Below are 113813 nucleotides of genomic sequence, written 5' to 3'. Positions count from 1 at the left end.
CCGGGACCCCTTCCACCAGCACCAGCTCGGTCCGGTAGGGCGCGATCGCCCTACCGACGAACACGGCCAGCGACAGACCCACGGCGACGAGGACCCCGGTCAGGACGCCCAGGAACACCACCCCCGCGAACGTTGCAGTCATCAATGCAGCCTCCGTGAGGCTGCTTCTGAACAGCGCGGAGATTCCCTTGGAGTCAATCATCGACGCGGCTGCCACCATGACGACGGCCGACAGGACGCTCGACGGCAAGTATCGTGTGGCGCCCGGGCCGATTTGCATGAACGCGAGCAAGAACAAGGCAGAAAAGATGCCCGCGAACCGGGTCCGGGCGCCGGCATGAATCGCTACCGGGGTCCGCGATGTACTGGCCGAGACCGGAAACCCTCCGAACAGGCCGGCAGCGGCATTGGCTGATCCCAGGGCCAGCATCTCCCGGCCCCCGTCAACGGCGTTTCCGTGCCGGAGGGCAAGGGTTCGTGACAGGACAGTTGTGTCAGCGAAGGCCAAGAGGGCTATGCCCGCGGCGGGTCCTGCCAGAGCCACGATGTCGGCTGTGCCCAGCCTGTCGAGGGCAGGGAACGGCCAGCCGCCTGGGAGGGCGCCGACCATGGGGACAGTTCCCTCGATGCGAAGGAGGAACCCTGCCAGCATGGACCCGGCAACGGCACCGAGCACCCCGAGCATGCGCCAGCGGGGCGACGACCGGGAGGTCACAACAAGCAGCGTTAGCACAAACGCACTGATCAGAGCGGCAGCGAGATTCGCGTCCCCGTGTCCCAGGTGAATCAGGGTAGTCGTGAACTGTCCCCAGACACCGCTGGCCGCGCTTGAGTGTGCAAGTCCCAGCAGGCCCGGGAGCTGGTTCACGGTGATGACCAGCGCTATGCCGGCAAGGTATCCGGTGCGGATAGGCTTCGAGAGCAGATTGCCCAGAAATCCCATCCGCAGCAGGAATCCGAGGACCAGTATTGCCCCGACGAGCAAGGACAACAGCCCTGCAAGGGAAACGGCGCGCCGGGGATCCCCGGCGGCCAGCGGTAACACGGCGGCGGCAATCAGGGGCGCCAAGGAGGAGTCCGGGCCCAGGATGAGGACCTTGGACGGGCCCAGTGCCCCGTAAACGAGAAGCGAGGTGATGGAAGCGTACAAGCCTGCAACCGGCGGCAGCCCGGCGGCAAGCGAGTATGCCATCCCGGCAGGGACCAACAACACACACAGCGAGGCACCGGCACCCAGATCCGCGAGCAGGGACCTCCGATCAATAGAACGGTGTCCGGCGATGGATCGGTGTTCTTTTGCGCCACCGGTCATCGCACGCCCGCCTTTTCCCCGGGAAGGAACCCGACCGCTATTTGCTCTTCTTAACCCGGCGTACGCGGGTGATGATGGTGGGGCACGCCAGCTGGGCGAGGACCGCGTGGGCGGTTGAGCCCAGGAGGAGACGCTTGATTCCGCCTCCGCCGCGACTGCCGAGGACCAGCAGCTCCGCCTTCGATGCGGCTTCAGCGAGGGCCTGGGCCGGTGGATCGGTGGCCAGGACCCTGTGAACGACGAGGTCGGGGTACTTTTCCGCCAGGCCGGCGACTGTCTCGGCGAGGACCAGCCGTTCTTCTTCCATGAATTGCTCGACGAAGCTGCCCTCGGGCAACCCCTTTTGCAGCCAGGCGCCGGGTATCGGGTAGGCATGCAGCACGGTCAGTTCCTGTCCTTCACGGTCTGCCTCGGCGGCAGCGAACGCTACCGCCTGAGTTGATTCCTCCGAACCGTCCACTCCGACGATGACTCCGTGGCGGTTGTTCGCCGTCTCTTCTCCGACGACGGCCACGGGGCAAAGCGCTACGGAAGCGATCTGCAGGGCGCGGTCGGTCAGACGGCCTCCCGGCCTGACATGGGTCCCGGAGCCGATGACCACCAGGGAGGCCTTCTTGGACCTCTTGCGGAGGGCATACCCTGCGGTGCCCGAGATCAGTACGGTTCGAACGTGAACTGTCGGTTCCACCCCGGCTGCGTGGGCTTTGGCCTTGATCAGAAGCTCTGTCGCGGCCTTGTTGGCCATCTCGTTATAGGCAAAGGATTCGGCCATCCAGCGGTCATCCACCGCGTGCACGAGGTCCACGGGCAGCTTCAAAGCCACGGCCCGGTGCATTGCCCAGGTCACCGCGGCTTCATTGGCCCCGGAATCGTTGATGCCGACGACTATTGGTTCTTTCATGGCATGTCCGCTCTTCCTCGAGAAGGTCTTCGGCCAGTTCGCGGCCTGTGCAGGTTCAGTCTCCGTCCCGCCGCTGTTGACTGTTAGGGCCGGAAGTCCTGACGTTCGCTCTCGTCCATGCCGGCCGCTACCCCAGCTCCGCGGGTCCCATGGACTGGGAAGAGCTCGGACGCCACCGTATCCGCGGGGAGCCGAGGCGCCTCGTTGCCAGGTAGGCCCCTGCGCCCATGATGGTGAATCCAATGATTCCCAAGGCCGGGGTGCGGGCCGCGACCCCGATCAGCAGCACAAGGCATCCAACGACGGCAGCGAAGATGCCGAAAGCCATGTGTCGGGACTGTGGATGCCCGGGCGTCGATCTCATCCTTGACGCGAATTTCGGGTCATCGCGCTCGAGTTCCCGGGCGATCTGTTCCAGTGTCTTCTTTTCGTGTTCGGAGAGAGCCATCATCGGCCTCCTATGCCGGCGTTGGTGGAAACCATGCTGCTAGAGCGGGTTGGCGAGCTGGACTGCTTCGAGGTATTCAGGGACCCTGGCGTTCCAGCCCAGCTCTCGCTTGATGCGGCGGCGCAGGGCATCGGAAGCGTCTGGTTCGCCGTGGGTGATGTAAGTCATGTGGGGGGCTTCGGCCGCTGTGCGCATCCAACGGATGATTTCGTCCGCGTCGGCATGCGCGGAGAATCCTTCAATTTGTACGACCTCGGCCTGAATAGGGACGTCCTGGCCATAGATTCTGAGTTCCGTTGCTCCGGCGGCCAGGTCGGCACCGCGCGTTCCTCCGGCTTGGTAGCCGCTGAGGACGATGGCGTTTTTCGGATCCGGACCGAAGGCCTCGAGGTGGTGAAGGATCCTTCCTCCGGTGATCATGCCGCTGGCGGAGATGATGATCATGGGTCCTCCCCTCAGGTTGAGAAGCTTGGAATCGTCTGCGGTGCGCGTCATGGTGGCCAGTTGGTACATGTCTTCGAACTCGTCCACGAGGAGCCGGTGCTCGTCCGGGTGCTGCCGGTACATGTAGGACGCGTCGATGGCCATGGGGCTGTTGAGATAGACCGGAATGTCGGGAATAAGGTGCTTGCGGCGGAGCCTGGTGAGGTGGAGCATCAGGGTTTCTGCGCGGCCGACTGCGAACGCGGCGATCATGATGACTCCCCCGCGCTTGGCAACGCGGGACACGACCGAGCCGAGCTCAGCCTCCGGGTCCTGTTCCGGGTGGGTCCGGTTGCCGTAGGTGGATTCAGTGACAAGGATGTCGGCTGCCTCCAGTTCCCGGGGCGGGAACATGAGGGGATCGTCGTCGCGGCCCAGGTCTCCGGTGAAGTGTATCGAGTGCCCGTCGACGTTTAGGTGGATCTGGGCCGCTCCAAGGATGTGCCCGGCCGGGAGGAAAGTGGCCTCGATGCCATCTCCAAGTTCAAGCGGGGCATCAAAGTCGCGGGGCTCGAAGGCGTTCAGGGACCTGACCGCATCGGCGGCGGTGTAAACCGGAAGCGCGGGAACGTGCACCGAGGAGCCCCGATGGTCAGCGTAACGCGCCTCTTCCTCCTGGAGGTGGCCGCTGTCCGGAAGCAGCAACTTGCACAGTTCACTCGTCCCGTGGGTGGCGTAGATCGGCCCGGTGAAACCGTCCCGGACCAGCGCCGGGACGTACCCGGTGTGGTCCAGATGCGCGTGGGTGAGCAGCACCGCGTCGATGGATGCGGGCGAAACGGGAAAGGGGGTCCTGTTACGGTCGCGGATGCGTTTGTAGCCTTGGAAGAGGCCGCAGTCGACGAGGATCCGCGTGTCCCCGGATTCCAGGAGGTAACGGGACCCAGTGACGGTGTCCGTCGCTCCCAAAAACCGCAGACGGGCCGGGCGGGTGCTTTTCATGCCGGTCTCCTCGATGTTGGCAGTGCCGGGCATCCGGCGGTGGCCTGATGCCCGGTCCGATGTTGCTCGGCTACGGGGCCGGCATCACGTGGTGGTGACGGTATTCCTCAGTGCTGGGCTTGATCGCGAGGGCCGTGACCACCAGGGCGACAGCGCCCGGAATCCAGGCGCTCCAGGCGGCGCCCGTCATGGAGGCGAAGCCTCCAAGCCATGGCGCAAGAAGGAGGACGACGGCGAACGCGGCTTGCGCCCATTCGGCAACCGGCATCCCCGGTATGGCCAGGTTGGTGACGCCGGCGGCGACCAGGAGGACGCCGAGGATGACCATGAAGGCCGTGGACGATCCGCCTTGAGTTGTCCACAGCACCGAGAGTGCGGCATAGGCGCCGGCGGCGATGACCGTCCAGTCCTGCCAGCGTATCCACTTCTTCATCTGGATTGTGCTCCTTTGATCGGTTTGGGTTTTCTGGTGGCCGCCCGGAAGTACCAGGACGGGGCTAGGTGGGCTCGTTTCATTCGGGCTCGTGCACGACGAGAACGGGGCAATGGGCATGGGCGACGCAGGCGGTGCTGACAGAGCCGAGCAACAGGCCGTTGAACCCGCCGTGGCCGCGCCTCCCGACGACCAGTAGAGAAGCGAATCTGCTGGCGTCGATGAGCGACTGCCGGGCGGCGCCGAGGACCAGCCTGGTCCGGACGTTTCGGGGCAGTTCCGGGCCGAAGGCCTTCGCCATGGCGTCATGCAGGATTTCGGCTGCCTGGTGGCTGAAGCCGTCCCGCCCCATCATTTCGTAGGCCGCATGACCCACGGGGAAGTTCCAACAGATCCAGCCCTCGACGTTCGCCCCTAGTGCCGATGCGATGCGTTGGGCTTGGCGCAGGGCCTCGATGGAAGCGTCGGAGCCGTCGACGCCGACGATGATCTTGTCCTGCCGGGTGACCGTGGCCATGGTCTTCCTTTCCGGCTCGTACGGTTTCTCTAAGAATGGACACAAAAGATGCGGCCAAACAGGGTCGAAAGTCATGGCACCCGCCCGGGTCCTTCGGCCCTTGTTTGCCGTAGGCGGGCGGGGAACAATGACAGAGCCGGGCAACCATGACGGGCCGGCGGGACCGCGGCCACGGGCTGCCGGACAGGAGGATCATGGAACGCCCAGTATCACCCCAAAGCGACGCCGGGGTCCTTGGCGCGCCACCAATCCGTGTCTATGTCCTGGACGACCATGAGCTTGTCCGCCGGGGGCTGCAGGAACTGCTCGAAAGCGAAGGCTTTGTGGTGGTGGGCATGTCAGGTTCGGCCGAAGAGGCCGCCCGGCGCATTCCGGCGTTGCGCCCGGACGTCTCGGTCCTGGACGCCCGGTTGCCCGACGGCACGGGCATCGAGGTGTGCCGGGAGGTGCGCTCCGTCGATCCCACACTGAATTGCCTGATTCTGACAAGTTACGACGACGAACAAGCCCTTCGTGGGGCCGTCCTTGCGGGTGCGGCCGGGTACGTTTTGAAGGAAATCGGAGGCACTGACCTGCTCGGTGCGCTCCGCCGGGCTGCGCGAGGCGAGTCCTTGTTTGATGCGGCCGTGAAGGCGAAGATCATCCAGGGCCTCACGGAGCCTCGGCGCGTGGATCCGAGGGTCGCCTCATTGACGCCCCAGGAACGGCGGGTCCTGGATTTGGTGGGCCAGGGTCTGACGAACCGGCAGATCGGGGAACAAATGGTGCTCGCCGAGAAAACCGTGAAGAACTATGTGTCCTCGATGCTGGCCAAATTAGGATTCGAACGGCGCACCCAGGCGGCCGTCTACATTGCCCACGGGCCGGAAGCGGAAACCTGAACCGTCGACGGCCCAGTGGATGACCGCTCAGTGGATGACGGATCAGGGGTCGACGGTTCAGTGGATGGGGACCTTCCACACCAGGGTGGTCCCTTTCCCGGGCACTCCGGCGACCTCGAATGAACCGCCCAATTCCGCGGCCCGTTGTTCCATATTCACCAGGCCATTCCCGTGCACGGGATCCCTGAAGCCTTTGCCGTCGTCTTCGATGATCAAGGTCAGCACGCCATCTTCCACGGACACTGAAACGCTGATTGCCTGTGCCTCGGAATGGCGGACCGCATTGCTGAGGCCCTCTGAGGTGACTGCCAGCGCGTTGGTGACGGTCCCGTCGTCGGGCACTGAATCGACCGCCCCGTTGAGTGCAAGGTGGGGGGCGAACGGCAGGGATCTGGTGGCATTGCGCACCGTCTGCAGTATGCGGCTGCTCAACAGCTCCTGCTCACCCGAACTGGCCTGCAGGGAATAGATCGTGTTTCGGAGATCCCTGATGGTCTCATCCAATTCCGCGGTGACGGCATCGATCCGGGCCAGAGCAGGTTCTCCTGAAGTAAACCGCCGCAGGCTCTGGATGCTGAGTCCCGCGGCGAAAAGGCGCTGGATCACGACGTCGTGCAGGTCCCGGGCGATGCGATCCCGGTCCGAGAAAACCACCAACTGTTCACGAAGCCGGTGAATTCTGTCCAGTTCCAGGCCCAAGGCAACGTGGGAACCGAACACAGCCCCCATCTCCACGTCGGTCTTCGCGAAAGGTCCCGTTCCAGGGGTCCGAACCAGGAGCAGGAGTCCATGGTGGGCGCCCTGGGCGCTGAGATCGATCGCGAGGAGCTTTCCCAGGGGCGGCCCGTCGACCGGTCCGAGGATGTCTCCGGCCTCGTCGATGCATGCGGGCGTCCCTGTAGCGGCGACGCTCCTGATCGCGGCGGAATCCATCGGCAGGATACTCCCCGCGAACTTTGCGCCATCGGCCCCTGCGGCACCTGCGACGCGATACGAACCCACGCCCCCGTCCGGAACCAGGATCAGCGCCAGCCGGGATTCTGATTCCCGAAACGCCCTCTCCGCAATCAGGTCCAGGGCCGCTTTGTCGGGCTCCGCCGACCGGTCATCACCCAGCATCCGGCCCGTCACATCCATGCAAGCCTGAAGCCAGGACCCGCGGCGGCGGGCGTCCTCATAGAGGCGGGCGTTCTCGATCGCGACCCCGGCCGCTGCGGCCAACGCGACGGCGAGGTCCTCGTCTTCAGGAGTGAAATCGCCGCCGCCCTCCTTTTCGGTCAGGTACAAATTGCCGAAGACAACGTCACGGACCCGCACCGGAACACCAAGAAAGGACCTCATCGGTGGGTGGTTTGCAGGGAATCCGTAAGACTTCGGATGTTGGCGCAAATCATGAAGCCGAAGCGGCACGGGTTCGCTGATCAGCAGTCCGAGGACACCGTGTCCAGTGGGGAGCGGGCCGATGCGGCGTGCAAGGTCTTCGTCGATGCCGACCGTAACGAAGTGGCTCAGCGACTTGTTCTCACCGATGACACCCAGCGCGCCGTAGCGGGCATGCAGCAGCCTGCAGGCAGAATTGACGACCCTGTCCAGAACGGCCTCAAGGCTCAAGTCTTCGGCGACCGCGACAACCGCTTCCAGCAGTTCCCGCATCTGTTCCTGGGCGTCCAGGAGTTCTCCGGCCCTGGCCAGAAAGTCCCTGAGCAGGTCTTCGATCCGGGTTCCGGTGACGTGAAGGCGATCAGCCTGCACGGGTTCTGGAATGGAGCCGTTCATCTACTGCCTTTCGAGTGGTACCGGCCACACAGGGCAGGTAACCCGTGTTGTGGCGGGTGGCGTATCCGATGCCAGACTACCCCCGGAGTCCCGGGTTCCTCCAGACGCCCGAGATGCGAGGGTCTTTGTGCCCTGTTCCCCCCATCACGCCCCGGCGTAGCCTCGGCGACATGACCGATAAATCATCGACACCAGAGCCAGAGGTCCTGCAGCCTCAACAATGCTGGGAGCTGTTGCGCGGCGTCTCGGTTGGGCGCCTCGCCGTCTGGGCGGAAGACCACCCCGACATCTTCCCGATCAACTACAAGGTAGACCACGGCACGCTCGTCTTCCGCACCGGAGAAGGAACCAAACTCCACTCGGCCCTGAGCGAAACACCCGTGGCGCTGGAAGCAGACGGCGTCAACCCGGACACCGGGGTGGCGTGGAGCGTGGTCGTGAAAGGGCAGGCTGCCGCCATTAGGCTCACTCAGGAAGTTCTCGATACCGTCGGGCTGCTCCTCTTCCCGTGGCAGGCGGGCCGAAAGGACCACTTCATCCGCATCGTCCCGACGTCGATCACCGGACGCCGCTTCACAGTCACCCCTCCCCTGACCTGGTGGAGTCCCCTGGACGACGCCACCCGCGCCGGCCTTGAATGATGGGGCGCCCTGCGGGTCTAAAGCCCCTAACGACGGCGGACAGCCGCCGGTAGCGTCAGGGTCATGAACCCTCAATCAGCGGATGCGATCGAAAGACTGAGCCCCGACGAATGCTTTGAACTGCTTGGCCAAAGCGCCGTGGGCAGGCTGGCCGTGATTGTCGGGAACCATCCGGATATTTTTCCCGTGAACTATGTCGTGGACAACGGCTCGATCGTCTTCCGGACCGGCCTCGGTACGAAATTCTGGAGCACAATGCGGGACCCCTGCGCGCTCGAAATCGATGGCTTCGATGCGGGCTCCGGGAAGGCCTGGAGCGTCGTCGCCCGGGGCCCGGCGCACCTCATCGTCGACTTGCAGGAAAAGGCCGCCGCCGACGCCCTCCACCTGGATCCCTGGCAGCCGGGCAGCAAGAGCTACTACCTGCGTCTGACCTTGGATGCCGTCACGGGTAGACGCTTCAAGGCCATCCGGCCAGATATTTGGAACACTCCCGTGTGGGATGCCCGCTCCGAACTGTTCCACTGACCTTGTATTTCCTGGGCGTTGGTGCCGTGGGTACTGCTGCCCCTCTTGGATGGAGCATCATGAAAGCACTCGTCTATGGCGGACCCGGCATGAAGTCTTGGACTGACGTTCCTGATCCGCGCATCATCAACCCGGGCGACGCCATCGTCCGCATCGATACGACCACGATCTGCGGAACGGACCTTCACATCCTCAAAGGTGACGTTCCGGCCGTCCAGGAAGGACGCGTTCTCGGGCATGAGGGCGTAGGAACGATCACGGAAGTGGGTTCCTCCGTCACCGGGCTCAGGACCGGAGACCGCGTCCTCATCTCCTGCATCAAGTCCTGCGGGCACTGCGGCAACTGCAAGAAGGGCCTCTACTCCCACTGCTCCGGAGAGGAGGGCCAAGCCGGAACAGGTTGGATATTCGGTCACCTCATTGACGGCACCCAAGCCGAATACGTGCGCGTCCCTTATGCCGATAACTCGCTCTACAAATTGCCCCACGGGGTCACTGACGAGCAGGCCGTCATGCTCTCCGACATTCTGCCGACGGCGTTCGAAATCGGAGTCCAAGCCGGTCGCATCAAGCCAGGCGACGTGGTCGCCGTCGTCGGAGCCGGCCCTATCGGCCTGGCCGCCATAGCCACATCAGGCCTCCACGGCGCCGCCACGATCATCGCCATCGACCCCGACGAAGGGCGCCTGGCCAGGGCCCGGGAATTCGGGGCAACAGGGGTCGTGAACCCCGATAGCCCCGGGTGGATCAGTGAGGTCATGTCCTACACCGACGGCGCCGGAGTGGACGTAGCCATCGAGGCCGTCGGTATCCCGGACACGTTCGACATGGCCTTGCGGCTCGTCCGCCCGGGCGGGAACGTGGCCAACATCGGCGTACACGGCAAATCCGTTGAACTGCGCCTCCAGGATCTTTGGATCCGCAACATCAACATCAGCATGGGCCTGGTCAACACCAATACGACGCCGATGCTGCTCCGGCTGGTGGCCGAGCACAAAATCCCGGCCGAGAAATTCGCGACCCACCACTTCACCCTCGCCGAGATCATCGATGCCTACGACACCTTCTCAAGGGCAGCCGAAACGCACGCCCTCAAGGTCATCATCAGCCGGGAATCCCATCATTAGGCACACAGACCGAACCGTTGCGGATCATCGACCTCCCATGGCCACAATCCGGCGCTTTCCGCTCGTAGCGGCCACACTCCTCGCAGTAGCCTGCGTTGGGGTACTGCTGGGCCTCGGACAGCCGGCGGCGGCACAAACAACAGCGACTATCTATGCCCTGGCCGTGGCCGGGTACCGTGCCGTGTCGATGCTCAAGGATCTCTTTCGAGGACGGTGGGGCATCGACTTGCTGGCCGTAACGGCGATCGTCAGCACGCTCGTGGTCGGCGAATACATTGCTTCCCTCATCATCGTGCTCATGCTCACTGGAGGAGACGCGCTGGAGGAATTCGCCCACGGCCGGGCCACTCGCGAGCTGAGATCCCTTCTCGAGCGTGCCCCCCGGACAGCTCACCGTGAGACCCCCGGCAACCCTGTGGAAGAGATACCTGTGGGGATGGTCCGACCAGAAGACGTACTCTTGGTCAAACCCTCCGAAGTCGTCCCCGTAGACGGACTGTTGCTCTCCGCAGCCGGAACTTTCGACGAGTCCTCCCTGACCGGTGAAAGCCTTCCAGTCGAACACCGCGAAGGCGACACCCTGCTGAGCGGCGCGGTCAACGGCGAGGAAGCCGTTCGCATGGTTGCAAGCGCCACCGCCGCAAATTCCCAGTACAGCCGGATCGTGGCCCTGGTCCAAGAGGCTGCAGCAAGCCGCGCCCCCACGGTCAGGCTCGCGGACCGATACGCGGTGCCCTTCACGATTTTCGCCTTCCTGCTGGCCGGGATCGCCTGGTACATCAGCCAGGATCCAGAACGTTTTGCCCAGGTGCTGGTCGTTGCGACACCGTGTCCCCTGTTGATCGCAGCACCTGTTGCGTTCCTTGCCGGCACCAGCCGGGCAGCCCACTCAGGGATCATCATCAAGAATGCCGGTACCCTCGAACAACTCGCGCGCGTCAGGACAGCCGTCTTCGACAAGACCGGCACGCTCACGCACGGCCGCCCCACCCTTTACGGGATACAGGTTTCCCGGACCGCTCAAGGCATATCCCCCAGTCGGGTACTTCAACTCGCAGCGTCCGCCGAACAGTCTTCCTCGCATGTCCTGGCAGCCTCCGTGATTGATGCCGCACGATCCCGCGGCCTGCCTCTGCTTCCCGTCAGTAGCGCCAACGAGCACGCGACCCAGGGCGTCACGGCTGTCTGTGGAAACCAGACTGTGATGGTGGGCAAAGCTGCCTTCGTCGGCCCAGCCACAAGCGGCTTCGAAAAGGCAGACGTGGCCAGCGGACAACTGGGGATCTACGTCGGCGTGGACGGGCGTTTCGCCGGAATGCTGATCATGAGAGACCCCTTGCGGGAAAACGCGGTGGCCACCTTGGCTCAGCTGCGACGCCTCGGCGTGCGGGAAACTATGCTCCTGACCGGTGACACCCGTTCCACCGCGTCGCATATCGCGACCGAAGCCGGGATAACCCGGGTCCTGGCTGATTGCCTGCCTGCCGACAAGGTGGCCGCCGTCGCTGAGCTGAGGGAACGCCCTGTGATGATGGTCGGTGACGGAGTCAACGATGCGCCCGTCCTCGCCGCGGCCGACGTCGGGATAGCCATGGGTGCCAAGGGAGCAACCGCAGCCAGCGAGTCGGCCGACGTCGTGATCATGCTCGATGACCTATCCAAGGTGGCCACTGCCGTGGACATCGGCCGGCACACCCTCCATATCGCCCGCACCAGCATCTGGACAGGCATTCTCCTCAGCGTGGGGCTGATGGCGTCAGCGGCATACGGCTTCGTCCCGGCCGTGACTGGCGCTCTCCTCCAGGAGCTCGTGGATCTCGCCACGATCCTGAATGCGCTCCGCGCTTTGGGACAAGGTCGACGGAACTCTGCGGGCCGGCGCTTCGGACGAAAAACTTCAACGGTTGATCCAGAACGGTCCCTGCCGCCAGCCGCCTTCCACGGGCCGAACACGGGGCTGTGACCTTCGGCCCGGCGGCTATGCTTGCGATGCGGGACGGGTTATCAGCGTCGGGCACTGGACGTTGAGCAGCACGTGCTGCGCCACTGAGCCAACAAGCACGCGGGCCCCGCCCCTTCCTTTGCAGCCTAAGACCAGCAGCCGCGCATGGGCACTGGCGCCGAGGAGGGCTGCGGCCGGGGCGTGCTCAAGGTCCAGGATCTGGCGTATGACCAAACCCGGGTACTTCCCCGGCAGGCCCTCGGCCGATGCGGCCAGCACGCGCCCATCGAATTCGCGCCCGGCGGGCCCTGCAAGGGCATGGACGATCACGAGTTCCTGTCCCATTCGCTGTGCCTCGTCAGCGGCCATCACGACGGCGAGGCAGGAGTCCTCGGAGCCATCGACTCCGACCACCACGCCGGATGATTCATGCGTCGAAGATGCGGGAACAACCGCGACGGCGCAATGGCTGATGATTGCGACTTGGAAGCTGACCGAACCAAATCCTTCGCCGTGGTTGTCGGGACGCCTGTCGGTTCCCACCACGACCATTTCCGCGTCCGCGGAAAGCTTGCGCATGGTCTCGGCTGGCTCTCCGGAACTCAGGGTCGTGACCAGATCCAGGGAGGGAATCAGTGCGCCAACACGTGCCGCCTCGCCTTTCAGCAGGTCCTCGGCCTGTGCAATCGCGTCCTCGTGGAGGGCCTTCTCCGGGAACGCCCATGGCTCAGGGACGGCATGGACCAGGTTGAGCTGGAGACCAAGGTCACGGGCCCGTTCGGCAGCCCAGTCCGCGCCAGCACTGCCGACCGCGGACCCATCGACACCGACAAGAATCTGTTTCTTCACGAGCGCACGTGCCTTCCTGGAACCCGCGGTCAATTTCTCCCCAGTTTCGTCGGGTAAGCCATGCCCTGCAAGGGCCGGAAGACCCTCCCGTGAATGCCGTTGCCGGGTTATGGTCCTCAAGGGGTACCGGCTCCCACGGCCCGGTGCTGCGGGGTCTTCATGGAAGGACATCGGCGTGCTGATCCTTGTTTTGAATCCAGGTTCCTCATCCCTGAAGTACCAACTGCGGCGGATCGGACCATCCGAAACGAAGCCGGGGGTCTTGCTTGATCGGGTCATCGACAGCCCGCAAGGGGGCACGCTGGATCCTGACCTCCTTGGCGCGGTGTACGACGTGATCGACGCGGCCGTCCGGGACATTACCGGCGGAACACGCCCTGACGCGATCGGCCATCGCGTAGTCCACGGCGGAGATCGCTTCAGTTCGCCCATCCGCGTCACCCCGGACGTCATGGGGACCATCGAGGAACTTGGCGAGTTGGCACCCCTCCACAACGCGGCTAGCGTGGCGTGCATGCGTGCCGCGGCCGCCCGTTGGCCGCGCACGCCGCAGGTAGCCGTTTTCGACACAGCCTTCCACGGCACGATGCCCAACCATGCCTCCCGCTACGCCGTTCCGGAGGAGCTTTACACGAGATACGGGATCCGGCGCTATGGCTTCCACGGGATCTCCGTCGAGATCGCTTGCCGCGACACTTCGGCGTTTCTCGGAATCCCGCTGGGCTCGCTGAATGCCGTGGTGGCGCACCTTGGCAACGGCGCCTCTGTTACCGCTGTGCGGGAGGGCCGCAGCGTCGACACCTCCATGGGCATGACTCCTCTGGAGGGGTTGGTCATGGGTACCCGTTCCGGTGATCTTGATCCGTCCATCGTCACGCTGTTGCAGCGACATGGCCTCGGACCGGACGAGATCGACGAGCTCCTCAACCACCGGGCGGGCCTGCTGGGCCTGGCCGGATCAGCCGACATGCGCGCGATCCAGGACGCCGTGCGGCACGGGGATTCGCGTGCGATCCTTGCATCGGACATGGCCGCCTACCGTCTCGCCAAGTACATCGCGGCCTACAACATGGTGGTCGGCGGAGCCGGGGCCTTGGTCTTCACAGGCGGTATCGGCGAACATTCCGGTCAGTTCAGATCCCGGGTCATCTCGCTGCTGGGGCCCCTCGGCCTCTTCATCGACGAAGTCAGGAACGATGCCGGTGAAGCCGGTGTCCGTACCATCAGTACGGACGGATCAAGATTTCCGGTCCTGGTCGTCCCCAGTGACGAGGAGTGGGCTATCGCGGAGAAGACAGCCGCCGTCGCATTTCCCCCGTCAGTACAAACGGCCCGCGGCTACTGACCCTTAAGCCGCCGACGCAATGGCCGCCCTGGCACAATCCCGACAACCGGCGCGCTGAAGCGGGCGGCGCGGCGGGAAATGTGATGGGTGTCCGGCCGACGGCGGACAGGCGTCGGAAGTTCCGGCAGCTGCTGCGCGGCCCGGGCGAAGAACCACTGCTTGGCGAATTCCACCATGACCATGTAGACAACGATCATTCCCAGTACCGCCAAGAAGAACGGCACCGGCAATGGATCGAAGCCCAACACGCCAGCCAGCGGTGACAACGGCAGGAAGATCCCCGCGGCCACCACGCCCAAGGATGCACTCAACAGGCCGGCCGAGGGGCGGCTGCGCAGGAACGGAACCCGCCGGGTCCTGATGGCGAAAATGATGAGGGTCTGCGTCGCGATGGATTCGATGAACCAACCTGCCCGGAACTCCCCCGGGACGGCGTTGAAGACGAACAGCATGAGCGCGAAGGTCGCAAAATCGAAGATTGAGCTGATCGGCCCGAAGAGGAACATGAAGCGCCGTATGAAAGAGATGTTCCAATGCGAGGGTGCCAGCAGCTGTTCCTTGTCCACGCGGTCGCCCGGGATGGCCAGCTGGCCGCTGTCGTAGAGCAGATTGTTGAGCAGGATCTGCCCCGGCAGCATGGGCAGGAAGCTCAGCACCACCGACGCCGTCGCGGCGCTGAACATATTGCCGAAGTTGCTGGACGTTCCCATCAGCACGTATTTGATGGTGTTCGCGAAGATCCTCCGGCCCTCCATCACGCCCTCGGCCAGGACGCCAAGGTCCTTTTCCAAAAGCACTATGTCGGCGGCGTCCTTGGCGACGTCGGTGGCGCTGTCCACGGAAATCCCGATGTCCGCCTTGTGAAGGGCCAGGGCGTCGTTGACACCGTCGCCCATAAAACCCACTGCCCCGCCGCTCTTGCGCAACAACGTGATGATCCGCGCCTTCTGCTCGGGCGAGACGCGGGCAAAGATGGTTGCCACCCTAGCGGTGGCGGCCAGCTCGGTGTCGGACAATGCGTCCACATCCGCGCCGGTGAGGGTTCCGCCCGAGACAACGCCAAGTTCGGAGCACACCTTTTCGGCGACTTTGGCGTTATCCCCGGTGGCGATCTTCACGGAGATACCCAGCGTGGCCAGTTTTTCCAGGGACCCTTTCGCGTTTGCCTTGGGCCGGTCGAGGAAGACGAGGAAGCCTGCAAGGACGAGGTCCCTTTCGTCAGCAGGCGTGATCCTACTCAGCCCCGTGGCTGGGCGGGTAGCCACCGCGACGACGCGCGATCCGGCGTCGAACTGTTCGTCCAGCATTGCCTGCACGTTGGGCGAAGTCGGCCCGCAGAGGGCGAGCACGTCTTCAGGGGCACCCTTGGTGACGAGGCGTGCGGGGCCGCCGGCTTCCCGCACCAGCACGCTGGTCCGGCGGCGCTGGTGGTCGAAGTCGATCAGGTCCATGCGCTCAAAGCGGGCGGGATCGAACGCGGCGGCCCCGGAGCTTTCCCAAAGCGACGCGTCCAGCGGATTCTGCCCGGCCGTGGATAGTTTGGCCTCTGAGTAGTCGGTTTCGGTGGCCAGCAGACCCAAGGTGAGCAGTTCGACGTCGGACACTTCCGGGGAGACGGGCAGCGCGCCGGTGAAACTGATCCGCCCCTCCGTGAGGGTGCCGGTTTTGTCGGTGACCAGGATGTCCATGTCCCCCAGGTCCTCAATGCAGACCAGCCGCTTCACCAGGACTTTCCGGCGGGCCAGCTGGCGGGTGCCGGTGGCGAGGCTGGTACTCACGACGGCGGGCAGCAGCTGCGGCGTGATGCCGACGGCGATTGCCAGAGAGAACAGCAGCGACTCGATGAGCGGGCGGTGCAGCAGCAGATTCGCGATGAAGATCAGCGTGGTGAGCCCGATAGCCACCTGCAAAAGCAAGAACGAGAACCGCTTCAGCCCGAGCTGGAATTCGGTCTGGGGCTGCCGTTCCCCCAGGCCCAGCGCGATACGGCCGAATTCGGCGCGGCCGCCCGTGGCCACGACCACGCCGGTGCAGCCGCCGGACTGGATGACGGTTCCCATGAAGACGCAGGATGCGAGGTCGCCCAGGGACGAGCCGGGCGCCACGGGGGCCGGATCCTTGCCCGCCGGAAGGGACTCCCCCGTCAGGATGCTTTCGTCACAGAGGAGGTTCTTGGTGCTCAGGAGCCGGATGTCGGCGGGGACGATGGCGCCCAGGTTCAGGTGTACGACGTCGCCCGGCACCAAGGCGGTGACGTCCACATCCTGCGTGGTTCCGTCGCGCAGCACGACGGCGCGGTGGGTGACCCGGGAGTGCAGGGCTTCAGAGGCCCGTTCGGCGCGGAATTCATTGGTGAAGCCCAAGCCCACGCTGACCAGAAGGATCACGCCGATCACGATCGAATTCGTGGCATCGCCCAGGAAGAGGGAAAGCCCTGCCGTGACGATCAGCAGAATGAGGATGGGGCTGGCGAACTGCCGGCCCAACACCGCCCAGCCGTTGGCCCGGTGCGTCCGAACGGCGTTCGGGCCGAGTTCTTCCAGACGTTCCGCGGCTACTTTGCCTGTCAGCCCCGTTGGGCTGGATCCCAGATGATCCAACACATCGTCCGGCTGAAGGCACGCTGCCTCGGTGATCGGCAGCTGCATGGAGTGCCGCTCCTGGACGTTAAGATCTGACATGCCGTATCCGTTCGAATGCGTGGCCTGAGGGAGTCGCCTTGGGATAAGGGTAAGGCTTAGGGAGAGGCGATTGACGAACGGCCTAGGGCCCTATGGCCCTAACCGCCCCGCCGTGTATCTGACACCGTGAAGACCAGCACCGTGAAGACCAGACAGTCCAGCGCCAGAAACGCGTGCATTCGGCACGCCGTCGACCCCGGAAGAGGCAAATCCATGGAAACCGGCACCGCCGTTACGGAAGCTTCGGGCGAGGACTTCGATCCGCTCCACCGGTATTGGTCCGCGGCCAACTACCTCAGCGTGGCCCAGATCTACCTCCAGGAAAATCCCCTGCTGCGGGAGCCGCTGCTGCCAAGCCACATCAAGCCCCGGCTTCTGGGGCATTGGGGAACCAGCCCGGGCTTGTCGCTGATCTACGCCCACCTGAACCGCCTGATCAGGCGAACGTCGGCGGAAGTCCTGTTCGTCGCAGGTCCGGGCCACGGCGGTCCCGCCGTCGTCGCCAACGTCTACCTTGAGGGCACCTACTCGGAGATCTATCCCAAGGTGGGGATGGACGTCCCCGGGCTCCGGCGGCTTGTCCGGCAGTTTTCCACGCCGGGTGGGGTATCGAGCCATGTCGGCCCTGCCACTCCCGGTTCCATCCACGAAGGAGGCGAGCTTGGCTACTCCTTGATGCACGCCACGGGCGCCGCCATGGACAACCCCGGGCTGATTGTCGCCTGCGTCATCGGCGACGGAGAAGCCGAGACGGGCCCGCTGGAAGGATCATGGAAGGCGCCATCCTTTCTCAACCCTGCCCGGGACGGCGCCGTGCTGCCGATATTGCATCTGAACGGGCACAAGATCTCCGGACCAACCGTCCTGGGCCGCAGATCCAATGAGGACGTTGAAGCGCTCCTCACGGCCCATGGCTGGGATCCGCTCACCGTCTCCGGCGACGAACCCTTCCTTGTCCACCGCGCCCTGGCCACAGCGATGGACAAGTCTTATGAGCGCATCCGCGAACTGCAATCCGAGGCGCGCGCCCAGGGCGTGCATGGCCCGGCACGCTGGCCTGCCATCATCCTACGGACACCCAAAGGGTGGACCGGGCCAGCCACAGTGGACGGGCTCCCCGTCGAAGGAACCTTTCGTTCCCACCAGGTGCCCCTGGCAAGTGTTCGCGAGAATCCCGAACACCTGGCGCAGCTGGAGACCTGGATGCGCTCCTACCGGCCCGAAACCCTCTTCGACAGCACAGGCCGGCTCATCCCGGAACTGGCCGCACTTGCCCCTGAGGGAAACCTCCGCATGGGCGCAGCCTCTGCGAGCCGGGGCGGGACCGGTACTCCCCTTGAGATCCCTGACCTGGAACCGTACGCTGTACCGACCGTGCCGCGGGGGTCGATCGTCCGCGAAACCACCAGGCCGCTGGGGGAACTGCTCCGGGACGTCTACGTCGCTACGGCCTCGGATCCGCGGTTCCGGCTTTTCTGCCCGGACGAAACCAACAGCAACCGGCTCGGGGCTGTCTTCCAGGCCACCGACCGCTGCCTTTTGGAACCAGCCATGGACGGTGAACACGCCCTGGCCGAAGACCATGTTTCGCCCGAAGGCAGGGTCATGGAAGTCCTCTCCGAACACCTGTGTCAGGGCTGGCTGGAGGGATACCTCCTCACGGGCCGCCACGGACTCTTCGCCAGCTATGAGGCCTTCGCGATGGTCAGCGCATCAATGACCGTCCAACACGCCAAATGGCTCCAGCACGCGAGGGAACTTGAATGGCGCGCCCCCGTGCCGAGCCTGAACATTCTTCTGACCTCGACCTGCTGGCGCAACGACCACAACGGCTTCAGCCACCAGGGGCCCGGACTGATCGACACAGTGTTGTCCCTGTCAGGAACGGTCACCCGCGTCTACCTGCCGCCGGACGCGAACACCCTTCTCGTCACCGCCGACCACATCCTTCGCAGCAAGGACTACGTAAATCTGGTGGTCGTAGACAAACAGCCGCACCCGCAGTACCTGAGCCTGGAGGAGGCAAGGCGTCACGCCGCGGCAGGAGCGTCCATCTGGTCCTGGGCCGGCAACGAGGAACCGGCCGGCAACGGCGAGCCCGACGGCGCCCGGGCCGTGCCCGACGTCGTCATGGCCTGCGCCGGTGACATCCCCACCCAGGAGACGCTGGCAGCAGCATGGCTGCTTCAAGAGCATCTGCCCGGACTCGTGGTCCGCGTTGTCAACGTCATGGATGCCATGGTCCTTCCGCCCCGCGACACCCACCCCCACGGCCTGTCCGACGAGCAGTTCGAAGAACTGTTCACGGGCGACGGGGAAGTCATCATGGCCTGGCACGGCTACGCCCGGGCACTGCACCAGCTCCTGCATGGACGGCCCCGCCCGGAGCGGTTCCACGTCCGCGGCTACAACGAACAAGGAACCACCACCACCCCCTTCGACATGGTGGTCCTGAACAAGATGAGCCGCTACCACCTGGTCCTCGAAGCACTGCGTCGTGTTCATCGGCAAGTCACGGGCGCGGATGAACTGGTCGACTTCTGCCGCAGGCAACTAGAGGCGCATGTGCGGTACATCCGGGAACATTTCGAAGACCTCCCGGAAATCCGCGACTGGGTCTGGACACCGCACCTTCCTTAGCGGCCACGCCAGGGCCTGGGCGGTCCGCGTGGGCGCCGGTCACGGCCGGCGCTTTAGGGCGGCGCGGCGCGCGGTGAGCTCCGTTTCGTCGATCTCGCCCCGGGCGAAGCGCTCATTGAGGATACGCTCGGAATCATCATTCGGTGGCCTGTAGAGACCCCGTCCGCCCGCGTGGTTCCCCCGCAGCAGCAGGATCACCAGGGTGGCAATGACTCCCCAGAACAGCAACATCATCAGCCCCATGGCGATCCAGCCGCCGATGCCGATGTTTCCATCCCATCCGTACATCATGGCCAATTTCCTTTTGTTTTGGATTCCGTACCTGCGTCCAGTGTCGCTCGTTTCCGGCCGGTCCCACAGGGCATTTAGTCACACCGCCGGGCCTTTCGGCCCTACAACGGGACAAGGCCGCTCAATAGGCTGCAGGGAGTTGCAGGTCTTCACACCAGCGATCGTGTGCCCGAACAACGGAATAGAGCTCGACGACATAGGAGCAAACATGTCACTCCCCAGCATGGACGCAGGCCGCGTTGACGGCGGACTGCACGTCGCGGAAGAACTCAGCCAGGAACAGTGCTGGGATCTCCTGCGCTCAAACACCACCGGCCGCTTCGGCTTCCTTGAACAAGGCAGGGTGGTGATTCTGCCCGTGAATTATTTGGTCGACGGCCAGTCCATTTACTTCCGCACGGCCGGGGATGGATCCATCGCCGAGGCGGTCCCGTCGCTTGAGTCGTCTTTTGAAATCGACGATTCACGTGCCGATCGGAACGAGGGATGGTCGGTACTGGTCAGCGGCGCCTCGTCCCGTGTCGAGGACAAGGACCTTCTGACCCGGCTATGGGGAAAGGTCATGGCCGAGCCGTGGTCCGGCGGAGCACGGAACCTCTTTATCCGGATCCAGGCACACAGGGTCACCGGACGCCACGTGCATCTGGAGTAAGCCCGCTCTGGAGTAAGCCCCGGAGCCATTCCACCTTCAAACACCCCCACGGGCAAGGAGACCATGGATACCGCGGAAGAAATCATCGTTGGCTACGACGGGTCCGCCGAAGCTGTCCCAGCCATCCGTTGGGCTGCCCGCCAGGCGGCTCAGCGGAACTGCGGACTTCACCTGGTCCACAGCTCCCTGTGGCCGGCAATCACCCACGACCTCGGTCCCGTGCCGGGCGTCGAAGGCAGCGGGTTGCGACGCGCGGCCGAGGACATCCTGACCGAGGGCGTGGCACTCGCCCACGACGCGATTCCTGGATTGGCGGTCAAAACGACGCTGTTCTATGGGTGGCCGGCCGAAAACCTCAGGGCCGTCTCTACCGGCGCCGCATTGCTGGTCGTCGGCACCAGGGGCGCAGGGGGTTTCATGGGACTGCTGATCGGCTCCGTCAGCATGGAACTCGCGGCAACAGCCGATTGCCCCGTCGCTGTCATCCGTGCGGGAGAACACCCTGAAGGTCCGGTTGTAGTCGGCGTCGACTTCGACGATTGGGAACTACCGCTACGGCATGCTTGCAACCTGGCCACGTTGGCCGGGACACCCCTTCGAGTGGTGCACGTCCGGAAGGAACACTGGATTCCACGCCATCTCCAAGACGCGGCCATTTCGACGCAGGACCAAGCAGAACCCCGCGTCCAGACGCTTCTCGACTCCGCGGCGCGGAGCGCCCACGAAACAATTCCGGGCCTCGATCTCCACATAAGATCGCCGATCGGCACGTCAATCCCGGGCACTCTTTTGGCGGAGTCTCAAGATGCCTCCATCATCGTCGTCGGGACCAAAGGACACGGACTCGTTCGGGGCACCATCGGTTCAACCGCGCACGCTGTCCTGCATCACGCCACCTGCCCGATCCTTATAGTGCGCGGGCACGGCACGGACATGCACTGAAGCAGATGTTGTTCAGTACAAGTCGCTAGGGGCCAGCTCGTCGTTTTCCGGCCCGCGGTGAATGCGCCTCCCGGTGATGGACGTCGGGACTATTTCGACGAACACCCGCTTCTTGACGGAGGTCAGTTGTTGGCGCGGGATCCTCTCTGCCGCCTCAATTTCGGCGTCTGACTCCAATTGCCGTGCCTTGCCTTTCACCACGACGCTCCAAACGGATTCGTTTCCTATGCCGTCAGTCTCGAACGCGACACTGTTGTTAATCGTGAGTGCAAATAGCTTCTCCCCGGGATTCGTTCGAAGGAGAAGTCGTCCGTCGTGAGCGACGAAGTTGATCGGATAGATCTCGGGTTCGTTGGCGATGCTCAGTGCCAACCGCCCCAACGTCGCACCCAAAAGGATGTTCCAGCATTCATCCTCGTTCAGGACTTCCACGGGGTTTGCGGTATCCGGTGACATGGTCGGTCCTTTCGATGGTCGGCATTCCAGGCCATTCCAGCATGCATGCGGGCGGCATCATCCAATAGGGCCCTTGGACCCGTGTCTGTTGGCCAGCAAGCTTGTAGCGTCACTCATAGGAAGGCTTCCCATCCAAGGTTCGCCTTTCACCGAAAGAGGCCGTGATGCTCGGAATAAAACAAGCGGATGCCGGAATGTCGGATCCCGGAACCTATTTCCAGTGGGGTGACTTCCTGATCCAATTCGGCAATCTGGTGGTCATTGCCACGATGGTCGTGCTATTCATTCTCGCTTTGGTTCTTCCGTTCCCAGGCCGAAGGAGCCGGAAATGACCGCCGGGCGCGGCCCTGTTTCGACTGCCAACGACGGCGAACCTCGCTTCTCCACGTGGACGGGAAAAGCCCGGGGCTGGGCCTTGCGCCGGTTGCCGCCGGATAAGCTGCTTCCCGAAGGCCAGCCGAGCTACGTGTCGTCCTGGATTTATGTCTTCGGCATGGGCGCCGTTGCCGCGTTTGTCTATATCCTCGGTTCCGGTGCCGTACTGGCGTTGAACGGTCCCACCTGGTTCCATGTCTCAGCCTTTGGCCGTTTCATCAACAGCACCCATTTGTGGAGCGTTGAGCTGTTCTTCATGTTCATGGTGATCCACCTCTGGGGCAAATTCTGGATGGCCGCCTGGCGGGGCGGGCGCGTGCTGACCTGGATCACGGGGATGCTCGCGTTCGTCGTCTCAATTGTCACCGCCTTTACCGGATACCTGCTTCAAACAAACTTCGACTCGCAGTGGATCGCCTTCCAAGCCAAAGACGCCCTCAACGCCGTGGGTGTGGGTGCATGGTTCAACGTCGCCGATCTGGGCCAGATACTCATGTGGCACATCACACTCCTTCCGCTGGCCGTCGCCGTCGTCGTCGCCCTCCACGTTGTTCTCGTGCGGATGCACGGCGTGGTGCCCCCGTTGGAGGCTGCGGAATCTGACGCCCAGCTGCGGTCGGCGGCACCAAATCCGGCCGTCGACGACAAGGACATGAAATGACAAAGGCACCGGTATCAGTCTCGTGGCGTGCACGGAACGACATCGCCAGCAGGCCATGGCCAGGTACGACGCGCGAATACGATCTATTCAAGGAACTTGCTGTTGGACTGGTTGTCGTTGCTCTGCTTGTCCTGGGGCTCTCTGCGGTTTTCAGCTCCCCGGACGACCCCAGTGTGACCCTCAAATCGTGGGCAGTAGCCCAGCCAGCGGACTTCGTGGCAACGGCCACCGCGGAACTCGGCGGCACCAGCGGCACGGCAGGGTATGGGCCACCCTACAATTCGACGGCCGATGCCACCCAAAAGCTCGGCCCGATCGACCTGCAGACTCTTTCCGGTGTAAGGCTTCCGATCGACACCGCCAACGACTTCGTCATCGGCCCGCTCCAAACTCTTCCGACCCCGCCCGCGGCGATCGACGAATGGACGAAGGCAAGCGACGCCCAACACGCTTCCTGGACTGCCGCGTACGGGGACGCACTCAGCAAAGCCCCGGACAACGACTCGGCGAAGGTTCCGCCCGGCGACTACGGTCCGGTACCGATCCTCACCGGAGCCCTTCTGGCCATGGCGCAGCAAGGGACCCTTGATCCGGTGCTGAGCGCAAGAGGTTCGTTCTACAACACCGATTACAAAGCCAGCATCCTGTTCCTTGGCGACGGCAGCTACTTCCCCGGCCTCGCCGACGCCCAGCATCTGACGGGAGACCAGTGGGGAATGATGAATGAAACCGGGAACTACCCCGGCCAGTCGTGGCTGTGGCTCTTCTCCGCCCTCTACCAAGTGGAACCCTTCAAATCATCGACAAACGCAGATGTCCTCGTCGTGTTTTCCATGGTGATCCTGACACTCCTCCTGACCCTGGTGCCGTTCATACCCGGACTCAGATCGTTGCCCCGCCGTATACCTGTGCACCGGCTGATCTGGCGGGACTACTACAAGCACCGCTAGTCGTACGCACGAACCGCACTGGAATACAAGGGCCTTTCGGTCATTCAAAACTTTGTGAAAACTGCGTACCTTTGTGGTCATGGACACCATCATCCAGACTGTCGATTTGCACAAGAACTTCGGGCGCGTCAAAGCGCTCGACGGCCTCGATCTTGAGGTCCACAAGGGCGAGATCCACGGCTTCCTCGGGCCGAACGGCGCGGGGAAGACCACCACGCTGCGCATCCTGCTCGGGCTGGCCCGGCCGTCGTCGGGCAGCGCAAGGGTCCTGGGCATGCATCCGTGGGCAGACGCCGTCGAACTCCACCGGCGCCTCGCGAGCATCCCGGGAGACGTGAGCCTCTGGCCCAACCTCTCGGGCGGCGAGGCCATCGACCTCCTCTCCCGCCTCCGAGACGGCGCTGTAGACCAAGCCACCTACAAGGAGCGCAAGCATCACCTCTGCGAACTCTTCGACTTCGACCCGAGCAAGAAGGGCCGCGCCTACTCGAAGGGAAACCGCCAGAAAGTCGCGCTCATCTCCGCCCTCGTCATGGACGCCGAGCTGTATCTCCTCGACGAGCCCACGAGCGGCCTTGACCCGCTTATGGAGGCCGTCTTCACGCGCGAGATCAGGCGGATCGTGCACGAAAACGGCGCCACAGTCCTGCTCTCAAGCCATATCCTCTCCGAAGTCGAGCAGCTCGCCGACCGCGTGAGCATCATCCGCGCCGGCCGGATCGTTGACGGCGGCACGCTCGACGCACTGCGCCACCTCACCCGCACGGAGATCTCGTTCGCCCAGGACAGTGTGGACACCCACGCACTGGACACGCTGTCGCAGGTCCACGACCTCACCATGGCGGACGGGCGCGTCAAGTTCGGCGCCGATTCCGATCGCGTCCACGAGGTCCTGCCACTCCTCGGCAGCCTCGGGGTCAAAGGCCTGCTGGTCGCGCCGCCGTCGCTCGAAGAGCTCTTCCTGCGCCACTACGGCGACACGGTCGCTTCGCCTGCCCCGCAGGCAGCGGACGACGGCGGCACCCACCATCGGCGCCACCGCGCCGCGGCGGGAGCCTGAGATGGGCGCACTGTTGATCCTTTACCGGCAGCGGTTGCGCCGGGACCGCTGGCAGGTGATTGTTTGGGTCCTCTCGATCGGAGTGCTCGCACTGTTCGCCGTCGCAGCCATAGCGAAGACCTTCGGCGACGACGCGACGCGCGCGCAGGTGCTTCAGCTCGCGACCGCGGCACCCGCGATCCTCGTCCTGCGCGGCCTCCCACGCGGTCCGGCGCTCGATTCGTTCACGTTCTTCGAAATCTTCGCATTCCTGGGCGTCCTTGCCGGACTTATGAATACGTTCATGGCCGTCCGACACACACGGGCGGAAGAGGAATCGGGCCGGGCCGAGCTCATTTCCGCGACGGCCGCCGGGCGATGGGCCCCGCTCGGCGCCACTGTCCTTCACGGCGCCGTGGCCAACTTACTCGTGGCCATCGCGACGGCACTCGGCTTCATGGCAGGAGGGCTTGACCCGGCCGGCTCGCTCGTGGCTGGCTTCGCGACGGGTGCCGTGGGCTTCGCCTTCCTCGGCGTGGGCCTGTTGGCCTCCGAGTTCTTCAGCACATCGCGGGGGGCCAACGGCATCTCGTCGGCGCTCGTGATGCTCGCGTACCTGCTGCGCGGTTTCGGCGACGCGACCGGACAAGTCAGTCCCGACGGGACGACCATGACGGCCGCATGGCCGAGCTGGATCTCCCCCATCGGCTGGGGCCAGCAGACCTTCGCCTACACGGGCAACCGATGGTGGCCGTTGCTCCTTCCCCTCGCACTCTGGGCGGTGTGCACCGCCGTCGTCGTGGCGATCATGGCGCGCCGGGACGTCGGCGCGAGCGTACTCGCCGGGCGATCCGGACGCGCCGACGCCCGGCCCTGGCTGCGCGGGAGCTTCTCGCTCGCGCTGCGCCTACAGCAGGGCGCGATCATCGGCTGGTGCATCGGCGGCCTCGCAACGGGCCTCCTCACGGGCTCGCTCGGGTCCGCAATCCAGTCCTCGATCACCTCCAACCCCCAAATCACGGCCGTGCTCCGCGGCATGATCGAGGCACAGGGCACTTCAATGACCCAGCTTCTCGTCGCGGCACTGTTCGAGGTAGCCGGAATACTTGCCGCGGCGTGCGGTCTCCAGGCCGTCCTGCGCCTGCGCCAGGAGGAGGTGGCTGGAACCGCCGAGCCCGTGGTGTCCCAGTCGGTGGGCCGGATACGCTGGCTAGGCAGCTTCCTTGGACTCGGTGCCGTCTCGGTGGTGCTTGTCATGGCGTTCACCGCCCTCGGGGCCTGGGTCTCCCTGGTCGCCTCCGGAGACACCTCAAGCGCAGTCGGCGATGTCTGGCAAACCGCCGTCGACCAGCTCCCCGCAGCACTCATTTACCTTGCACTGCCCGCCGCAGTGTTCGTCGTCTGGCCCCGGGCCACGATCCCTGCCGGGTGGGCGCTCCTGGGCATCGGCGTCGTACTCGGGATCTACGGCGGCATGCTCGGCCTTGACCAGACGCTCCGGGACCTTTCGCCGTTTACCCACAGCCCCGTCACCACCAGTATCGGGACCGACTGGAGCGGCGGCTTCTGGATGCTCGGCATTGCCGCGGTCATCACGGCATTCTCGCTCGCGGCCGTGCGCCGCCGGGAGGTGGGCACAGCGTGACAGATCCCGCGAGCAAGCGTATGCCCGACACCGCCGAGACATCCGCGGCTGTCCTCACCGCTGCGGGCTTCCCCAAGATGCCGGCCCGTGCCCTCATGGCCCTCGTGGTTTCCGACGACGGCTCGCTGACCGCGGCCGAGCTCTCCGAGATACTGGGCGCGAGCGCGGCCGCCGTCTCCGGCGCCGTGCGGTACCTGCAGACCGTCGGCTTCGTGCACCGGGTCTCGCAGCCCGGCAGCCGGCGCGACCGCTACGCCCTCCCCGACAACGCGTGGTACGTCGCCTCCCTCCGGCAAAACCCCGTCTACAACCGCCTCGCGGACCTCGCCGACTCCACTGCTTCCAGCCTTCAGGAGGGGTCGGCGGCGCAGGCACGGGTGAACGAGATGGGCGCCTTCTACCGGTTCCTCATGACCCGGCTGCCGGGGCTACTGGATGAGTGGGAACACACGCGATTCAAAGCATGAATGCTCCGGTTCAGCGCATCGGCCCTGCTTCAGGAAATCCGGCTGCGAAGTCTTCCGCGAACCGCCTCACGCCGTCCCACTCGGTATAGACATAGTCACGGGACATGTCCGTGCCCAGGTTGCCGGGCTTGCTGTCCGCGATCCTCTTCATCAAGTGCCGTTTGATGAAGCCATACTGCGTGTAGGCAAGCGCACCCTCGAACAGTGCGACCTTGTCGGGCCGCCACGCCGTCTCGTCTTCGAACTGTTGGATGTACTTCCCCGCCTCCGCCGGATCGCCATGGGCGGCGAGGCTGACCGAGAAAAACGCAGACGGCGTCCGTGAGAGAACATCCTGGTTCTTGCGGACGAAGTCCACCACATGCTTGTCGTGCTTGCCCACGTGGACGGACGAACCGACGATGACGCCGTCGCACCCGCCGGGAATCCTGTTCCCCGCTTCATTCACGTCAAGCACAGTGGCATCGTGGCCGTGTTCGCGCAGCACGTCGGCGATGAAGTTCGCGATCTTCGCAGACTGGCCTTCGGACGTGCCGTAGGTGATGAAGATCCTTTTCATGATCGATCCGTTGACATAGCCCGAGCCTCAGGCCTGGGGCGGATACGGCTGCGGCGGGTTCGGCGGATATGCCTGCACCAGTCGGTCGAAGCGTTGGCCCCTGGGATTGGCCGGCAGGAGCACAAACACGAGTAGCGCGATCCATCCGAGCACCGGGATCAAGGCCAGCAACAAGAAGAGCGCACTGAGATTCGCGTCGTGCAGGCGCCGCGCAGCCAAGGCGAGCGAAGGTACAACCGTCGCCAGAAACCACAGGCCGCCAAGGGCCGTCGAGGTGCTGGTGTTGCCGTTCCCTGTCGCACCGGCCGCATTGATCACCCCTGAGACGATGGCTGAGGCGAGGAACCACCACCAATACTCACTGCGGCTAGCCCGCCCGTGGAAGACGGCGTAGTTCTTCCAGAATCGTTTGACGGCTTCGATCGGCGGGGCTCCATAGTAAGGAAGCTCAAGCGGGACTCCACCCGGGGGAAGATTCTGAGGCTGATAGCTGGACATCATTCAAGCCCTTCGATGCAGACTATTCGACACTGGCATGCTAGACGCAGTCCGGGCTGTCAGAACAGGGCACAAAGCCCCGCCTCGGATGACGCCCCGCAGGCACGGGTCGCCTGCGGGACTTCCGGCACTGCCGAGCTGGGGCAAACGAGCAGAAAATGGTGCGCACAGCCCCCGGAGAGAGGGAGCCAGGATTCATGGAGGCGGACAAAGTCATGAAAAATCCAATCGTTGTCGGCGTCGTTGACACCAACGCGAGCCGGGCCGCGTTGGCTTGGGCAATGGACCGGGCGGCACGACGGAAACTCCCGGTGCTGCTCGTTCACGCGGTCGACACCCGTTGGCTCGACGAATCAGTCGGTTCCAGCGAGGTGGTCAGAGCCGCAGCAAACGAGCTGCTCGGCAAAACCGCAGCATATGCAGGCGAATTGGAGCCTTCGGTCCAGGTGAAGACCCTGCTGTTCTCCGGTAGCCCCGGGCAGGCACTCAGGAAACACTCGAAAGGAGCCTCGATGGTTGTCATCGGAACCGGACACAACTGGCCTGGAGGACCCGTGGCTGACAGGGCGCTGCAGATCGCCGCCGTCGCGCAGTGCCCTGTGGCAGTAATCGGGGAACAGGACATGACGGGGCGCCGCGGCATCGTGGTCGGCGCTGACGGTTCCGAAGAATCAACGCAAGCAGTTACCTTCGCGGCCGCCGAAGCGGACAGGGACAGCCAGGAACTGGCAGTGGTCCACGCCGTCCTCGCGCCGCCGCTCATTCAGCGGGCCATGCCGACGGCCAACTTTGCCGAAGCCATATTGGAAGAAGAACGAATCGTCCTCGCCGAGACCGTCGCCGGTCTGGCCGAAAACTACCCCGACGTGGTTGTCCATCAGGTTCTGGTGTCCAACAACGAACCGGCGGAAGCACTCACGGACGCCGCCGCCAACGCCACATTGCTGGTGCTGGGAAGCCGCGGAAAGGGCAGCTTCAAACGCCTCCTCCTGGGATCAACCGCCCATACCGTACTCAGGTCCCTGCCCTGTCCAACCATCATTACGCGGGTCCGGCGAGTGAAACATACGGGCTAGACAGCTAGCCCAGTCATCACAAATTTTGGCGAGCGGGGTCACCGGACCCGCCAAACAGTTGGGCACGCCACTCCTTTGAACAGCCCTGGCCGCAAGTTCCGTCCAAACTCCTCGAACCCGGAATCCTTGACCAAGCTCGGCATCGTAGGTCACCGGAGAACACGTGCCGGTGCGAGCCAATACCGGGGACAGCGACGTCCTCGACCGAACAGAACGCATCGTAGGAGAGCACCGCGGCTACAGCTTTCCGGAGGACCGGACGCACGCACCATGTCATGCCTAGTCCTTTCCGAACGTCCATGAATGACCGGAAGGCTTCTCGATCATCGCTGGGCAGATCCTCCGCGCAACCAGGGCGCCTTGCGCCGGCCCCAATCCAAAACTTCGTTCGGCGCTCCTACGTCGGTTACGTTCTCGCGAACTTTGGATCGTTCCCGGTTCCCCAAGTTGCACTTCGGCCCGCCATGCCCAGCCGTGCTCCCGCTATCAGGACGACACCCGAGACTGACAGACAGCCAAGCCGATCTATGACCCAATTCGAAGCCCTAAGTGTTGACCGTGTCACCACCCCGCGTCTGGCTCTGCCAACTCCCCCACCAACTACACATCGGGAATTCCGCGCTAGCCGCTCGGGACTCATCCACGGTCCTTACCGTCGAATCAGGTGCTTCTCGATCGGGACGGCGCTGCGCTGCAAATCGATGTCTCAGACGGCAACTCGACCTAGCCGTTGAGAGGGGCCGTGCCGTTGCCCAGGGCGAAGTAGGCACTAGGGGATCTGGCAGCCACCCCAGCCATCTAACTAGCCGTTCATGGGGCCTTCTGCATGCAGCTTGCTGGCTCCTGGGCCTTCAAGATGCACTGTGGCGCGGACCACCAGGCTGTCCGGGGCGGTGTCCATCTCAACCAGGGTTTCGTGGGCGTTCAGGATGGTGAAGACTTCGGAACCAGCCTCGACCGTCAGTCCCTTGGCTTCCGCCGTCTGCCGGGCATTGTCCAAGGCCTCGCGCTGAAGCTCCTCAACATACTTGCCGTCATCTTCTCGCGCGGCATCGCCGAATGCCCAGCCGAACAAGGTCCCTGCGTTGTTCATGGCAGCGATATTACTCGCAACGGCTCCGTAAGGGGTTTCGAAACATTAGTAAGCGTGCTCACCATAGACTGACCAGGATCTTGCTGAGACACGGCTAATGACCCACGCTCACTGGGCATCGTGATGGCCAGGGAGAACGCTCCGCCGCCTAAGCGCATACGAGTTGGATGGGTGGGTTGGCTCAGCGTGTGTACTCACCCCGGTAGGATTCCGGCCTGGGCTGCCGTCAGCAATGCTGTGAGGTTTTCCTCGGTGACGGGGCGGGGGTTGGAGGCGGGGATGCCAGGAAGGATGAGCCGGACGGCTTCGGTTATGTTTTCCTTGGCCAGCCCGAGGTCCTTGAGTGCTCTGGGTGCGCCCAGTGTGTCGTGCAGCGTGTTTAGGCCTTCCAAGGCATTCTCGGTTCCGAAGGCGGCCGCGATTCTGTGGACTGCACCGGCGGCGGCGGGGGCGTTGAATGCCAGGACATATGGGAGCACGACGGCGTGGGTTTGGGCGTGGGGAAGGTTCCATCTGCCGCCGAGGACGTGGCAGATCTTGTGGTGCATCCCGGATCCTGCGGAGGCGAACGCAACGGCGGACAGGTAGGCCCCGTACAGGACCTGTTCCCTGCCCGTGAGATCGTTCAGGTTCATGCCTATTATAGGAAGCCCGTTGTTCAGGGCGCGGATGCCTTCGGTGGCAAGTGCCTGGTTGATGGGGTCGGTGCGGGGCGCCCACATGGAGTCGATGCAGTGGGCCAGGGCGTTTAGACCCGACGCGATGCTCAGGTCCCGGGGCAGGGACAGTGTCAGCTCGGCATCGTAAATGACGGTCACCGGCAGCACGCGGTCATCGACACCGGTGGTCTTGCGAGATGCTTCGGTCAGCCCCCACACATTGGTCGCCTCCGAGCCTGCGTAGGTGGTCGGCACCGCGAGGATGGGCAGGCCGGTTGTCAGGGCGATGGCTTTGGCGAGGCCTGTGGCGGAGCCGCCGCCGACGCTGACGAGCAGGTCGATGCCGTTCCGGATCGCCACTTTTCGGGCCGTGTCGGCCTTGTGAAGGGGGACGTGGGGGGCGACGTCGTCATATCTCACCGTCACGTTGACGCCAGCGGTGATCTTTTCGGCTTCTGGCCGTTCCCTGGCGGAGGCGATGACCATGACCTTCCTGGCTCCGAGGCGTTTGATCTCTCCGGTGAGGTGTTCGGCCGCCTTTCCGGCGCCGAACAGCACCCGCTGGCCCAGGGTGGTGTGTTCAAATGTAAGTCCCGCGCCCATTACGCTCACGGCTTGTAGACGCGGTCGACGGCGGCCAGGTGCCCGGGCCGGATCGGCGCGGCGTGCTGCTGGTAGTCCGGGTGGCGGCGTATCCAGCTCTTGATGTAGGGACATACGGGGATGATGGTCAGCCCGGCGGCGATAGTGTCGTCCAACGCATGCTTGGCCAGGACCGCAGCGAGGCCCTTGCCTGCGTAGGCGTCGTTGACTTCGGTGTGGTAGAAAATCCTTTCCCTGTCGGCCGGGCCGCTGGCGGGCACGTACTCGGTCTTGCCAATGACGGTGTCCCCGTCGACGAGCTCGTAGCAGTGGTTGTCGGGGACGTGCCGGACGGCGATCGTTTTCTCCGGTTCCATTGTGACTCCTGGTGATCGATTGCTAGCCGCGGAGACGCAGCTGGGCGTTGGGCAGGACGGGCGCGGTCCTGCCCACTGGCATGGCGCGCAGCCCGCCCAGGGGAACTTCACGCGGGGGCAGGAATTCGATGCCTTCGTGCTGCCCGTCCCCTCCACAGAGTATTTCCTGTGCGATAGTTTCCAGGTTGCTCATGCCCCGCTCCGCACGGGTTCCCGGCCGGGGCCAGCGGTCCCTGCGGAGGACCGGGGGATGGTTTCGCCGATGGTGAGGGCGGACTGCTCGCCAGCCTCATCCAACCGCATCACATTCTCCCAGTTTCCCCCCAACCGGCTGGCGTGGACCCGGCCTCGGGTGAACGCCCTCCCGTGCAGCAGGTCGGGGATGCGACGAGGGCGCGGGCTCGCGCCCCCGCCTTGCGGGCCGCCTTGGGTAAGGCCCCGGAAAACGGTTGGGTTAGCTGGCGGGGAGAACGAAGGCCGAGTCGATTGTTATGGTGACCTTGTCGCCGACGAGGACTCCGCCCGCCTCGAGGGCGGCGTTCCAGGTGATGCCGAATTCCTTGCGCGAGATCTGCGCGGAGGCGGAGAACCCGGCGCGAGTCGCGCCGAAGGGGTCAATGGCCACGCCACCGAACTCGACGCCGAAGGTTACCGGCCTGGTAGTTTCCTTGATGGTCAGGTCGCCGCTGAGGCTGAACTTCTCCGGTGTTCCCTGGACCTCGGTTGCCGTGAAGGTCATGTTCGGGAATAGCTCAACGTTGAAGAAATCCGGTCCCTTGACATGGGCGTCGCGGTCGTTGTTTTTGGAGTCAAAAGAGGCGGTCTTCACGCTGGCCTCGAGGGACGAGGTGCCGAGGGTATGGCCGACGACTAGCGTGGCGTCTGCCTCGGCGAACTGGCCGCGGACCTTGCTGATGCCGGCGTGGCGGACGGCGAACCCCACTTCGGTGTGTGCCTGGTCAAGTATCCAAGTGCCGGGGGTGAGTTCAATCGTGGTCACGGTCTGTCTCCTTGGTGGTCGTCGCAAGTAGATTTACATGCGTATGCATATAAATATCGCCACTCCATGGGCGCTTGTCAACTGAGAAGATTCTTTATGGCAAATAGCTTGCTAGAAAACTACCTAGGGCCGGCCCTCTCCAGGGGAGGATCCGTACTGGATTTGGGGTTGGCCACCTCCGGGCAGGCCGCCTCTGCATTGCCTCATCATTAGCCCCGGAGGATCTTGAACTCACCCGGATCGCCATCAAGGATCCGCCTCAATGCGGCGACGGCGACGTTTCGGCTTGTTCCGCGAAGGGGCCGACGGATTCCTACAGGGTGGCGTTGGCTTCGCGCAATTCGGCCATAGCTTCGGCGACCATTGTCGCCCTGTCAGCCCCGAGGACGTCGATGTAGGTTTTGCGGACGATGTCGGCAACCAGGTTCTGGAGTTCGTCGGCCACCTTCGCACCGGCCGCGCTCAGTTCGAGATAGATCACCCTGCGGTCGTCGGCGCAGGGGGTTCGGACAACCAGGTCGCGCTTGGCCAAGCGGTCCGCGATCTTGGTAAACCCGCCCGTACTGAAGGCCGCCTCACGCGCCAGCGCCGCCATGGGCATCCTGCGCTCCGGGCTGCGGGTGAGGCGCAGCAGCGTCTCGGCTTCGGCCGGATCAAGGGAGAAAGCGTCGGCGACCGCCCGGTGCAGCTTCCTGTTCGTGATCTGGAAGCCTTCGATGACCAGCCCCCACTGCGTGACCGGATCAAGACCCCGGCCGGCCCCCGCTTCCGCGTGCTGCGTCATGTCCAACCCTTTCTGCTCCCAACGATACTGCGCCAGAGAAGCTGCTTCCATGGAAACTGCTTGCGCAGCACTATCTTGCCGCCTTGACGAATTTATCTTCCTAGGAAATAATTTTCATAATAGATGCATTTGCATGTACATCACCGGCCGGGGGCTTCCTGACCGGATCAGTCCGAACAGGAGGGGTCAACATGACCGCGAATACCTCAGGCTTGCACCACGTCACAGCCATCGCCGGCGATCCGCAGGCCAACATCGACTTTTACATAACGGGCCTGGGCCTGCGCATGGTGAAGAAGACGGTCAACTTCGATGACCCGTCCACTTACCACTTGTACTACGGCGACGAGGCCGGCCAGCCCGGCACCCTGATGACATTCTTCCCGTGGCGGGGCATCGCTCCCGGCCGCATCGGGGCAGGACAGTCGACCTCCACCGCGTTCTCGGTCCCGGAGGGCACGCTGGGCTGGTGGCAGAAGCACTTCAAGGCACTCGGCGTCGAATCCACGATCACCCGTGAGTCTGCCGACGAAGAGCGCCTCTCCCTGCGGGACCCGGACGGGCTGCAGCTGGATCTGGTCGCATCCTCCACCATAGATCCCCGGAACCCCTGGGATTCCGCCTCCGTGCCCGCCGAGTATGCCGTGCGCGGCCAGCACTCCTCCGTGCTCACTGTGGCCAACCCGGACAAGACCTTGGCCGTGCTGACCGAAGACCTTGGCCTGCACCTGATCGGAACCTCCGGTAACCGCACCCGACTGGCGGCCGGCCACGGCGGTCCCGGAAACCTCATCGACGTCATCGCCGACCCCAAAGCCCAGCCCGGTCTCACTGCAGGCGGCACCGTGCACCACATCGCCTTCCGGGTCCCTGACATCGCCACCCAGGAGAAATGGCGCCAGGAACTGGTCGGCCGCGGTTTCCACGTCACGGAAATCCTGGACCGCCAGTACTTCACCTCCATCTACTTCCGTGAACCCGGCGGCGTGCTTTACGAAATCGCGACCGACACTCCGGGCTTCGACGTCGACGAACCGCTCCTGGAACTCGGCCGCTCCCTGAAGCTGCCGCCATGGCTCGAACCCTCCCGCGAGGCCATCGAACACTCCGTGGCACGCATCGAATTGCCGGCCGAGAACAACCCCGCCCTGGCCGGACGGTAGTTCGCCAATGAGCACTCAAACCACCACGGTCACCGGCTGGCCGCATCTCTTCAGCCCCGGCGAGGCAGAGGCCCCGGTGCTGCTGATGCTGCACGGCACCGGCGGCAACGAACACGAGATCGCTTCCCTCGCCGCCGAACTTCAACCCGGCGCCGGCGTACTCGCACCCCGAGGGCAGGTGCAGGAGCACGGCATGCTCCGCTGGTTCCGGCGCCACGGCGAAGGGCTCTTTGACGTCGACGACGTCATCGCAAGGGCAAGAGATCTGGCCGTCTTCCTGGACGCCGCCCGAGAACGCTACGGACTCGGCAACAGGCCCGTGATAGCAGTCGGGTTCTCCAACGGCGCCAACATTGCCCTGGCCACAGCCATCCTGCACCCCCAGACCTTGGGTCGGGTCATCGCATTCTCCGGTATGTACCCCTTTGGGGACCGGGAAACTTCGGCTGACCTCAGTGGCGGCAGGCTGCTGATCCTGAACGGCGAATCCGATCCCATGGCCCCGCTCCCCAGCGTCAGGACACTCATCACCGCCCTCCGCCAAAACGGTGCCGACGTAAAACAAGTACTGCGTCCCGGCGGACACGGCATCGCGCACGCCGATCTCGACGCCGCAAGACAGTGGTTGGAAGAAGCCGGCAGGTAAAGGAAACCTCGATGGACCGACATCAACTGGGCGACAGCGGTCACCACTCACCTGGAGTAGTGGTACTTTCAGCGGAACGAACAGTAGCCCGACAAGAGCAGAAGAGGATTCAGTGAAACGTGACGGTTCTGATCCGGCGCCGGAGGACCATGGCGATACACCGGTGCTACCCCAAGCCGGGGATTCGTTTCACGCTTTAACTGACCGGTCCCAAGCTTTCCTTAGCGCGCTACTGACCGAGCATTTCGTGCTGGAGTCTGCCAGGGGAATAACGGTTACCGAGTCCAGCAGCAGAGCTTCGCTGTACTTGATGACACTGTCGAGTTCCCTGGTCGCGTATGGTTTCCTTGCACAGTCTCCTGTCGCCTTCCATTTTCTCGCTGTCGTCCTTCCTGTGGTCGTTGTACTGGGCCTCTTCACCTACGAGCGGCTGGTCCAGACGTCATTGGAAGACGTCGCTGCTTTGAACTCCATGCAGCGCATTCGCCGGTATTTCGCTCGCATTCTCCCAGGGGCCGATGAATTCTTTCCGGTTCCACACGGACAACACGCGATGAATGAGCTACTCGAGATCGGAAGTCGAGGATCCTGGCGTGGCGTCTTCTTCACGATGTCCACGGCCATAGCTGTGGTGAATTCCATCGTGGCGGGCGCCGGGGTCGCGCTTATCAGTTACAGCACTGTCCCTAGTGACAGTGCCGCCATCGTGATCGGCGCAATTTTCGGCGTTATCCTCCTCGTGGTGCACGCTCTTTATCAAGTGCACCGCTACAACAAGATGATTCGCATTATTCTGGCGGGACACCGCCCCCACCGATAGCCGCGGCCAAGAAGTGTATGGACCGGCGACGCGCCTCTGAGGGCGCGCTAAGGTCCTTGTCGTCGCGGCACGCGGCCAGGGCCTTACCCAGTCCAGGGCGGTCGCGCTTGGTGCCGGTGAACCCGTGGTCGACATAGATCGCATCGGGATCCACTCCGGCGGCCGAGAGGGCATTGCGCTGAGCGGTGAGGTCCTGAGAGTTGGTCGAGCAACGCCCGTGGCCGATGAGCATGCTTTGGACTGTAGCGCATAAGGCTCCCCGGGCATTAATTCGGGCAGGGTATACGGGAATCCGGCGAGGGCGGAATCATACTGATCTGAACGAGGGCTCAAGGCGGCCAGGACGCGTCCGGTGGACGACCGGCCTGCGGGCACTTTCGAGGGTGACTCCGCCGGGACACCTCCGTATGATCCAGCTATGACGATCCCGGACCTTTCGTTCCTTGCTCAAGATCTTCAACGTGCAGCACGGTGCGACCCGAACGGCGAAGTGAGTTGGCCGATATCCCTAGCTTCAATTGCCATCGAAGCACTTGCAGACTCAGGTCGACTGATCCTAGGGCTGGATATTAGGGACTACTCAAGTGACGGCACGTTCATGGAGGTGCCCTGGTCGTCCTACGCGGGGTCCGATGTGGAAGAAGCCCGTGCCTTTGCGCTGTCCGTTCTCAGCCATGGGGATCTTCCGGGCGATTGGGTCCTGATTACTTGGTGAGCCAGGGGGAATGAATCACCGGCGGCAGGGCCGTGGACGTCGACTATTCCTCGTTCCCCTCGTTTGGCTGACCCAAGGTGCTCGCTGACGGTGAAGCGGGCGAGGCCGCAGCGGAAGAAGTGAAGACCGCGGAGTTGAGGTCCTAGATCCGGGAGCTCAAGGACCTTCGGGACGACGGGTAGAAAGTAGTCCGCGCCAAGCTCGGCCCTGGTGACGTCTCATTCCCGCCGCACACGGATCCGGGGTGACCGCAGTGCCCGGTCGAGGATCCCTAAGTGGGACGTTTCACCGGCCAGGGCGGCAAAGCGACAATTCAGTCCCGAGAGGTATTTTTCGCACGGCCCCTCAGCCACCACATTCGTGTAGCGACACCGCAGATCGTAAGGGCTACGAACGCCAGGATGATCCTCAGCAAGTGGATTCCGGGATCCAGCGGACCGCTGCCATGGAACACCGTATCCATGAGGTAAAGACCAGCCGCGAAGGATATCCCCATGACGGCCAGGAACCAAGAAGGGGACTTTGACAACAAGCGCTCGTGCATGGCTCAAAGCCTATGACTGGAGGAAAGGTAGCATTTCGGTGCCTTGAACGCTCGGTCGTATGTCGATAAATCTGTGCTTCGCCGCGCCCAGTCCCAGACCCGTGAATCGCAGCGATAGGTGACCGGCTCTTAGCGGCTCTACATGTCACCCGGGGTATTCGTTTGTCGGCCTTCCGCGATGTGACCGCTGAAGGACCCTTCACCGTGCTCATGGCGATTTTTTTAGAAATGTTCCCTTCTTGTGAAACCTTTTTCGCCATTCCCGGACAATACAGGGCATGGACGTTGAATCCTGTGATGACGGGCTGTGGGCGCGAAGCCTCAAGGGTGAGGGTGAGGCCTTCGGATTGCTGTTCCACCGGCACCGGGATCGGATCTTTCGTCATCCGGCAATCGGTTGGAAGCCTCGTCAGCGAACGGGGGCACGCCTTCCCCAATCCAGCGGAATCTTTGGTGGTTTGCGTAGCATTGGGACTCAACGACTATTGGGGTAGCAATGAACTTAAGTCCGGCCTTCGGAATCATCGGGGTCCTATACGCTGTCTTCGTGATCGCCGTGGCCGTCCTGGCCGTGTACGCGCTGGTCTTGGCCATCATCTTCTTACGGCTGAGGATCGCTGAGTTGAAGAGGGCAGCACGGGCCGAGGACAGCTGATGCTGCTGCGCAATTGCGGGCTAAAGGTGTCCCGGAGTGCCGGCCCTCATCGCCTCTAGCTGCTCCGGTAGGGTCCTGACCTGGGCGAGGAATTTTTGGACCAAATCGAATTCGATCTCTTGTCGTTGGGACTCGATCCTGCTGACGTGATCCATCGTGGAATCAGGTTCGCGATCACCAAGATCCGCACTGGCTGGGAAGGTGCCCCGGTGAAGGATCGCTCACCGCACCATCCTCACATCGACGAAGACGGGGTTCTGCTCGTCGGCTTCTTCGGTGCCGTCCAGTTCAAAGCCATTGCGTCGGTAGAAGGCCTTGGCCCGTTCGTTCGTTTTCTCGACCCAGAGAATGCCAGGGTCGGCGCCGAGGGTGGAGTCCAGGAGTTGTTGCCCCAATTGTGTGCCTTGGTGGGCACGTAGCACGTAGATCAGGTGTAGCTCTCGTGCACTTGGGGACTGTCCACTAGCTGGCCCGGCCAGTGCGAATCCCACCATCTCGCCCTCCGCTTCGGCAACCTGCATGTCCCATGCGGGAGGAATCGACCGAAGGTTGTCCGTCCACATTCTTCGGCGCTGTTCAACGAGCTCGTCGTTGAAGAACGACTCCGGCAGTAGGTGACCATAAGTCTCACGCCACGACTCGACATGAAGCTGTACCACTGTTTCGGTGTCTGCAGCGGTGGGAATGCGCAGTTGATATTCCATGTGAGCACTTTGCCAGATCGGGTCTGCAGGTGCCACAGATCGTTTGGAACGAGGACCGCTGCCCGTAAGCCGATCCCCTAACGGGCGGGGTGCCACGTACCTCTGCTAGAACAAGGCCACATAGCGCTGCACAGTGAGACACACATCTGTTGGACACGCCTCAAGCCGAACTATCGGGCGTAGCCGATCTCATCGGTCTCCTAGCCCAGCTTGAGGAAGATACCTGCTTCAGTGAGTTCGTCGACGAACGCCTGGACCGTGTCGGTTCGATTCCAGTCCCGTTGCAGCTCGCAGGCCAGTTGGGCGATGCTGACCGGCTGGGCGCCAGCTCGTGTGACACGCGTGATCGCTGTTTCGTGGGCAATGACCGAAGTGCCACCGACCGCGTCGACGACTGGAAAGACCTCAAAGCCCTCGCGGAGCGCATCGAGGGTGGGGAACGTGAGGCATGCTTCCGTCCAAAGCGCGGCTATGATGAGCTTCTTTCGCGCGGTCGCGCTGACTGCCGCTCGAAACGCTACATCCTCCCACGCGTTGATTGATGTTCTGTCCAACGAGGGCACGCCGGTCAGTAGGTCGGCGAGGGCTGGGATGGTGCCCTTGTTTCGACCAGTGGCGACGTTTACCGTCGATAAAACGATCGGAATATCGAATGTGCGAGCGAGCTTTACCGTCGTCGCGACGTTTCGGATGAGTTGCGCTCTGTCGATCGAGTTGATCGACTGCACTTGTGTTGGCTGGTAGTCGATGAGGAGGAGGGCGGAATTTTCCGGAGTGAGAAGATTGTCGGTGAGTGGATCGCGGCGAGGCTCGCTAGTCATGAGGGGAGCGCCTTTCGTGCAGGAGAAGTTGATGGAGGACGAGGGATGGCTTTGGCATTGACTCTCCTACGAGCTCGGCCGACGTGGTGCTGGTTCCAAGCCTCTACCCGGGGTTCACTATCGTCAACGTCCCGCAGCATGAAGCGCAGCCGTATTTGTCACCCGGAGAATCTTGTACCAAAACCGTCAGGTCCGCTGAATCTGCCGTCATCGGTGGGTTGCCGCGTGCCCGAACCCAAGGAGAGTTGGTTGTCATGAGTGAACACTTCGACGTCGTGATCCTCGGGGCTGGCCCCGGCGGCTATGTCGCCGCGATTCGTAGCGCGCAGCTTGGTCTGCGGGTGGCGGTTGTCGAGAAGAAGTACTGGGGCGGTGTGTGCCTGAATGTCGGTTGCATCCCATCGAAGGCCCTGCTGCGCAACGCAGAGCTTGCACACATATTCAATACCCAGGCGGAAATGTTCGGGATCATGGGGGACGTGTCCTTTGACTTTGGCGCCGCCTTCGACCGCAGCCGGCAGGTTGCCGACGGACGTGTCCGGGGCGTCCATTTCCTGATGAAGAAGAACGGGATCACCGAATACGATGGCTCCGGAGTCTTCAGGGACAGCCACAGCATGGACGTGGACCTGAACGCCGGGGGAACCGAGACCCTCACCTTCGACCACGCGATCATCGCCACAGGATCGACCGTACGGATGCTCCCCGGGGTCGTGGCAAGCGCGAATGTCGTGACATATGAGGAGCAGATTCTGGACCGGGAGTTGCCCCGATCCATCGTGATAGTCGGCGCCGGGGCCATTGGCATGGAGTTCGCCTACGTGCTGCGCAACTATGGGGTCGACGTGACGATCATCGAGTTCTTGGACCGAGCGCTCCCAACCGAAGACGCGGACGTTTCCAAGGAAATCTTCAAGCAGTACAAGAAGCTGGGGATCCCAATCCTCACCTCGACGAAGGTGGAAACGGTGCTGGATGAGGGGTCATCAGTCATTGTCACCTACACCGGCGCCGACGGTGCGACCGGAAGCCTCCGGACGGACAGGGTGCTGGTGTCGATCGGGTTTGCCGCGAACGTCAGCGGCTTCGGGCTGGAAAGAACGGGGGTGGCGCTAACAACCGACCGACGAGCGATCGCCATTGACGACTACATGCGGACCAATGTTCCACACATCTACGCGATCGGCGATGTGACGGCCAAACTTCAGCTCGCCCATGTCGCCGAGGCTCAGGGCGTTGTAGCTGCCGAAACCATCGCCGGAGCAGAGACGATGCCCTTGGGCGACTACCGCATGATGCCGCGCGCCACATTCTGCCAGCCGCAGGTCGCCAGCTTCGGCCTTACCGAACAGCAGGCCCGCGACGAAGGCCGTGACATCAAGGTCAGCACGTTCCCGTTCACGGCCAACGGAAAAGCGCACGGTTTGGGAGGGCCCACAGGCTTCGTCAAACTGATCTCCGAAACGCCGCACGGCGAACTGCTGGGCGGCCATCTCATAGGGCCGGATGTCTCCGAGCTGCTGCCCGAGCTCACGTTGGCCCAGAAATGGGATCTCACCGCCACTGAGCTGGCACGGAACGTCCACACTCATCCGACCCTCAGCGAGGCCCTGCAGGAATCTTTCCACGGGCTCACCGGACACATGATTAATCTTTGACAGTCGACGCCGTCCCCCTCCCAACCTTCTGCGCGGATTGCTCGAAGGGGTGCATATCCTCCCAATTTGGATAGCCTGGCATGTTATTTCGTATCGGGATCTGAGCTGATCCTCCCGGGTACGACTCCGACAAAGTAGCAGCATCAACCGTCTACAATCACAGTTGACGACATTCACTGACCACAAGGATATTGAATGCGTAGAGTCGACCCGAGCGGAACTGATCTGGCGGTACGGCAGGCCGACGTGGCAACCGAGGCAGGTGGGGTCGATGGCTGACCAGGTACGTCAGGGCCCCGAGCCGTCCACCTGGGCGCCGATGGCCTCGGTGATCTTCCGAGGCCTCTGGTTCGCTCAGCTTGGCTCCAATGTGGGCACCTGGATGCAAACGGTAGGCGCTCAGTGGATGCTCGTCACTGAACCGAATGCGGCCACCCTGGTTTCGCTGGTGCAGGTCGCGACCACGCTGCCGGTGATGCTGCTGTCCCTGCCTTCCGGCGTCCTTGCCGATCTGATTGACCGGCGTCATTTGCTTATTTCGGTGCAGACGGCGATGGCGTTGACTGCCGGCCTGCTGGCGGTCCTCACCTGGGCAGGGGTGACCACTCCCGTTGTGGTGTTGGTGCTTTTGTTCCTCATGGGATGCGGTCAGGCCCTGACGGCCCCGGCCTGGCAGGCGATCCAGCCGAGTCTAGTTCCAAGGGCACAGATTCCGGCAGCTGCAGCGCTGGGCAGTATGAACGTCAATGTCGGGCGCGCCGCAGGTCCAGCAATCGCCGGGGTGCTGGTGGCGGTATCGGGCCCGACATTGGTGTTCGCGCTCAACGCGGTCTCGTTCATAGGAGTCGTGGTGGTCCTCATTGCCTGGCGTGAAAAGAAGCTGGCCGCGCAGGCCCTGCCGATGGAACGCCCCGTTGCTGCGTTGGGCACCGGTCTGAGATTCATCCGCAACGCCCCCGCGGTGCGGCGAATCCTTCTGCGGTCGGTGTTGTTCATCGTTCCGGCCAGTGCCCTGTGGGCGCTGCTGCCCGTCGTTGCTCACGGCCCCCTGCACCTGGGGTCGGCGGGCTACGGTGGTCTCCTAGGTGCGCTCGGGCTGGGTGCGGTGCTTGGCGCATTCGGCCTTTCCCGCCTCAGGATGCGGTTCAGCGCAAACGAGTTGATGGCGGCCTCAGCGATTGTTTTCGGTGCCGCGACGGTGGTTCTAGCCTTGGTCCCCTCCGTGATGGTGGTCGCGCTCGTCCTTATTCTTGCGGGCACCGCATGGTTGGTTGTGCTCTCCATCTTGAATTCGTCGATGCAGCTGATGCTCCCCAACTGGGTGCGCGCGCGGGGCCTGGCCGCATACATGGTGGTCTTCATGGGTGGCCAGGCGGTCGGGTCGCTACTTTGGGGAGGCATTGCCGGGCTGACGAACACGGTCTGGGTGTTGATCGTGTCCGCCATTCTGTTGGCCGTTTGCGCCATGTCGGTGGCAACGTGGCCGCTGCCGCTGACTATTGGCCGGCTGGACCTCACGCCGTCGGCGCATTGGCCCGAACCCGCACTGGTCTTTGAACCCGACCCCTCAGATGGCCCGGTCATGGTCCTGAAGACCTATCAGGTCGCTGCGGAAGATATTGATTCCTTCACCTCGCTGATGTGCAAGGTCGGCGAGGCACAACAACGCTCCGGCGGGATGCAATGGGGGCTCTTTGCCGATGGGAACGCGCCCGGTCGTTTCGTCGAGAAGTTTCTGGTTCGTTCCTGGGAGGATCACCTTCGCCAACACCAGGAAAGGAATACGGCCGCCGATCAGGCCGTTCAAGCGCAGGCAGAAGCCCTGAGCATCGAGAGGCCAACCGTCAGACACCTCATCGCAGCAACGGCCAGCACACGCCGGAATGGACAGTAGACTCTTGAGTTTGATCCGTGCCTGCGGTGCTTCTCCGGCCGCGATCACGCCAAAGACCGGCGCGGACCCATCAGAAAAGCTTCGACTTTGAGTGTGCTGGGCCTCCGTGCCCCGCAAGACTTCGCTGTCATTGGCGCAGACGACATTCCGGCGGCGGCTCTCACTATTCCGCCGCTCACCACCGTCGCGACCGACCTTTCCTCGGAGGCGCGAAAAGTTGCCGACGCCGTGGCCCGAGCGTTGGCCGGTGAGTCGGTGCCGCGCGCTCTTGAACCGACGACTGCCGAACTCGTCGTGCGCGAATCCGCCTGATTGTCGGACGCACTCGGGCCGGACAGCGTGCCCGTTCCTCAGGACCGGACGCCTGCCCTATCCTGGTGTCGGGCACCGGAATCGATGCTGTCGAGGCCGGTGATGCGTGCCGCGATATTCTCTCCCCCATGCCTTCCATGATCGGGCTGAACTCGGAGTGAGAAACATCGCTTCATCCTCAGCCCGGTCAAGACTTGGCAACTGCACTCCTCGGCAAGGGTTTTGGATCTGCCGCGACCTGAGCCAATAAGATCAACTACTCGCCACGTCCCGATGCGGTATCCGTCGTAGATGTCACACCCGGGCGTTATGGTCTGACCATAACGAACATCACAGACGGAAAATGGCCCACAACAGCCGCACGTACCCGCCTCGTCACGACCAGACTGTGGGATGGTCGGTGCGGTCACTGCGGAGCACAGCTGATCAGGAACGAGTTCAGTCGCAAACCGCCGGTCATCGAGGTTGACCACTTCATCCCGAGATCGCATGGCGGAATCGACCATCCGAGCAATTACGTCGCCGCTTGCCACAACTGCAATCACACGCGCAGCAATGCTCCCGTCCGCGACCTCAACGTCATCGCACGCATGACCGAGATCGCGGTCTTCGTCCACAGTGACGGATTCGAGGACTTCGTACGCCAGAGCATGGGACTGGACCAGAGCATCAACGACGGGGCTCTCATTGTCGCGGTGCGCTGCTTCGAGCACGGCTGGCATCTCGAAGACTCTCCTCAAGCAGTCCACTGCTTCGAAAGAGCCACCGGTACTCTGCCCTCTAAGTACCAAAATGACGAGTGGTGGAGTCGGTTCGGCCACCGCTCAGCCGAGGTCTTGGCCGCCGTCAATGAATACATCCACGCCACCGGCCTCGATATTGAAGAGCACTTTCATATCTGGGGCGGGCTCCACCTTAATCTCCCCCGCTACGCCGTCTCCCCCTACACCGTCATGTCCACACTTGATGCCATGATCCGCAACGGGCGCGCCACCCTTCAGCCAGCGCCCAGTTGGTTCGTCTACGGTCGACTGCCACTGGGCGCATCAAACGACACAAGAGCCCGATCTCGATCGATGACCCTCGACGTCGCCGAGGCCTTCGAGTTCTGGAAAGAGCACGGCATCACATCCATAGAGCTGTTGCGGTTCTGGATACAAAACCACTGCCCCACACACCTACTCGCGGACTATCCCGACGCGGTTCGACTGATCCACGAAACCGGAGTCCGCAAACACATCCGAGCACTATCCCAATACACCACACTGCCACGCTGGGACCGGGGCCGAGCATTCGAGTTGTACCTCGCGGAGCATTCCAAGAGGCAATTCGGTGATCACGCCGATAGAAGTGCATAACCTCATCACGGGCGAGCTCCGACATTGCTCTTCGGGCGTGTCAGACGGACCCAGAACAGTCGAAAACCCGACAGGCTAAGCATCAAAAGGATTGCCACCCACCACGATGGACCAAGACCGTGCCTTCCCAGTTCAGCGAGCATCGGTTCACGCGTATACGGTGTATACCCTGCGGCAGGCGCCCAGTAGCTCAGGACGTTCTGGTGGAGCCTGTCGAATGAAAACAGCGGCATCTCCGTCACGAAAAGCACGACATGACAGAGGAGGAAGGCCGCACCGCCTATCCGAAACGTGCTTGGAAGCGCCCCCAACAGATCCTCGAGGACCCGTATGCATTCATAGAGCACGATGATCACGAGGGCCAAAAGCCCTACCCCTAGCTGTACTTTGGCAAGCTCATCTGGAACAGAATGCGCGATTCCCTCGGAACCCCACGTTGCCGGCGGAAACACCGCGACCGCACCGACATAGCCGACGAGTACAGAGATGGCTACGAACCCGAACTTGTTCGCGATCCGTCGGAGCGAACCCAGCATGGCCCGGCCTAGTCGACGAACTGCACCGTCCATGTTGTCGTCTGGCTCGAACTGTCTCAGGCCCATAAGGATATGAAACATCGAGCAGAGCGTCACAGAAAGGAAGAGCCCAGCGAGGCTTTGAGTCAGCCAGGCTAGCAAGTTGGCTCCTACCCAGGGTCCGGCAATCGGCGCCACGTCGCTGTGCAACAGTAAGGTACTCATGAACGCAGCCGTGATCAGCACCGCGGCACCAAACGAGACCATGTAGAGCCCGCCCATCCCTGTTTCGTCCCTGCTTCGCTTGCCTGCCTCGTACTCTGTCATGTGCCGCAAGAAACCACGACAAGTTCAGCTTCCCCGACTCGGCCGAGCGTCACAGCTCTGGGGCGTGATCAAGCAATGATGTAGGGCTTTGTCTTCCAGCAGGAAGAATGCAGGCATAGGTGCTCGCAATATCCCTCTGAATCCGGTGCACCTTGAGGTTTTGAGATGGGTACATAACGGTTGCCCTCCAGGGCTCTACGAGGACTGGCCGCACCGGATCACAGCTCGTGCTCTCCACAGCCGCGGACTACTCAACGCCAGGGGCCGAGGCGACGGTTGGAGCGCGGTGCTGACGGGATGAGCCAGCCAAATTTAATGTCCTTAATCGAACTTAAATCGGCATCTTGTTTGCTGAAATGAAAGATTTAGACTCCTTAATTGACGGCGTTCTGGACGTTGCCGATGTGGCGACCCCCGAGTCGATGAGAGAAGTTCGGTCGGAAGGACCACAGCGAATGACCTGCGCAGCTAGACGTTTCGAGCACGCCCTCCTGATCGACGGAACCGGAAGGGCACCGTTGCCGGACGCCACGGTGACTGTTGACGGCGACGGGAGGATCACCTACGCCGGACCGGCGGAACTCGCCCCGGAGTCTCCGGGTGCTGCTGTATTTGACCTACAGGGCATGACGCTTTTGCCGGGCTTCATCGACGCGCATGTCCATTTTCTGTTCGGTCCCAAGACTAATAGTCCTGCGGCCGACCAAGCGCTGACGGCCTTTCAGGTGGCCGAGCGGATGCGCCGGACCCTGCACGCCGGCGTCACGGCTGCACGGGATCTCGGCGGGCTTTCGGCGGGCTACGCCAGAGCACAGGAGGTGGGCCTGATCGAAGCTCCCCGACTTCTTACGGCCGGTCGGATCATTGGACACACGGGCGGACACTGTGATGCCACGGGACCCGATGGCCATAGCGCAACCAGTCATTTCACGATCCTGGCAGACGATGAACTTTCGGCGCGCGTCGCCGTACGGACCATCCTGCGGGAAGGCGCCGACGTCGTGAAGATCTGTGCGACAGGTGGCATGGGCAGCCCTCACGACGACCCCGACGACGAGGACCTCAGCGAAGCGGAAATCCGGGCCGTGGTGGATGAAGCCCGCAGGCACCGCGGGAAGAAAGTCGCAGCTCACGCGCAAGGCACCGCTGGAATCCTCAACGCACTTCGGGGCGGCGTCGCCAGCGTGGAACACGGCTACGGCATGACGGAGGAAGCTTGCGATCTTGCGCTAGCCAACGGGGCGTTCTTGGTTCCCACACTGGCCACGGCGTTCAATCCGCTGGACCCGGCGAAAATGACGGCTGCTCACTTCGAGAAGAAGTCCCGGTGGGCCGATAACACCCGCCAAAACATCGCCCTGGCAATCAGCCGTGGTGTGTCGATAGCCATGGGCACCGATGCAGGTGTCAGCCCCCACGCCCTCAACCTCATGGAACTGTCATACCTCGTGCAGCTAGGAATGACTGAACTCCAGGCGATCACAACCGGAACCCTTAGCGGGGCCCGGCTGCTGGGCATCGACAACGCCGTGGGAACAGTGGAAGCCGGAAAACTGGCTGACCTCGTGGTCACGGACGTCAATCCGCTGGACGACATTGCCGCACTGGCCAGGCCGGAACACATTCGGATGGTTCTGCAGGCCGGGTCCATACGAAAGGACACGTTGTCAGCAGCAACCCGCTCGCTTATCCCGTCCTAGCGGACCGCATCCGCGTGGCGGACGACATGGGCGACGGTTCGGGGCGAGGCTTCGAGCAGCTCATCCGCTCCCAGACGCGCAGCCCCTACCAGGGCCGCCTTGTTACCCAGGCGCGACGGGCTGATCACCAACCTGCGGGTAGCGATGGACATCGCCTCTTGGTACACGACGCCCCTGATGGTTGAGAGCACATCGTCGCTGAGTTCAACCATCGCCCCGCCAAGGACGATCGTCCTGGGGTTGAACATGTCCACCAGAATTGCCGTCAAGTGTCCAAGGTGCACGGCGGCATCGCGCAGCGCCGCCGTGGCTGCGGGATCGGCGCGTCGAACAAGCTGCATCAGCGCCTTTCGGTCAGACCGCGGGTCAGCGTCAGTGCCCCGTTCTATGCCGAGCTGGGACATCACGGCATGGAGACTTGCATATGCACCAATGCAGCCAACCTTGCCGCATTGGCAGCGCGCCTCAGACCGACTGTCAATGCGCAGGTGACCGATGTCTCCCGCGGACCCATCGGCGCCGCGGTGGATCTTGGCGTCGGAAGTGATGAGTCCGGCACCGATCCCCGTTGAAAGCTGCAAATGCAGCAGAGGTAGCTCGTCCGCATGCAGGGTTGTGGCAGCCCCCAGCGCCATGAGGTTCGCGTCGTTGTCCATGAGTGCCGGACATTCGAAATGCTCACTGAGGATTCCGGCGATCTGGATCCTCTCCCAGCCGGCCATGATGGTTCGATGCGCGGTGACTCCTTTGTGGAAGTCGACGGGCGCGGGAACGCTGGCGATGACCTGGCGGATGTCGGCGAGTTCAAGGCCATGGCCGGCCAAGAGCTCGTCCGCGGCCTCAAAGACTCTTTGCAGCACAGCCTCGGGGTCAGGATTCAGGAGTATCTCGATGACGCGCGAATCTACGATGGCGGCGCTGGCGTCGGATATTGCCACGCAAGTATTGGTGCGATCAAAGATCACATCCACCACATAGCCTGCGCCCTTTCCGATTGTTAGTTCCTTTGCCGGTCGGCCTCTGGCGCCTTGGGGCTCCTCAGTCTCGGCCAGAACTCCGTCACGGAGCATCTGGTCCACATGAAGGCCGATAGTCGACCTCGCCATCCCGGTCACCCGGGCGGCTTGGGCACGGCTCGACACGACGCCTGCTGCCACGAGGCGCAGGATCGTATTGGCCGGCGATCGATCCGTAGGTAGTCCATTCATGAAACCATTATGACCCGGATCAGCATTTTAAGTCCGATAATCGGACTTAAATCGGCATCTTGTGGCGCAAAGACCACCGCGGATAGCCTGCCGATAGTGGCTTTCCAGCCTATTGAAAGGAAACTCAGTGACTCTTAACATCGGCATCGTGGGCGCCGGGAATATCTCCGCCCGCTACATGCAAGGCCTGCAAAAGTACGCCGAACTAAAGGTCGGATACATCGCAGACATCGACCATGCGCGGGCAGCCTCGCTTGCCGCGGAATTCACCGTGCCGCGTTCCGGCAGCGCAGATGCGCTCCTTGCCGACGGCAGCATCGACGTCGTCATCAACCTGACACCGCCGAATCTGCACGCCAGGACTGTCATCCAGGCGCTGGAGGCCGGGAAGAGCGTCTACGTGGAGAAGCCCCTGGCGACGACCCGCGAGGATGGGCTGCTCATGCTGAAGGCCGAACGCGAGAATCCCGGCATTCTCGGTTCCGCACCGGACACGTTCCTGGGCAGCGCAGGGCAAACGGCCCGGCACGCCATAGACTCCGGCTACATCGGCACACCGATCGGAGCAAGCGCCTTCGTCCGCTCTTCTCGGGCAGAAACCTGGCACCCGAGCCCCGGCTTCCTCTTCGAGCAGGGAGGCGGACCGGTCATGGACATGGGACCGTACTACATCGCAGCGCTCGTGAACTGCCTCGGTCCGATCCGCCGAGTAAGCGCAGACGCACGCATCGGGTCCGAAACGAGAATTGTCACGGCACCAGACCGGACCGTGGACGAAATCCCGGTCACCGTCAACACACACGCATCCGCTGTCTTCTCATTCGCCTCCGGCGCCATCGGGACGATTCTTATGAGCTTCGACGTCTGGGACACCACTCTGCCCAGGATCGAGATATACGGAACCGAAGGCACACTGAGCCTCAATGACCCGAATACCTTCGACGGCGATGTGCGGCTCAAGCGGCGCGAACACAGCGAGTGGCAAGTGCTTGAGCCTGTGACACCCCTGTTCGGGGCCGTTGGCACGCCAGAGCAGCACCGCCGTGGACTCGGGGTAAATGATCTTGCGGGAGCACTTGCCGGTGGACCGCATCGGGCCAGTTCAGGCTTCGCTTTCCACGTCCTGGACGCCATGCTCGCGATCGACGAGGCAGCAGCCGCCAAGCAAACCATCATCCTTGAAAGCTGGACCGAGCGTCCGGCACCGCTTTTCAATTCCTGACCCAGGCTTCGGCCCCACACCATCGAAAAGAGTTTTCATTTTGCCTATCTCCCCCAGCCAGTTCGCCATCAATCCGCTCCAGTGGGTCGCCACTGAAGACGGATGGATCAACCCCGGCCTAGCACCCGCGCTCCCCGATCGCCTTGCCAGGATTGCTGCCGCCGGCTTCACCGCGATCCAATCCGAAGTTCCGTCCGGCTCCAGCGTGGCCGAATATGCTCAGGCCCTTAAAGCCGCCGGTATTCGCCCGGGTCCGGGATACGTCGGAATACCCTGGGAGGAGCAATCCGCCGACAGGGCGCAATACCTCGAACGCGCCAAGATACTGGCCGCCAACAATGTTGAGCTTGGCAATGAGCTGCTCTTCCTGGCAATGGGTATGCAACGTGACGCGCCGCGAGTGGCACATCCCGCCGTCGGGCACGACGATAACCCATCACGGCTGGAACAGGTCCGGGACTACCTCGCCGAAGCTGCTGAGATCATTACCGCGGAAGGCGGTGTTGCCGCCCTGCACCCGCACATCGGAACCTGGGTGGAAACCGCGGAGGACGCCCGCTTCATCCTGGATACTGTCGACGAGAAGATCCTTAAATTCGGCCCCGACGCCGGACATTTTGCTTGGACAGGCATCGATCCAACCCTGATCATCGCCGAATACCGCACCCGAGTCGCCGGGATCCACATCAAGGACTACCGACTAGATCTCGCACTGAAGAGCCGCACCGAGGACATCGACTACAGGTCCACCGTCCGTGCAGGGATCTGGACTGAACCGGGAACCGGAGACGCGGACATTCCTGGAATCCTGGCCGCTGCCGGCGATGATTTCGGAGGATGGGTGGTCGTAGAAGTGGACCGCGGTACAACCGAAGCTCCGGAAGAGAGCATCGACCTTTGCGGCCGATGGTTTACGGCAAACTTCGGCCTGGAAACTGCGTCACGCTAAGAGGGATGCCCATGGACGTTTCCAAGAGCCAATTCGCCCTCAATCCCATCCAATGGCTTGCAACCGACGACGGCTGGATCGACCCAAGGCAGGCACCACCCCTTGACCGGAGACTACCGGTGATCGCGGCCAGCGGCTTTACCGCCATCAAGACTGAGGTTCCGGCCGGAACAACGCCCAATGAGTATCGGGAACAGCTCGCCCGTGCAGGGATTAGGCCAGGCCCGGGCTATGTCCCCATGCCGTGGTTCGAAGACGCGGCCGCCAGGCAGCCCTTTCTGGAACGTGCACGGGTAACAGCCGCAAACAACGTCGGGGTGGGCGAGCCTCTCGTGTTCCTGGCGATGGGCATGGACAAGGAAGCTGTGCGGGTCGCTCATCCGGGGGTTGGATTCGACTTCAACGCCGCCCGCCTCGATGCTGTTCGTGACTATCTCGCGGACGCCGCAACTATTATGGCTGGCGAGGGCGCGGTGCCCGCGCTCCACCCTCACATCGGAACTTGGATCGAGACCGTTGACGAGGCCCGCTTCGTCCTCGACACCGTCGATGACGGCGTGCTCAGCTTCGGCCCCGACGCCGGCCACTTGGCATGGACCGGGGTAAATCCGGCGCACATCGTAGCCGAGTACGCAACCCGCGTGGCCGGAATCCACATCAAGGACTACCACGGTCACCTAGCGAAGCAGAGCCGCACGGAAGGTATCGACTATCGTTCGACGGTGCTCGGAGGCTTCTGGACCGAACCGGGCTCGGGAGACGCCAACATCGAAGAAGTACTCGCTGCTGCGGGACCGAATTTTCGCGGGTGGGTGGTGGTGGAAGTCGATCGCGGCACAAGCACACCCGAGGACAGCATCATGCGCTGCGGCACCTGGTTGTCGAACAGATTTCGTCAGAATAACGCCGATTAGAAAACTAATTCCGGCATCTTGCGAACAGATGAATGCTAAATGATGCTTAAACAAAGAGGTGACATGGGCCACAGCAAAGCGCCAGGGACGCCGGAACGCGAATCCACGCCGACCGCGAATCGCGAAATAGCCGCGCAGGCAGGCGTGACTGACCCCAAGCTCGCCAGCACCGCGGCTGCTGACAATCCCAGATCATTCAAGCACCCAATGCGGACAGAACCCATTGTTTTCCAGTCATCCAGAGAATCCCCCAACGAGGAGTAAGACCATGAAACGAAAGCTCATACTCGCCGGCGCCTTGTCGCTGGCGCTGGCGATGTCAGCATGCGGGGGTAGCGGGGGCGCGGCATCAGGTGGCGCCAAAGCCGGTGGCACGCTGAATCTCGCTTCGTCCCAGGCCCTGAAGTCCTGGGATCTGGCCGAAGCAGGAATGGGGAATGCGGAGCAGTACTACGAACCGGTCTTCGATGCGCTGCTGCACATGGACTCCAAGGGTGCTCCCACCGCGAACCTCGCGACTTCGTGGCAATACGACGCAACCCTGACAACACTTACGCTTAAACTGCGGGCCGACGTGAAGTTCAGCGACGGAACGCCGCTGGATGCCGAAGCGGTCAAGGCCAACCTGCTTCACACCAAAGCCGGCAAAGGTGAAGCTGCAGCCCTGATCAAAGCAATTTCCGACGTTCAAGTTACCGATCCGGCCACCGTGCTGGTTAAGTTGTCCACCCCGACTCCGTCGCTTCTGAGGAGCCTGGCGAATGTTCCCGGCATGATCGCCAGCCCGAAATCACTCACGAGTCCCCAGGTCCCCGTCGGTTCGGGACCCTACACCCTCGACCCGGCGGCCACTACGGCTGGCACCGAGTACGGGTTCGTAGCGAACCCGAACTATTGGGATAAGAGTTCCTACCCGTTTGCGAAAGTGGACATCAAGACGATGTCTGACCCGACGGCGCGGACCAATGCTCTTCTGTCTGGCCAGCTCGACAGCGCCAGCATTTCCCCGGACCGTGTTGACGCTGTCAAGGCCGGCGGCCTCAAGGTTGACACGGTTACTCCCGGGGTCGTTGAAGGACTTTACATCTGGGACAAGAAGGGCACGATCGTACCGGCTCTTGCCGATGTCCGGGTGCGCCAAGCCCTCAACTACGCGTTCGACAGCGCATCCATTGTAAAAATCGCCAAGAAGGGCCTGGGGACGCCGACAACCCAGCATTTCACTTCTGACAGCGAAGCTTTTGTGCCGGAACTGGACCAAACCTACAAATATGACCCCGCGAAAGCCAAAGCGCTGCTCGCTGAAGCCGGTTACCCGAATGGTTTCGACGTTGTCATGCCCGACATTTCGTCGCTCTTCCCGGAGATGCAAGCAGCCATGGTTGAGCAGTTGGGGAACATCGGTGTGAGGGTCAAGCTGGACAAAATTCCGTTCGATCAATTCATGCCCTCAATTCTTGCCGGCAAGTACGCCATGTCCTACTTCAAGACAGGTGGCGTCGATCCCTGGATCGCCATCCAGCTCATCGTTTCTAAGCAGGCCACGTGGAACCCATTGCACTACGAAGACAAGCATGTAACTGACTTGTTGTCCCGGATCAGCGCCTCCACCGGATCTGCGCAGGTCGCCCTGTATAAGGAACTGAACACGTACTTGGTCCAGCAGGCTTGGGATGCACCCTGGGACGTGGTGAAGGACGTCTACGCGTCCTCGAAGAACGTCCAAGTCACTATGCACCCGTTCTACCAGACCCCGCCTCTGTTCAACTTCAAGCCGGCCAGCTAAAACCCCCGGCACTAGACCACCAATAGATAGAAGGAGGACGGGATGGTCGTGTTTCTGATTCGGCGCCTACTGGCAGGGATCCTGCTCGTGATCCTGGTCGCCAGCGCAACCTACATCATGCTGAACTACACGGGATCTGACGTGGCTCGCAATATTGTGGGGGAAACGGCAACGCCGGAGCAGGCCTTGGCCAAGGCCGCGGAACTAGGACTCAACCGACCGCTCGGAGTCCGTTACTTTGACTGGCTCGGCACCACCCTCAGCGGCGACCTGGGCAAGTCCTGGTTCAACAACGTGCCCGTCTCGACCACGCTGCTGAATGGCCTGCCGGTAACCCTTTCGATCATTTTCGGTGCTTTGCTCCTGTCAGCCTTGGTCAGTGTCGTCCTGGGCTCGCTGGCGGCTCTCCGTGCCGGCTGGTTCGATAAGACCGTCCAGGCTTCGGCGGTACTGGCCGATTCGATCCCCGGCTTCCTCGTCGCGCTCGTTCTGGCCATGGTGGTCGCGGTGAACCTTGGTTGGCTCCCAGCGACAGGTTTCGTGCCGTTCCAGCGCTCTGCCGTTGAATGGCTGCGATCCATTACCTTGCCGTCGATTGCACTGGCATTCGGAGCCACCGCAGCAACCACCCAGCAACTTCGCGGCTCCATGCTTGACGTTCTCAAACTGGACTACGTTCGCACACTCCGCAGCCGCGGCTTGAGTGACGGGCGGATTGTATTCAAGCACGTCCTCCGCAATGCGGCACCCCCGGCTGTTACCGTGCTCTCCCTTCAATTCATTGGACTGGTCGGAGGAGCGGTCATCGTCGAAAAAGTCTTCGGCCTTCGCGGCATCGGCAGCATCGCCACTTCGGCGGCGGTCCAAGGGGACGCACCGGTGGTGCTGGGCGTCGTGATCGTGATGGTTCTGATCGTTGTCGTTGTAAATCTCATTGCTGACCTGGCCTACGGCTGGCTCAACCCCAAGGTGCGTGCAGAATGACTGTTCCTCCCATTGACGGCACAGTGGCCGCCGCTGCTGCGAGCGGGGAGACAGCTAGGCGCCGTCACATCGTCGTCAGGCTGCTTCAGGACCCCGTCGCCATCTGCTGCATCGTCGTCTTGTTACTGCTGACGGCTGCGAGCGTCCTCGCTCCTTTCCTCACGGACCAGGATCCGATTAAGTCATCGCTTGCCGAGACCCTTGCGCCAATGAGCCAGCAACACCCCCTCGGTGCCGATGGCGTGGGGCGCGACGTTGTGGCCCGGTTGCTGTACGGAGGTCAGACCAGTCTGGCTGCAGCCTGTGTGGCCGTTTTAGTCGCGTTTGCCGTGGGCGTGCCCGCCGGTCTCTTTGGCGGCTACTATCGCGGACGTGCCGACGCTATCCTGGCGTGGGCCAGCAACTTCATCATGGCGGTCCCTGCCATCATCATCCTCCTTGTGGTGATGGCCGCGGTTTCCCAGAGTACCTACGTCGCCATGGCGGTCCTGGGACTCATCGTTTCACCGTCCGTCTACCGCTTGGTTCGGGCATCCGTAGTATCAGTGCGCGAGGAACTGTTCGTTGACGCGGCGAAGGTTTCGGGGCTGTCTGATGCACGGATCATGCGCCGGCACATCCTTCCTGTTGTCCAAGCTCCTTCCATCATCCAGGCTGCCCAGATCTTCGGTGTTTCCATCGGCATCCAGGCAGGCATTGCCTTCCTGGGTCTGGGTTCTCCTACCGAAGCCAGCTGGGGGGCAATGTTGAACGACGCGTTCGCCAACATCTACTCGGCGCCGCTGTTGCTCCTATGGCCTGCGCTGATCATCTGCATGACCACGGCCTCGCTCGCCCTGCTGGCCAACTCCCTGCGCGACACCCTCTCCGGCTCCAGGAGGCGGCCCACACGACGCTCAGATCGCGTCCGTGATGCCTCATCGTCGAGCGAAGGATCGGCGCCTGCCGATTTCGCCGATGTGGCGGACGATGTCCTCCTTGCAGTGGACAATCTGATGGTGGATTACCCGGTCGACGGCGGTCGGCGAACCGTGGTGGACGGGGTATCCCTGACTGTCTGCCGCGGCCAGGTCCTGGGACTAGTGGGAGAATCCGGTTCCGGCAAGAGCCAGACAGCCTTTTCCCTTCTGGGCCTGTTGCCGCCAGAGGCGCGGGTTTCGGCTGGCCGGCTGCTGTTTGACGGCGTGGAGCTCAAAGGGCTGGGGCGTAGCGCGATGAATCGACTCCGTGGAAAGCGCATCGCCTATGTGCCACAGGAACCTATGTCCAACCTGGACCCATCGTTCACCATCGGTTCCCAATTGGCGGAGCCTGTGCGCCAGCACATGAAGGTCTCAGCCAAGGAGGCAAAGACACTCCTGCTCGCTCTCCTTGAACGCGTGGGCATCAACGACCCTGCCCGGGTCTACTCCTCGTACCCGCATCAAATATCCGGAGGCATGGCACAGCGCGTACTCATCGCCGGAGCGATTTCATGCGATCCGGATCTACTGATCGCGGACGAGCCGACTACCGCTTTGGACGTCACGGTCCAGGCCGAAATACTCGACCTGATCCGTTCCCTGCAGGCAGAACGCAATATGGGCGTCATCCTCGTGACCCACGATTTCGGCGTCGTTGCCGACATCTGTGATCGCGTGGCCGTTATGCATACCGGGAAAATCGTTGAAACTGCCTCCGTCCAGGATCTCTTCTCGGCTCCGCAGGATGCGTACACCCGGATGCTGCTGTCATCCACTTTGGAGGACGCCAAGCCGAGGTCCCCTTTGAAAAGCACGCCGAAGTTGCCTAAAAGGGCACAAACCGCCTGATGGGAAGTGACATGATCGCCGCCGTTGAAGCCCCGGAAGAATCACACAATGGATCTGAGGTTCCGTTACTGAGCATTGAGGACGTCACTGTCCAATACCCGTCCAAGAAATGGCGTAGCCCCGATTTCCTGGCCCTCAAGGGGGTCTCGCTGGACATACGGGCGGGCGAAACAGTGGGATTGGTCGGTGAATCAGGCTCGGGAAAGACCACCCTCGGACGGGCAGTCCTCGGACTTGCACCGGTTACCACCGGACGCATCCGCTACGACGGCCAAGTCATCTCAGCAATGAACCGCAAGCAGCGGCGAACCCTCAGTGACGAAATCCAGGTCGTGTTCCAAGACCCTTACACGTCGCTCAATCCGGCGCTGACCGTGCTTGACATCCTCACCGAGCCTTTGCTTACCGCAGGCACCGGGAGGGCTCAGGCCGAACAGCGGGTGAAAGACCTGCTTGAACAGGTCCATCTTCCACGGGACGCATCAAACCGGCTGCCCCGGGAATTCTCCGGCGGACAACGTCAGCGTATCGCCATCGCCCGAGCATTGTGTCGCGATCCGCGCCTGATCGTCTGCGACGAGCCTGTCAGCGCACTTGACCTCTCGAACCAGTCACGTGTCCTTGACCTATTTATCGAAATCCAGGAGCGCACGGGGGTTTCGTATCTCTTTGTGACCCACGACCTCTCGGTGGTGCGATACATCAGCCATCGTGTTGCGGTCATGTACAAGGGAGAAATCATCGAAACCGGAGACGCCGCCAAGGTCACCACTCAGCCGAAAGAGGCCTACACGCAGAAGCTGCTGCTGGCCGCCCCTGTTCCCGACCCTGCCCGCCAGGCAAGCCGCCGTGCTGCCCGCCAAAAGTTCAGCGCCAAGCTGCACGTGGCAGGTCCATTCGAAAGCCCCGCCTCATGAGTGTCACAGAACATGGTTCCAACCATCAGTCGCCCTCCTCGCTGGGAGTGGCCGCCATCGGATACGCCTTCATGGGCAAGGCACACTCGAATGCGTGGCGAAATGCAGCTAGCTTCTTCGACGTTCCGACCTTCGAACAAAAAGTGCTCGTTGGCAGGGACACCCGGCTGGTCACCGAAGCCGCTGCAAAATACGGCTGGGCCGAGGCTGCCACAGACTGGCGCGAAGTGATCGCCCGGGACGACATCGACATCGTCGACATCTGCACGCCCGGCTGGATGCACGCTGAAATCGCCATCGCCGCCCTCGAAGCCGGCAAGCACGTCCTCGTCGAAAAACCCTTGGCAAACACCCTGGCCGAAGCCGAAGCGATGGCCGCGGCCGCACGCACGGCCCGCGAACGCGGCGTGCACTCCATGATCGGCTTCAACTACCGCCGCGTCCCCGCCTTGGCCCTCGCGAAGGAACTGATCGCCGAAGGCAGGCTCGGCACCGTCAGGCACGTCCGCGCTGCCTACCTGCAGGACTGGCTTGGCGACGCCCGATCCCCCATGACCTGGCGCCTGACCAAGGACACCGCAGGCTCCGGCGCCCTGGGCGACATCGCCTCCCACGCCATCGATCAAATTCTGTTCCTCCTCGGCGATTCCGTCACCGAAGCCTCGGGGCGGCCGCAGACCTTCGTGACCAGCCGCCCGGGAATAAACGGTCCCGAAGATGTGACAGTTGACGACGCCGCATGGGCCACCCTGACCCTCGGGTCCGGGGCAATCGCTTCCGTGGAAGCCTCCCGTATGGCGACCGGGCAGAAGAACTCCCTCAAGCTCGAAATCTATGGGGAAAAGGGTGCCTTGCTTTTCGACCTCGAAAAACTCAACGAACTCGCCTTCCTCGATGCCACCATTCCCGTCAGGGAACAAGGCTTCAGCCGCATCCTCGTCACCGAACCCGAACACCCATATTTAAACGCCTGGTGGCCGCAAGGTCACATTATCGGCTGGGAACACACGTTTACCCACGAAATCCGCGACTTCCTCATTGCGATTGGAAACGGCACCGAGCCGTCGCCGTCATTCGACGACGGCCTGTCCGTCCAACGCATCCTGGCCGCGGTCGAGGAAAGTTCTGCCGCCAAAAGCTCCCTCATCCAGGTAGCAGGGCATTAGGCCCTATCGGGCGTCGCAAAGAAGAGCCCAAAGTCACGGACCTTTGAGTGCCCCATCGCTCAAAGGTCCATGGCTTTGCACCCACAACATCAACCTGCGAGCCGTTACGTCATGCGCCGAAGTCGGTGGCCAAAGGCAACTCGAACGTGAACGAGGCACCCCTGGACTCATTTTCCTCCGCATAAATGCGGCCGTGTTGGCGCGTGATAATGCGGTGGCTGAGAGCTAGGCCAATGCCGCTTCCCGTGGACTTCGAGGTGAAAGCTCCGTCGAAGATGCGGCCGTCCGGGATGTGGGACAGGCCTTTGCCGCGATCAGCCACCCGGAAAACGCCAGCCGTCTCTGTGGTGTAAGTCGTGATGACGACGTGCCGCTCGCGCTGCGGCCAGCCAGACATCTCGTCAATGGCATTGTGGCAAAGGTTCAGGATCACCTGCCCCGTGAGGACTTTCTCGCAGCGAATCCAAATGGGGTTCTCGCTCATGACCAGCTGCAATTCCGTCTCGTGTTGATCAGCCCGCAACCGAATGAAGTAAAGACAATCCCTGACGATTTCATTCAGGTCCACCACTTGTTCGGAATGCTCAAGTTGCACGACGAAATCGCGCAGGCTCTTTACGATCTGGTTTGCCCGGTCGATTTGCAGCCGGGCATTATCCAGCCCATAAATAAGATCCTTGATGCTACTTTCGGGATCTCTTACTCGACGGGATACTCCCTCCACGAAGTTCGTTGCTGCCGCAAGTGGCTGGCCGAGCTCATGGGCGATCGCCATCGCCATATCACCCATAGCGTTGTACCGTCCCAGGTAATTCAGGTGCTCAAGGTCCCGCCGATGCTCTTCCTCGGCGACAACCTGCTCCGTAATGTCCTGGAGCAGCAGCATGGCACCGCGGAGGTCCTTTTCAAGCGCTATGTGCTGGCAGCTGACGCCAAACCATTTGTTGGCACCGTCGGGATGCACAACTTCGACGCGCAGACTCAAGGAGGATCCGTCAGCGGGATCCCTGACCAGAGCTTTTCGCAGGGCAGGCCTGGAGGAGGCAGCGCAGAGATCAACGAAATTCTCCCCCAGCAGTTCGTCCACTGCGTACCCCAACTGACCCGCTGCTGCTCCGCTGGCGAAAGTGATCCTGCCATCCCGGTCCAGCACGAGGATACCCTCAGCCATGCGCCGCAGGAATGCCTGCAAACGCCCCTCGGTCCTCTGTAGCTCCGATTTCAGGGACTCTTCTTTTTCGATGTCCCGGAACTGAACCATGATGGCCTCGCCGGCTGTCAGTCCGACCCGGACGGCAATGGCTTCAGTCAGGAATTCGCGCCCCGTCTTGGAGCGGTACATCCACTCGGTTCTGCTGGTTCCGTGGTCGGCCGCATCCTGGAGCCATTGCACACCCACCGAGCGGCGGAATCGGGAATCCGCGCTGCTCATGTCCGGCGCCTTGAGTGGTTTCAATTCCTCCAAGGTGAAGCCCAGCATGTCGCAGGCAGCCTGGTTGGCCCAGAGGATGTCCTTCGTGACGGCGTCATGGATCAGGATGCAGTAGCTCAGCGACCGGACGAGGCGTTCATAATCTTCGGTAGCGGGGCCCGGCCCGGCGGACGGACCCGGCTGCGTGGACGGAGAAGGGCCCGCGTCTCCGGGCTCGGCAGTCCGGCCCGCGGGTTCGCCTGGCAAGGAAATAGGCACACACGATTTTAGCGCGCGGACGGCATTCCCCGCATAGGTATTTCCCTTACTCTTCACTGGCATTTCCTTGGTTTACGGGTACGAATCACCGATTGAAGGCAACTGCCCCCACAAATAGGTTAAATCCCAGAAACAATTTGGCAGCAGTATCGATTGGAGAAATTCGATGACCGACGTCTTGGCTAGGGCTCCGCAAACCACGCTCGACAACGTGCTCAAGCTTATTGCCCAGCGCCGGGAAGAATTCGGAGAAAATAGATTTGTCCCCAGGGACATCATCTCGGAATTCAAGAAGTTGGGCATTTACCGGGCCGCCACTCCCCAACGCTTCGGCGGCGACGCTCTTCCGCCGAGCCAGTTCCTCCGGATCATCGAGCAAATTTCGGCCGTGGATGCTTCAGCCGGCTGGGTAGCAAGCTTCGGCTCCTCCGTCTACCTGGCTGCCCTGCCCCTGGAAACCCAGGCCGAGCTGTACGCCGACGGTCCCGATGTGGCATTTGCCGGGGGCTTGTTTCCTGTCCAGAAAGCCGAACGCGTCGATGGTGGCTGGAATGTAGCCGGTGAATGGAAGTTCTCCAGCGGCTGCAAAAGCGCCGACATCCTCGGCGTTGGACTCGTGGGCAACGAGCACACTGACGGCAAGCCGCTGACTGCCCTGTTGCGTCCCGAACAAGTCGAGATCGTTGAGAACTGGGACGTCATCGGCCTCAATGGCACCGGCAGCCATGACCTGCGGGTCCACGGCCAGGTGGTGAGGGACGAATGGACCTTTGTCCGTGGCGGCAAGGCCACCGTTGACGAGCCGTTGTACCGCTACCCCGCGATTGCCTACGCGGCCCAGGTACTCGCCGTCGTCAATCTCGGCGCTGGCCGCGCAGCCCTGGACTACGCAATCAGCACCGGGAGCGGACGCACCGGCATTACCGGCGCCCCCAAGCTTGCCGACAGGGCCTACTACCGCATGGACGTTGCCAAGGCCGAAGCGGAACTCCGCTCTGCCCGCGCGTTCTTCTACGAGATCTCGGACGAGGTATATGCGACGGTGGAGGCCGGCGACCCGGCGACAGACAAGCAAAAAGCGCTGTTGCGCCTGGCGTCCACCCACGTAGCCCGGGTCGGCGCCAAGGCGGTACACACTGCGTACACGCTCTCCGGAACGGCGGCCATCTACGACACCAACCCGATGCAGCGCTACCTGCGCGACGCCTCGGTGGTCACCCAGCACGCGTTCCTCGGCGACGGGATCTACGACGGCGCCGGCGCCGTCCTGATGGACGTCCCGCCGTCGATCCCCGCCTTCATCTGACCCAGGACTCAAGGAGCTGACATGAGCCAAACCGCCACCACGCCGCCACTGCGCGTACTGTTCTGCATCGGTATCAACCAGAACTTCTTCGATCTACCCAAGAGCGAAATCGGCATTGTCTGGACTGCCTTTTCAAGGATGATGGCCGACATGGCGCGTATGCCCGGCGTCGACGTTATCGGCAATATGGATGACGATTCCCACCTGGTGGGACCATCGGACGGCTGGCCGTGGACGTGCTACATCCTGGCCGACGTCGATACACAGGAGACCGTCAAGGCTGCGTGCAACCTCTTCCGCACGACGATGGTGGGCGAATACGCCCTCTGGCGGTACGCCAAGATCGAGGCGCGCATCGGCCGAGCCCTGACCATCCGCGACGACGTCGAAACGGCTGGCTAGCCCGATGGAACACGACACGGCAGCCACATTGGCCGAGCGCGTGGCCGTGCTGGAGCTCCAGGAAGCGGTGCGGGCCACGCTCTCCCGCTACATGGACCTGTGCGACGTCCCGCGACATTCCTTCCCGTGGGAGGACATGGCTTCGCTGTTCACCGAGCATGCGGTCTGGGAAGGCACCGGCCCCGAATACACCGGGAAATTCGGACGTCTGGAGGGCCGTCCCGCGATCCTCGCGATGCTCGCGAACTTCCTTCCGCCGTCACCGCACTTTAAGCGCAATGTCCATCTGCTCGGTAACGGCCTCGTCGCAGCAGCCGACGGCACCGCCAGCGGCCAGTGGATCATGCAGCAGCTTTCGGAGTACGACGGCGGCGGGACGGAACTGATCTCGGCCCGCCTCACGGTCGATTTTGAGCTCATCGACGGAACGGCCCGGATCTGTCATTTCCGCACCGAGAAGCTGTTTACCGCCGGTCTCGTCAACCCAGTCCATGCATAGCCCCGAGAAAGAAACCAAGGAGCATCCCATGACTTCACCAACATCCGAAAGGGCCGGCGGATTCGCGGGCCTTGCCGACGGCGACCGTGTTGCCGCCCAGCTCTACACCGACCCGGAGATCTTCGACTGGGAGATGGAAAAGATCTTCTACAGCACCTGGGTCTGGGTAGCCCACGAAAGCGAGATCCCGGAGGCCGGCAGCTTCAAGATGTCACACATCGGCCTTCAGCCGGTCATCGTCAACCGTGACCGCAAGGGCAACTTCAACGTGCTGCTCAACCGCTGCCGCCACCGCGGCGCGAGCGTCTGCGAGGTACCGAAGGGCAAGGCGAACGGCTTCACCTGCCCGTATCACTCCTGGTCCTACTCGTTGGAGGGCAACCTTCGCGGCATCCCGTACCCGGACGGTTACGAGGGCGTCACCGAGAAGCGCGACCTGCCCCTGCAGCGCCTGCGCGTGGAGAGCTACAACGGACTGATTTTCGCCAGTTTCAAACCGGACATCGAGCCACTCGATGACTTCCTCGGCGATGCGAAAATCTGGATCGACCGCTTCATGAAGCAGGGCGCAGGCTTCCCCGTCAAGGTCCAGGGAGAGCACAAGTTCCGCTTCAACGGGAACTGGAAGATCCAGCTGGAAAACACCACCGACGGCTACCACTTCCCCATCGTCCACCGCTCCTGGATGGCGTCCGTGGACGCCGAGACCGCGGACATGCTGTCCTTCATGACGGACGACGCGGCTGTCACCCATGCCCTCGGCAACGGGCACAGCGTCGCCATTATGGTCCCCGAACACGTAGACCTGGAGGAGGACGACGGCAACGAGGAACTGCAGGAGCGCTTCCGCCACATCATCGATGAGCTCTCCCAGACCATGCCCCAGGACCAGGTCCGCCGTATTGTCCGGTCAATGCACGGCGCTGGCTACAACCTGAACCTGTTTCCCAACCTCTCGCTCTCCATGTCCTTCTTCCGGGTCCTGCGCCCGATCTCGGTCAACCAAACGGAAATCCAGCACATGGCGCTCGGTCTCAAGGGCGGCCCGGAGAGCGTGAACCGCGAGCGCCTGCGGATCCACGAGCACTTCCAGGGGCCTTTCGGCTTCGGCACCTCCGATGACTCCGAGGCCTGGGACCGGGTGCAGCGCGGCGCCGTGGCGAACCCGGACATGCCGATCCTGGTCAACCGTGGTCTGGGACGTGAGGTGACCGTGGATGAAGGCTGGAAGACCTCGCACGTGACGGACGAAACCGGCATGCGCGAATCCTACGCAATGTGGAAAAGGATGATGAGCGATGAAAACTGACACCGTTGAAGAAGTGGCCGCGATCGACAACCGCCCAGCGCCCCAGCGCTACGAGCTGGGCCTCGGCCGGCTCGCCGATCCCCTGGTGGGCCGTGCCATCGAGCTGATCTGGCGCGAGGCCAAACTGCTGGACGACAAGGACTACGAATCCTGGCAGACGCTGTACACGGAGGACGCCAAGTACGTCATTCCCGTCGACCCTGACACCGACGACTTCGAATCGTCCCTGAACATGGTGTACGACGACGCGCGGATGCGCCACATGCGCGTCACCCGCCTTGTGCAGGGGTACTCGATGTCCGCCGTCGCTGCCGCCCGCACCTCTCGGACCATCTCCCGCTTCACTGTGGAAGAGATCACCGCGGACACCGTGACCCTGCGCTCTGCGCAGGTCCTGGTGGGCTTCAAGCGGGACAAGTTCCAGATGCTCGGAGCCGACCTCACGCACCGCATCCGCTTCATTGGTGACGATGCCCGGATCGAGCTCAAACTCATCCGGCTGGTCAACTCCGATTCCGCCGTCAACGCCTCCGGCTTCCTCCTCTAGGACCACCATGAACGTAGGATCCACAGTGAACCATGTAGCACTGGTCACCGGCGCCGCTCGCGGTCTCGGTGAAGTCATCGCCCGCAAGCTGCACAAGGAAGGCTTCAGGGTGGCGATCACCGGCACCAGCGCTGCCTCCGTACAACCCATCGCGGACAACCTGGACCCCTCCGGGGAAACCGTTTGGGCCGGCGCCCTCGATGTCCGGAAAAAGGCCGACTTCGAGGCCGTCAGGGACCTCCTTGTTGAAAAGTGGGGCGGCACGGATGTGCTGGTGAACAATGCCGGGCGTTCCCAGGTCGCGCCATTGCTGGAGATCACGCCTGAGGAGTTCTCCGCGAATGTCGAGATCAACCTCAACGGCACTTTCCTGGGCTGCCAAGTGTTCGGTCCGCATTTCCGGGACCGCGGCTTCGGCCGGATCATCAACATCCACTCTCTGGCAGGCCACAATGGCGGCACGGCCACGGGAGCCCACTACGCTGCATCCAAGGGCGGCGTATCCACCCTGACCAAGGTGTTCGCCCGGGAGTTCGCCTCCTCCGGCGTCACCGTCAACGCCGTCTCCCCCGGGCCGCTAGACCTCCCGGTGGTCTACGAAACCGTAGACGCGGACAAGTTGGACACCATCAAGGCCAACATTCCGGTAGGCCGCTTCGGCGATGCCGAGTTCATCGCAGACACCGTGGCCCTCCTGGCCTCCCCTGGCGCATTCTCCGTCACAGGGGCCTGCTGGGACATCAACGGTGGCCTCTACATGCGCTAGCGCCAGCTGGCCCGTCTACAAGCTGAGAGAAGAAAGGAGCGTTGCCCCATGGGCATGTTCAAGGTACGCGTAGCTGAAGTACTTGAGGAGACCAGCAGCATCAAGTCCTTCCGCCTCCAACGTGCGGACGGGGCACCGTTCGACCCCTATCCGGCGGGGGCGCACATCGACGTCGTCGGCCCGACCGCCGTCGTGCGCCAGTACTCGCTGTGCAGTCCACCGGACGAGCTCGACGACTACATCGTCGCGGTCAAGCTGGAACCGGAGTCACGTGGTGGTTCGCTGGCGCTGCATGACCACGTCAGAGTCGGTCACGAGCTGGAGATCAGCGCACCACGCAACCTCCTATCCGTCTCCGGGGACGCCGACCGGCACATCCTGGTGGCGGCCGGCATCGGCGTCACCCCGATGATCAGCATCGCCTACCACCTGCGCCGGAGAGGAGAGGAGTTCGATCTGCACTACTTTGCGCGGTCCCGCGAAGAAGCCGCGTTCTGCGAACTCCTTGAGAAGCGAAGCGGTTTCGGCGAGCGGGTCCAATTCCATTTCGGGCTGCAGCGTGACCAGCAGCCAGCCGTGCTGGACGGCGCATTCGCGGGCCTCAGCAGCGCCTCGCATGTCTATACGTGCGGTCCCCAGGGCTTCATGGACCGTGTACGGGACAGCGCCACCGCGGTGATTCCCGAGGACAACGTACACATCGAGCACTTCCAGGCCGGCGCGCCCGTGGACGCCGGAGGCGACACTCCCTTTGAAGTGGAACTCGACGACGAGGTTTACGAGGTCCCCGTTGGTCAGTCCATCGTGCAGGTCCTCGCCAACAACGGCGTTGAAGTGGACACTTCCTGCCAGGAAGGGATCTGCGGGACATGCATCATGGGGGTCCTCAAGGGCGAACCGGATCACCGGGACCAGTGCATGTCCAGCAGAGAAAAGAAGGCCAACGACCAGATCGCGGCTTGTGTCTCCCGGTCAAAGTCCCCCAGGCTGGTTCTCGAGCTGTTCTGAAAGCAGGAGTGCCGGCTTTCGCAAAGAAGCCCCGTGGTCGATCCATCCAGATCAGCCACGGGGCTCCTTCGTTCGTCGAGACCCCAAGAGGCCCGGCTTCAGCCTTAAGCGACCTTGACGTTGTTTTGCAGAATGTCCCGGACCAGTGTGGCGATGCTGTCCGCTCCGGTCTTCGCCTTGATTCGCGTGCGGTGGACATCAATGGTCTTCACGCTGGTCCCCAACTTCCTGGCGATGTTCTGGCTCGGCAGACCGTCGATAACGAGGGCTAGAATTTCCCGTTCGCGAGGCGTCAGGCCTGCGATCCGTTGCTCGATTTCCCGTCGCCCGCGGTCGGATTCAAAGCGCGCGCGGGCGAGTTCGAGTGTCTCCTGGACAACGTCGAGCATTAGCTGGGGATCGTACGGTTTTTCCAGGAAATTGACGGCTCCCTGGCGCAGGGCCTTCACGGACATCCTGATGTCGCCGTGGGCGGAAACAAAAATGATAGGTATCGGCGAAGCGATCTGGTTGAGGGTCTCTTGCAATTGAAACCCGCCGGCCCTCGGCATCCGGACATCCAGGACGAGGCAGGACGGAATGTCGGGGTCGTACTCGGCCAAGAACGACGCTACGTCATAGAAGCTACGGGACTGGATGCTGACGGATTCAAGCAGCCATGCCAAAGAGGCACACAGCTCCTGGTCGTCGTCGACGATGTAAACGAGGGCTTCTGGTGAATCCATGTGGGGACCTTGCACTGCCTGGGTGTAGTAGGGGGAAACTCGACGGTATCGAGTCCACGGCATGGCCGTCAATCAATAACGGACTAAAGAAACTACCTACGACACTGAAGTGAATTCTGAAATTGCGTGGGACAAATCGCAATACCCATTAAGTCCGGTCCGCCATAGATTCTTATCACAAGGATTCATGGACTGGCCAGAATTAGCGGTCACGACAGTTGGAGAAGAGAAATGCCTGAACTCACGCAAATCCAGAAAGATTTCCGGTCTGCCATGGCCCACCTGCCGGCGGCTGTGAACGTGGTGACCACCGCCGGTCCACACGGGCGCGTGGGAATTACAGTCAGCGCCGTCTGCTCCGTCACAGACTCCCCGCCCACGGTCTTGGTTTGTGTCAACCAGAACAGCGCCACACACGATATCTTCAACAGCAATGGCGAGGTGTGCATCAACGTCCTCAGCGGCGAACACGAGGAACTCGCCCGCCACTTCTCCGGAGCCACGCGCGTTCCCATGGAGGAACGCTTCGGCTGGGATATCTGGGAAGAGGGCGCTGACTCCGTTCCCGTGCTGCGTGACGCACTTGTCAAAATCGTCGGCCGGATCAGCGGCCGCTCCGTCCAGGGATCGCACTCAGTAATCTTCGTCCAGGTGGACCGTGTTGAGGTCCAGGAGGAGCGTGACAGCCTCATCTACTTCAAGAGGCAGTTTCATCGCCTTTCCGTAACACCGGAGCTTGTCGCTTGAGGTCGAGCGGTTCGCTCCGCGAGCTCTCAGAGGCCCTGTCTTCCGGCACAGTGACGCCAAGCGCCGCCGTCGAGCAGGCCTGGCAGCGAACGCACGCTGCGGAACCCGAGATCCGGGCTTGGGTGGAAATCGACGCGGCCGGTGCCCGCACCGCTGCCCGAGAACTGGAACGCGCGGCAGGCACGCGCGGTCCTCTTTGGGGAATACCGGTCGGCATCAAGGACCTCATCGACGTCCAGGGGCTGGCGACCCGCTGCGGCAGCGTACTACGCGGTGGCGAACCGGCTGTCACGGACGCCGACTGCGTGAAGCTTCTCCGGCAGGCAGGTGCCGTGGTCATGGGCAAGACCGTCACCACCGAGTTCGGCTATTTCGCTCCCGGCCCCACGCGCAACCCTGCCAATCCGGCACACACCCCCGGCGGCTCATCCAGCGGATCGGCGGCCGCCGTCGCCGCCGGAATGGTGCCGCTAGCCATTGGAACGCAGACGGCAGGATCGCTCACGCGACCCGCTTCTTTCTGCGGGGTCGCAGGGTTCGTCGCAGCCAAGGGCCAGTTCTCCATGAGCGGCGTCACCGGGCTGAGTCCCTCTCTGGACTCGCTCGGGTTCCTGGCACGGACAGTGGCCGATCTACAGCTGGTCTGGAGCGCCCTGACCCGTAAGGCGCCGCCGTCGACGGACTCAATCGACGGCGATGCCCCGCTCCTCTTGCAGTGGAACGGCAGTAGCCTGGGCGAGGTCTCCGCGGACATGGCAGCCGCCGTCGAACTGGCTGCCGTCGCGATGAGCCGCGAAGGTGCCCGATGCAGACCTTGGACCGACCATGATGTTGTCCGTCAACTGGCCGGCGACCACGCCACCGTCATGGCCTTCGAAGCAGCCCGCGAGCGCGCCCGGGAGCTGCAACAGTCAGACCTGCTAAGCGTCCCGCTCGCCGAATTGTTGTCCAGCGGCGCCGACACATTCGAGGCGGACTATGTGGCAGCGCTCTTCCGGATTGCCAATGCCCGCAGCTCGGTGGAGTCGGCCCTTGAACATTTCGACGCGATCCTCGGCCCGGCCGCTCTGGGCGCCGCTCCCGTCGGCATCGAAGCCACCGGCACTCCAGTTCTCAGCCGGCCCTGGCAGGCATTGGGCCTACCGGTCATCACCATCCCCGGCCTTAAGGACTCCGCGGGAATGCCCCTCGGCATTCAGCTCATCGGAGCCCCCGGCCGCGAACACCGCCTTTTCGCCATCGCGGAGCGGCTTGAAGCTTCCCTGGTTCACGTATAGCCAGGCAGGTCCGATGCACGAAGGAAGGTCCCGTTTGGATTTCCAAACGGGACCTTCCTTTACATGCGTCACACGGGGTTGCGCTTCGCCATCATGCCCAGGCCGCGTCCGCAGTCCAGTACTCGGAACCATTGGCGCTGATTCCATGCATCCATTCGGACACGCGTTTGAGCTGCGGCTCAACCCAGGCGGTGACCGTGTCGGCTGCCTCCGGTCCGTCTCGGTCCACTTGCCAGTGCACCCAGTTCACCTCCAGGTCGTTCTCGTCGTGGACGAACAGATCGACGTGGTGCCAGCCGTAACCGAATGTGTCCGCATAGCAGGTCAGAAACATCCGGTCATGTTTTGCGGGATGGGCCATCGGGCGTTCTCCTTTCACGTTGTTTATCAGCAGGGTATGGGGGATTTCCTTACCCCGGAAGGGCAGAAAGCTTTACGTCTGGCAGTGGTTTTTCGCATTTTCACGCACGGAATTCCACGTAAGGATATTGAGGGAAGGCATCGCCTTCGTGACCCACCATTCCAATTCCTGAAGGCACCCCGTGAAGATTGAGCGCATTGAGGCGATCCCCTACTCGATCCCTTATTCCAAGCCCTTGGAGTTCGCCAGCGGGCGGGTGTCCGACGCGGAGCACGTACTCATCCGGGTCCACACCGATGACGGCTTGGTAGGCACGGCGGATGCTCCACCACGCCCGTTCACCTATGGCGAGACGCAGGATTCCATCATCTCGGTGGTCACCAAGATATTCGCTCCCGCTGTTACCGGGCTGGACCCCATGGACCGCGGGAAGATCCACCAGATCCTCGCCCGGACAGTCCATAACCAGGTGGCCAAAGGCAGCCTGGATATCGCCCTCTGGGACATCATCGGCAAAGCCACTGGATTTTCGGTCAGCAGGCTGCTGGGCGGATTTACCGACTCCATGGAAGTCAGCCACATGCTGGGCTTCCAACCGGCGCAGAAGCTGCTGGATGAGGCCCTACGATTCCAGGACGAATACGGCATCAACACCTTCAAGCTCAAAGTCGGGCGCCGCCCGCTGTCGCTGGACATCGAAGCATGCCGCGTACTGCGCGCCGGGCTGGACCCGGACACCGAGCTGTACCTCGACGCCAATCGGGGCTGGACGGCCAACGAAGCGCTCGAAGTCCTGCGCCGCACGGAGGGCCTGGGACTCTCCCTCCTGGAGGAACCCTGCGATGCCAAGGAAGGAATGAGCCGCCGGCGCCTGGTGGAGAAATCCCCCATCCCTGTAGTCGGCGATGAAAGCGTCCCCACCGCCGGCGATGCCTCGTGTGAGCTGCTGTCGGGCGGATGCAACGCCATCAGCATCAAGACCGCTCGCAGCGGATTCACTGAAGCACAGCAAATACTTGGCCTCTGCACCGGACTGGGCGTCGACGTCGTGATGGGAAACCAGATCGACACCCAGCTTGGGACGATCGCCACCGTAACCTTCGGCGCCGCGCACGAGGCCACCTCGCGGCGTGCCGGTGAACTCTCCAATTTCCTTGACATGTCCGATGACCTCCTGGCCGAACAGATAGTCATCCAAGACGGCCGCATCCGTGTCCGGGACGTCCCCGGCGTCGGAGCTGACATCGACGAGGACAAACTCGCACGTTACCGGCAGGACAAGTAGCCCGCCTGGGCAGACCCTCCCCCAATTCCCTCGAATGCAAAGGAGCATCGTGCTGTACCTAGTCCGAATGGACGTCAACCTCCCCGCCAATCTGCCCGAAGAACAGGCCACGGCCGTCAAGGAGGAAGAAAAAACCTACTCCCAAGGCCTCCAACGCGACGGCCGATGGCCCCACCTATGGCGGGTCGTGGGGCAATATGCCAACTACTCGATCTTCGACGTCGAGAGCAATGACGAGCTACACGAGCTTCTACAGAGCCTTCCATTGTTCCCCTATATGGACATCCAGGTCACTGCCCTCGCCAAACACCCGTCGTCGATCTCCTGACGACCTCGATTGACCCACCCTGCTATTACCGCCTCACTGCAGAGTCGGAATGACAATGAAAGGACAAACCCATGTCTGTCGAAATCACCGCAACAGCCGCCGCGTCCGGGGCCAACGCCACCGAACGCTTCCGCTCGGACAAGTCGGTCGCCGCGGAAGTTGGCACCGAACGCGTCAACGCCCTTGCCACCCGCGCCATCAAAGCTCTGGCGGACACCGTGATGGAGGAAGAGGTCACCTACGACGAATACAACGCCCTGAAATCCTGGCTCATCAGGGTAGGAGAAGACGGCGAATGGCCGCTCTTCCTGGACGTCTGGATTGAACACGCCGTCGAAGAAGTCGCCAACGCGGACCGGGAAGGCAGCAAGGGAACCATCGAGGGCCCCTACTATGTTCCGGGTTCGCCTGTTCTGGCGACCCCGGCAACGCTTCCCATGCGCGACGACGAGCCCGGCACCCCGCTCCTATTCCAAGGCCGCGTCACGGATATCAACGGAGAACCCATCGGCGGTGCCCAGGTAGAGATCTGGCACGCAGACGACCTCGGCTTCTACTCTCAATTCGCCCCTGGCATTCCCGAATGGAACCTCCGCGGCACGGTGATTGCCGACTCCGAGGGCGACTACCGGATCAACACGGTGCAACCGGCGCCCTACCAGATCCCCACAGACGGCGCCTGCGGCGAGCTCATCGCCTCCGCTGGTTGGCATGCCTGGCGCCCGGCACACCTCCACCTCAAAGTCAGCGCCCCCGGGCACCAGCTCATCACCACCCAGCTGTACTTCACAGCTGATGAGCACCTCTCAGACGACATAGCCTCGGCCGTCAAACCCGAACTCGTCCTTCAGCCGGAGGATAAAGCGGACGGTACGGGCCGCGAGGTCAGCTACGACTTTGTCCTCGCTTCGGCTGGGTAGTCGCCAGAATTTGCGATGGAGGCGTGCAGTTCGGGTCAGTCCGAAGTGCACGCCTCTGCGCATTGCAGCGCGGTTTCCGGAGATGAACACGAGGCATCCGTGGAAGAAGGGTCGGTTCCCGTCGGGTCAACACCGTCGGTTTGCCTTTGGCGATGAACAGTTCTCCAGTCGAATGAACAGATCCGAAGCGGGCCGGGGAGACCGCTGTCCCCTTCTCATGGGACGGCGTATTTCACTGTCCGCCAACGGCTTATGACGTCCTGACTCTCCGCGGAACTTAGCGGTTTTCCGTGTGGGTTGAGGTATTCCGCGGTCGTCGCATCGTCGCACGCGGTCAGAGTAGTGACGGCTGGCTCGATCAGTTCCTGTTAAGGCCGAACTTGCGTGTCATCAGGGCGTCCTTGTAATGGGACTCGGCCAAGTCCACCTCTGATGAAGGTGTGCTGGGGCCGAACACGCGCAGAAGGCTGAAGACGAAGTGCCGGGCATGGTCTTTCTTAATCCTTGTCGCCTCGCCAACTGCACTGTCGTAGGCAAGCTGACGGAGGGCGACGTTCCCGCCGTGACCATCCTGTGCATAGGCTGTCCACCGGCCGAGAATGCGCTGAGCGCCTTCGGCCTTTCCGACGTACTGCCTGCCGTTAGTGGAGTCCGTGATCAAGTAAATGCCCTGAACCTCCGACAGGGCCACCTGCCAGTCTACGTAACGCGAATCCCCCACCATCTCGCACAACTCGTGATACGTGAGCAACACATTGTCGAAACCGGGGAAGGGAACCTTGTCCCGGTCCGCGATCTCCAAAACAGGCAGTTTCGCCGCCGTTTCCCCGTACCAGTACCAAGCCTGGGTATTGACTCCCCACTCAACAACCAGCCGGCCAACCAGAGGAGACAGGAAGCTACTCGGGCGCAAGTCGAAATGGATTTCAGCGTCTGTACGCTGGACCTCACCATAATTCTCCAAGACTCCGAATAACCGCGATCGGCGCCCGCCGTCGGCAACCAGTATCACCCAGTACCGCGGCGGCTTCTTGGCGAACTGTCCAGGCCACTGGACCCGGGTGTATTCGAGGACCCTCTCCACGGTCAGAACCTCCGGCCCGTGAAGGTGGACCGGATCGCCCGGCTTGAAGGCGTGGCGGACAACGAGGATGTCCTTCAGCTGGATCGGCTCCACATGATCTGCGCCCATACTCGCCAGGAGATGGCCAAGGGTGAGGGGCACGCTCGTGGCAAGTGCGGATTCCCCGGATACGTCGAGGACAAGGGAGTGCAGATCAGCCATGAGATCGCCTTATGCCGTGAAGCGAATCAGCCCGAGCTCTCCCCGCTGGGCCTACCGTCGAATCAAGTGTTTCTCTATCAGGATTGCGCTGCGCTGCAAATCGATGTCGCCGGCGGCCACGCCCACCACCAGGTCGAAGCCCTCTGCCGTGTTGAAATCGTGCCGGTAGCCGTTGATCCACAGCAGAAGGACCATGAGCGTCCACGCGGTGCGCTTGTTGCCGTCGATGAGCGGATGAAACCTGGCCACGGACTCGAGGAGCGCCGCCGCCTTCATGGCCAGTTGAGGATAGGCTTCCGTGCCCATGACCGTCGTTGCAGGGCGCGCCAAAGCCGAGGCGAGCAGCCCGATGTCACGGATGTGGAACCCGTACCGGTCGACCACCTGCAGTGCGTCCTCGATTTCGAGGTACGAACTCATGCATCCTCAAGGCGCTTGAGCAGCTCCGCGTCATGGCTCATCACGAAATCCAGACCCTCATTGATCTCGCGGCGGCGACCGTGCCGTTGCAGGACCAACTCGGCCCCCTGGAGCAGCAGCGCGGACTTGGACGTATGCTCCTCGGCGGCAAGCTCATCGAGACGACGGTCGAGGTCTTCGGGAACACGCAGATTCATAGCCATGCCCCATGGTACCAAACCAGTACCAAGTCACCTTGAGGTAAGGAGATGTCGACGTCTCCTCAAAGGAGCCTTTTTCGGTATTTCCGCGCACCTGCTTGGTCTTGCTAGGAGCCTGCAACCGTAGTCAGAAATCGCAAGGGACAGAACCCGAAGCCAGCTGGTGCGGCACTCACAAGCCCCGATCAGTGGGGTCGAGGCGGGAGCTTGGGCCGATAAAGATTAGTGCGGCTCGGATGACCAGGGCAAGTGAGAACTGAGTTACGAGCAGTTAGGGTTTCCTCGATGTGCTCGTGCTGATGATGCCACCAGTGGCTGGAGCACGTTCAGAGACGTGGCAGGCTTCGTGAAAAGCGTCTCGAGTGGGGTGCGCCACGATCCGGTCAAATGAGGTGCGCCCCAGCCCATTGGGTGAAAGGCAAGGCGTGAGTCTTTTGGAACGCAACTACCCCTGGAAAAAGGCGCGGGAGGTAAGGGTGGGGAGTAGGCCAGCAGATGCGCTGACGGCGATTACCGCGGGGGCTTTGCCAGGCACGTCCGGCAGTCCGATCGGGCATTGGATGCGGTCAATCTCGGACTCAGAGAAACCTTCCGCTGCGAGCTTCTGCCGGAACCGCAGCCATTTGGCGCGCGAGCCGATCAGTCCGACGCTCCCCAGGTCTCCGCGGCGCAGGGCTGCGTCACAGAGGAGGAAGTCCTCAGAGTGGTCGTGGCTCATGATGAAGTCGTGGGTGCCTGCGGGTAGCTCCCGGAGGAAGGAGTCAGGGACTGGCGTGTGCACTGACCGCACGTCCGCAGCACCGGAGGTCACGTCGGCCAGGCGCGGCGCGTCCAGCTGCTCCTCCCGGCTGTCCACCACGTACAGGTTCATTGGCACCCGGGACAGGATACGGCCGAGTTCGTAGCCAACATGCCCGACGCCGAAAATCGCCACTGTGGGAAGGGGCAGGAAGGGTTCGAGCAGCACACGTACCTTGCCGCCGCAGCACTGCTTCCCGTGCTGCGTAACTGCATGCTCGTTGAGTGGAAACTCGGCATTTTGGGGAAGGGAGACTCCCCGGTCCATCATGTCCCTGGCCTGATCCACCACGGTCGCTTCGAGGTTGCCACCCCCGATGGTTCCCCACGTCGAATCCGCCCCTACCACCATCTTGGCCCCTGCCTCCCGGGGGGCATGTCCGCGCACCTCAGAGACGGTCGCCAGGACGGCGGGCAAACCCGCGGCCCGCAAATGCTGCAGGGCGTCCAGCCAGTCCATGTCAGTGCGCTGATGTTGAGTAGGGCCGGCGGACGCTGTCGTCATGTTCGTCCGGAGCCGCCGCGGTAACCCGTTCAAGTGCCCAGAACACTGCCTCGGGAGTGGCCGGGCTCGCCAGCTCAACGGCCGTGCCGCCCGAATCGAACGCTGCAATCGCCTCCCGGAGCGCCTCGCGGACGCTGATGGTCAGCACGAGCGGGGGCTCACCTACGGCCTTCGAGCCATAGACGACTCCGCTTTCAGTGGCCTTTGCCAAGGCAGCCGGCGAGGCCCCCAACCGACGCGCGCCCGAGACTACTCAAACAGGTTCTTAGTCCCTCGTCGACCTCTGCACGGTCCACCCAGCCCGCAATGCCTCGGGGTTCACTCCAAACTGCTCGCCGCTACGGCGGTATGCCCATGTCCAGGTCGACCGGTCCTTCCTTGCCTCAATCGCCATCCGTATCGCGCGCTCACGCGGTTCGACCCGACAGTTCCGCTGTCCTGGTGTAGGAACTGTCCTCCCGGGTAATCGATGCCTCCCTCAAACGCGGGACGATTCAGTGCTGCCTCCCCCGTGCTGACCGGATGGTTTGACGCATACTGATGCACGTCCTCTCATGCCGGAAAAGACGAGCGGGCGGAGAATCCAAAATCGGACAGCAAGTTCACTCCGTTGATCGCTCGCGACTGATGAGAAGAGAGGAACAGTACGCTTCGGGCCACATCCTCCGCTGTGTTGACCGGGTATGGCGCGTCCTCGAAGCTTTCGACGCCCAGACCGCGACGTGCCATGGGCGTGTCAACGATCGACGGGCACACACTGTTGACTCTGATGCCGTGTTGGGCGTAAAGCTCGAAAGATAGGGCCCTGGTCAGTTGCACTAGGGCACCTTTCGAGGCGTTGTAGGCAAGCATGCCTGGGGCCGAGACGAATCCCGAATCCGACCCGATAATCGTCACGGATGCATGCTCTTCCTCGATCATGTGCGGCAGAGAGTGCTTGACAGCGTGGAACACGCCGAGCACGTTCACCTCAAGAACGCGACGAAAGTCGGCGGTAGTGACGTCACCGACGGCGGCGCCCAATTCCCCGTCAATGCCGGCACTGGCCACGACCGTATCGACGCCCCCCATGGCAGTGCTCAGTTCGTTGATGGCCCCAGCAATCTCCGTTTCGTCGGAGACGTCTGCCACCCTGGTGTGTACGCGATTGCCATATCCCGCGAGGGCGTCACCAAATGCCTTGTCAACGATACCGACCTGGGCGCCGCTTTCGAGGAATGCCTTCGCGACGGCCAAACCGATACCTGAAGCACCGCCGGTCACGATTACGCGTCCTGCGGCTTTTGTCTGACTCATGTCGTTCTCGCTTCCAATATTGTGTCCTTTTCAATTTCTCGCATTCATGGCCGGAGAATCTGAACCGTATCGGGCCCGGGCCGTTTTCCTGCTGGGGGCCTCCAATGCCTCGACCGATCCGGCACTCACTATGGGGCTCACACTGCCGTAAAGCCGCCGTCCGCCGTGACAACGGAGCCAGTCATGAAGAGCGACGCGTCCGAGAGCATCCAGCCCACAATGGCTGCCATCTCCTCAGGTTCGGCAATGCGACCCTGAGGAGTCATCTCAGCCATCTTTTCGAGGGCGCCCTCCTCGTTCAACCAGTCGGTGAGGAGGTTCGTCCGCACAGCTCCTGGAGCCAGGGCGTTTACACGGATGCCGAGTCGCCCATAGTCTGCGGCTGCTGACTTGGTCAGGCCAATGACAGCGTGCTTACTCGCGCAATAGGGACCGATTCCCGGCGCCGCAATTATCCCGCCCACCGATGCGGTGTTGAGAATGACGCCCCCGCCGGCACGGAGCATGGCGGGGATTTCGTGCCTCATCGACCGATAGACCCCAAAAAAGTTCACGTCAAGGATGCGGTTGACTTCATTGGGATCCTGTTCATGTAACAAAACCGCTGGTCCGTCGACGCCCGCATTATTGAACGCTAGGTGAAGTGCACCGTACTTCCTCTCAATAGATTCGACGGCGGCAGCGACGTCGCTGTCGACCGTTACGTCAAGCAAGATCGCGGATGCTGCGCGACCTCGCTCGACAATCTGCTTGGCGATGACAGATGTCGCGGCAAGGTTACGATCCGCCAAGATCACTGTCGCGCCACAATCGGCCAGATAGAGTGATGCGCTGGCCCCGATGCCTCCGCCCGCGCCGGTGACAAGACAAACTTTGTCGGACAGATCGGGATGTCCAATATGCGGAAGGGTCGACATAACAGATTCCTTTTGATGGTGGCATCACCACACGCCGCCGTTGCGGACGATGCCCGGTTGACGAGGACCTCACTGTCCGTTACGAAACGTTCCAGATTCTCGCCGCGGTCATTTCGACGTTTCACTCATCCCAGAGCTTACGTGCTGTCGCCCAGGCTGACGCGGCGGTTTCGTTGCTCGCAGGCATATAGCGCGCGCCCTCGAAGGAGTTGGCTGGAGGCGTGAACGCGCCGCGTTCGATCAAGCGACGGATGTTGTCGCGGTAGATATCATCGACCTCGGCGTGTTGCGCCGGCTCCTGCTTAAGCCAAAGATTTGCCGGGTGAATTGGCTTTTCGTACATCTGTTGGAAAATCTCAGTACGCAGATCTTTCATCCAGTTGGAGTTGAGGTTCATGACGCGGAACTGGCGCAGCGCCTCTACGTCGACAATCCCGGCGACGAGTGTGTTGTTGCCGGAGGAGGTATGAGCGACCACGTTGCCTTGATAGTCAATGATGTGGGAGTTCCCGCCGCCGATGTCGAATGGATGCTCCATTGCGGGGTGCGCATAGACCGGGCCAACATTCGGACAGATCATGTACAGGCTGTTGAAGTGCGCGTGGGCACGATTCTGCAGCAGCCAGGTGCCTCCGGCATCGGGGCCGGTTTGAGTCATCGGTACCGCCTCGCTGGGTCGATAGACGACCTCGGCGCCGTTGAAGGCCAACGCTCGGACAGCTTCTGGATATTCGCCATCACTACAACAGATCGTGCCGATGTTGCCGATGTCCGAAGTCCGTAGAACCGGATAGAAGGCATCGATACCACTGCCAAATAGTTCGACCCACCGATCGTAGATATCGTGGGGGGTGCAAGAGCGCTCACGGCACCATAGATGATTCTTGGCCGCGCGATGCACGATCTCACCTTCTGGCGAGATTACGATCATGTTGTTGAAGAATCTATCGGGCATCACCTCCGGCCAGCGCGCCTTGCACTGCACTGCAATATAGGTCTTGTAATGGCGCGCAAGGTCGGAAAGCCGCTCAGTTTCCGGTCCTGGGATATCAATGAACAGTTCGCGCGCTGCGGTCACATGTGGAATGTCGAAGATCTCGTCCGTAAAGCCGGTCAGGGCGCCCTCTGCCAGCGCGATGAATTTGACGGGCATATTTATGCCGACGGTCGAGACAGCCGCGTGGATCGCGTCCTCAATAATTGCCAGGTTCCGCCCGATATGTCTGCGCTCGCCGATCGCGTGCACGACCGTAGACAGTCCCACTGCCATGTAAGGAGCAACCGGCATTGTCTGGGCTGCTGTGGACTCTGAAGATCGCACCGTACCCGCTTTAATGCGCTCCTTTGGAGGGCGTGCGCCCTTGGGTGTGGCAATCATTCAAGTTCTCCCATCGTGATCGGTGACTCACACTTCGGCGACCCCAGTTCGTGGAGATGACCCGACCAAATCATGCGGCTGCCTCGGTGTTCGAATTGGGTCGTAGTCGGACGACTACAAGGCCGGTAAGCGCGGCTATCAGGAGCAGCCATGGTGCAAGGTTTAGCACCCCCAGGTCGCCTGTGAGTATGGAGTAGTTGGCAACTACGAGCCCGGCCACAGCGAGGAGGGATACTGCGGCGATTGAAGCGATGACCAATGTCCAGAGCAGACCGCCCGGCTCCGCCTTTTGACGGGAGAAGTAGACGACGACCGAGACTGAGGTCGCAGCCTGTAGCAAGATGATCCCGAGGGTAGCCAGTCCGAACGTGCTTGAAAGAACGGTGAGCAGAGGATCCGCGTTGCCGATTGCGAAAAGTGCAAGCAGCGTAACTGTCACCCCTGTCACAGCAAGACTGGCGACATGTGGTGAGTTAAGCCGGCGATGGATTTGACCCAGTTTCCGGTGAAGCATACCTTCGCGCGCCAGCGCGAACAGATACCGTGAAGCAGCGTTGTGGAGGGCGATGGTGGCTGCCAGTGCACTCGTAACCATTAGCCCTTGGACTGCCGTCGTGAGAACTGGATTAGTGAACTTGGCAAAGGCTCGGAAAACAAGGGTGCCAGGATTCTCGGCAGCGGCGGCGACGATCCCGTCGGCACCGAAGGCGATGACTACACTCCACATTGCGATTGTGTAGAAGACAGCGATGAAGATCACGGCGGAAATGAGAGCTCGACGAACAGTTCGCTGTCCGTTGAGTGCCTCTTCACTATATATTCCAGCTGATTCAAATCCGAGAAATGATGCAAATGCGAACATCAAACCGATTCCCACCGACCCGCTGACCACTGTCGGGGGCATAAACGACTCTGTGGTGATGCCCGAGCTGCCGCCGTGCACTAGGACGCCGACAATCAATGCAATCAAGATGAGCACCTCTAAGGTGAGAAAGACTGCCAGGACGCGCGCACCCATTGAGATCTCGCGATAGCCAACGACTGCGACGAGCAACAATGCAAATCCGGACCACACATACCACGGAATATCGATTCCAAGATTGTCCGCGAAAAATACATTGGCGAAAAAACCGAATCCTGCTGCGCTGCCCACGACCATCACGGTGTAAACAACGATTGCCACAAAAGCTGCGGCCAACCCTGCCGATCCTCCAAGGCCCCGCCGCACGTAGACGTAGAACGCTCCCCCACCGCGGACATGTGGGCTCATCCGCACGAAACCCACTGAGAAGAGTACAAGAATTAGCCCTGCGATCAGGTAGGAGCTCGGCATGCCCGCCCCGTTGCCTAGCAAAACGCCTAGCGCCCCGTTGCCGACAACTCCAGCCAGGGGGGCGGCGGCCGCGACGACGAGGAAGAATATGTCAATGGATCGCAGAGTGCGTCGAGGTGCAGACGTCGAAGAAGGAATCACGCCATCCAGCCCAGAGATAGTTGCTGTAGGAGGCAAGGCCTCGCGTTGTGTCATAGATCTTCCTTAATAAGTTTGCCCATGGATTCACTGAGCGGTGTAGGTATTGCCAACGTAGTGACGCGGGACACATGGGCGCTATCCACAATGCGCGTCCACTATCCACTGGGCGCAAGCGGGGCCGGTTCCGCACCCGTAGAGCGGTCCTTCGCCCTGAGGCTGCGCACGACGACGCCCAGTTGGCAGTAGCGATTCACGTCTCCAATCAGGACACGGGCCAATCTTCAATGGAGCGAGAAATGTGTATCACGTTGTCATGACGTGGGTCATACTTGTTTTTAGTTGGTCTCGCAGCCAGTGCAGAGTTCATGCCAAGCCGGTCTGCGCAGCAGCTAGGCATGAGAGGAGACCCGGAGAAGAAGGTTGCACGTGAGCAGGATTCTTGCACGCGATGTGCTCAGGGGCCGGCCGACGGTTGCGACTTCGGATGTTGGCAATGCCCAGGAGACCATCGCTGAGCTTTTTGGTGATCACAGGATCAGGCCGATTGGCTTCCACCAATCTGTGGACATGAAACTGCGCTCGGTCCGCAGAGGCGGCGTGGGCATCGAATTCCTGGACTACGGAACCGAGGTCCAGATCGATGCGCAAGCCCTGGATGACTTCTTTTTAGTGCAGATTCCATTGGCGGGCCGTGCGCGCTTGCAGGTGCGTTCGTCCATAGTCGAATCAAGCCCTACGCTGGCAACGATCCCTCCACTGGAGCGTCCGTTCACCATGACTTGGGACCGCGGTGCCCCACATCTCATCGTGTATATTCAGCATCAAACTCTGGCAGACGTCGGTGACCGGCTCTTCGGACAGGACAGCGGAACAGATCTGGATCTCGGACTCTCCATGGATCTGAAGGGAATTCAGGGTCGCGCCTTTTTGAGGTCAGTGGTAGAGCTGCAGGATGCGATGGCAGCGGAGCATGCAGCGGTCCCCGACCATCTTCACCGCCTGCTGGCCGAAACGATGCTCTCCAGGCTTCTCATGGCCACAATCAAGCCCCTCGAGCCAGCTCCAGCTGGAAATGCAGATGACCGCGGGCGGCTGACGCGGCGGTTCAACGAGCTTCTCGAACGTCATTCCGCGGAAGAACTGTCAGTCTCCGATATCGCGTTTTCGCTCGGGGTCTCCCTCCGGACCTTACAAGCTGTCGTGCGCTCCGAGCTGGGAGAGACGCCGTCCGAACTGTTACGGAGGACTCGGCTGACACGCGCACGGGAGTTGCTACTGGCCGCGGAGCCAGGAAGCGAGACCGTAACCTCGATCGCCATCGAAGCCGGTTTTTCACATCTGAGCCGTTTCTCATCCGCATACCTTCAAACGTTCGGGGAACTTCCCTCGGAAAGCCTCCACCGCTGAAGTGTAAGGGTACAGGCGAGGCAAAGAGCCGCGTCTTGACGTCGAAACCCCCGACGCGTCAAGGCGGACAGCTCGTCCATAGTGCTCAGGAACTCCCACTTGAGCCGCAAATCGTTAGACGCGGCGTGAAGTGCCAGCCATGCTCAGGGCAGCCGGAGGATGATCCGCAATTGCTCCGGCAGGGACCGCATAGCCGCGAGCATTTTCTTGTGTTCAGACAAAGGCAAAGGCAATCCTCCCGAACGGAAACGTCAGCCCATAAACTTGATGCCCAGGCATGGGCTAAATTGTGCGCGCTAACAAGGTTGTTGCCAAGCCGCTCGGAGGCCGAAGCCCTCCCGCTGGCCGGCACCGCGCGGGTCCAGACCGTCGCCTCCGGGTCCAACGGCTCGTCCGACGCCTCCGGAACGGTCAAGGACGTCGGATACATCGGCAACGGCGCGGGCAACACCCTGAGCATCTGGGACAAAACCGTCCCCTCAGCCTCACCACAGCCAGCGGAACACTCGTCCTCGGAAACCCCACCGCCTACGGACCCGACATTGACACCGTAACCCTCGCGAAATTCGTCGCGGGAACACCCACGATCCAATAAAGATCCCCTCCACCACGTCGAAGCCCGCCTGGGACCGATTTCCTGGGCGGGCTTCGACGTTTTTGGGAGGTAAACGAGCAGTCTTTCGCGGCTCCCCACGAACAAACACGTCGTCCGAGAAGCAAGTACCCTCGGAGCCTGCAGCCGCCGTTGAAACACCGACCGAACCCGGAAACATTGTGGCCCACTCGACCCGACTCAGGACAGGGCGGCCTGGCCGATATGGCGTTCGCTAGTGGATATCGCTGATTTCAATTGCCGCCGGGGTCCACCGTCCCGCAAATTCCGGGCTGCCAGTCTGCGTCACGATTCAACATTCGGGCGGTTGTCGGAATACTGCCTGTAGCTTTCGAAGCAGGATAATTGGATTGACAAGGCTTGAGGGGAATCGTGTTGGGGGAGATTGACGCTGGCCGTGAGGCTGTACTTGTGCGTTCGAAGGACGGAACCTGGTCATCTAAGAACATTGCTGGATACCGTTTGGACGGGCGATGGATCCACGTCAGGTACAACGATGGCAAGGAGTTCCGCTTTGGCGTCGAGCGGATTGCGATCCTTCATAACCCGGTGTGCATCCCGTTGGACCCGGATTCCCGGGTGATTGTGAATGACACTTTGTGGACGAGCACCGCCGGGCTCCTTCGTTTCGAGGGGCCCGACGGCAGATGGTGGAGGGTCTTCTACAAGACAGCCGAAGGCGAATTGAGGCACCGACTGTATCCAGAGTCGGAAATCCAAGTCGTCCGCGATGCGGCAGTTGATCCCGGTGCCGCAGACGTCCTCGAGTACTGGGGCAAACTCGTCTCGTTCCTTCCCGAGGACGACGCACTGCGGCGTCCGTATGGGAACCTTGATTTCGTGCACTCAGAGAGTGTCTTGGCCAGATACCTCGCGGCGGAGGCGATCGATCGGAGGGAACCAGCCGCACCGACGATCTTCCCGTTCTCGTCGAATTTGAGTCAGCACCAAGCGCTACAGACCGCCCTTACGCACCCGGTGTCGGTGATCGAGGGACCGCCCGGCACGGGAAAGACCCAGACAATCCTGAATCTCATCGCCAGCCTTATCACGGCCGGAAAGACGGTCGGCGTCGTCTCCTTCAACAATGCCGCAGTGGACAACGTCCGCGAGAAGCTGGAGAAAGAAGGGATCGGCTTCATAGCCGCCAATCTCGGACGAAAAGAGAAACGCGAAGAATTTTTCGACAAAGAACAAGACCGCAACCGGCAGATCGATGAACACGCCAACGACCCCGTGGTGCAGATACCTTCCCTGGATCACATCGATGAACTTGGCCACCGCCTCTACGAACTGCAGTCCACCGATCGACGCCTGCGCCAACTGGAGCAGGAACTCGCCGCATATCAGTTGGAATTCAGGCACTTCACAGCACACCTCGAACGGCAGGAACTACCAGAGCTGAAGCGGATACCGCTCTTGCAACGTTCCTCGGGGCGGATCCTCGACTACCTCGCCGACACCGAACTTGCGGCCGCTTACGCGGGACCAATCCACCGGCTTACACGACGAATCACCGGGTACTTCAAATACGGGCCCACGAAGGACATTGACCCGACCGACACCGACGTCGTCCTACGGCTCCAGAGCGCCTACTACACCCGGAAGCTTGAAGAACTCGATGACGAAATCTCCCGGGCCAAGGACCGGCTTGAAAAAGAGAACTATGAGGAACTTACCGAGAGCCACCGGCGGGTCTCCGCCCAGTACCTGCACGCCTACCTCCAACAGCACTACTCGAACCGGCCCAGACGAACTTACTCCCCCAATGACTACAAGAATCAGTTCCGCGAATTCATCCAGGATTGCCCCGTCATCCTTAGCACCTGCCATTCACTCCGAACAAGCCTCCCGGATGGTTTCATGCTCGACTATCTCATCATCGACGAGGCATCCCAGGTCAACCTCCTCGCGGCGGGTTTGACGCTCGCGTCCTGCCGGAACCTCGTGGTAGTGGGCGACCTGAACCAGCTCCCGCACATCGCAGACAAGACTGCGGCCGAGGCCGGGGGGCCTGCGCCCGCACCAGCCTACGACTACGGTCAGCACAACATCCTCTCGTCCCTCACTCATCTCTACGATGACATTCTCCCTAGCACAATGCTCAGGGAGCACTACCGCTGCCACCCGGCGATCATTGGGTTCTGCAACAGAAAGTTTTACAACGACAAGCTCATCGCGTACACCAGTGCCGTGCCGGGCGACCGGCCCCTCATCGTCGTGCGCACCGTCGAGGGAAACCACATGCGCCGGCACCGGACCGGCGGTCGGTCCAACCAACGCGAGATCGACGTCATCAGCGGCGAAGTGATCCCGGCCCACTGTGCGGGAATACCGAATCATCAGATCGGCGTCACCTCTCCTTACCGGGTGCAGGCCAACAAAGCCGGTGACGCACTGGACGCTGGGATCGAAGCAGACACGGTCCACAAGTTCCAAGGCCGAGACAAGGAAGTCGTCATCATGACCACCGTCTTGGACGAAACCTGGCGAGGGAAAACCGGTGTCAGCTTCGTTGACGACCCACACTTGGTGAACGTGGCGGTCTCCCGTGCAAAGCAACGGTTCATCCTTGTCACCAACAATGACATGCTGCCCAATAGTCGGAACCTGCGCGACCTGATCGAATACATCCGATACCGTGACCCGGACCACAAAGTTCAGGACAGTGAGATCGTTTCCATGTTCGATCTCCTGTACCGGGAATACTCAGACCGACTTCGGACGGTCGCCGATCGACTGCAGAGCAAAACACGCTTCAAATCCGAGAACATCATCTGGACGCTGCTCGGTGACATCCTCTGCGAAGAACAGCACTCGGACCTACGAGTCGCTTGCCAAGTCCTCCTTCGCGATCTACTGCCCGATCTCGGCCAACTCCTTCCCGAGGAGGCTGCATACGTCAAGCATCGCGCATCATTCGATTTCCTCGTCTACAACCGAATCACCAACCAGTCGGTACTGGCCATCGAAGTCGACGGATTCAAATACCACGAAGACGACCCCAAACAGCGCATAAGGGACGCCCGCAAGGACGCAATCTGCTCCAAATACGGTCTAGCGATTCTGAGGCTCCCCACCACAGGCAGCGGCGAGGAGCACCAAATCCGACAGGCACTCAAGTCCGCCCAGCAAACTGAGTGGATTTACCGAGAAAGTGGAACCTCTCGCTCAGGCGCGTGACTCGTGGTTTCGGACAACTGAAGCCCGATTCCGCGAGCGCCGTGGATCGCCTCTGACGGTCCCTCGCCTTCATTGTTGGAAGAATGGGTCGTTCTGGATCCTGAATCTGGAGGCCGTCCTGCTGCGGTTGAAGCAGCCGTCCGCCTACAGGCTCCAGGACGCCCGTTACATACAATTCCTTGCGCGGTGCGGGGACTTACTCCGGAAAAGTGGGCGTCAACAACCAGCGGAACGGTTGGGAATCCGCCATGCGATTGTGTAAAGCGCTGCTCCGCTGAGTGCAGATTGCCTCCGCGAGCAAGCCAACATGCACCCATACGACGGCGGGACGTAACGGCGTCGCCCGAATCGGCACTCACGGCACCATCGCCGCCGCGTTCGAACACTGGGACAGCAGAAATTACAGTCCTCTGCGTCGACGTCCTCGAACCAACCGGTTCGTGGACCACGATCAGTTGGAACTGCTTCGGTCACGTTCAGAGTGCATGGCTGGAAGCCTTGGCAACCCATCTGGGCAGGGTCGGTTCTGTTGATTTCACCGGACCCGGACCAGGTCGGGCCCGGTGCGCCATGGCCGCGCACTTATCTCATTCAGGCTTCAGACTTCCTTGCCTGGGCTCCAAACAAAGGGGCCTTCTCGAGGCCGCGAAGGTCTCAGCGTTCGATGAGCCGCCAGAAGCGAAGATCATCGTCTACTCGGAGAGACGGTACCCAGCCGACGTCGCCTTTCGCTGGGTACCGCCCATCCGAAGTAGTTCACAGAATGGCCGCACCGTCTTCCAATTGGTTACCTTCGGTGCACCAGGTCATCGCGGCCGATTTCCTCGACGCCTTGGCCGGAGCCACCACGCCCGCAGAACTAATCGGCATGTACTGGAAGGAATCGTTCGAACGCCGCAGCCGATACGTGTTTCTCTTCGGCCCCGAGCCAGCAGCCATCGCCCTCACCCGCACCTTCAGAGCCCGCGCGGTCGGCCTCGTCCTGGATCGCTTCTCACAAGTCACAGACAGGTCCGCCCCTTGTGGGCTCTTGTTCATGTATGGGCCGCTCTCCATGCAACCGCCCAACATCAACGGACCTCGAAGACTGTCTAGCCGAAGCAGCCAAAATCAGCAACGAGGCGCAGGTAGGCGAAGACGATCAGGTTCACGCGGCCAGGAACTCAGCCACGGCGAGCTTGAGGTAGCTCGGTTCGACTCCACGGGCGATCAACGTGTCCGTTCGCGCCCAAGCTCGGCCCGTTCGGGGCCGCTGCCCGCGTGCCAAATAGGCCCGGTGGCGTCACGAACACTGGCGCGCATGGTTTCACTGTAGGCGTCCCGCCGTCGTGACGTGCCCTGGATCCCGGTGGGCAACTTCCCTGTTTGGTGGCCGTGCGCGTCGGAATCCGTTTCCAAGAGTAAGGAACAACAATGGCTAGCCCTTTGAACCATTCTGTCCCCAATGCCTCTGGCTCAGGGCAGCCACAAGGGCCGGCTCCGGCCCATCCCAGCCCGTATAGCGAGGCACAGGGGTCGATGCCTCTGTTTGCGGCCCCGTCGAGGACGAACGTGCTGGCCATCATCTCGCTCATCAGCGCCTTCATGTTCAGCGCGGCCGCAGTGGTCACAGGCCACATCGCTCTGTCCGAGATCAAGCGGACGCGCGAGGCCGGACGCGGCATGGCATTGGCCGGACTCATCATTGGCTATGTCGGTGTCGCGTTCACTATTGTGTTCATCATCGTCTACCTCGCCCTGATCTCCACCATATTTGCTCACATGCCCAGCACAGGGACGGCATACCGGAACTGAGAACTGCGCGGACCGCGAACACGGTTGGTTAAGGCTTAGAAAAGGCGGCCGCTAAGCCTTCAAAAGAGGCTACGCGCGATGGGGTACGACCAATGCGCGAGTGGACAACGCCCAGAGAATGAGAAATGCTTCAGTCGGCCACTGCGGCAGCTGCAGGATAATCGGCCGGAACGATCAGGGTCTGTCCAGCGATCCGCCATGAGGCTGCGGGGAAACAGACCGCGAACGTGCGGTACCCAGCAGAACCGACGATGGCTAGCCCCACTAAGAACCGGTTTTCGTTGTGATCACCTTCTCCCTCTCCGGATCAATGTCGTTGTCCAGCAAGGAAGCCTCACCGGAGTCACCCGGTGAGGCTTCCTTTTTGAGCATGAATGGCTCGTGTTAGCGCGCTCCTATGGCAATTGGGAGTGACACCTTACGTGGCACCCCACGCGACATCAGTTGACCGGGGTGAGAGTCCAGTTCTGGTTCGCCTGGTTCACAGGGATAAATTGGTCGACTCCAGCGCCGACCCCCGTGGAATTCGCACCGACCTCCATGACTTGTCCCGAGTTGAAGTTCGAAATGCTGAAACTCCCATTCGGGCCGGACTGGAAATACCAGAGTTGGTGGTTTCCGCCGTTGGCGCTGTTCTGTTCCACCGTTGCTCCGTGCCATGGGCTGGCCCAGGTCACATCGAGCGGCTTTCCGCTATTGCGGTTGATGATCTGGAACAGATTTCCACCGACGGGTTTGATCTGCCATTGCTGGTTCGTGCCGCCATTTGGTGTGTACTGCTGCAGAACCGTTCCGTCGCTGGTGGAGAAGCCGTTGATGTCCGCAACGAGGCCGGAATTGACGTTGGTCAGCGTGTAGTACGTCGTCGGGTTCGTGCCCGGGTCGACGAAACCTGCGCCGGTTGCGATGGGGTTTCCGAGGACTCGAACGTCGGCGATGAAGAAGTAGTTGCCGTCGGTTTTCTGCACGCGCACGTACCGGTACGCGGCTGTCGAGAAGACGTTGAAGCTGGCAGTTCCCGCATCCGGGATGCTCGAGGTCTCCCGTGCAGCCGTCGTGAAGCTGGCGAAGGTCGGGTCGTTGGACAACTCGACCTGGAAACCGGTGCGGGTCTGCGCCTGGTCAAGATCCTGACGGGCGACGACCTGGACCTGCGCGACACTCGTTGAGGTGCCGAGATCGACCTGCCACCACGCGTTGGTGTCCGTCGCGGACGCCGACCATCCGGTGGAGCCGTTACCGTCCACTGCGTAATTCGCTGTCGTCGACGAAGAATACGTGCTCGACGCACTTGCCGGATGCCCCTGCGCCAGGTCGACGGCATTGCGGAGGGATTGGTAGGCGGGCTCGAGTCCGGCCGCCTGAATGACCGACTTTCCGGTGGACGCAGTACCCGAAACGGTGACGCCGGAGCCGTTCTGGTTCTGGTTGAGGGTCTGGTCGACGTTGGAGACGACGTTATTCAAGACACTCAGCTGATCGGATCCCTCATCGAGGTAGAGCCCGCTCACAGGTGAACCGCAAGCCGCAGCTGAGCGGTGTACATCGTGAATGTAGTTGTTCGAGTAAGTGCTTCCCGGATCCACCGACAGGTGATAAATGGCCCCAGTATCGCAGAGCCGATTCACAACATTGCTGATCTCGTTGTTGGTGACGGTGTTGTTTCCGGCGGCCCCTGCGGTGTGCTGCCATCCCCATCCAACGGTGATACCGGCCCAGGGCGTGTCCGAGATCTCGTTGTGTTCGATGACCGTGGAGTTCACCCAGCCGGCGTTGACCGCCGCCGTGCCGTAGTAGTCGAGGCCGATCCTGGTGATCAGGTTATCCGTGATGACTTGACCCTTCGCGACCTCACGCACGTCCTCGCCCGCCGGGGTGGTCGGGGGGTTGTACAGGGAGTGATATTCGACGTTCGGGTCGGAGAACTTGCCGATCATGATGCCGTTGCCCGAGATCCCGGAGATCACGTTGCCGGTCGCGACGCCGGCGTGCGAGCCGTGATCGAAGTCCAGCGCCGTTGAGCCGATATTAGTGAACTTGTCACCGAGGAACTGGATGTTCGTGGCGTCCGAGACGTGCACGGCGGCGGGCGGACGTCCGACGTACTGCTGGTTCTGTGTGTTGGCGCTCAGGTTATAGAGGCCACCTTGCGCATTGAGGTATCCCGACGTCGTCGGCCGTGTCCACGTCGTCCCGGTGAAGGTGATACCCGAGAAGGTCACGTTGGTCGCCTGGTGGTCTAGATCGGAACCTGAGACGTCGAGAACTGTTTGAGCGACGGGTGCCGTGATCGTTGCGTTCGAAATGTTCTCGCCCGCGCGAGGCATGTAATAGACGGTCCCGGCCGCGTTGTCGAGATACCACTCGCCGGGTTGAGTCACGAACGCGAGCGCTCCCTCCCAATGGAAGGGCGAACCGTTCGCCAGCATTGGCCAGGGGCGCTGAAAGAGAATGTTCGATTCGGTGCTCTGAAAACTAACCGTGGCCGTGCCCCCGTTGACCGCGATGTTCTTGACCCGGAGGTAGCTCTCCCCCCATTGCGTTTCGAGCACCATCTCCGGCGCACCGGATGTCCACGAGGAAACGGATGCGGCGGGAACCGTGACCGTCTGCGCCGTAGCGTCCGAGCCTGTTATCTGGAACCAGGAGCCGTTGTCTGGGAACCGGGCCCGCGTAGACCGAGCTCCGTTCACATACAGTTGGCGGAAATCGAGGGAACCCACGCTCGCCTTGTAGACGCCACCGCCAGCACTGGTCCATCCTGTGATGGCCTGCGCACCGGAGACGACGGGGGTCTGACCCGGCACGGCCTGCCAGCTGACTGTGTGGCCGTTGGTGCCAGAATCCAGGTTCGTCAGCGAAAGTGTCGACGTCTGCGAATAGGTTCCGCCCTCCAGATTGACCACGATGTCGCCGCTCATCGACGAGTTGACCGAGCGGACCGCAGTCTGCGCCTGGCCGAGGGTCCTGAACGCCTGCGTGCTGCTCGACCCCGGGTTCGCGTCATTGCCGTTGACCGGGTCGACCCAGAAATTGGTTCCGGTCGCTGCAACCGCGGGGTTCGCCGCGACGAAGCACCCTCCAAGAACTGCTGCGGCGACGATCACCCCCAGTGCGCGATTGCGTCCGACGGGCAGTGATCTCATCGTTGCTCCTCATCTTTAAGGCAGGAATCGCCGTGCGCGAACCCATGTGACGTAATACATATCATCTTTCCGACGAATGTGTCTACGCTCGTGAAGAACTGGTGGGCCCGAAATATCGAGCAGAAAGAGCCCTGTGATACACAACCTGGCCATCACAAGATGAACTCGGGCAATAGCACCCCGTCCGTCCGCAAACGAACGTTCACAAGAGGTCCAATGGGTTACTGCGCGGGCCCTGAACTGCGAGGGCTCACCGTGTATCAGTTGCCGTGTACACGCCAGGGTAACGGCTTCCCCCATTGCGAGACACATTCACCCTGCGGAATCCATCGCCCCGGGCGAAGCAAAAGCCGGGCAGTTTGCCCGGCCTGGTGCCCTGAAACGGATTATGCAGCGGTGAGCTTGTAGCGGTCTTCCGGGATGACTTCCTTGCCGGTGTCCGACTGTCGCTGGCTCAGCAGCTCGCCTTCCCAGCTGTAGCTAAGGCCGGTGCCATCTTCGAGAATCACGAACACCGTTTTTTCGCGGCGTAGAACTGGATACTTATCGTTTGCCCTCGGAACTTGTCTGCCAATGCTGCGTTCAGCCGCTCAGTCTCGTCGACCCAGGGGAAGCCTTTCAGCCTGCCTCCATCACCTTTCCAAGACAAGTCCGCGAACATCAGGGTTTCATCCGCGCGCCAATCATCGCTGAGCAAGGTGGGCATGGGCGGGCCTTGATGATGCGGTTGACCTGGCTTTTGCTCTCTCCCAGCCTGCCAGCGATATCCCGAACGCTCATTCCACGAGCATTGAGAAGATCCACCACATCCTTGAGGATCAGATTCCTCGCGGCAGCGGCCTGCCGGATGGTGTTCCAGGCGATGACGGCCTGATCGTCTCAATCTGATCAAGAATCGGCGGCCCGGCTTAGCGACATGGCTGCTGTACTGCTCAGCAGCCCTAGCGTCGGATATTTCACTTTTTCACAAGCCACCTTTAAGAGCGAGTCGCGAGCAAATTGCAATAATCAGCCGCAAAAAATCAGACTTAAGTGTGGACAGTATCCACACCACCTTTGGCAGGACAAACGGACATGCATGACACTCCCCTTGCCACCGGGAGCGGCTTTCCAAGAAACTTCGGCGCCAAAGTCGGCTTCATCATGTTGCACCCCGAACCCCGAACCATGAACGGGTGTTGGCCATCCACGACCAACCGAAGCGAACCGAAACGAGGAACCGCGCGACCCCACCACAGCAGCCGGGGAACCACCAGCCAGGACCCTGAACCCGCCACCGACACACCTTCACCGGCCACCGCGGCGGCCAGGCCAAAGCCCGCGCCACAGCGTCAGAGGGACCTGACCACAAGCTTTGTACACACGTTAAAGCAAAAACCCCCTCTGACGAGGGGGAATGCTGTGCCCGAGGTGGGACTCGAACCGGATTCCAGGCTCCGGAAACACTGGTAACCCCCGAAAACATGCCGAGTACGGCCCGGTCCGGCACCGGTACGGCCCAGTCCGACGGCAAGGGTGTGCACATTGTGCACACCCCATTTGGCCCCCTTTACAGCACCCAAGTCCCGCGTTTAGGGAAGTCATCTCATTTCCCTACGTGGTGTCATGACACCACGTAGACTTGTTGGTGAAGCCAACACCCTCTCGAAGGCAGGAGCGCGCCATGTCAGCAGGGACACCGCGGCACACGATCCGTATCAGCGATGACCTGTGGAACGAAGCGCAGCACAAAGCCATGCGGGAAGGCACCTCGGTGTCCGAACTCATCCGCATCCGGCTCCGCGAGTACATTACAGCCCCGGTCGAGCACCGGCACACGATTGCAGACTCCCTCGTGTACCTGGTCCCGGACGCCTTCGATGACCTGCAAGGCCCCGCCACCGGAGCCGTGGAACTCCCCCTGCACCTGGACTGGGGACCGGAGAGGACCTACAACGTGGACGATGACGGCAGCTGCTCCGTGCTGTACCAACTCACCCTTCAAAACTCCGGATCCATTGAGGAAATCTGCAGCATCGTCCACCCGGGACGGCTGACCGCCCTGTGGCCGACCATGATCCTGCCCGCCCGCTGCAGGCAACTCTGGGAAACCAGATTCCCCAGCTCCCCGCCTCCCGCGAAGCGAAGGAACACCCGTCGTGGACCACTCTCAGCGCGTAGCAGCCAAGATCGCCCTTGCTGTCCTGGCAGCTGATGGCTTCCTCCTCGCCGGCGGCCAGGCCCTGATCGAACGCGGCATCACCCAACGCCTCTCCGACGACATCGACCTCTTCGCCCTCCATCGACGCCGCACCCCGGCAACCTTCGCCGCATCGGTGCAGAAGATGACAGCCGCACTCGAAGCCGCCGGATACACGGTGGGGGATCACCCGACAGTACGAGGAATTCGCCAGCGTCGCCAGTGGACACAACGAAGAAGCCGTCGTCATCGACCTCGGACTGGACTGGTGGGAGAACTCCCCGGCCATCATCGACCTCGGACCGATCCTGTCCCTGAAAGACTCCGTCGCATCCAAGCTGCTCGCCGTCTACTCACGCGGCTACGCCCGCGACTACCTCGACGCCTACTCCATCATCACCAGCCACCGCTTCACCCACCAGCAACTGATCACCCTCTGCCAACGCCGCGACCCGACCCTGGACCTGCCAACGTTCGCGGCCGCCATCGCCAGGCACCGGACGCTCCCCACCACCGAATTCACCAAATACGGCCTGGAAGCCCGTGAACTCCCTGCCATCAGCACCACGCTCCTGGACTTCGCCAAGTCAATCCACAAAACCAGCAACAATGCCGGCACAGCCAACACAGACGCAGCCAACCCCACCGGGCCGGCAAGCCCCGAACCCGGTCCCGAACTGCTCTAAGCGCCAATCCGCGCAGCACCGCAGCCAACTAACACCGAGACCTCCGAAGTTTGCCTAATTCTTTCAACCAGTTGGCAGCCGAGCCGAAAGCGGTCGGTCCACCGACTCGTCCTGCCCTCCGACCACGCCTTCCGCACTGCCCTGCGCCTCGCCGGGCTTCACCCGGAAAAGACCCGAAAGGGTAGAGCCTTCCCTGGGCTGCGCATGACAGGACCAGCCGCCGTGGACTACATCCTCAACAGCAGCGCCCAAACCCCGGCGGACCCCAGGTAGCGCACGAGGTCACCGGCCGGCCGGCCGTTATGACGGGCCGGGCCCTGTTTCCGGCTGGCCTCCGGCACCCACGCCGCGCCCGGTCTGCAAGAAGTCTGTGCGCTGCGGCTTCCCGGAAAACAGCCCACGGATGATGGACCGGGGCCAAGGTAACGCGCCAATGCCCGTTTTTGCGCCCCGGCCGTCGATTCAGCCTCTAAGCGCCACGCCGAAGATTTAGCACAAGCGAGCTCCAAGCAAGCGGCATTGCTCTTAGGGGGCCAGTTCGCCCGCCCGAGTCCAGCCGAGGACCTCGTACCGGTCCGCTGCCCCGGCGTCGACGGGCGCATAGACAATATCCGCGCCCTCGACGAAGGCTTCCTCCGCCAGGCGGGCCAGAACCACGGCCTCGTGATCGAGCGCCACAGTGTCGCCGTCCACTGCGCGCACCGGGCCCACTACAGCGAATCCGTCGCCGAACGCCACCCGTCCCCGCGCCAGGGGGCGGTCGAAGCGGGTCAGCTCCACGACGTCGTAATCCTCCAAGGGCGCCTCGAACACGCCGAACTCGGATTCCAGCGGCGGCGCGCTGTTGACCTCGCCCGGCGGGGCGATCATCAGGACGCCGACGGGAAGTGTTTCCTCCCCTTCGTTGAGCCGCGCCCACAGGGGCTGCCAGTCGTGTGTGGTGTCCGGTGCGCTCATTCACCAACCCTATCGTCGTCCCTTCGCCAGCGAACCACCGGGCCGAGCATTCCGGGGCAGGAGGGTTGAGCGATCAGCCCGCGCGGCTGCGGCCCTTCGGTGGTAGACCGAAAGGACATGATTTTCCGGGGTTTACCAGCGTGAATGGATCATCTCGCGGAAGTATGTGTCGTAGATTTCCCTGACTCTGTTCTCGAAGTCCGGGCCCAGGTGGTCCAGTATTTGAATGGAGGCGGCGTTGGAGCGGGCTTGTTCGGCGTTTCGGGCCCCTGGTATGACGGTGCTGACCCCGTCTTGCGCCGCGATCCAGGCGATGGCCGCTTGGGCTGTCGTTGCTCCGGCCGGGACAAGCTTTTTGAATTCTTCCACCGCTTTGAGGCCGTGTTCAAAGTCAACTCCGGAGAAGGTCTCTCCGACGTCGAATGCTGCACCGTTCCGGTTGTAATTCCGGTGGTCACTATCGGCAAAGACTGTGTCCTTGGAATACTTGCCCGAGAGCAGGCCGGAGGCCAGAGGGACCCTGGCGATGATACCGACTCCGGCGTTCTTCGCCGCGGGCAGGACCTCGTCCAGGGGTTTGAGCCTGAAGGCGTTCAGAATGATCTGGACGGTGGCCGTGCCGTGTTTGATGGCCTCGAGTGCTTCATCGGTCCGCTCAACGCTGACGCCGTAGTCCTTGATTGCGCCTTCACTGGCGAGCGTCTCCAGCGCATCGTAGACTTCCGGTCGGCTGTAAACCGCGGTCGGTGGGCAGTGCAGCTGCACCAGGTCCAGGCACTCCGTCCGGAGGTTCCGCCGGGAACGGTCAACCCACTGCCGGAAGTTGGCCAGTGTGTAGTTCTCCGGTTTCTGTTCCAGGCGCCGCCCGATTTTGGTGGCGACCGTTATGTCCAGTCCGGGGTTGGCCGCGAGGAAGGTCCCGATGGTTTGCTCGCTCCGCCCGTCGCCGTAGACATCGGCGGTATCAAAGAAGGTCACCCCGGAATGCACTGCGGCTTCCAGGATGTCGTTGGCTTCCTTCGGATCGACGTTGCCCCAGTCGGCACCGAGCTGCCACGTGCCAAGTCCCATAACGGAGACGGACCGCCGTGTCTTGCCCAATACTCGCTGCTTCATGCTTCGACTATAACCACGGCACAACAGCCCCGCCCGCATGGAAGGGGGCCAGCTGATCCTAGGACCCGAAGGGCCAGCCACGCCTGGTCGAAAGATGCTATCTGACGCGTAGTCTCGGAAACGGCTACCGGCACAGGGTCCGCACATGGAACGACGTGGTCAGGGTCCGGGGTGCCGCCACACGGAGGCCAACTTCACGGACAAGAGAAAGCGGGTCAGTAAAGATGGAATTCAGGTACCTTGGCAACTCCGGCTTCAAGATCTCGGAAATCACGTTCGGCAACTGGCTGACCCACGGTTCCCAGGTCGGGAACGACACCGCCGCCGCATGCGTCCGAGCAGCGCTCGACGCCGGAATCAGCACCTTCGACACGGCCGATGTCTATGCCAACACCGCGGCCGAGACCGTCCTCGGTAACGCCCTGAACGGCGAGCGCCGGGAATCGCTGGAGATCTTCACTAAAGTATTCGGTCCCACCGGGCCCAAAGGCCACAATGATCTCGGGCTCTCCCGCAAGCACATCACGGAATCCATCAACGGCTCCCTCAGGCGCCTGCAGACGGACTACGTGGACCTCTACCAGGCCCACCGCTATGACTTCGAGACGCCGCTGGAAGAAACCATGCAGGCTTTCGCGGACATCGTGCGGCAAGGCAAAGCCCTGTACATCGATGTGAGCGAATGGACAGCGGAGCAGATCCGTGACGGACACGCGCTTGCCAAAGATCTGGGTTTCCAGCTTATATCCAACCAGCCGCAGTATTCCATGTTGTGGAGAGTCATCGAGTCCGAAGTGGTGCCGGCGTCGGAAGAACTTGGACTCTCCCAGATCGTGTGGTCCCCCATGGCCCAAGGCGTACTGAGCGGCAAGTACGAGCCCGGGAAACCTGCTCCCGAGGGCAGCCGCGCCACAGACACCAAGGGCGGAGCGCAGATGATCAAGCGTTGGATGTCCAACGAGGTCCTGGCCGGCGTCCAGAAGCTCAAACCGATCGCGGAAGAAGCCGGACTGACCATGGCCCAGCTCAGCATCGCCTGGGTCCTGCAGAACCAGAACGTGGCCTCGGCCATCACGGGCGCGTCCCGGCCCGAGCAGGTCGCGGCCAACGTGGCGGCATCCGGAGTGAAACTGGATCAGGAGATCATAGACAAAATCGACGCCGCAATCGGCGCCCTCGCCGAACGCGACCCCGCCCGGACCAAAGATTCCTCACCCGCCACCCGGGAAGCATAGGCACCAAACGGCAGGGGACGGCCGGACGCCCACCTTTCGGCAGGGGACGTCGGGCCACCCCCGTTAGACATCCTGGTCCAAACCGACCGATGGGTCTGCGCCTCGGGCCTTGATTCTGCGTCAGCTCAACGACTTCCTGGATCTTCGACTCGGGAATCACCGGATTGCGCCCCGCTCGGGCTTCAGCGACCCGAGCTTCTTCAATCCGTCTCCGTCAAAGCTCACGCCACGCACCAGCGGTGCCCGGATTCACGCCCACCACCGCGCCTTGGAGCACCCCGATCGAAACCGTTCGTCCTCCAAAATTGGGACTTCGTCAGACTATTCACCCCTTGAGGTCCGGGAGAGAATGGACTTCAACCGACCCGGCAAGGACCGCCCACAAGTAGCGGATGGCACGCTCAACCCGGTCCAGGTCAGCAAACTTGCACCTACCCTTCGCTGTTCTCATCGACCTTCCTCGGCAAAACATCCTGGGAACGGGACCGACTGCAGCACGAACTGGGTGAAGCGGGCCCAAACCTCCCGAGCAGCCGATCGGCCACTACCCAAAGCGCAGGCCGGCCCACAAGCCGGGTCATCAAGCGGCATTACGCGGTTCCGAATTTCGAGCTCATGCATTGGGGCATGTTCGTCGAAGGGTCAGAGTCGGCCCGCGATAGGCACCTTCCATAAAAGCAGACGTAAGTGTGGACACTGTCCACACCCCATTTGGCCGGACAAACCGACAGGCACAGCTCCCCCTTACGACTCGAAGCAGCTTTCCGAAGAAACTTCCGCGCCAAGGTCGGTTTCATCATGTTGTACCCCGGACCCTGAACCATGAACTGGTGTTGGCCATCCACGACCAACCTGACAGAACCGGAACGAGGAACCGCATAACCCCACCCCAGAGCAAGCCGAGGGCCCATCAGCCAGGACCCTGAACCCGCCACCCACACACCTTCACCGGCCACCGCGGCGGCCAGGCCACAGCCCGCCAACCTAGCGTCAGAGGGACCTGACCACAAGCTTTGTACACACGTTAAAGCAAAAACCCCTCTGACGAGGGGGAATGCTGTGCCCGAGGTGGGACTCGAACCGCATTCCGGGCCTTGGAAACACAGGGAACTCCCGAAAACATAGCCAATCCGAGCCAGTTCGGCACCAGTACGGCCCAGTCCGACAGCCAAAATGTGCACATTGTGCACACGCCGCCTTTTTCACGGAGACGAATGTCCGCTATGGCAAAAGCGGTCTGTCCGACCAACCGGACAATCGTCTCAATTGTCCTGTCCTCCCCCTTGCGACATCCAGTAATCGTTGATCGCCTGAACGGCCTGCTCTTTCGTCATCCGGGCAACATCTCGTTCATTCATTCCAACGGTATGGGTGAGTTGCCAGACCAGCGCCAGGGGAATAGCCGAAGCGGGAGGGGCTGCCCTTCCGCGGGCAGGCAAGGCTCCGTCATCGACGCATGCCCAAAACTCATCCTCACTGACCTCGAGCTGGTCTTGGAGAATATGGTTCCAGATCGAACTCGAATACGTGGTGCGATCCACCGGGCGGGAAATCCGGGTCCGCAAGATCCGTCCGTCTTGCAGACTCAACCGGTAGGTCGCGTGATGGCGCACTGGTTTCCCGCGGGCATTCGTCACCAGCTCCCAGCGCTCGGTTCGACAGAACTTCTCATGGTCGTCCCGTCCGCCCACGCGTCGGACGCTCATGCCACCGAGCCGGTGAGCCACGCGGTCAATTGCTGATCGGTGCACAGATCAATGAGCTGAACCAAGGCCCAGTTCTCACGGTGATTGGGCGCCGCGTGCAAATGGTCCACCCAATCCTCCGCGTAGTCCCGCAAAGCATCGACAAAGTCCGCCAAGGCTTCACCCAGTTCCGTGGCCTCAGCGGCAAAAGGCTGCCCTGGCATGAAGACAGCCCATGCTCCGTCCTCGTTCACGACCTGGACATTGGCGACGACCGTCAATTCCAGATAACGGCGCAAGCTCTCTCCATTGACGACGGCGGCCGTGGCTCGGTCGGGCCGCCGTATCGTGGACAGCCCTCCCCGCTCGCTGGCATCGAGGATCGTCTTCAACGAATCCCGCGCTTGGGTAAACCCGTAGACGTGTCCACCGACTGTCTCGTGTGTGGGGGTGCTCATATATCAATCATCCGCACGTACATCAGGTACGTCAAGTACGTCCGCGTCGCTTTCCGCTACGTGGTCGTCACGGGGACCATTTGGAGGCTGATGCTGTCTCAAAATCACCGAAGACTGTTCCTGCGGGGATGACGACGTCACGCGCTTGGCAGTTTCCGCGGATCAGGGAACCCGAGCGAGACGTACCCCGGTGCCCGCTTGTTCAGTGAAGCTGCCAGGACCGGAGTGGACTCATCATGATAGTCGTGAACGGTCGCCACCGTTTTCCCTGGGTATGGTCGGATGATTCGGCCGGCGTATTGGACCAACCTGCCCTTGAAGGAAATGGGCGCCGCAAGGAACAAGGTGTCCAGCTTCGGACAATCAAAGCCTTCGCCAATGTAGGAGCCGGTTCCCAACACCAGAAGCGGCTCTGAGTCACCGGAGTTGGAAAGACGCTCGACGGCGGCTTGTCGTTCCTTCGCCTTCACTGCCCCAGTGAAGACCACCGGCTTCAGACCATCCGCCTCGAACCGGGACCTGAAGGAATCAAGATGAGTTTTCCAGGTCGTCAGCAAAAGAATTCGCGAGTTCTGTTCGTAAGCCGCCAAAACGTCGTCGTAGATTTGCTGCAGGCGATCCTCGTTGGCGATCAAGTCCTTGTAAATGGCGGAAATCCCGCCAGGCTCGCTGGGCTCCGCGACGCCGTCGTAACTGTAGGACGTCCGGTGCAGTTTCAAAGCCAGCGACGGCTCGGCAACCTCCCGCGGGTGGCGGGGCAGCTGCTCCGGAGCAGGGGGCGAAATGGTGGCACTCATCCACGATGACAAAACCGTACCCGGCGGTCAGCTCGGCGACGTTGTCGCGCCGCGCGAGTGTGGGCAAAAGCGCGACGTCGATGCGTCCGATTGTCTTTGCACGCCCTCCACCTATTTGGCCGCACTTTTCATCCATGAACTCGCGTATGCGGCTACGCCATTGGTCAGCCAAGGCCTTGCGGTCAACCAGGATCAGCGTGGATACGCCACGACGCGCCATGGCAGCAGAGGCGATGACTGTCTTACCGGTCCCGGGCGGAGCCACCAAAATGCCTTGTTCAGTGGAAGTAGCGGCATCCATTGCGCCTTGTTGCTCCCCACGGAGAAGCGCTGTGAACTCGAAACTTTGAACGGTGCCGGATGCGCGCTGATCATCAACGCGCAGTGTGCTGCCACTCGACTCGACTAGTTGATGCAAGAGGGACAACAACCCGCGAGGCAAAATAAGGTCCCCCTCAAGGGTTTCGTCATAGTTGCGTATAAAACGCGGGATGTCCCAGGTCGACCGGCGCTGGCGTTGACGATCGTAAAACTCGGGGTTAGGCATTGACGCGGCATGTTTGACTGCCGAAATCATGGCGGGCCCCAGATCCGTTGCTTTGATGGTTATACGTGAGGCGAAGGTAGCGCGAATGATGAGCGCCGGGCGAGGAATGATCTTGGACGACTGGGGCAGTTCGAGCCGGCGAACCGGGGAGCTCTTGATTCAGACGCGGTGAGCACCAGCAGTTTCCGCAGCCTGGCATTCTCGACGCGCAGTTCCTCAAGTTCGCGGGTCATGGCGTTGCCTGCCACATCAGTCCTCCGTGTCCAAGGTTCCTTGGCCGGTTGCTGCGGGAGCCGCCGTCGTGCCCTTGGTTGTCGTCGGCGCGCACCGCAAGGGGCAGCCCTTGGTGGCCGAGCTTGAACGCCGCGGAACTTTCTGGGATGGACCGGTGACCACGGCACCCCTGTACAGAATGGTCGCACTTGACACCACTCCCCCGAAACCCGGACTTGTCAGGTCCAAGCAGGGAGCCGAGCTTGTCGGGGAGCGGTGGCTCCTATCCGAGGCGGCTTTGGGGTCTTTCCTCTCTAAGCTTCCCGAGCCCATGCTGTTGGGGTCCATCACCCTGAGCGACGGCAGCAACGCCGTGGGATTCGCTTGTGACGCCGAGGCCGCAGCCAGCGGGCGGGACATCACGGACCACCGCAACTGGATTACCGCCCTGCGAGCTTTTGACCAACATGTCGAGGCGGTCAGACCTGCGGTCAAAACTGGACCGCGGGTCTGGCGGGAAGTCGGGCAGCCCCTCATCACCGTCTTGCAAAGAGGCCAGAAATAGCATGGTTGGACTCTGAGCGAGCGCCAAACGCTTCACTAACTACACCAGCGCAGCTACCTTTCTCGGTAACTGCGCTGGTGCTGTTGGTCCATCAGGAACCGGCAGCTGCCTGAGACGTGCTTCCTGCGAGTCGCAGCCAGGTATCCACAACGGTGTCGGGGTTCAGGGAGACTGAATGAATGCCTTCTTCCACAAGCCATTCGGCAAAGTCCGCGTGATCGCTGGGGCCTTGGCCGCAAATGCCGACGTATTTGCCGCGGGCCTGGCAAGCTTTGATGGCCATGCTCAGTAGTTTCTTTACAGCTGGATTTCGTTCATCAAAGCCTCCTGAAACGACCGCCGAGTCCCGGTCCAGGCCCAAGGCCAGCTGCGTCATGTCATTGGAACCGATCGAGAATCCATCGAAGTAGTCAAGGAATTCGTCGGCGAGGAGAGCGTTTGACGGAACCTCGCACATCATGATGACCTCGAGGCCGTTGTCCCCGCGTTTGAGGCCGTTTTCGGCCAGCAGCTCAATGACTCCTTTGGCCTCGTCCAGGGTGCGCACGAAGGGGATCATCAACTTGACGTTCGTGAGCCCCATCTCGTTGCGGACAAAGGACAAAGCCTCGCACTCGAGATCGAAGCAGTCGCGGAAGGAAGGCTCCAAGTATCGTGAGGCGCCGCGGAACCCGATCATCGGATTCTCTTCGTGTGGTTCGTAAGCGGGGCCGCCAATCAAGTTCGCGTATTCGTTGGACTTGAAGTCGGACATCCGGACAATGACGGGTTCAGGTGCGAAGGCCGCCGCGATGGTGGACACGCCCTCGGCCAGGCGCTTGATGTAGTAGTCGCGGGGGCCATCGTATGCGGAGATCCGCTCCCGGATCTCCGCGGCGATGTCGGCAGGCTGGTCGACGAGGTTCAGCAACGCCTTGGGGTGGATACCAATCTGTCGGTTGATGATGAATTCCAGGCGGGCAAGCCCCACCCCGTGGTTGGGCAGCTGCGCGAAGGTGAACGCCTGTTCCGGGGTGCCTACATTCATCATGACCTTGACCGGCGCTTCAGGCAGTTGGGTGATTTCCGTTTCCTCAACGGTGAAATCCAGGAGCCCTTCGTAGATCATGCCGGTCTCACCATCAGCACAGGAAACGGTCACCTCGAGGCCGTTGCTGAGTGCATCTGTGGCATACCCGGTGCCGACGACGGCGGGTATGCCCAGTTCCCGGGCGATGATGGCGGCGTGGCACGTGCGCCCGCCGCGGTTGGTCACGATGGCCGAGGCGCGCTTCATGATCGGTTCCCAGTCCGGGTCGGTCATATCGGCGACGAGGACGTCGCCGGTTTTGAAGGCGGCCATCTGGTCGATCGCGGTGAGGATACGGACGCTGCCGGCGCCGATCCGCTGGCCGATGGCGCGGCCCTCAACCAGCACGCGGCCTTCGCCGTTGAGCCGGAACCGGCTCAGGTTCCCCGCAGCACGTCGGGACTGGACGGTTTCCGGGCGTGCCTGCAGAATGTAGAGTCCACCATCGATCCCGTCCTTGCCCCATTCGATGTCCATCGGGCGGCCATAATGGTTTTCGATGGCGACGGCATGCCGGGCAAGCTGCTCGACGTCGTGGTCGCTGAGACTAAAGCGGTTCCGCAGCTCGGCTTCCACCGGTACGAAGTCAATGGTGCGGCCGACTTCAGAGGAGTTTGTGTAGGTCATTTGGAGGGCTTTCTCCCCCAGACCGCGTTTGAGAACTGCGGGCCGGCCAGCCTGCAGTGCGGGTTTGTAAACGTAGAACTCGTCCGGATTCACGGCACCCTGGACGACGGCCTCGCCCAGACCGTAGGAAGATGTGACGAAGACGGCGTCCTTGAAACCGGATTCGGTGTCCATGGTGAACATGACGCCGGAAGCGCCGATGTCTGAACGCACCATTCGCTGAACGCCGGCCGACAGTGCCACGTCGGCGTGTTCGAACTTGTGGTGCACGCGATAGGCGATGGCCCGGTCGTTGTAAAGGGACGCGAACACGTCCTTGATCGAGAGCAGGATGTTCTCGATGCCACGAATGTTCAGGAAGGTTTCCTGCTGCCCGGCGAACGATGCATCCGGAAGGTCTTCCGCGGTGGCGCTGGAACGGACGGCCCAGGAGAGGTCCTTGGAACCGCCGTGCTTGTCCACCAGCTTCTGGTAGGAGTCCCGGATCTGCGCCTCGAAGTCCGGCAGGAACGGCGTCTCACGCATCATGGACCGGATGTCCTGTCCGGCAGAGGCAAGGGCTGTCACGTCATCGGTGTCCAAGCCGACCAGCCGGTCGGCGATTTTCTGGTCCAGACCCGAATCAGCCAAGAAATTGCGGTAGGCATCAGCGGTCGTGGCGAATCCGTCCGGGACCTGGACCCCGGCTGAGGTCAGGTTCTGAACCATCTCACCGAGCGAGGCGTTCTTTCCGCCCACCCGGTCCAGGTCCTTGAGCCCGAGTTCGGAAAACCACAGGATGTCATTCGTCATAGCTACTGCTCCTTTGCAGTTGATGGCATGCGCGGGTGCACCCAGCCCACGCGGGTAGGTGGAGGGCACATTTCTGTACACCATGGCAGGTTGTCAGTGTAGTTTCCACCAGATGTGGGCCGAGACACATAAGGGTTGTGGACACTTTTCTAATGTTTCAGATTCATTCGCTGAAGGATGGTAGCGGCCATTTCCTCCACGGACACCGTCGCGGAATTCAGGTATGGGATTCTGTGGGATACATACAGTTGCTCGGCGCTGCGCAACTCGAAGCCGCACTGCCGGAGTGAAGCGTACGCTGAACCGCGACGTCGTTCGGTGCGGATCTGGCTTAGGCGCAGCGGGTTGGATGAGAGGCCGAAACACTTCTCAACGAAGGGCCGGAGAGGCTTGGGAAGGCCCTCACGTTCAAAGTCTTCGTCCACCAACGGGAAGTTCGCCGCGAATATGCCGTGCTGAAGAGCCAAGTACATGGTGGTCGGGGTCTTACCGCAACGCGACGGCGCTACCAGAATAACTTGGGCCTTTTCCAACGCCCGGAGGCTCTGCCCATCGTCGTGTTCCATGGCGTACTCCACTGCGGCCATCCGGGATTGATACCGCTCTGCGTTGCCCAAGCCGTGGGCCCTGCCGGGTTCGCCGCTCGCCAACGAACCAAGCGCGTCCTCCAACTGCCCGAGGTGAGCGCCAATGAGGTCGACAATGATTCCCTTGCACGTCGCCAAGACATGGCGGATATCACTGCTGACCGCAGTCGAAAAGACGATCGGACGTAGGCCAGCATCGGCGAGCCCGTCGATGGTACCGGCCACGGTCCTGGCCTGCTCAACGGTCGTGATGAAGGGGACCGTGATGCGGTCAAAATTGTTCGCGGGGAACTGCGTCAACAGCGTGTTGCCGAGTGTTTCCGCAGTGATGCCTGTGCTGTCGGAAAGAAAATAGACAGGCCTGAGATCGTCTTTGCTCATGAACGCATTCTTGCACCATGCTGACTTCCCGCGCGGGCCGAGAGCATGGCAGAGGCGTCGAGACCCACTCATCCAGGCGCCCGGCCGCGGTGAGGCTGGCTTTGCTCCAAAGTCAGGTGGTAGGGCCCTGAAGGGTCGATGAACACATAGTCATCAGGAAGGCCGCGGCGCCGCCCTTGCAGCAGAAATAAAAAGCAGACTTAAGTGTGCCCACGGTACACGCCATCTTTGGTCGGACAAATTCAGACACGAGACCGGGGCCTCAGGCCAACAATTGAAGGATGAATCCAGAAAAACTAAGAAAAGTTCTTACGCGTCATGTCATCAAGACAGCCCCCGCCCATGAATAGGTAAGCGGCCAGCCAGGCCGCCGCACCATCACCGAAGGGAGACCCGAACAACCCCACACCCCAGCAGGCGGAAGGCCACCAGCCAGGGCGTTGGACCCGCCACCCACACAACTGAATAGGCTCCGCGGCGACCAGGCCGAAGCCCACACCACCAGCGTCAGAGGCGCGCCAGCGCAAGCTTTGTACACACGTTAAAGCAAAAACCCCTCTGACGAGGGGGAATGCTGTGCCCGAGATGGGACTCGAACCGGCTTCCAGGCCCCGGAAACACAGGGAACTCCCGAAAACATAGCCAATACGAGCCAGTCCGGCCGATGTACGACCCAGTCCGAAGCGAAAGGTGTTGACGCTGTCAACACCTTTCATCTGGCCCCGCGAACTCGCCTTGGGACCCCTTCCACAGGACCCACCGTCGAATCAGATGTTTCTCGATCAGGATGGCGGTGCGCTGCAAGTCCATTCCTCCACCAGTAAGTTCTACACCAAGGTCCAAGGCAAGAGCTCATTGCCGCCCGCCTGTGCGGTCACCCCCGCAGTCCACGACTGCCCGGCCAAGCCAGCCAAATTATGTACTGAATCGAACTTAAATCGGCACCTTGTGTGCCGAAATGAAAGATCTAGACTGCCGCTCCGTTGTACCCCAGGCACGGACGGTCCCGTCCGCCAGCACGGCGTAGGTGGAGCCAGTCGTTCCATAGTCGGGCTCAGAGGTTGTCGTAAGGGAGCGGTGAGGTATTCAGCCCAAAATGACCTCAACTGCGAACCAGCCGTCCAAGTCCACTCGGCTTCTTGACTGGCTGTCGACATCAGTGAGACCTGGTGCTGACCATAATTCGCGTAGGCCCTCCCAGGGCTAATGCAAAGTCATGCAGAGCTCCGCGGCCCCGGCAAGTTGCACGGGCCGGTGGCTGCCTCTGTTGGCGCACAACCTGGCTACCAGCTCCGAAGGTCCCTCGCATCCGCGAATGGGCTGACCGTCGAATCGCGTGGTCTTCCCCGGCTCCCGGTGGGCTCTTGACACGAAATTTCAAAGCACCAACACTAGGGGCACGGACCGGCGTGGCGTTGAGTGGCTGCTGCCAGGAGACGGTTTCGTGTCTGGTTCCGAATGGAGGATGAGATGGCAGCGAGAGGGCTTTCGGTTCACCCCCGAAGGCAACAGGTTTGGCTACGTATTCTTCTGCCCAATGCCCTGGTGGTGATCGGCGCTCCTCTTATCGAACTTTGGTCAGGGAGCAACCTCAAAATCTACCCGGACATGGGCTACATTCTGGGTCTTGGTTCGCTGGTGGTGTTCACGTTCTACGGGATCTGGTCCTACGAGAGGACCATTAAGAATGAACCGGGGGCCATTGCGACGAGGGACGCCATCGCCGCGACCGTGGTGATGCTGTATCTGATCCTGCTCTCGTGGGCCGTGTTCTTCCGCGGCGGGGCAACCGAGAACTCGATCAGCAAGATCACCTCCGACCTTCTGACGAGCTTCACGTCGATCACCGCTGTGGTAGTCGCTTTCTACTTCGGCTCGATCACCATTGACCAAGTCACAAGACATCGGCAAGTGCCAAGCAAAGCGAGCAAGACGACCACCCAGGACCCGCCGCAGGACTTGCCGGAACGGAATGAATGAGCCTGGATCAGCCAACCCCAGTAATAGCGAGGTTCCCGCACACGCCTAACCATCAAGCCGTCTCTCAAATGGCCTTTATTTGGCCCCGTAAGCAGTCCAGCGTTAATGCGATACATAGCTGATTCTCCCGCGACCATATTTTCCGGTAGCGGTTCGGCGTCATGCCGTCCAAGGATCCGTTGCAGATGGCTTTTCATTAATCAGTCAAATACTTGGCTTCGGCCATGGCGTCCATGTCTTCGGGTTCTGAACTGAGCGCCAGAGGATTCGATGAAGCCGTTCTGCCAGGGTGATCCCGGGTCGATTAACGCGGTATCCACGCCCGCCACAAACCCATACAACCTCACACTGGAGCGGTTGTGCCTATCTTCGGGGGCCATCCGGAAACCAGCCACCTCTCTAAACCTGGGCTTGCCGAGCCTGTATACAGATTTCAGGGTGCCTGCCACAATGGGGTGCCATCATTTCTAAAATTGGTGCGGTGCGGAGGATGTCATGAGGGAAGACCCGCGAACCCGTCAGCAGCTTTCTGAACTTATTGAACAGCGGCGATCAAGCATTAGGTCCTTCCTGGGACGCGCCCGCCCGCGTCGGAACAGGTTGACGAACATGAGCGTTGTCGGCAGTTCTTTGGCGGCGGCTCTAACGGTTGGACCCGCGGTGGGCGGCACTAAGTTCACGGCGGGGGTTCAGACACTGTTTTCCTTGCAGGACAGCTCAATGGTGTGGCGGATGCTCTGCCTGGCAGCCGTACTATTCTCTCTAACTGCCGCCTTGGCGACGAGTTTGGCCAACTCACACGAAATTGCTGCGCACGTCAGCGCCGCGGAGGCTTGCAGTGCAGAATTGGCGGGGCTGGCGGCAGCGCTTTCTATTGGGCACCTTCGTCTTGACGATGCCGTCCAGCTTTACGAGCAATATGTCGCCAAGGTCCCATTCGTCGACGAAACTCCCGGGCGCTGATCGACTGGCGCCAATTCATCGAATCCGGAATGGCGACGCGCCGGCAACGCGGGCATGCCAGCGGTTGGCAGACGGGTGAGAGAGTCCGAAGGCCTCGACTGAAATTTGATGGCCGGAGAGGAAGCCCTACGACCTGATTGAGCGATTCCTCAACGAATTCGGCCTCCCATCATCCAAATCCGACCTCGTCGCCGATCCGCACGAAGTTCTTCAAGACTCAGCCTTACGCGATCTGGCTGTTCAGTGGAAAGGGAATCCCGCTCATTTTCCACGGCCAGGAATTCTGTAAGTCGCCGGGGCTCCTTGGGCCCTTTCGATCAACATTTGGGATGGAAAGCCAATAACGCGGCAGTAACGGCACAGGTGGATGATGCGATAACAGCCAACTGTCCAAGATGGGGATGCTTGATGGTAGACAAGAATTTCGGAGCCCTTGATGCCCCCCACGGCTTGAAGGCTCCCGGCAGCCAGCCCGACGGGACGAATCTGTGGACTCAACCGAAACTCGATGGTTGGTCTGTGCCCCTTCCGCCTGGAACCCCGAAAGATCTGGAGGTTCGGCACCATGCGCCCAAGCCCCTTCTAGCGACAGATGCCGACCTCGCCACTCCGTTGGGGAATCCTGAGAATCCGAGCGTTTCACCCGATGGTTCGGGTCGGCCGCACCGCCTCGTCACCATCGGCGACTCAATCACGCAAGGTTTCCAATCTTTCGCCATCCACAACACCGGGATCTCATGGCCGAAAATGGTGGCCGATGCCTTCGGGTTCGACTTTAGCCATCCGGAATTCAACGGACCGGAAGCCGCACCCGGGCTGCCCCTAAACCTGGAGGCGCTCACCCGCGGTATCGAAGCGGCCATTCGCGAACGCCCGCTTCCATTCGAAGCACCGCACGTGCTGACTACGGCGATCAGGATGTTGGAAGAGGTCCGCCACTACTGGGAGCGAGGCGCGGGAAGCAACCCGTTGTCACCGGCGCAAACGACGTTCCACGAGAATCTCGCGATCTGGGGTTGGGACGTGCGGGACGCTCTCTCGAAGGACCGTGCGTGGTGCCAACGGAAAGTCGATACTCACCAGGATCTGCTGAGCAAGCTACACATCTCCAACGACCTCATGGTCAGCCACTCCAAAGAGCGAACAGCTCTCCGAACTCTATGGAACGCTAGCCAGGAGGGCGGCAATGTGACCCAGATCAGTGCCGCCAAGACACTGGGCGCCGACAACGGCGGTGCAGGCATCGACACACTCGTCGTCGCGCTCGGGGCCAACAATGCGCTCGGAAGCATTGGCACGATGAAAATCACCTGGAGTGACGACGGTTATAAAGATGTGGACAAAAAGTCCAAGTACAACGTCTGGACTCCGGAGCATTTCCGCGTGGAGCTGCACGAACTCGCGACAAAGGTCGGTGAGATCAATGCGGCGCACACGTTGTGGCTCACTGTTCCCCACGTGACCGTGCTTCCTTTGGTGCGCGGCGTCGGCGAGAAGCCCTACTATTCACGCTACTTCGCGCGATACACCCGACCATGGATCAGCGACGCCGACTTCGACGCGAACATCGAGAACTGCCTAACAGGCGATGACGCTCGGTTGATAGATGCCGCGATCGATCAGTACAAATGGGCGATCAAGCAAAGAGTGCACGACGAGAGGACGAAGGGTAACGACTGGTACGTCGTCGACCTGTGCGGGCTGCTCGACCGAGTCGCATACCGCAGGTATCTCGCGAGCCCGCAGTCCCGACCTTACTGGTGGGAGGAGGTCAAGCTGGTGCTGCCCGCTGAATTGCTTGCCATGTCGCCGCGACCCGACACTCGCTTTTTCTCCTCCGACCAGCATGGCCGCACCCAAGGCGGCCTTATAGCCCTTGACGGAGTGCATCCGACCACCATCGGCTACGGACTCATCGCTCGAGAAGTCCTCGAAGTGATGACACTTGCCGGCGTCAAGCCGATGAATTCGAACCCCGCCTCGATCAATTTCAAAGAGATTCTGGACAAGGACACGCTAAATTCGCATCCTCCCGAAGAAATTGGCGAGGACCTAGAGATGATCGGGCTGTTCAACCGTGCCATCGACATCGTCGAAGTCCTGTTGGGAAAGAAGCCCATCTGAAGCAAGACCGCAGTCCCCTCCCACAAACCCAGGAAGACGAGGCAGAACGCCACAAAAGGGCCCCGAAGGACACACAAAAAAAGCTGATTTATGCACATTCAGAGGACCAAAGGCGCCTTGGCCTGTCGAAACACGTGCCCAAGGTGGGGCTCGAACCCCATTCCAACCCTTGCAAGCACTGGGAATTCCCGAAAACACGCCCAATCCGGCACCAGTATGGCCCAGTCCGGCGTCCAAGTCCGACGGCAAGGGTGCACATTGCGCACCCCGATGTTGGCCTTCGAACTCCCCAACGACTGGTCATCGGAAATTCCGAGCCATCAGCCTAGGAACCTTCCACAGCACCTACCGTCGAATGAGGTGTTTCTCGATCAGGGCAGCGCTGCGCTGCAAATCGATGTTTCCGGCGGCCACTCCTACAACAGGGTCGAAGGCATCGTCGGTGTTGAAGTCGCGCCGGTAGCCGTTGATCCAGAGCAGCTGGACCATCAGGGTCAACGCAGTGCGTTTGTCGCCGTCGATGAGCGGATGAGACCTGACCACCGACTCGAGGAGTGCCGCGGCCTTCAGAGCAAGCTGCGGATAGGCTTCGACGCCCACAACGGTCGGGCCGTATCCGTCCCCGGCATCACCGGGCCATCGGCGGCGGCCAAAGGCAGGGTTTGCGGGCAACTGAACCCCGCCCAGGACTGCAGCCAAACCCCCAAAACCCCCGCAAGTCATGTAGCCCCGTCCTCGTCAAACCATGAAGAAGCAAGAACACAGACCTACCCCACCCCAGGAAAGAGGCACCCGGCCACACCGACGGCCACCACCAAAAACGGCCCCGAGGGGCCTATAAAAGGCAGACTTGTGCACAGTCAGAGGGCCAAAGGCCCCCTGACCTGCGGAAACACGTGCCCAAGGTGGGACTCGAACCGCATTCCGGGTCTTGGAAACACAGCGAAGTCCAGAAAACGTAGGCAATACGAGCCAGTCCGGCCGATGCACGACCCAGTCCGACGCCCAAAGTGTGTATACGTTGTACACACCCCAAATCTCACCCTACAGACTCCCCGGCCAACCGCATGCAGACGAATTCCGACAATCACCTGGGACCCTCTCCACCGGACCTACCGTCGAATCAGGTGTTTCTCGATCAGGACGGCGCTGCGCTGCAAATCGATGTCGCCGGCGGCCACTCCCACAACCAGGTCGAAACCCTCTTCGGTGTTGAAGTCGTGGCGGTAGCCGTTGATCCACAGCAGCAGGACCATGAGCGTCCAGGCTGTGCGTTTGTTGCCGTCGATGAGCGGATGAAACCTGGCCACGGACTCGAGGAGCGCCGCCGCCTTCATGGCCAGTTGAGGATAGGCTTCCGTGCCCATGACCGTCGTTGCAGGGCGCGCCAAAGCCGAGGCGAGCAGCCCGATGTCACGGATATGGAACCCGTACCGGTCAACCACCTGCAGAGCGTCCTCGATTCCGAGGTACGAGCTCATGCATCCTCAAGGCGTTTAAGCAGCTCCGCGTCATGGCTCATCACGAAATCCAGACCCTCATTGATCTCGCGGCGGCGGCCGTGCCGTTGCAGGACCAACTCGGCCCCCTGAAGCAGCAACGCGGACTTGGACGTATGCTCCTCGGCGGCAAGCTCATCGAGACGGCGATCGAGGTCTTCGGGAACACGCAGATTCATAGCCATGCCCCATGGTACCAAACCAGTACCGTGACAATCCGCGAAATTAAAGGATTGCTGTGCTGCGCGAGGCGCACATCACCGTCACAGCAAAGAAGCCCGTCGCTCCGGCGCGGGACGACCTCAGCCCCCCCATTCGTCGGATATGAGAACGGCACGACCCCGGACGAGGTGTACGGGTATGCGTCGCAGGCGAGTTCGTCCAGGACGGCAGCCAACGCTGCCGCCTTAGCCTGAGAAGATGCCCAACCTGCGTCCCTCCCATCCACGGTCCAGCCTTCGCATCCCAAATAATCGCTCCCATTGTGTTTGTCTGCGGAACATGTGCCCAACGTGGGACTCGAACTGGCTTCCGGGCCTTGCAAACACCGCGGACTCCCGAAAACATAGCCAATCCCGGATTCGGGCCAGTCAGGCCGATGTACGGCCCAGTCCGACGACAAGAGTGCGCATAATGTGCGCACCCCGGGCAGGCCCTCTTGCAGCATCCAAGTTCCGCATTTGGCTGCGCCACCCCTCTCAGGGTGTCATGACACCACGTAGGCTTGACTGTGAAGCCAGAACCCCTCGATCGCAGGAGCGCATCATGTCGGCAGGGACACCACGGCACACGATCCGCGTCAGTGACGAACTGTGGAACGAAGCGCACCGCAAAGCCGTGCGCGAAGGCACGACGGTGTCCGAAGTCATCCGCACCCGGCTCCACGAATACGTCGCAGCCCGGGACAAACACCGGCACACGATCGCCGACTCCTTCGTGTACCTGGTCCCGAACGCTTTCAACGACCTACACGGCCCAGCCGACGGAACGGTGGAGCTCCCCCTGCACCTGGACTGGGGACCGGAAAGACGCTACAACGTGGACGACGACGGCAGCTGCTCGGTGCTGTACCAACTCACCATGCAGAACTCCGGATCCATCGAGGAAATCTGCCGCATCGTCCACGCTGGACGGCTGATGGCCCTATGGCCGACCATGATCCTGCCCGCAGGCTGCAGGCAGCTCTGGGAAACCACCTTCCCCCAGCTCCCCGCCACCCGCGAAGCCAAAAAGCACCCCTCATGGACCACTCTCAGCGCCTAGCAGCCAGGATCGCCCTCGATGTCCTGGCAGCCGATGGCTTCCTCCTCGCCGGCGGCCAGGCCCTCATCAAACACGGCATCACCGAACGCCTCTCGGACGACATAGACCTCTTCGCCCTCCACCGCAGCCACACCCCGGCATCCTTCGCCGCATCGGTACGGAAAATGACAGCCGCCCTCAAGACCGCCGAATATACCATCGAGATCACCCGACAACATGAGGAGTTCGCCAGCGTCACCGTAAGACACGACGAGGAAGCCGTCGTCATCGACCTCGGACTGGACTAATCCTCCAGGGCTCCGTTGCAGAGCCGGTTGACCACTTCGGTGAGCATCGCCAGGCCGGCGACGATGTCCTCGTCCTTGGTGTATTCGTACTCGTTGTGGGAGATCCCGTCCACGCTGGGAACAAAGAGCATCACGGTGGGAACGATGTCCTTCATATTGGTGGAATCGTGCCCGGCCAAGGTCATGACTTCCTTGTTGGATAGCCCCAGATCGGCCGCAACCTTGGCGGCGAGTTCCACGCCCTCGGGCTGGTAAGGAGTGACCGGCCACGAGTGCGAGTGGTGCTGTTCCACGGAAACGTTGGCAAGCGCCTCGATTTCCGCGATGCGCTCGTGCAGCAGGGCATCGGCCTGGGCGAGTACGGCTTCGTCGGCACTGCGCAGATCCAACAGCAAGCTGACGCGGGACGGCACGACGACGGGCGAGTTGGGATAGACGTTCAATTGCCCCACCGAGGTGTGGAGCGCTCCGGGGAACCGGTTGGCGATATCCCGGGCGGCAACCACCAACATCGAGGCTCCCAGGAGGGCGTCCTTGCGGTCAGCGATGACGGTGGAGCCCGTGTGTGCCTGCTCGCCGTGGACCACGAATTCGTACTTTTTGGCCGCCCAGTTGGAGGACACCAGGCCAATCGTGATGCCTTCCCGCTCCATGCTGCGGCCTTGTTCGATGTGGATTTCGGCGCAGTATGCAGCCTCGGGTCCTTCATAGGAACCACGGCACGCGATGGCGTCCAGGGCGTCCTGCACGGAAATCCCGGCTGCATCCGTGGTGGCCAGTGCCGTGTCCAGCGGGAGCTTGCCGGTATAAACGGAGGAACCCATCATGGAGGGCTTGAAGCGGCTGCCTTCCTCGTTGAACCAGTTCACCACAGCGATATTGAACTTGGGTGCCTCAGTCCCGTGCGCGTTCCACTGGTCGACCAGCCGGAAGGCCGCATGCGCGGCCGCCAGCACGCCGTAGGCACCGTCGTAGCGTCCCGCCGTCGGCTGGGAGTCCATGTGCGAGCCAACCACAACAAACGGAGCTCCCGGCGCGGCCTCATACAGTCCCCACTGGTTGCCGACACGGTCAAATCGGACGGTGAAGCCGCGGGCTTCCAGCAAGCTCGTGAGCCAGTGGCGCTGTTCGCCGTCGGGCTGGCTAGCAGCCTGGCGGTCCACGCCGCCGTTAGCAGTGGCGCCGAATGCGCTCATGGTGTGGAAGTCCTGGACGAATGCGCTGTCTTGGGCAGTGAAGCTGGTGGTGGATGTCATTGGTTCCCCTATGAACTGTGTTGAAGTGCGGTCAGAGAGTTGTGGGTAAAGCGGCCGCCGACGGCGGTGGCCAGGACGTGCAGCTCGGCAATATTGCCGGCGTCAAACGGCGAGCCGGACAGGACGGTGAAGTCGGCAAGCTTGCCAGAGGCCAAAGAGCCCTTTACGGCCGACATCCCTGTGGCCGCGGCCGCTCCCGTGGTGTAAGCGGCTAGTGCCTCGTACGGGCTGAGCCGCTCTGTCGGGTTGCCGAACACCGCGCCGGATGACGTTTTCCGGTCCACAAAAGCTTGCATGCCACGCAAAACGCTTCCGTCCGCGACGGGGCGGTCGGAGCTCCCGGCCAAGGTCACCCCTGCGGACAGGAACGACGACGCGCGGTAGGCCCAAGGCAGTCGCTCCGGACCGAGCGACGCCGCCATGCCGTCGCCGCCGTCATGGAAGAAGCTGGCCTGAGGCGTCACGGCGATCCCCGCCGCTGCGAGCCGTTCGAGCTGTTCCGGCCTGGTTATGGAGGCGTGCTCGATCCTGTTCGGCATCGTGCGCGGACCGTTCTTGGCGTCGCAATCCGCAAGAATATCGATCGCCAAGTCCACGGCCAGGTCTCCGATGGCATGGGC

Annotated in this window: 108 protein-coding genes and 5 pseudogenes (2 of these 113 cut by a window edge); 59 read left to right on the top strand and 54 right to left on the bottom strand. The window is 61.9% G+C overall.

The window, feature by feature from the left end:
- From NFJ07_RS08315 to NFJ07_RS08290, 6 genes are all read right to left on the bottom strand, one after another.
- Positions 1-1312, bottom strand: the 5' portion of a protein-coding gene (locus tag NFJ07_RS08315; RefSeq protein ID WP_269993637.1) for a SulP family inorganic anion transporter. Its footprint begins 389 nt before the window's first position; 1312 of the gene's 1701 nt are visible here — the first part of the coding sequence; its start codon is at positions 1310-1312; its stop codon lies off the left edge, out of view.
- Between the two features lie 37 nt (positions 1313-1349).
- Positions 1350-2213 carry a universal stress protein gene (locus NFJ07_RS08310; RefSeq protein WP_269993636.1) on the bottom strand — a complete coding sequence of 288 codons (864 nt, stop codon included), beginning with the start codon at positions 2211-2213 and terminating at the stop codon, positions 1350-1352.
- A 127-nt stretch (positions 2214-2340) separates the two neighbouring features.
- Entirely contained in the window at positions 2341-2661 is a 321-nt protein-coding gene (locus NFJ07_RS08305) for a DUF3040 domain-containing protein (RefSeq protein WP_269993635.1), read from the bottom strand.
- 39 nt (positions 2662-2700) lie between these two features.
- Positions 2701-4086 (bottom strand): MBL fold metallo-hydrolase RNA specificity domain-containing protein, encoded by a 1386-nt coding sequence (locus NFJ07_RS08300; protein WP_269993634.1) that lies wholly within the window; start codon positions 4084-4086, stop codon positions 2701-2703.
- 70 nt (positions 4087-4156) lie between these two features.
- Positions 4157-4519: an SPW repeat domain-containing protein gene (locus NFJ07_RS08295; protein ID WP_269993633.1), complete on the bottom strand. Its 363-nt coding sequence runs from the start codon at positions 4517-4519 to the stop codon at positions 4157-4159.
- A 79-nt stretch (positions 4520-4598) separates the two neighbouring features.
- On the bottom strand, positions 4599-5036 hold the full coding sequence (locus NFJ07_RS08290; RefSeq protein ID WP_269993632.1) for a universal stress protein: 438 nt from the start codon (positions 5034-5036) through the stop codon (positions 4599-4601).
- Between the two features lie 194 nt (positions 5037-5230).
- Here NFJ07_RS08290 and NFJ07_RS08285 point away from each other — a divergent pair, with 194 nt between their 5' ends.
- Positions 5231-5917, top strand: coding sequence for a response regulator (locus tag NFJ07_RS08285; protein ID WP_269993631.1), 687 nt, complete (start codon positions 5231-5233; stop codon positions 5915-5917).
- Between the two features lie 57 nt (positions 5918-5974).
- On the opposite strand, the gene NFJ07_RS08280 is transcribed toward NFJ07_RS08285, so the two are convergent.
- The gene (locus tag NFJ07_RS08280) at positions 5975-7693 is read right to left on the bottom strand and encodes a GAF domain-containing sensor histidine kinase (protein WP_269993630.1); all 1719 of its coding nucleotides are present in this window, start codon (positions 7691-7693) and stop codon (positions 5975-5977) included.
- Positions 7694-7863: 170 nt separating this feature from the next.
- Here NFJ07_RS08280 and NFJ07_RS08275 point away from each other — a divergent pair, with 170 nt between their 5' ends.
- The 4 genes from NFJ07_RS08275 (at position 7864) to NFJ07_RS08260 (ending at position 11952) form a co-directional block, all read left to right on the top strand.
- On the top strand, positions 7864-8334 hold the full coding sequence (locus NFJ07_RS08275) for a pyridoxamine 5'-phosphate oxidase family protein (RefSeq protein WP_269993629.1): 471 nt from the start codon (positions 7864-7866) through the stop codon (positions 8332-8334).
- A 63-nt stretch (positions 8335-8397) separates the two neighbouring features.
- On the top strand, positions 8398-8862 hold the full coding sequence (locus tag NFJ07_RS08270; protein WP_269993628.1) for a pyridoxamine 5'-phosphate oxidase family protein: 465 nt from the start codon (positions 8398-8400) through the stop codon (positions 8860-8862).
- Between the two features lie 59 nt (positions 8863-8921).
- Positions 8922-9989, top strand: coding sequence for a zinc-dependent alcohol dehydrogenase family protein (locus tag NFJ07_RS08265; protein WP_269993627.1), 1068 nt, complete (start codon positions 8922-8924; stop codon positions 9987-9989).
- 37 nt (positions 9990-10026) lie between these two features.
- Entirely contained in the window at positions 10027-11952 is a 1926-nt protein-coding gene (locus NFJ07_RS08260; protein WP_269993626.1) for a heavy metal translocating P-type ATPase, read from the top strand.
- Positions 11953-11967: 15 nt separating this feature from the next.
- Here NFJ07_RS08260 and NFJ07_RS08255 read toward each other — a convergent pair whose 3' ends face one another.
- Positions 11968-12780, bottom strand: a complete 813-nt coding sequence (locus NFJ07_RS08255; protein ID WP_269993625.1) for a universal stress protein — start codon at positions 12778-12780, stop codon at positions 11968-11970.
- A 175-nt stretch (positions 12781-12955) separates the two neighbouring features.
- Between NFJ07_RS08255 and NFJ07_RS08250 the strand changes: the two genes are divergently transcribed.
- The gene (locus NFJ07_RS08250) at positions 12956-14125 is read left to right on the top strand and encodes an acetate/propionate family kinase (RefSeq protein WP_269993624.1); all 1170 of its coding nucleotides are present in this window, start codon (positions 12956-12958) and stop codon (positions 14123-14125) included.
- Here NFJ07_RS08250 and mgtA read toward each other — a convergent pair.
- Complete coding sequence (mgtA, locus tag NFJ07_RS08245; protein ID WP_269993623.1) at positions 14119-16806, bottom strand: magnesium-translocating P-type ATPase; 2688 nt, start codon at positions 16804-16806, stop codon at positions 14119-14121. The genes NFJ07_RS08250 and mgtA overlap by 7 nt on opposite strands.
- A 213-nt stretch (positions 16807-17019) precedes the next feature.
- Between mgtA and NFJ07_RS08240 the strand changes: the two genes are divergently transcribed.
- On the top strand, positions 17020-19446 hold the full coding sequence (locus tag NFJ07_RS08240) for a phosphoketolase family protein (protein ID WP_269993622.1): 2427 nt from the start codon (positions 17020-17022) through the stop codon (positions 19444-19446).
- 39 nt (positions 19447-19485) lie between these two features.
- On the opposite strand, the gene NFJ07_RS08235 is transcribed toward NFJ07_RS08240, so the two are convergent.
- Positions 19486-19737 (bottom strand): SHOCT domain-containing protein, encoded by a 252-nt coding sequence (locus NFJ07_RS08235; protein WP_269993621.1) that lies wholly within the window; start codon positions 19735-19737, stop codon positions 19486-19488.
- A 208-nt stretch (positions 19738-19945) separates the two neighbouring features.
- On the opposite strand from NFJ07_RS08235, the gene NFJ07_RS08230 reads away from it, so the two are divergent.
- Together NFJ07_RS08230 and NFJ07_RS08225 are read left to right on the top strand one after the other, a co-directional pair.
- Positions 19946-20389, top strand: coding sequence for a pyridoxamine 5'-phosphate oxidase family protein (locus NFJ07_RS08230; RefSeq protein ID WP_269993620.1), 444 nt, complete (start codon positions 19946-19948; stop codon positions 20387-20389).
- 63 nt (positions 20390-20452) lie between these two features.
- A complete protein-coding gene (locus NFJ07_RS08225) occupies positions 20453-21331 on the top strand; it encodes a universal stress protein (protein WP_269993619.1) in 879 nt (292 codons plus the stop codon).
- Between the two features lie 12 nt (positions 21332-21343).
- Here the strand turns inward: NFJ07_RS08225 and NFJ07_RS08220 are convergent, their stop codons facing one another.
- On the bottom strand, positions 21344-21787 hold the full coding sequence (locus NFJ07_RS08220; RefSeq protein ID WP_269993618.1) for a pyridoxamine 5'-phosphate oxidase family protein: 444 nt from the start codon (positions 21785-21787) through the stop codon (positions 21344-21346).
- A 328-nt stretch (positions 21788-22115) separates the two neighbouring features.
- Between NFJ07_RS08220 and NFJ07_RS08215 the strand changes: the two genes are divergently transcribed.
- The 5 genes from NFJ07_RS08215 to NFJ07_RS08195 all read left to right on the top strand — a co-directional run bounded on the left by NFJ07_RS08215 (position 22116) and on the right by NFJ07_RS08195 (position 26924).
- Positions 22116-22823 carry a cytochrome b N-terminal domain-containing protein gene (locus NFJ07_RS08215; protein ID WP_269993617.1) on the top strand — a complete coding sequence of 236 codons (708 nt, stop codon included), beginning with the start codon at positions 22116-22118 and terminating at the stop codon, positions 22821-22823.
- Positions 22820-23773, top strand: a complete 954-nt coding sequence (locus NFJ07_RS08210) for a hypothetical protein (RefSeq protein WP_269993616.1) — start codon at positions 22820-22822, stop codon at positions 23771-23773. The genes NFJ07_RS08215 and NFJ07_RS08210 overlap by 4 nt, the downstream gene beginning before the upstream one ends.
- Before the next feature lie 79 nt (positions 23774-23852).
- Positions 23853-24833 (top strand): ABC transporter ATP-binding protein, encoded by a 981-nt coding sequence (locus tag NFJ07_RS08205; protein ID WP_269993615.1) that lies wholly within the window; start codon positions 23853-23855, stop codon positions 24831-24833.
- Between the two features lies 1 nt (position 24834).
- Positions 24835-26457, top strand: coding sequence for an ABC transporter permease (locus NFJ07_RS08200; protein WP_269993614.1), 1623 nt, complete (start codon positions 24835-24837; stop codon positions 26455-26457).
- A complete protein-coding gene (locus NFJ07_RS08195) occupies positions 26454-26924 on the top strand; it encodes a GbsR/MarR family transcriptional regulator (RefSeq protein ID WP_269993613.1) in 471 nt (156 codons plus the stop codon). The genes NFJ07_RS08200 and NFJ07_RS08195 overlap by 4 nt, the downstream gene beginning before the upstream one ends.
- Before the next feature lie 10 nt (positions 26925-26934).
- Here NFJ07_RS08195 and NFJ07_RS08190 read toward each other — a convergent pair whose 3' ends face one another.
- The gene (locus NFJ07_RS08190; RefSeq protein ID WP_269993612.1) at positions 26935-27483 is read right to left on the bottom strand and encodes a flavodoxin domain-containing protein; all 549 of its coding nucleotides are present in this window, start codon (positions 27481-27483) and stop codon (positions 26935-26937) included.
- A gap of 27 nt (positions 27484-27510) precedes the next feature.
- Positions 27511-27981 carry a DUF805 domain-containing protein gene (locus NFJ07_RS08185; RefSeq protein WP_269993611.1) on the bottom strand — a complete coding sequence of 157 codons (471 nt, stop codon included), beginning with the start codon at positions 27979-27981 and terminating at the stop codon, positions 27511-27513.
- 215 nt (positions 27982-28196) lie between these two features.
- Between NFJ07_RS08185 and NFJ07_RS08180 the strand changes: the two genes are divergently transcribed.
- Positions 28197-29057, top strand: a complete 861-nt coding sequence (locus NFJ07_RS08180; RefSeq protein ID WP_269993610.1) for a universal stress protein — start codon at positions 28197-28199, stop codon at positions 29055-29057.
- An 802-nt stretch (positions 29058-29859) separates the two neighbouring features.
- On the opposite strand, the gene NFJ07_RS08175 is transcribed toward NFJ07_RS08180, so the two are convergent.
- The 6 genes from NFJ07_RS08175 to NFJ07_RS08150 all read right to left on the bottom strand — a co-directional run bounded on the left by NFJ07_RS08175 (position 29860) and on the right by NFJ07_RS08150 (position 33552).
- Positions 29860-30150 carry a hypothetical protein gene (locus tag NFJ07_RS08175; protein ID WP_269993609.1) on the bottom strand — a complete coding sequence of 97 codons (291 nt, stop codon included), beginning with the start codon at positions 30148-30150 and terminating at the stop codon, positions 29860-29862.
- A 194-nt stretch (positions 30151-30344) separates the two neighbouring features.
- Positions 30345-31412 carry a maleylacetate reductase gene (locus NFJ07_RS08170; RefSeq protein WP_269993608.1) on the bottom strand — a complete coding sequence of 356 codons (1068 nt, stop codon included), beginning with the start codon at positions 31410-31412 and terminating at the stop codon, positions 30345-30347.
- A 5-nt stretch (positions 31413-31417) separates the two neighbouring features.
- Complete coding sequence (locus tag NFJ07_RS08165) at positions 31418-31768, bottom strand: GNAT family N-acetyltransferase (RefSeq protein WP_269993607.1); 351 nt, start codon at positions 31766-31768, stop codon at positions 31418-31420.
- A 22-nt stretch (positions 31769-31790) separates the two neighbouring features.
- Positions 31791-31961, bottom strand: coding sequence for a hypothetical protein (locus tag NFJ07_RS08160; RefSeq protein ID WP_269993606.1), 171 nt, complete (start codon positions 31959-31961; stop codon positions 31791-31793).
- 261 nt (positions 31962-32222) lie between these two features.
- Positions 32223-32768, bottom strand: coding sequence for a YceI family protein (locus NFJ07_RS08155; protein ID WP_269993605.1), 546 nt, complete (start codon positions 32766-32768; stop codon positions 32223-32225).
- 313 nt (positions 32769-33081) lie between these two features.
- On the bottom strand, positions 33082-33552 hold the full coding sequence (locus NFJ07_RS08150) for a MarR family winged helix-turn-helix transcriptional regulator (RefSeq protein ID WP_269993604.1): 471 nt from the start codon (positions 33550-33552) through the stop codon (positions 33082-33084).
- Between the two features lie 191 nt (positions 33553-33743).
- Here NFJ07_RS08150 and NFJ07_RS08145 point away from each other — a divergent pair, with 191 nt between their 5' ends.
- From NFJ07_RS08145 to NFJ07_RS08135, 3 genes are all read left to right on the top strand, one after another.
- On the top strand, positions 33744-34715 hold the full coding sequence (locus NFJ07_RS08145; RefSeq protein WP_269993603.1) for a ring-cleaving dioxygenase: 972 nt from the start codon (positions 33744-33746) through the stop codon (positions 34713-34715).
- A 7-nt stretch (positions 34716-34722) separates the two neighbouring features.
- Positions 34723-35361 carry an alpha/beta hydrolase gene (locus NFJ07_RS08140; RefSeq protein ID WP_269993602.1) on the top strand — a complete coding sequence of 213 codons (639 nt, stop codon included), beginning with the start codon at positions 34723-34725 and terminating at the stop codon, positions 35359-35361.
- A gap of 112 nt (positions 35362-35473) precedes the next feature.
- Positions 35474-36181, top strand: a complete 708-nt coding sequence (locus NFJ07_RS08135) for a hypothetical protein (protein ID WP_269993601.1) — start codon at positions 35474-35476, stop codon at positions 36179-36181.
- 64 nt (positions 36182-36245) lie between these two features.
- Here the strand turns inward: NFJ07_RS08135 and NFJ07_RS08130 are convergent.
- Positions 36246-36413: pseudogene (locus tag NFJ07_RS08130) on the bottom strand (recombinase family protein); the annotation flags it as partial.
- Positions 36414-36599: 186 nt separating this feature from the next.
- Here NFJ07_RS08130 and NFJ07_RS08125 point away from each other — a divergent pair.
- Both NFJ07_RS08125 and NFJ07_RS08120 read left to right on the top strand, forming a co-directional pair.
- Complete coding sequence (locus NFJ07_RS08125) at positions 36600-36896, top strand: hypothetical protein (protein WP_269993600.1); 297 nt, start codon at positions 36600-36602, stop codon at positions 36894-36896.
- A 1040-nt stretch (positions 36897-37936) separates the two neighbouring features.
- Positions 37937-38095, top strand: coding sequence for a hypothetical protein (locus tag NFJ07_RS08120; RefSeq protein ID WP_269993599.1), 159 nt, complete (start codon positions 37937-37939; stop codon positions 38093-38095).
- 221 nt (positions 38096-38316) lie between these two features.
- On the opposite strand, the gene NFJ07_RS08115 is transcribed toward NFJ07_RS08120, so the two are convergent.
- Together NFJ07_RS08115 and NFJ07_RS08110 are read right to left on the bottom strand one after the other, a co-directional pair.
- Positions 38317-38799, bottom strand: coding sequence for a GNAT family N-acetyltransferase (locus NFJ07_RS08115; protein WP_269993598.1), 483 nt, complete (start codon positions 38797-38799; stop codon positions 38317-38319).
- Between the two features lie 200 nt (positions 38800-38999).
- Positions 39000-39620, bottom strand: a complete 621-nt coding sequence (locus tag NFJ07_RS08110) for a hydrolase (protein WP_269993597.1) — start codon at positions 39618-39620, stop codon at positions 39000-39002.
- A 254-nt stretch (positions 39621-39874) separates the two neighbouring features.
- On the opposite strand from NFJ07_RS08110, the gene lpdA reads away from it, so the two are divergent.
- From lpdA to NFJ07_RS08090, 5 genes and pseudogenes are all read left to right on the top strand, one after another.
- Positions 39875-41278, top strand: coding sequence for a dihydrolipoyl dehydrogenase (gene lpdA / locus NFJ07_RS08105; RefSeq protein ID WP_269993596.1), 1404 nt, complete (start codon positions 39875-39877; stop codon positions 41276-41278).
- 271 nt (positions 41279-41549) lie between these two features.
- Entirely contained in the window at positions 41550-43172 is a 1623-nt protein-coding gene (locus NFJ07_RS08100) for an MFS transporter (protein WP_269993595.1), read from the top strand.
- Positions 43173-43265: 93 nt separating this feature from the next.
- Positions 43266-43484: a substrate-binding domain-containing protein gene (locus NFJ07_RS08095; protein WP_269993659.1), complete on the top strand. Its 219-nt coding sequence runs from the start codon at positions 43266-43268 to the stop codon at positions 43482-43484.
- Positions 43485-43735: 251 nt separating this feature from the next.
- A pseudogene (locus tag NFJ07_RS26025) lies at positions 43736-44029 on the top strand (HNH endonuclease); the annotation flags it as partial.
- A gap of 45 nt (positions 44030-44074) precedes the next feature.
- Positions 44075-44842 carry a hypothetical protein gene (locus NFJ07_RS08090; RefSeq protein WP_269993594.1) on the top strand — a complete coding sequence of 256 codons (768 nt, stop codon included), beginning with the start codon at positions 44075-44077 and terminating at the stop codon, positions 44840-44842.
- A gap of 5 nt (positions 44843-44847) precedes the next feature.
- Here NFJ07_RS08090 and NFJ07_RS08085 read toward each other — a convergent pair whose 3' ends face one another.
- Positions 44848-45684, bottom strand: a complete 837-nt coding sequence (locus tag NFJ07_RS08085) for a hypothetical protein (RefSeq protein ID WP_269993593.1) — start codon at positions 45682-45684, stop codon at positions 44848-44850.
- A gap of 455 nt (positions 45685-46139) precedes the next feature.
- Here NFJ07_RS08085 and NFJ07_RS08080 point away from each other — a divergent pair, with 455 nt between their 5' ends.
- Positions 46140-47384, top strand: a complete 1245-nt coding sequence (locus NFJ07_RS08080) for a metal-dependent hydrolase family protein (RefSeq protein ID WP_269993592.1) — start codon at positions 46140-46142, stop codon at positions 47382-47384.
- On the opposite strand, the gene NFJ07_RS08075 is transcribed toward NFJ07_RS08080, so the two are convergent.
- Entirely contained in the window at positions 47381-48592 is a 1212-nt protein-coding gene (locus NFJ07_RS08075) for an ROK family transcriptional regulator (protein ID WP_269993591.1), read from the bottom strand. The genes NFJ07_RS08080 and NFJ07_RS08075 overlap by 4 nt on opposite strands.
- 127 nt (positions 48593-48719) lie before the next feature.
- On the opposite strand from NFJ07_RS08075, the gene NFJ07_RS08070 reads away from it, so the two are divergent.
- The 8 genes from NFJ07_RS08070 to NFJ07_RS08035 all read left to right on the top strand — a co-directional run bounded on the left by NFJ07_RS08070 (position 48720) and on the right by NFJ07_RS08035 (position 58341).
- The gene (locus NFJ07_RS08070; protein ID WP_269993590.1) at positions 48720-49814 is read left to right on the top strand and encodes a Gfo/Idh/MocA family protein; all 1095 of its coding nucleotides are present in this window, start codon (positions 48720-48722) and stop codon (positions 49812-49814) included.
- Between the two features lie 40 nt (positions 49815-49854).
- On the top strand, positions 49855-50763 hold the full coding sequence (locus tag NFJ07_RS08065; protein WP_269993589.1) for a sugar phosphate isomerase/epimerase family protein: 909 nt from the start codon (positions 49855-49857) through the stop codon (positions 50761-50763).
- Between the two features lie 11 nt (positions 50764-50774).
- A complete protein-coding gene (locus tag NFJ07_RS08060) occupies positions 50775-51677 on the top strand; it encodes a sugar phosphate isomerase/epimerase family protein (protein ID WP_269993588.1) in 903 nt (300 codons plus the stop codon).
- Positions 51678-51945: 268 nt separating this feature from the next.
- Positions 51946-53463 (top strand): ABC transporter substrate-binding protein, encoded by a 1518-nt coding sequence (locus NFJ07_RS08055; RefSeq protein WP_269993587.1) that lies wholly within the window; start codon positions 51946-51948, stop codon positions 53461-53463.
- Positions 53464-53505: 42 nt separating this feature from the next.
- Entirely contained in the window at positions 53506-54447 is a 942-nt protein-coding gene (locus tag NFJ07_RS08050) for an ABC transporter permease (RefSeq protein ID WP_269993586.1), read from the top strand.
- Entirely contained in the window at positions 54444-56258 is a 1815-nt protein-coding gene (locus NFJ07_RS08045; protein WP_269993585.1) for a dipeptide/oligopeptide/nickel ABC transporter permease/ATP-binding protein, read from the top strand. Before NFJ07_RS08050 ends, NFJ07_RS08045 begins: the two co-directional genes overlap by 4 nt.
- An 11-nt stretch (positions 56259-56269) precedes the next feature.
- Complete coding sequence (locus NFJ07_RS08040; protein WP_269993658.1) at positions 56270-57175, top strand: ABC transporter ATP-binding protein; 906 nt, start codon at positions 56270-56272, stop codon at positions 57173-57175.
- Complete coding sequence (locus tag NFJ07_RS08035; RefSeq protein ID WP_269993584.1) at positions 57172-58341, top strand: Gfo/Idh/MocA family protein; 1170 nt, start codon at positions 57172-57174, stop codon at positions 58339-58341. Before NFJ07_RS08040 ends, NFJ07_RS08035 begins: the two co-directional genes overlap by 4 nt.
- Positions 58342-58450: 109 nt before the next feature.
- Here the strand turns inward: NFJ07_RS08035 and NFJ07_RS08030 are convergent, their stop codons facing one another.
- Entirely contained in the window at positions 58451-60031 is a 1581-nt protein-coding gene (locus NFJ07_RS08030; RefSeq protein ID WP_269993583.1) for a PAS domain S-box protein, read from the bottom strand.
- Positions 60032-60197: 166 nt separating this feature from the next.
- On the opposite strand from NFJ07_RS08030, the gene NFJ07_RS08025 reads away from it, so the two are divergent.
- The 7 genes from NFJ07_RS08025 to NFJ07_RS07995 are packed head-to-tail and all read left to right on the top strand — an operon-like array spanning position 60198 to position 65868.
- The gene (locus NFJ07_RS08025) at positions 60198-61337 is read left to right on the top strand and encodes an acyl-CoA dehydrogenase family protein (protein ID WP_269993582.1); all 1140 of its coding nucleotides are present in this window, start codon (positions 60198-60200) and stop codon (positions 61335-61337) included.
- 21 nt (positions 61338-61358) lie between these two features.
- A complete protein-coding gene (locus NFJ07_RS08020) occupies positions 61359-61739 on the top strand; it encodes a hypothetical protein (protein WP_269993581.1) in 381 nt (126 codons plus the stop codon).
- A gap of 4 nt (positions 61740-61743) precedes the next feature.
- Positions 61744-62238 (top strand): nuclear transport factor 2 family protein, encoded by a 495-nt coding sequence (locus NFJ07_RS08015; RefSeq protein WP_269993580.1) that lies wholly within the window; start codon positions 61744-61746, stop codon positions 62236-62238.
- Positions 62239-62266: 28 nt separating this feature from the next.
- Positions 62267-63547 (top strand): aromatic ring-hydroxylating oxygenase subunit alpha, encoded by a 1281-nt coding sequence (locus tag NFJ07_RS08010; RefSeq protein ID WP_269993579.1) that lies wholly within the window; start codon positions 62267-62269, stop codon positions 63545-63547.
- Positions 63537-64094, top strand: coding sequence for an aromatic-ring-hydroxylating dioxygenase subunit beta (locus NFJ07_RS08005; RefSeq protein WP_269993578.1), 558 nt, complete (start codon positions 63537-63539; stop codon positions 64092-64094). The genes NFJ07_RS08010 and NFJ07_RS08005 overlap by 11 nt, the downstream gene beginning before the upstream one ends.
- Positions 64095-64101: 7 nt before the next feature.
- On the top strand, positions 64102-64860 hold the full coding sequence (locus tag NFJ07_RS08000; protein WP_269993577.1) for an SDR family NAD(P)-dependent oxidoreductase: 759 nt from the start codon (positions 64102-64104) through the stop codon (positions 64858-64860).
- Between the two features lie 48 nt (positions 64861-64908).
- Positions 64909-65868 carry a PDR/VanB family oxidoreductase gene (locus NFJ07_RS07995; protein ID WP_269993576.1) on the top strand — a complete coding sequence of 320 codons (960 nt, stop codon included), beginning with the start codon at positions 64909-64911 and terminating at the stop codon, positions 65866-65868.
- A 104-nt stretch (positions 65869-65972) separates the two neighbouring features.
- On the opposite strand, the gene NFJ07_RS07990 is transcribed toward NFJ07_RS07995, so the two are convergent.
- Complete coding sequence (locus NFJ07_RS07990; protein ID WP_269993575.1) at positions 65973-66593, bottom strand: response regulator transcription factor; 621 nt, start codon at positions 66591-66593, stop codon at positions 65973-65975.
- Between the two features lie 231 nt (positions 66594-66824).
- On the opposite strand from NFJ07_RS07990, the gene hpaC reads away from it, so the two are divergent.
- Both hpaC and NFJ07_RS07980 read left to right on the top strand, forming a co-directional pair.
- Positions 66825-67340: a 4-hydroxyphenylacetate 3-monooxygenase, reductase component gene (gene hpaC / locus NFJ07_RS07985; protein ID WP_269993574.1), complete on the top strand. Its 516-nt coding sequence runs from the start codon at positions 66825-66827 to the stop codon at positions 67338-67340.
- On the top strand, positions 67337-68617 hold the full coding sequence (locus tag NFJ07_RS07980) for an amidase (RefSeq protein ID WP_269993573.1): 1281 nt from the start codon (positions 67337-67339) through the stop codon (positions 68615-68617). The genes hpaC and NFJ07_RS07980 overlap by 4 nt, the downstream gene beginning before the upstream one ends.
- A gap of 91 nt (positions 68618-68708) precedes the next feature.
- Here the strand turns inward: NFJ07_RS07980 and NFJ07_RS07975 are convergent, their stop codons facing one another.
- Positions 68709-68978, bottom strand: a complete 270-nt coding sequence (locus NFJ07_RS07975; RefSeq protein WP_269993572.1) for a hypothetical protein — start codon at positions 68976-68978, stop codon at positions 68709-68711.
- Between the two features lie 181 nt (positions 68979-69159).
- On the opposite strand from NFJ07_RS07975, the gene NFJ07_RS07970 reads away from it, so the two are divergent.
- The 3 genes from NFJ07_RS07970 (at position 69160) to catA (ending at position 71511) form a co-directional block, all read left to right on the top strand.
- Positions 69160-70263: an enolase C-terminal domain-like protein gene (locus NFJ07_RS07970; RefSeq protein WP_269993571.1), complete on the top strand. Its 1104-nt coding sequence runs from the start codon at positions 69160-69162 to the stop codon at positions 70261-70263.
- Positions 70264-70312: 49 nt separating this feature from the next.
- A complete protein-coding gene (gene catC, locus NFJ07_RS07965) occupies positions 70313-70591 on the top strand; it encodes a muconolactone Delta-isomerase (protein WP_269993570.1) in 279 nt (92 codons plus the stop codon).
- A 71-nt stretch (positions 70592-70662) separates the two neighbouring features.
- On the top strand, positions 70663-71511 hold the full coding sequence (catA, locus tag NFJ07_RS07960; RefSeq protein ID WP_269993569.1) for a catechol 1,2-dioxygenase: 849 nt from the start codon (positions 70663-70665) through the stop codon (positions 71509-71511).
- A 358-nt stretch (positions 71512-71869) separates the two neighbouring features.
- Here the strand turns inward: catA and NFJ07_RS07955 are convergent, their stop codons facing one another.
- From NFJ07_RS07955 to NFJ07_RS07915, 9 genes and pseudogenes are all read right to left on the bottom strand, one after another.
- On the bottom strand, positions 71870-72796 hold the full coding sequence (locus NFJ07_RS07955) for a GIY-YIG nuclease family protein (protein WP_269993568.1): 927 nt from the start codon (positions 72794-72796) through the stop codon (positions 71870-71872).
- A 51-nt stretch (positions 72797-72847) separates the two neighbouring features.
- A complete protein-coding gene (locus tag NFJ07_RS07950; protein ID WP_269993567.1) occupies positions 72848-73216 on the bottom strand; it encodes a type II toxin-antitoxin system death-on-curing family toxin in 369 nt (122 codons plus the stop codon).
- Positions 73213-73419 carry a ribbon-helix-helix protein, CopG family gene (locus NFJ07_RS07945; RefSeq protein ID WP_269993538.1) on the bottom strand — a complete coding sequence of 69 codons (207 nt, stop codon included), beginning with the start codon at positions 73417-73419 and terminating at the stop codon, positions 73213-73215. Before NFJ07_RS07945 ends, NFJ07_RS07950 begins: the two co-directional genes overlap by 4 nt.
- A gap of 442 nt (positions 73420-73861) precedes the next feature.
- Positions 73862-74674, bottom strand: coding sequence for a xanthine dehydrogenase accessory protein XdhC (gene xdhC, locus NFJ07_RS07940; protein ID WP_269993566.1), 813 nt, complete (start codon positions 74672-74674; stop codon positions 73862-73864).
- A gap of 1 nt (position 74675) precedes the next feature.
- Positions 74676-74930, bottom strand: a pseudogene (locus tag NFJ07_RS07935) (hypothetical protein); the annotation flags it as partial.
- A gap of 341 nt (positions 74931-75271) precedes the next feature.
- Positions 75272-76015 carry an SDR family NAD(P)-dependent oxidoreductase gene (locus NFJ07_RS07930; protein WP_269993565.1) on the bottom strand — a complete coding sequence of 248 codons (744 nt, stop codon included), beginning with the start codon at positions 76013-76015 and terminating at the stop codon, positions 75272-75274.
- A gap of 137 nt (positions 76016-76152) precedes the next feature.
- A complete protein-coding gene (locus NFJ07_RS07925) occupies positions 76153-76932 on the bottom strand; it encodes an SDR family NAD(P)-dependent oxidoreductase (RefSeq protein WP_269993564.1) in 780 nt (259 codons plus the stop codon).
- A gap of 121 nt (positions 76933-77053) precedes the next feature.
- Positions 77054-78310 carry a nitrilase-related carbon-nitrogen hydrolase gene (locus NFJ07_RS07920; protein WP_269993563.1) on the bottom strand — a complete coding sequence of 419 codons (1257 nt, stop codon included), beginning with the start codon at positions 78308-78310 and terminating at the stop codon, positions 77054-77056.
- 70 nt (positions 78311-78380) lie between these two features.
- On the bottom strand, positions 78381-79838 hold the full coding sequence (locus tag NFJ07_RS07915; protein ID WP_269993562.1) for an APC family permease: 1458 nt from the start codon (positions 79836-79838) through the stop codon (positions 78381-78383).
- A 24-nt stretch (positions 79839-79862) separates the two neighbouring features.
- On the opposite strand from NFJ07_RS07915, the gene NFJ07_RS07910 reads away from it, so the two are divergent.
- The 5 genes from NFJ07_RS07910 (at position 79863) to NFJ07_RS07890 (ending at position 86781) form a co-directional block, all read left to right on the top strand.
- Positions 79863-80030, top strand: a complete 168-nt coding sequence (locus NFJ07_RS07910; protein WP_269993561.1) for a hypothetical protein — start codon at positions 79863-79865, stop codon at positions 80028-80030.
- A gap of 180 nt (positions 80031-80210) precedes the next feature.
- On the top strand, positions 80211-81191 hold the full coding sequence (locus NFJ07_RS07905) for an AraC family transcriptional regulator (RefSeq protein WP_269993657.1): 981 nt from the start codon (positions 80211-80213) through the stop codon (positions 81189-81191).
- A gap of 308 nt (positions 81192-81499) precedes the next feature.
- Positions 81500-81745, top strand: a complete 246-nt coding sequence (locus NFJ07_RS07900; RefSeq protein ID WP_269993560.1) for a hypothetical protein — start codon at positions 81500-81502, stop codon at positions 81743-81745.
- 431 nt (positions 81746-82176) lie between these two features.
- Positions 82177-84987 carry an AAA domain-containing protein gene (locus NFJ07_RS07895; RefSeq protein WP_269993559.1) on the top strand — a complete coding sequence of 937 codons (2811 nt, stop codon included), beginning with the start codon at positions 82177-82179 and terminating at the stop codon, positions 84985-84987.
- A gap of 1518 nt (positions 84988-86505) precedes the next feature.
- A complete protein-coding gene (locus NFJ07_RS07890) occupies positions 86506-86781 on the top strand; it encodes a DUF4190 domain-containing protein (protein WP_269993558.1) in 276 nt (91 codons plus the stop codon).
- A 440-nt stretch (positions 86782-87221) separates the two neighbouring features.
- Here the strand turns inward: NFJ07_RS07890 and NFJ07_RS07885 are convergent, their stop codons facing one another.
- The 3 genes from NFJ07_RS07885 to NFJ07_RS07875 all read right to left on the bottom strand — a co-directional run bounded on the left by NFJ07_RS07885 (position 87222) and on the right by NFJ07_RS07875 (position 90633).
- Positions 87222-89927, bottom strand: a complete 2706-nt coding sequence (locus NFJ07_RS07885; RefSeq protein ID WP_269993557.1) for an RICIN domain-containing protein — start codon at positions 89925-89927, stop codon at positions 87222-87224.
- A gap of 386 nt (positions 89928-90313) precedes the next feature.
- Positions 90314-90436: a hypothetical protein gene (locus tag NFJ07_RS07880; RefSeq protein WP_269993556.1), complete on the bottom strand. Its 123-nt coding sequence runs from the start codon at positions 90434-90436 to the stop codon at positions 90314-90316.
- The gene (locus tag NFJ07_RS07875; RefSeq protein ID WP_269993555.1) at positions 90433-90633 is read right to left on the bottom strand and encodes a hypothetical protein; all 201 of its coding nucleotides are present in this window, start codon (positions 90631-90633) and stop codon (positions 90433-90435) included. The genes NFJ07_RS07880 and NFJ07_RS07875 overlap by 4 nt, the downstream gene beginning before the upstream one ends.
- Positions 90634-91590: 957 nt before the next feature.
- On the opposite strand from NFJ07_RS07875, the gene NFJ07_RS07870 reads away from it, so the two are divergent.
- Complete coding sequence (locus tag NFJ07_RS07870; RefSeq protein WP_269993554.1) at positions 91591-92121, top strand: ribbon-helix-helix domain-containing protein; 531 nt, start codon at positions 91591-91593, stop codon at positions 92119-92121.
- A gap of 338 nt (positions 92122-92459) precedes the next feature.
- Here NFJ07_RS07870 and NFJ07_RS07865 read toward each other — a convergent pair whose 3' ends face one another.
- The 3 genes from NFJ07_RS07865 to NFJ07_RS07855 form a co-directional block, all read right to left on the bottom strand.
- Positions 92460-92603 (bottom strand): hypothetical protein, encoded by a 144-nt coding sequence (locus NFJ07_RS07865; protein WP_269993553.1) that lies wholly within the window; start codon positions 92601-92603, stop codon positions 92460-92462.
- Between the two features lie 714 nt (positions 92604-93317).
- A complete protein-coding gene (locus tag NFJ07_RS07860) occupies positions 93318-93749 on the bottom strand; it encodes a hypothetical protein (RefSeq protein ID WP_269993552.1) in 432 nt (143 codons plus the stop codon).
- A gap of 132 nt (positions 93750-93881) precedes the next feature.
- Positions 93882-94865, bottom strand: coding sequence for an aldo/keto reductase (locus NFJ07_RS07855; RefSeq protein WP_269993551.1), 984 nt, complete (start codon positions 94863-94865; stop codon positions 93882-93884).
- A gap of 224 nt (positions 94866-95089) precedes the next feature.
- Here NFJ07_RS07855 and NFJ07_RS07850 point away from each other — a divergent pair, with 224 nt between their 5' ends.
- Positions 95090-96100, top strand: coding sequence for an aldo/keto reductase family protein (locus NFJ07_RS07850; RefSeq protein ID WP_269993550.1), 1011 nt, complete (start codon positions 95090-95092; stop codon positions 96098-96100).
- Positions 96101-97362: 1262 nt separating this feature from the next.
- Here NFJ07_RS07850 and NFJ07_RS07845 read toward each other — a convergent pair.
- The 4 genes and pseudogenes from NFJ07_RS07845 to NFJ07_RS07830 all read right to left on the bottom strand — a co-directional run.
- Positions 97363-97806 (bottom strand): cytotoxic translational repressor of toxin-antitoxin stability system, encoded by a 444-nt coding sequence (locus NFJ07_RS07845; RefSeq protein WP_269993549.1) that lies wholly within the window; start codon positions 97804-97806, stop codon positions 97363-97365.
- Entirely contained in the window at positions 97803-98243 is a 441-nt protein-coding gene (locus NFJ07_RS07840) for a hypothetical protein (protein WP_269993548.1), read from the bottom strand. Before NFJ07_RS07840 ends, NFJ07_RS07845 begins: the two co-directional genes overlap by 4 nt.
- 137 nt (positions 98244-98380) lie before the next feature.
- Positions 98381-99040: a DEAD/DEAH box helicase gene (locus NFJ07_RS07835; RefSeq protein WP_269993547.1), complete on the bottom strand. Its 660-nt coding sequence runs from the start codon at positions 99038-99040 to the stop codon at positions 98381-98383.
- 40 nt (positions 99041-99080) lie between these two features.
- Positions 99081-99341 (bottom strand): annotated as a pseudogene (locus NFJ07_RS07830) (DEAD/DEAH box helicase family protein); the annotation flags it as partial.
- Positions 99342-99846: 505 nt separating this feature from the next.
- Here NFJ07_RS07830 and NFJ07_RS07825 point away from each other — a divergent pair.
- Entirely contained in the window at positions 99847-100365 is a 519-nt protein-coding gene (locus NFJ07_RS07825) for an allophanate hydrolase-related protein (protein WP_269993546.1), read from the top strand.
- A 91-nt stretch (positions 100366-100456) separates the two neighbouring features.
- Here the strand turns inward: NFJ07_RS07825 and ppsA are convergent, their stop codons facing one another.
- Both ppsA and NFJ07_RS07815 read right to left on the bottom strand, forming a co-directional pair.
- Complete coding sequence (gene ppsA, locus NFJ07_RS07820) at positions 100457-102853, bottom strand: phosphoenolpyruvate synthase (protein ID WP_269993545.1); 2397 nt, start codon at positions 102851-102853, stop codon at positions 100457-100459.
- A gap of 149 nt (positions 102854-103002) precedes the next feature.
- Positions 103003-103821 carry a pyruvate, water dikinase regulatory protein gene (locus tag NFJ07_RS07815; protein ID WP_269993544.1) on the bottom strand — a complete coding sequence of 273 codons (819 nt, stop codon included), beginning with the start codon at positions 103819-103821 and terminating at the stop codon, positions 103003-103005.
- Between the two features lie 1470 nt (positions 103822-105291).
- Here NFJ07_RS07815 and NFJ07_RS07810 point away from each other — a divergent pair.
- Entirely contained in the window at positions 105292-105801 is a 510-nt protein-coding gene (locus NFJ07_RS07810) for a hypothetical protein (RefSeq protein ID WP_269993543.1), read from the top strand.
- 64 nt (positions 105802-105865) lie between these two features.
- Here NFJ07_RS07810 and NFJ07_RS07805 read toward each other — a convergent pair.
- Positions 105866-106124 (bottom strand): annotated as a pseudogene (locus NFJ07_RS07805) (hypothetical protein); the annotation flags it as partial.
- Between the two features lie 286 nt (positions 106125-106410).
- On the opposite strand from NFJ07_RS07805, the gene NFJ07_RS07800 reads away from it, so the two are divergent.
- Positions 106411-106764, top strand: coding sequence for a hypothetical protein (locus tag NFJ07_RS07800; protein ID WP_269993542.1), 354 nt, complete (start codon positions 106411-106413; stop codon positions 106762-106764).
- A 408-nt stretch (positions 106765-107172) separates the two neighbouring features.
- Complete coding sequence (locus NFJ07_RS07795) at positions 107173-108888, top strand: hypothetical protein (protein ID WP_269993541.1); 1716 nt, start codon at positions 107173-107175, stop codon at positions 108886-108888.
- Between the two features lie 345 nt (positions 108889-109233).
- On the opposite strand, the gene NFJ07_RS07790 is transcribed toward NFJ07_RS07795, so the two are convergent.
- The 3 genes from NFJ07_RS07790 to NFJ07_RS07780 all read right to left on the bottom strand — a co-directional run bounded on the left by NFJ07_RS07790 (position 109234) and on the right by NFJ07_RS07780 (position 110572).
- On the bottom strand, positions 109234-109587 hold the full coding sequence (locus NFJ07_RS07790; RefSeq protein WP_269993540.1) for a Fic family protein: 354 nt from the start codon (positions 109585-109587) through the stop codon (positions 109234-109236).
- 413 nt (positions 109588-110000) lie between these two features.
- On the bottom strand, positions 110001-110369 hold the full coding sequence (locus NFJ07_RS07785; protein WP_269993539.1) for a type II toxin-antitoxin system death-on-curing family toxin: 369 nt from the start codon (positions 110367-110369) through the stop codon (positions 110001-110003).
- Positions 110366-110572: a ribbon-helix-helix protein, CopG family gene (locus tag NFJ07_RS07780; protein ID WP_269993538.1), complete on the bottom strand. Its 207-nt coding sequence runs from the start codon at positions 110570-110572 to the stop codon at positions 110366-110368. The genes NFJ07_RS07785 and NFJ07_RS07780 overlap by 4 nt, the downstream gene beginning before the upstream one ends.
- Before the next feature lie 580 nt (positions 110573-111152).
- Between NFJ07_RS07780 and NFJ07_RS07775 the strand changes: the two genes are divergently transcribed.
- On the top strand, positions 111153-111650 hold the full coding sequence (locus tag NFJ07_RS07775; RefSeq protein ID WP_269993537.1) for a hypothetical protein: 498 nt from the start codon (positions 111153-111155) through the stop codon (positions 111648-111650).
- Entirely contained in the window at positions 111629-111937 is a 309-nt protein-coding gene (locus NFJ07_RS07770) for a nucleotidyl transferase AbiEii/AbiGii toxin family protein (RefSeq protein WP_269993536.1), read from the top strand. The genes NFJ07_RS07775 and NFJ07_RS07770 overlap by 22 nt, the downstream gene beginning before the upstream one ends.
- Here NFJ07_RS07770 and NFJ07_RS07765 read toward each other — a convergent pair.
- Together NFJ07_RS07765 and NFJ07_RS07760 are read right to left on the bottom strand one after the other, a co-directional pair.
- Positions 111934-113193 (bottom strand): M20 family metallo-hydrolase, encoded by a 1260-nt coding sequence (locus NFJ07_RS07765; protein ID WP_269993535.1) that lies wholly within the window; start codon positions 113191-113193, stop codon positions 111934-111936. The two genes, NFJ07_RS07770 and NFJ07_RS07765, sit on opposite strands and share 4 nt — an antisense overlap.
- Positions 113194-113201: 8 nt before the next feature.
- Positions 113202-113813 carry the 3' end of an amidohydrolase gene (locus NFJ07_RS07760; protein ID WP_269993534.1) on the bottom strand. It continues 1071 nt past the right edge of the window, so only the last 612 of its 1683 coding nucleotides appear in the window; its start codon lies off the right edge, out of view — the gene reads right to left on this strand; it ends in the stop codon at positions 113202-113204.

This window comes from Arthrobacter sp. B2a2-09, assembly GCF_027587375.1.
In the GTDB taxonomy this organism is placed as follows: domain Bacteria; phylum Actinomycetota; class Actinomycetes; order Actinomycetales; family Micrococcaceae; genus Arthrobacter.
This window is presented reverse-complemented; position numbering and strand designations above follow the sequence as displayed.

Coding starts and splice junctions, on each gene's coding strand:
- NFJ07_RS07795 (WP_269993541.1), top strand. CDS start 107,173: ATGGTAGACAAGAATTTCGGAGCCCTTGATGCCCCCCACGGCTTGAAG.
- NFJ07_RS08025 (WP_269993582.1), top strand. CDS start 60,198: ATGACCGACGTCTTGGCTAGGGCTCCGCAAACCACGCTCGACAACGTG.
- NFJ07_RS08040 (WP_269993658.1), top strand. CDS start 56,270: ATGATCGCCGCCGTTGAAGCCCCGGAAGAATCACACAATGGATCTGAG.
- NFJ07_RS08125 (WP_269993600.1), top strand. CDS start 36,600: ATGACGATCCCGGACCTTTCGTTCCTTGCTCAAGATCTTCAACGTGCA.
- NFJ07_RS08190 (WP_269993612.1), bottom strand. CDS start 27,483: ATGAAAAGGATCTTCATCACCTACGGCACGTCCGAAGGCCAGTCTGCG.
- NFJ07_RS08045 (WP_269993585.1), top strand. CDS start 54,444: ATGACTGTTCCTCCCATTGACGGCACAGTGGCCGCCGCTGCTGCGAGC.
- NFJ07_RS07850 (WP_269993550.1), top strand. CDS start 95,090: ATGGAATTCAGGTACCTTGGCAACTCCGGCTTCAAGATCTCGGAAATC.
- NFJ07_RS07810 (WP_269993543.1), top strand. CDS start 105,292: ATGGCAGCGAGAGGGCTTTCGGTTCACCCCCGAAGGCAACAGGTTTGG.
- NFJ07_RS07915 (WP_269993562.1), bottom strand. CDS start 79,838: ATGACACAACGCGAGGCCTTGCCTCCTACAGCAACTATCTCTGGGCTG.
- NFJ07_RS07885 (WP_269993557.1), bottom strand. CDS start 89,927: ATGAGATCACTGCCCGTCGGACGCAATCGCGCACTGGGGGTGATCGTC.
- NFJ07_RS08210 (WP_269993616.1), top strand. CDS start 22,820: ATGACAAAGGCACCGGTATCAGTCTCGTGGCGTGCACGGAACGACATC.
- NFJ07_RS07945 (WP_269993538.1), bottom strand. CDS start 73,419: ATGGCTATGAATCTGCGTGTTCCCGAAGACCTCGACCGTCGTCTCGAT.
- NFJ07_RS08120 (WP_269993599.1), top strand. CDS start 37,937: ATGAACTTAAGTCCGGCCTTCGGAATCATCGGGGTCCTATACGCTGTC.
- NFJ07_RS07860 (WP_269993552.1), bottom strand. CDS start 93,749: ATGAGCGCACCGGACACCACACACGACTGGCAGCCCCTGTGGGCGCGG.
- NFJ07_RS08270 (WP_269993628.1), top strand. CDS start 8,398: ATGAACCCTCAATCAGCGGATGCGATCGAAAGACTGAGCCCCGACGAA.
- NFJ07_RS08310 (WP_269993636.1), bottom strand. CDS start 2,213: ATGAAAGAACCAATAGTCGTCGGCATCAACGATTCCGGGGCCAATGAA.
- NFJ07_RS08015 (WP_269993580.1), top strand. CDS start 61,744: ATGGAACACGACACGGCAGCCACATTGGCCGAGCGCGTGGCCGTGCTG.
- NFJ07_RS08075 (WP_269993591.1), bottom strand. CDS start 48,592: ATGAATGGACTACCTACGGATCGATCGCCGGCCAATACGATCCTGCGC.
- NFJ07_RS07875 (WP_269993555.1), bottom strand. CDS start 90,633: ATGCCCACCTTGCTCAGCGATGATTGGCGCGCGGATGAAACCCTGATG.
- NFJ07_RS08230 (WP_269993620.1), top strand. CDS start 19,946: ATGTCACTCCCCAGCATGGACGCAGGCCGCGTTGACGGCGGACTGCAC.
- NFJ07_RS08275 (WP_269993629.1), top strand. CDS start 7,864: ATGACCGATAAATCATCGACACCAGAGCCAGAGGTCCTGCAGCCTCAA.
- NFJ07_RS07785 (WP_269993539.1), bottom strand. CDS start 110,369: ATGAGCTCGTACCTCGGAATCGAGGACGCTCTGCAGGTGGTTGACCGG.
- NFJ07_RS08185 (WP_269993611.1), bottom strand. CDS start 27,981: ATGTCCAGCTATCAGCCTCAGAATCTTCCCCCGGGTGGAGTCCCGCTT.
- NFJ07_RS07930 (WP_269993565.1), bottom strand. CDS start 76,015: ATGAGTCAGACAAAAGCCGCAGGACGCGTAATCGTGACCGGCGGTGCT.
- NFJ07_RS08035 (WP_269993584.1), top strand. CDS start 57,172: ATGAGTGTCACAGAACATGGTTCCAACCATCAGTCGCCCTCCTCGCTG.
- NFJ07_RS08220 (WP_269993618.1), bottom strand. CDS start 21,787: ATGTCACCGGATACCGCAAACCCCGTGGAAGTCCTGAACGAGGATGAA.
- NFJ07_RS07925 (WP_269993564.1), bottom strand. CDS start 76,932: ATGTCGACCCTTCCGCATATTGGACATCCCGATCTGTCCGACAAAGTT.
- NFJ07_RS07815 (WP_269993544.1), bottom strand. CDS start 103,821: ATGAGCAAAGACGATCTCAGGCCTGTCTATTTTCTTTCCGACAGCACA.
- NFJ07_RS08305 (WP_269993635.1), bottom strand. CDS start 2,661: ATGGCTCTCTCCGAACACGAAAAGAAGACACTGGAACAGATCGCCCGG.
- NFJ07_RS07765 (WP_269993535.1), bottom strand. CDS start 113,193: ATGACATCCACCACCAGCTTCACTGCCCAAGACAGCGCATTCGTCCAG.
- NFJ07_RS07800 (WP_269993542.1), top strand. CDS start 106,411: ATGAGCGTTGTCGGCAGTTCTTTGGCGGCGGCTCTAACGGTTGGACCC.
- NFJ07_RS07955 (WP_269993568.1), bottom strand. CDS start 72,796: ATGGCTGATCTGCACTCCCTTGTCCTCGACGTATCCGGGGAATCCGCA.
- NFJ07_RS08150 (WP_269993604.1), bottom strand. CDS start 33,552: ATGACGCAGCACGCGGAAGCGGGGGCCGGCCGGGGTCTTGATCCGGTC.
- NFJ07_RS08115 (WP_269993598.1), bottom strand. CDS start 38,799: ATGGAATATCAACTGCGCATTCCCACCGCTGCAGACACCGAAACAGTG.
- NFJ07_RS08175 (WP_269993609.1), bottom strand. CDS start 30,150: ATGAACAACGCAGGGACCTTGTTCGGCTGGGCATTCGGCGATGCCGCG.
- NFJ07_RS07910 (WP_269993561.1), top strand. CDS start 79,863: ATGGATTCACTGAGCGGTGTAGGTATTGCCAACGTAGTGACGCGGGAC.
- NFJ07_RS08180 (WP_269993610.1), top strand. CDS start 28,197: ATGAAAAATCCAATCGTTGTCGGCGTCGTTGACACCAACGCGAGCCGG.
- NFJ07_RS07990 (WP_269993575.1), bottom strand. CDS start 66,593: ATGGATTCACCAGAAGCCCTCGTTTACATCGTCGACGACGACCAGGAG.
- NFJ07_RS07835 (WP_269993547.1), bottom strand. CDS start 99,040: ATGAGTGCCACCATTTCGCCCCCTGCTCCGGAGCAGCTGCCCCGCCAC.
- NFJ07_RS08260 (WP_269993626.1), top strand. CDS start 10,027: ATGGCCACAATCCGGCGCTTTCCGCTCGTAGCGGCCACACTCCTCGCA.
- NFJ07_RS08000 (WP_269993577.1), top strand. CDS start 64,102: ATGAACGTAGGATCCACAGTGAACCATGTAGCACTGGTCACCGGCGCC.
- NFJ07_RS07890 (WP_269993558.1), top strand. CDS start 86,506: ATGCCTCTGTTTGCGGCCCCGTCGAGGACGAACGTGCTGGCCATCATC.
- NFJ07_RS08200 (WP_269993614.1), top strand. CDS start 24,835: ATGGGCGCACTGTTGATCCTTTACCGGCAGCGGTTGCGCCGGGACCGC.
- NFJ07_RS08165 (WP_269993607.1), bottom strand. CDS start 31,768: ATGGAACCGGAGAAAACGATCGCCGTCCGGCACGTCCCCGACAACCAC.
- NFJ07_RS08285 (WP_269993631.1), top strand. CDS start 5,231: ATGGAACGCCCAGTATCACCCCAAAGCGACGCCGGGGTCCTTGGCGCG.
- NFJ07_RS08160 (WP_269993606.1), bottom strand. CDS start 31,961: ATGAGCAACCTGGAAACTATCGCACAGGAAATACTCTGTGGAGGGGAC.
- NFJ07_RS08110 (WP_269993597.1), bottom strand. CDS start 39,620: ATGACTAGCGAGCCTCGCCGCGATCCACTCACCGACAATCTTCTCACT.
- NFJ07_RS07770 (WP_269993536.1), top strand. CDS start 111,629: ATGGACCACTCTCAGCGCCTAGCAGCCAGGATCGCCCTCGATGTCCTG.
- NFJ07_RS08080 (WP_269993592.1), top strand. CDS start 46,140: ATGACCTGCGCAGCTAGACGTTTCGAGCACGCCCTCCTGATCGACGGA.
- NFJ07_RS07920 (WP_269993563.1), bottom strand. CDS start 78,310: ATGATTGCCACACCCAAGGGCGCACGCCCTCCAAAGGAGCGCATTAAA.
- mgtA (WP_269993623.1), bottom strand. CDS start 16,806: ATGTCAGATCTTAACGTCCAGGAGCGGCACTCCATGCAGCTGCCGATC.
- NFJ07_RS08090 (WP_269993594.1), top strand. CDS start 44,075: ATGACCGAGATCGCGGTCTTCGTCCACAGTGACGGATTCGAGGACTTC.
- NFJ07_RS07780 (WP_269993538.1), bottom strand. CDS start 110,572: ATGGCTATGAATCTGCGTGTTCCCGAAGACCTCGATCGCCGTCTCGAT.
- NFJ07_RS08170 (WP_269993608.1), bottom strand. CDS start 31,412: ATGGGCGCGGGACTTACATTTGAACACACCACCCTGGGCCAGCGGGTG.
- NFJ07_RS08240 (WP_269993622.1), top strand. CDS start 17,020: ATGGAAACCGGCACCGCCGTTACGGAAGCTTCGGGCGAGGACTTCGAT.
- NFJ07_RS07840 (WP_269993548.1), bottom strand. CDS start 98,243: ATGAGCACCCCCACACACGAGACAGTCGGTGGACACGTCTACGGGTTT.
- ppsA (WP_269993545.1), bottom strand. CDS start 102,853: ATGACGAATGACATCCTGTGGTTTTCCGAACTCGGGCTCAAGGACCTG.
- NFJ07_RS08060 (WP_269993588.1), top strand. CDS start 50,775: ATGGACGTTTCCAAGAGCCAATTCGCCCTCAATCCCATCCAATGGCTT.
- NFJ07_RS08290 (WP_269993632.1), bottom strand. CDS start 5,036: ATGGCCACGGTCACCCGGCAGGACAAGATCATCGTCGGCGTCGACGGC.
- NFJ07_RS08215 (WP_269993617.1), top strand. CDS start 22,116: ATGACCGCCGGGCGCGGCCCTGTTTCGACTGCCAACGACGGCGAACCT.
- NFJ07_RS08265 (WP_269993627.1), top strand. CDS start 8,922: ATGAAAGCACTCGTCTATGGCGGACCCGGCATGAAGTCTTGGACTGAC.
- catA (WP_269993569.1), top strand. CDS start 70,663: ATGTCTGTCGAAATCACCGCAACAGCCGCCGCGTCCGGGGCCAACGCC.
- NFJ07_RS07870 (WP_269993554.1), top strand. CDS start 91,591: ATGTCAGCAGGGACACCGCGGCACACGATCCGTATCAGCGATGACCTG.
- NFJ07_RS07975 (WP_269993572.1), bottom strand. CDS start 68,978: ATGGCCCATCCCGCAAAACATGACCGGATGTTTCTGACCTGCTATGCG.
- NFJ07_RS08205 (WP_269993615.1), top strand. CDS start 23,853: ATGGACACCATCATCCAGACTGTCGATTTGCACAAGAACTTCGGGCGC.
- NFJ07_RS08280 (WP_269993630.1), bottom strand. CDS start 7,693: ATGAACGGCTCCATTCCAGAACCCGTGCAGGCTGATCGCCTTCACGTC.
- hpaC (WP_269993574.1), top strand. CDS start 66,825: ATGCCTGAACTCACGCAAATCCAGAAAGATTTCCGGTCTGCCATGGCC.
- NFJ07_RS08005 (WP_269993578.1), top strand. CDS start 63,537: ATGAAAACTGACACCGTTGAAGAAGTGGCCGCGATCGACAACCGCCCA.
- NFJ07_RS08300 (WP_269993634.1), bottom strand. CDS start 4,086: ATGAAAAGCACCCGCCCGGCCCGTCTGCGGTTTTTGGGAGCGACGGAC.
- NFJ07_RS08235 (WP_269993621.1), bottom strand. CDS start 19,737: ATGATGTACGGATGGGATGGAAACATCGGCATCGGCGGCTGGATCGCC.
- NFJ07_RS07995 (WP_269993576.1), top strand. CDS start 64,909: ATGGGCATGTTCAAGGTACGCGTAGCTGAAGTACTTGAGGAGACCAGC.
- NFJ07_RS08225 (WP_269993619.1), top strand. CDS start 20,453: ATGGATACCGCGGAAGAAATCATCGTTGGCTACGACGGGTCCGCCGAA.
- NFJ07_RS08100 (WP_269993595.1), top strand. CDS start 41,550: ATGGCTGACCAGGTACGTCAGGGCCCCGAGCCGTCCACCTGGGCGCCG.
- NFJ07_RS07845 (WP_269993549.1), bottom strand. CDS start 97,806: ATGAGCGTCCGACGCGTGGGCGGACGGGACGACCATGAGAAGTTCTGT.
- lpdA (WP_269993596.1), top strand. CDS start 39,875: ATGAGTGAACACTTCGACGTCGTGATCCTCGGGGCTGGCCCCGGCGGC.
- NFJ07_RS08145 (WP_269993603.1), top strand. CDS start 33,744: ATGACCGCGAATACCTCAGGCTTGCACCACGTCACAGCCATCGCCGGC.
- NFJ07_RS08295 (WP_269993633.1), bottom strand. CDS start 4,519: ATGAAGAAGTGGATACGCTGGCAGGACTGGACGGTCATCGCCGCCGGC.
- NFJ07_RS07775 (WP_269993537.1), top strand. CDS start 111,153: ATGTCGGCAGGGACACCACGGCACACGATCCGCGTCAGTGACGAACTG.
- NFJ07_RS07855 (WP_269993551.1), bottom strand. CDS start 94,865: ATGAAGCAGCGAGTATTGGGCAAGACACGGCGGTCCGTCTCCGTTATG.
- NFJ07_RS08055 (WP_269993587.1), top strand. CDS start 51,946: ATGAAACGAAAGCTCATACTCGCCGGCGCCTTGTCGCTGGCGCTGGCG.
- NFJ07_RS08050 (WP_269993586.1), top strand. CDS start 53,506: ATGGTCGTGTTTCTGATTCGGCGCCTACTGGCAGGGATCCTGCTCGTG.
- NFJ07_RS08085 (WP_269993593.1), bottom strand. CDS start 45,684: ATGACAGAGTACGAGGCAGGCAAGCGAAGCAGGGACGAAACAGGGATG.
- NFJ07_RS07950 (WP_269993567.1), bottom strand. CDS start 73,216: ATGAGTTCGTACCTCGAAATCGAGGACGCACTGCAGGTGGTCGACCGG.
- xdhC (WP_269993566.1), bottom strand. CDS start 74,674: ATGGACTGGCTGGACGCCCTGCAGCATTTGCGGGCCGCGGGTTTGCCC.
- NFJ07_RS08010 (WP_269993579.1), top strand. CDS start 62,267: ATGACTTCACCAACATCCGAAAGGGCCGGCGGATTCGCGGGCCTTGCC.
- NFJ07_RS08020 (WP_269993581.1), top strand. CDS start 61,359: ATGAGCCAAACCGCCACCACGCCGCCACTGCGCGTACTGTTCTGCATC.
- NFJ07_RS08140 (WP_269993602.1), top strand. CDS start 34,723: ATGAGCACTCAAACCACCACGGTCACCGGCTGGCCGCATCTCTTCAGC.